The 113,438-nt window shown below is 64.1% G+C and carries 102 protein-coding genes and 1 tRNA gene (2 of these 103 only partly in view); 46 read left to right on the plus strand and 57 right to left on the minus strand.

Annotated features, from left to right (window positions below; genetic code table 11):
- From ACWYRN_RS11135 to ACWYRN_RS11150, 4 genes are all read right to left on the minus strand, one after another.
- Positions 1-292: the beginning of an acyl-CoA dehydrogenase gene (locus ACWYRN_RS11135; protein ID WP_488692473.1), read on the minus strand. The gene continues 902 nt to the left of window position 1, outside the view; only the first 292 of its 1,194 coding nucleotides appear in the window; its start codon is at positions 290-292; the stop codon falls past the left edge of the window.
- 135 nt (positions 293-427) lie between these two features.
- Positions 428-1,399 (minus strand): AraC family transcriptional regulator, encoded by a 972-nt coding sequence (locus tag ACWYRN_RS11140; RefSeq protein ID WP_488692474.1) that lies wholly within the window; start codon positions 1,397-1,399, stop codon positions 428-430.
- A gap of 24 nt (positions 1,400-1,423) precedes the next feature.
- Positions 1,424-2,260, minus strand: coding sequence for an oxidoreductase (locus tag ACWYRN_RS11145; RefSeq protein ID WP_488692475.1), 837 nt, complete (start codon positions 2,258-2,260; stop codon positions 1,424-1,426).
- 109 nt (positions 2,261-2,369) lie between these two features.
- On the minus strand, positions 2,370-2,873 hold the full coding sequence (locus ACWYRN_RS11150; protein WP_488692476.1) for a flavin reductase family protein: 504 nt from the start codon (positions 2,871-2,873) through the stop codon (positions 2,370-2,372).
- Positions 2,874-3,017: 144 nt separating this feature from the next.
- Here ACWYRN_RS11150 and msrA point away from each other — a divergent pair, with 144 nt between their 5' ends.
- Positions 3,018-3,557: a peptide-methionine (S)-S-oxide reductase MsrA gene (msrA, locus tag ACWYRN_RS11155; protein WP_488692477.1), complete on the plus strand. Its 540-nt coding sequence runs from the start codon at positions 3,018-3,020 to the stop codon at positions 3,555-3,557.
- A 175-nt stretch (positions 3,558-3,732) separates the two neighbouring features.
- Here msrA and ACWYRN_RS11160 read toward each other — a convergent pair whose 3' ends face one another.
- The gene (locus ACWYRN_RS11160) at positions 3,733-4,938 is read right to left on the minus strand and encodes a class I SAM-dependent methyltransferase (RefSeq protein ID WP_488692478.1); all 1,206 of its coding nucleotides are present in this window, start codon (positions 4,936-4,938) and stop codon (positions 3,733-3,735) included.
- Positions 4,939-5,049: 111 nt separating this feature from the next.
- The gene (gene pdxH, locus ACWYRN_RS11165; RefSeq protein ID WP_488692479.1) at positions 5,050-6,252 is read right to left on the minus strand and encodes a pyridoxamine 5'-phosphate oxidase; all 1,203 of its coding nucleotides are present in this window, start codon (positions 6,250-6,252) and stop codon (positions 5,050-5,052) included.
- Positions 6,253-6,340: 88 nt separating this feature from the next.
- On the opposite strand from pdxH, the gene tcdA reads away from it, so the two are divergent.
- From tcdA to cysK, 3 genes are all read left to right on the plus strand, one after another.
- Positions 6,341-7,204 (plus strand): tRNA cyclic N6-threonylcarbamoyladenosine(37) synthase TcdA, encoded by an 864-nt coding sequence (gene tcdA / locus ACWYRN_RS11170; protein ID WP_488692480.1) that lies wholly within the window; start codon positions 6,341-6,343, stop codon positions 7,202-7,204.
- 96 nt (positions 7,205-7,300) lie between these two features.
- Entirely contained in the window at positions 7,301-7,951 is a 651-nt protein-coding gene (locus ACWYRN_RS11175; RefSeq protein WP_488692481.1) for an FKBP-type peptidyl-prolyl cis-trans isomerase, read from the plus strand.
- 29 nt (positions 7,952-7,980) lie between these two features.
- The gene (gene cysK / locus ACWYRN_RS11180; protein ID WP_488692482.1) at positions 7,981-8,916 is read left to right on the plus strand and encodes a cysteine synthase A; all 936 of its coding nucleotides are present in this window, start codon (positions 7,981-7,983) and stop codon (positions 8,914-8,916) included.
- Between the two features lie 146 nt (positions 8,917-9,062).
- Here cysK and ACWYRN_RS11185 read toward each other — a convergent pair whose 3' ends face one another.
- The 6 genes from ACWYRN_RS11185 to ACWYRN_RS11210 all read right to left on the minus strand — a co-directional run bounded on the left by ACWYRN_RS11185 (position 9,063) and on the right by ACWYRN_RS11210 (position 15,994).
- Complete coding sequence (locus ACWYRN_RS11185) at positions 9,063-10,082, minus strand: cation diffusion facilitator family transporter (RefSeq protein ID WP_488692483.1); 1,020 nt, start codon at positions 10,080-10,082, stop codon at positions 9,063-9,065.
- Positions 10,079-10,393, minus strand: coding sequence for an ArsR/SmtB family transcription factor (locus tag ACWYRN_RS11190; RefSeq protein ID WP_229437494.1), 315 nt, complete (start codon positions 10,391-10,393; stop codon positions 10,079-10,081). The genes ACWYRN_RS11185 and ACWYRN_RS11190 overlap by 4 nt, the downstream gene beginning before the upstream one ends.
- 95 nt (positions 10,394-10,488) lie before the next feature.
- Positions 10,489-11,547, minus strand: coding sequence for an AI-2E family transporter (locus ACWYRN_RS11195; protein ID WP_488692484.1), 1,059 nt, complete (start codon positions 11,545-11,547; stop codon positions 10,489-10,491).
- A gap of 196 nt (positions 11,548-11,743) precedes the next feature.
- On the minus strand, positions 11,744-14,563 hold the full coding sequence (locus tag ACWYRN_RS11200; protein WP_488692485.1) for a M16 family metallopeptidase: 2,820 nt from the start codon (positions 14,561-14,563) through the stop codon (positions 11,744-11,746).
- A gap of 28 nt (positions 14,564-14,591) precedes the next feature.
- Entirely contained in the window at positions 14,592-15,512 is a 921-nt protein-coding gene (locus ACWYRN_RS11205) for a metallophosphoesterase family protein (RefSeq protein WP_488692486.1), read from the minus strand.
- Positions 15,512-15,994 (minus strand): CinA family protein, encoded by a 483-nt coding sequence (locus ACWYRN_RS11210; RefSeq protein ID WP_488692487.1) that lies wholly within the window; start codon positions 15,992-15,994, stop codon positions 15,512-15,514. Before ACWYRN_RS11210 ends, ACWYRN_RS11205 begins: the two co-directional genes overlap by 1 nt.
- Positions 15,995-16,118: 124 nt before the next feature.
- On the opposite strand from ACWYRN_RS11210, the gene ACWYRN_RS11215 reads away from it, so the two are divergent.
- Genes ACWYRN_RS11215 through ACWYRN_RS11225 form a run of 3 tightly spaced genes read left to right on the plus strand, consistent with a single transcriptional unit; the run spans position 16,119 to position 20,985 of the window.
- Positions 16,119-16,400 (plus strand): hypothetical protein, encoded by a 282-nt coding sequence (locus tag ACWYRN_RS11215; protein WP_488692488.1) that lies wholly within the window; start codon positions 16,119-16,121, stop codon positions 16,398-16,400.
- Entirely contained in the window at positions 16,397-18,412 is a 2,016-nt protein-coding gene (locus ACWYRN_RS11220) for a sensor histidine kinase, YfiR-like protein-associated (protein WP_488692489.1), read from the plus strand. The genes ACWYRN_RS11215 and ACWYRN_RS11220 overlap by 4 nt, the downstream gene beginning before the upstream one ends.
- The gene (locus ACWYRN_RS11225; protein WP_488692490.1) at positions 18,409-20,985 is read left to right on the plus strand and encodes an EAL domain-containing protein; all 2,577 of its coding nucleotides are present in this window, start codon (positions 18,409-18,411) and stop codon (positions 20,983-20,985) included. The genes ACWYRN_RS11220 and ACWYRN_RS11225 overlap by 4 nt, the downstream gene beginning before the upstream one ends.
- Before the next feature lie 107 nt (positions 20,986-21,092).
- On the opposite strand, the gene thiL is transcribed toward ACWYRN_RS11225, so the two are convergent.
- Entirely contained in the window at positions 21,093-22,061 is a 969-nt protein-coding gene (thiL, locus tag ACWYRN_RS11230) for a thiamine-phosphate kinase (protein WP_488692491.1), read from the minus strand.
- Between the two features lie 188 nt (positions 22,062-22,249).
- On the opposite strand from thiL, the gene ACWYRN_RS11235 reads away from it, so the two are divergent.
- The 4 genes from ACWYRN_RS11235 to ACWYRN_RS11250 all read left to right on the plus strand — a co-directional run bounded on the left by ACWYRN_RS11235 (position 22,250) and on the right by ACWYRN_RS11250 (position 28,147).
- On the plus strand, positions 22,250-24,562 hold the full coding sequence (locus ACWYRN_RS11235; protein ID WP_488692492.1) for an NADP-dependent malic enzyme: 2,313 nt from the start codon (positions 22,250-22,252) through the stop codon (positions 24,560-24,562).
- Between the two features lie 287 nt (positions 24,563-24,849).
- Positions 24,850-25,896, plus strand: coding sequence for a GDP-mannose 4,6-dehydratase (gene gmd, locus ACWYRN_RS11240; RefSeq protein ID WP_488692493.1), 1,047 nt, complete (start codon positions 24,850-24,852; stop codon positions 25,894-25,896).
- Between the two features lies 1 nt (position 25,897).
- A complete protein-coding gene (locus ACWYRN_RS11245) occupies positions 25,898-26,848 on the plus strand; it encodes a GDP-mannose 4,6-dehydratase (RefSeq protein ID WP_488692494.1) in 951 nt (316 codons plus the stop codon).
- A gap of 129 nt (positions 26,849-26,977) precedes the next feature.
- Positions 26,978-28,147 carry a glycosyltransferase family 4 protein gene (locus ACWYRN_RS11250; protein ID WP_488692495.1) on the plus strand — a complete coding sequence of 390 codons (1,170 nt, stop codon included), beginning with the start codon at positions 26,978-26,980 and terminating at the stop codon, positions 28,145-28,147.
- 64 nt (positions 28,148-28,211) lie between these two features.
- Here the strand turns inward: ACWYRN_RS11250 and ACWYRN_RS11255 are convergent, their stop codons facing one another.
- Both ACWYRN_RS11255 and ACWYRN_RS11260 read right to left on the minus strand, forming a co-directional pair.
- Complete coding sequence (locus ACWYRN_RS11255) at positions 28,212-29,228, minus strand: response regulator (RefSeq protein WP_488692496.1); 1,017 nt, start codon at positions 29,226-29,228, stop codon at positions 28,212-28,214.
- Complete coding sequence (locus ACWYRN_RS11260; RefSeq protein WP_488692497.1) at positions 29,225-32,599, minus strand: MHYT domain-containing protein; 3,375 nt, start codon at positions 32,597-32,599, stop codon at positions 29,225-29,227. The genes ACWYRN_RS11255 and ACWYRN_RS11260 overlap by 4 nt, the downstream gene beginning before the upstream one ends.
- Positions 32,600-32,849: 250 nt before the next feature.
- Between ACWYRN_RS11260 and ACWYRN_RS11265 the strand changes: the two genes are divergently transcribed.
- Positions 32,850-33,620, plus strand: a complete 771-nt coding sequence (locus ACWYRN_RS11265) for a substrate-binding periplasmic protein (RefSeq protein ID WP_488692498.1) — start codon at positions 32,850-32,852, stop codon at positions 33,618-33,620.
- Between the two features lie 281 nt (positions 33,621-33,901).
- On the opposite strand, the gene ACWYRN_RS11270 is transcribed toward ACWYRN_RS11265, so the two are convergent.
- The gene (locus ACWYRN_RS11270) at positions 33,902-34,144 is read right to left on the minus strand and encodes a helix-turn-helix domain-containing protein (protein WP_488692499.1); all 243 of its coding nucleotides are present in this window, start codon (positions 34,142-34,144) and stop codon (positions 33,902-33,904) included.
- A 218-nt stretch (positions 34,145-34,362) separates the two neighbouring features.
- Between ACWYRN_RS11270 and ACWYRN_RS11275 the strand changes: the two genes are divergently transcribed.
- Both ACWYRN_RS11275 and ACWYRN_RS11280 read left to right on the plus strand, forming a co-directional pair.
- A complete protein-coding gene (locus ACWYRN_RS11275; protein WP_488692500.1) occupies positions 34,363-35,121 on the plus strand; it encodes a hypothetical protein in 759 nt (252 codons plus the stop codon).
- A gap of 244 nt (positions 35,122-35,365) precedes the next feature.
- Positions 35,366-35,893 (plus strand): hypothetical protein, encoded by a 528-nt coding sequence (locus ACWYRN_RS11280; protein ID WP_488692501.1) that lies wholly within the window; start codon positions 35,366-35,368, stop codon positions 35,891-35,893.
- Positions 35,894-36,202: 309 nt separating this feature from the next.
- Here the strand turns inward: ACWYRN_RS11280 and ACWYRN_RS11285 are convergent, their stop codons facing one another.
- Complete coding sequence (locus tag ACWYRN_RS11285; RefSeq protein WP_488692502.1) at positions 36,203-37,996, minus strand: AAA family ATPase; 1,794 nt, start codon at positions 37,994-37,996, stop codon at positions 36,203-36,205.
- Positions 37,997-39,166: 1,170 nt separating this feature from the next.
- Between ACWYRN_RS11285 and ACWYRN_RS11290 the strand changes: the two genes are divergently transcribed.
- From ACWYRN_RS11290 to ACWYRN_RS11300, 3 genes are all read left to right on the plus strand, one after another.
- The gene (locus ACWYRN_RS11290) at positions 39,167-40,066 is read left to right on the plus strand and encodes a DNA-methyltransferase (RefSeq protein ID WP_488692503.1); all 900 of its coding nucleotides are present in this window, start codon (positions 39,167-39,169) and stop codon (positions 40,064-40,066) included.
- A complete protein-coding gene (locus ACWYRN_RS11295; protein ID WP_488692504.1) occupies positions 40,063-41,061 on the plus strand; it encodes an XcyI family restriction endonuclease in 999 nt (332 codons plus the stop codon). The genes ACWYRN_RS11290 and ACWYRN_RS11295 overlap by 4 nt, the downstream gene beginning before the upstream one ends.
- 939 nt (positions 41,062-42,000) lie before the next feature.
- Complete coding sequence (locus ACWYRN_RS11300) at positions 42,001-43,011, plus strand: hypothetical protein (RefSeq protein ID WP_488692505.1); 1,011 nt, start codon at positions 42,001-42,003, stop codon at positions 43,009-43,011.
- Positions 43,012-43,246: 235 nt separating this feature from the next.
- Here ACWYRN_RS11300 and ACWYRN_RS11305 read toward each other — a convergent pair whose 3' ends face one another.
- The 8 genes from ACWYRN_RS11305 to ACWYRN_RS11340 all read right to left on the minus strand — a co-directional run bounded on the left by ACWYRN_RS11305 (position 43,247) and on the right by ACWYRN_RS11340 (position 50,232).
- On the minus strand, positions 43,247-43,534 hold the full coding sequence (locus ACWYRN_RS11305) for a hypothetical protein (RefSeq protein WP_488692506.1): 288 nt from the start codon (positions 43,532-43,534) through the stop codon (positions 43,247-43,249).
- A 275-nt stretch (positions 43,535-43,809) separates the two neighbouring features.
- Positions 43,810-44,055, minus strand: coding sequence for a hypothetical protein (locus tag ACWYRN_RS11310; RefSeq protein WP_488692507.1), 246 nt, complete (start codon positions 44,053-44,055; stop codon positions 43,810-43,812).
- Between the two features lie 861 nt (positions 44,056-44,916).
- Positions 44,917-47,370 carry a DUF3987 domain-containing protein gene (locus tag ACWYRN_RS11315; RefSeq protein ID WP_488692508.1) on the minus strand — a complete coding sequence of 818 codons (2,454 nt, stop codon included), beginning with the start codon at positions 47,368-47,370 and terminating at the stop codon, positions 44,917-44,919.
- Complete coding sequence (locus ACWYRN_RS11320) at positions 47,370-47,573, minus strand: helix-turn-helix transcriptional regulator (RefSeq protein WP_488692509.1); 204 nt, start codon at positions 47,571-47,573, stop codon at positions 47,370-47,372. Before ACWYRN_RS11320 ends, ACWYRN_RS11315 begins: the two co-directional genes overlap by 1 nt.
- Before the next feature lie 77 nt (positions 47,574-47,650).
- Positions 47,651-48,208 carry a hypothetical protein gene (locus ACWYRN_RS11325; RefSeq protein WP_488692898.1) on the minus strand — a complete coding sequence of 186 codons (558 nt, stop codon included), beginning with the start codon at positions 48,206-48,208 and terminating at the stop codon, positions 47,651-47,653.
- A 31-nt stretch (positions 48,209-48,239) separates the two neighbouring features.
- On the minus strand, positions 48,240-49,442 hold the full coding sequence (locus tag ACWYRN_RS11330; RefSeq protein ID WP_488692510.1) for a tyrosine-type recombinase/integrase: 1,203 nt from the start codon (positions 49,440-49,442) through the stop codon (positions 48,240-48,242).
- Between the two features lie 177 nt (positions 49,443-49,619).
- Positions 49,620-49,704, minus strand: a tRNA-Leu gene (locus ACWYRN_RS11335).
- 78 nt (positions 49,705-49,782) lie between these two features.
- Positions 49,783-50,232 (minus strand): hypothetical protein, encoded by a 450-nt coding sequence (locus tag ACWYRN_RS11340; protein ID WP_488692511.1) that lies wholly within the window; start codon positions 50,230-50,232, stop codon positions 49,783-49,785.
- Positions 50,233-50,446: 214 nt separating this feature from the next.
- Between ACWYRN_RS11340 and ACWYRN_RS11345 the strand changes: the two genes are divergently transcribed.
- The gene (locus ACWYRN_RS11345) at positions 50,447-51,052 is read left to right on the plus strand and encodes an FxDxF family PEP-CTERM protein (RefSeq protein WP_488692512.1); all 606 of its coding nucleotides are present in this window, start codon (positions 50,447-50,449) and stop codon (positions 51,050-51,052) included.
- Positions 51,053-51,103: 51 nt separating this feature from the next.
- Here ACWYRN_RS11345 and ACWYRN_RS11350 read toward each other — a convergent pair whose 3' ends face one another.
- From ACWYRN_RS11350 to hutC, 6 genes are all read right to left on the minus strand, one after another.
- Complete coding sequence (locus ACWYRN_RS11350; protein ID WP_488692513.1) at positions 51,104-52,870, minus strand: ArnT family glycosyltransferase; 1,767 nt, start codon at positions 52,868-52,870, stop codon at positions 51,104-51,106.
- A gap of 143 nt (positions 52,871-53,013) precedes the next feature.
- Positions 53,014-53,283 carry a type B 50S ribosomal protein L31 gene (locus ACWYRN_RS11355; RefSeq protein ID WP_488692514.1) on the minus strand — a complete coding sequence of 90 codons (270 nt, stop codon included), beginning with the start codon at positions 53,281-53,283 and terminating at the stop codon, positions 53,014-53,016.
- 372 nt (positions 53,284-53,655) lie between these two features.
- Positions 53,656-54,918, minus strand: a complete 1,263-nt coding sequence (gene rho / locus ACWYRN_RS11360; RefSeq protein ID WP_229437455.1) for a transcription termination factor Rho — start codon at positions 54,916-54,918, stop codon at positions 53,656-53,658.
- 171 nt (positions 54,919-55,089) lie between these two features.
- Positions 55,090-55,416 carry a thioredoxin TrxA gene (gene trxA, locus ACWYRN_RS11365; protein ID WP_229437454.1) on the minus strand — a complete coding sequence of 109 codons (327 nt, stop codon included), beginning with the start codon at positions 55,414-55,416 and terminating at the stop codon, positions 55,090-55,092.
- A gap of 204 nt (positions 55,417-55,620) precedes the next feature.
- A complete protein-coding gene (locus tag ACWYRN_RS11370; protein ID WP_488692515.1) occupies positions 55,621-56,019 on the minus strand; it encodes a response regulator in 399 nt (132 codons plus the stop codon).
- A gap of 99 nt (positions 56,020-56,118) precedes the next feature.
- Complete coding sequence (gene hutC / locus ACWYRN_RS11375) at positions 56,119-56,838, minus strand: histidine utilization transcriptional repressor HutC (RefSeq protein WP_488692516.1); 720 nt, start codon at positions 56,836-56,838, stop codon at positions 56,119-56,121.
- Between the two features lie 135 nt (positions 56,839-56,973).
- Here hutC and ada point away from each other — a divergent pair, with 135 nt between their 5' ends.
- The gene (ada, locus tag ACWYRN_RS11380; protein ID WP_488692517.1) at positions 56,974-58,047 is read left to right on the plus strand and encodes a bifunctional DNA-binding transcriptional regulator/O6-methylguanine-DNA methyltransferase Ada; all 1,074 of its coding nucleotides are present in this window, start codon (positions 56,974-56,976) and stop codon (positions 58,045-58,047) included.
- A 61-nt stretch (positions 58,048-58,108) separates the two neighbouring features.
- On the opposite strand, the gene bla is transcribed toward ada, so the two are convergent.
- On the minus strand, positions 58,109-58,915 hold the full coding sequence (bla, locus tag ACWYRN_RS11385) for a subclass B3 metallo-beta-lactamase (protein WP_488692518.1): 807 nt from the start codon (positions 58,913-58,915) through the stop codon (positions 58,109-58,111).
- 190 nt (positions 58,916-59,105) lie between these two features.
- Between bla and ACWYRN_RS11390 the strand changes: the two genes are divergently transcribed.
- The 7 genes from ACWYRN_RS11390 (at position 59,106) to hutI (ending at position 68,349) form a co-directional block, all read left to right on the plus strand.
- Positions 59,106-60,773: an amidohydrolase gene (locus tag ACWYRN_RS11390; RefSeq protein WP_488692519.1), complete on the plus strand. Its 1,668-nt coding sequence runs from the start codon at positions 59,106-59,108 to the stop codon at positions 60,771-60,773.
- A gap of 271 nt (positions 60,774-61,044) precedes the next feature.
- On the plus strand, positions 61,045-62,757 hold the full coding sequence (gene hutU, locus ACWYRN_RS11395; protein WP_488692520.1) for a urocanate hydratase: 1,713 nt from the start codon (positions 61,045-61,047) through the stop codon (positions 62,755-62,757).
- Between the two features lie 12 nt (positions 62,758-62,769).
- Positions 62,770-64,344 carry a histidine ammonia-lyase gene (gene hutH / locus ACWYRN_RS11400; RefSeq protein WP_488692521.1) on the plus strand — a complete coding sequence of 525 codons (1,575 nt, stop codon included), beginning with the start codon at positions 62,770-62,772 and terminating at the stop codon, positions 64,342-64,344.
- Between the two features lie 22 nt (positions 64,345-64,366).
- Positions 64,367-65,155 carry an N-formylglutamate deformylase gene (gene hutG / locus ACWYRN_RS11405; RefSeq protein WP_488692522.1) on the plus strand — a complete coding sequence of 263 codons (789 nt, stop codon included), beginning with the start codon at positions 64,367-64,369 and terminating at the stop codon, positions 65,153-65,155.
- Positions 65,152-66,519, plus strand: coding sequence for a formimidoylglutamate deiminase (locus ACWYRN_RS11410; RefSeq protein WP_488692523.1), 1,368 nt, complete (start codon positions 65,152-65,154; stop codon positions 66,517-66,519). The genes hutG and ACWYRN_RS11410 overlap by 4 nt, the downstream gene beginning before the upstream one ends.
- Positions 66,516-67,112 (plus strand): HutD/Ves family protein, encoded by a 597-nt coding sequence (locus ACWYRN_RS11415; RefSeq protein WP_488692524.1) that lies wholly within the window; start codon positions 66,516-66,518, stop codon positions 67,110-67,112. The genes ACWYRN_RS11410 and ACWYRN_RS11415 overlap by 4 nt, the downstream gene beginning before the upstream one ends.
- Positions 67,105-68,349, plus strand: coding sequence for an imidazolonepropionase (hutI, locus tag ACWYRN_RS11420; protein ID WP_488692525.1), 1,245 nt, complete (start codon positions 67,105-67,107; stop codon positions 68,347-68,349). Before ACWYRN_RS11415 ends, hutI begins: the two co-directional genes overlap by 8 nt.
- Positions 68,350-68,525: 176 nt before the next feature.
- Here hutI and ACWYRN_RS11425 read toward each other — a convergent pair whose 3' ends face one another.
- The 6 genes from ACWYRN_RS11425 to ACWYRN_RS11450 form a co-directional block, all read right to left on the minus strand.
- The gene (locus ACWYRN_RS11425) at positions 68,526-68,705 is read right to left on the minus strand and encodes a hypothetical protein (RefSeq protein WP_488692526.1); all 180 of its coding nucleotides are present in this window, start codon (positions 68,703-68,705) and stop codon (positions 68,526-68,528) included.
- A 339-nt stretch (positions 68,706-69,044) separates the two neighbouring features.
- Positions 69,045-69,542, minus strand: coding sequence for a GNAT family N-acetyltransferase (locus tag ACWYRN_RS11430; protein WP_488692527.1), 498 nt, complete (start codon positions 69,540-69,542; stop codon positions 69,045-69,047).
- Positions 69,539-70,477, minus strand: a complete 939-nt coding sequence (locus ACWYRN_RS11435; protein WP_488692528.1) for a DMT family transporter — start codon at positions 70,475-70,477, stop codon at positions 69,539-69,541. Before ACWYRN_RS11435 ends, ACWYRN_RS11430 begins: the two co-directional genes overlap by 4 nt.
- A gap of 233 nt (positions 70,478-70,710) precedes the next feature.
- Positions 70,711-71,166: an outer membrane lipoprotein gene (locus ACWYRN_RS11440; RefSeq protein ID WP_488692529.1), complete on the minus strand. Its 456-nt coding sequence runs from the start codon at positions 71,164-71,166 to the stop codon at positions 70,711-70,713.
- Positions 71,167-71,271: 105 nt separating this feature from the next.
- On the minus strand, positions 71,272-71,715 hold the full coding sequence (locus tag ACWYRN_RS11445) for an Mpo1 family 2-hydroxy fatty acid dioxygenase (RefSeq protein WP_488692530.1): 444 nt from the start codon (positions 71,713-71,715) through the stop codon (positions 71,272-71,274).
- Between the two features lie 61 nt (positions 71,716-71,776).
- Positions 71,777-72,724, minus strand: coding sequence for a LysR family transcriptional regulator (locus ACWYRN_RS11450; protein WP_488692531.1), 948 nt, complete (start codon positions 72,722-72,724; stop codon positions 71,777-71,779).
- A gap of 152 nt (positions 72,725-72,876) precedes the next feature.
- On the opposite strand from ACWYRN_RS11450, the gene ACWYRN_RS11455 reads away from it, so the two are divergent.
- The 6 genes from ACWYRN_RS11455 to ACWYRN_RS11480 all read left to right on the plus strand — a co-directional run bounded on the left by ACWYRN_RS11455 (position 72,877) and on the right by ACWYRN_RS11480 (position 80,662).
- A complete protein-coding gene (locus tag ACWYRN_RS11455; RefSeq protein WP_488692532.1) occupies positions 72,877-73,101 on the plus strand; it encodes a hypothetical protein in 225 nt (74 codons plus the stop codon).
- Positions 73,098-73,958, plus strand: coding sequence for an alpha/beta hydrolase (locus ACWYRN_RS11460; RefSeq protein ID WP_488692533.1), 861 nt, complete (start codon positions 73,098-73,100; stop codon positions 73,956-73,958). Before ACWYRN_RS11455 ends, ACWYRN_RS11460 begins: the two co-directional genes overlap by 4 nt.
- 185 nt (positions 73,959-74,143) lie before the next feature.
- On the plus strand, positions 74,144-75,343 hold the full coding sequence (locus tag ACWYRN_RS11465; protein ID WP_488692534.1) for an efflux RND transporter periplasmic adaptor subunit: 1,200 nt from the start codon (positions 74,144-74,146) through the stop codon (positions 75,341-75,343).
- Positions 75,344-75,347: 4 nt separating this feature from the next.
- Positions 75,348-78,533, plus strand: coding sequence for an efflux RND transporter permease subunit (locus ACWYRN_RS11470; protein ID WP_488692535.1), 3,186 nt, complete (start codon positions 75,348-75,350; stop codon positions 78,531-78,533).
- Positions 78,530-80,002 (plus strand): efflux transporter outer membrane subunit, encoded by a 1,473-nt coding sequence (locus tag ACWYRN_RS11475; protein WP_488692536.1) that lies wholly within the window; start codon positions 78,530-78,532, stop codon positions 80,000-80,002. Before ACWYRN_RS11470 ends, ACWYRN_RS11475 begins: the two co-directional genes overlap by 4 nt.
- 111 nt (positions 80,003-80,113) lie before the next feature.
- The gene (locus ACWYRN_RS11480; RefSeq protein ID WP_488692537.1) at positions 80,114-80,662 is read left to right on the plus strand and encodes a DNA-deoxyinosine glycosylase; all 549 of its coding nucleotides are present in this window, start codon (positions 80,114-80,116) and stop codon (positions 80,660-80,662) included.
- A gap of 15 nt (positions 80,663-80,677) precedes the next feature.
- Here the strand turns inward: ACWYRN_RS11480 and ACWYRN_RS11485 are convergent, their stop codons facing one another.
- Positions 80,678-81,847 carry an acyl-CoA desaturase gene (locus tag ACWYRN_RS11485; protein ID WP_488692538.1) on the minus strand — a complete coding sequence of 390 codons (1,170 nt, stop codon included), beginning with the start codon at positions 81,845-81,847 and terminating at the stop codon, positions 80,678-80,680.
- A gap of 71 nt (positions 81,848-81,918) precedes the next feature.
- Entirely contained in the window at positions 81,919-82,245 is a 327-nt protein-coding gene (locus tag ACWYRN_RS11490; protein WP_488692539.1) for an ArsR/SmtB family transcription factor, read from the minus strand.
- A 526-nt stretch (positions 82,246-82,771) separates the two neighbouring features.
- Here ACWYRN_RS11490 and infA point away from each other — a divergent pair.
- On the plus strand, positions 82,772-83,041 hold the full coding sequence (gene infA, locus ACWYRN_RS11495) for a translation initiation factor IF-1 (protein WP_229437426.1): 270 nt from the start codon (positions 82,772-82,774) through the stop codon (positions 83,039-83,041).
- A 4-nt stretch (positions 83,042-83,045) separates the two neighbouring features.
- Here the strand turns inward: infA and ACWYRN_RS11500 are convergent, their stop codons facing one another.
- Positions 83,046-84,242 (minus strand): tetratricopeptide repeat protein, encoded by a 1,197-nt coding sequence (locus ACWYRN_RS11500; protein WP_488692540.1) that lies wholly within the window; start codon positions 84,240-84,242, stop codon positions 83,046-83,048.
- A gap of 62 nt (positions 84,243-84,304) precedes the next feature.
- Positions 84,305-85,183 carry an HDOD domain-containing protein gene (locus ACWYRN_RS11505; protein WP_488692541.1) on the minus strand — a complete coding sequence of 293 codons (879 nt, stop codon included), beginning with the start codon at positions 85,181-85,183 and terminating at the stop codon, positions 84,305-84,307.
- 161 nt (positions 85,184-85,344) lie between these two features.
- Between ACWYRN_RS11505 and ACWYRN_RS11510 the strand changes: the two genes are divergently transcribed.
- Positions 85,345-85,950, plus strand: coding sequence for a DNA-3-methyladenine glycosylase (locus ACWYRN_RS11510; protein ID WP_488692542.1), 606 nt, complete (start codon positions 85,345-85,347; stop codon positions 85,948-85,950).
- Here the strand turns inward: ACWYRN_RS11510 and ACWYRN_RS11515 are convergent.
- The gene (locus ACWYRN_RS11515) at positions 85,931-87,664 is read right to left on the minus strand and encodes a methyl-accepting chemotaxis protein (protein WP_488692543.1); all 1,734 of its coding nucleotides are present in this window, start codon (positions 87,662-87,664) and stop codon (positions 85,931-85,933) included. The two genes, ACWYRN_RS11510 and ACWYRN_RS11515, sit on opposite strands and share 20 nt — an antisense overlap.
- Positions 87,665-87,722: 58 nt before the next feature.
- Entirely contained in the window at positions 87,723-88,178 is a 456-nt protein-coding gene (locus ACWYRN_RS11520) for a cache domain-containing protein (protein WP_488692544.1), read from the minus strand.
- Between the two features lie 300 nt (positions 88,179-88,478).
- Between ACWYRN_RS11520 and ACWYRN_RS11525 the strand changes: the two genes are divergently transcribed.
- The 3 genes from ACWYRN_RS11525 (at position 88,479) to ACWYRN_RS11535 (ending at position 92,587) form a co-directional block, all read left to right on the plus strand.
- Positions 88,479-89,885, plus strand: coding sequence for a KamA family radical SAM protein (locus tag ACWYRN_RS11525; protein ID WP_488692545.1), 1,407 nt, complete (start codon positions 88,479-88,481; stop codon positions 89,883-89,885).
- A gap of 11 nt (positions 89,886-89,896) precedes the next feature.
- Positions 89,897-91,180, plus strand: coding sequence for an MFS transporter (locus tag ACWYRN_RS11530; RefSeq protein WP_488692546.1), 1,284 nt, complete (start codon positions 89,897-89,899; stop codon positions 91,178-91,180).
- 87 nt (positions 91,181-91,267) lie between these two features.
- Complete coding sequence (locus ACWYRN_RS11535) at positions 91,268-92,587, plus strand: PQQ-dependent sugar dehydrogenase (RefSeq protein ID WP_488692547.1); 1,320 nt, start codon at positions 91,268-91,270, stop codon at positions 92,585-92,587.
- A gap of 221 nt (positions 92,588-92,808) precedes the next feature.
- Here the strand turns inward: ACWYRN_RS11535 and ACWYRN_RS11540 are convergent, their stop codons facing one another.
- Genes ACWYRN_RS11540 through ACWYRN_RS11555 form a run of 4 tightly spaced genes read right to left on the minus strand, consistent with a single transcriptional unit; the run spans position 92,809 to position 97,053 of the window.
- Positions 92,809-93,141, minus strand: a complete 333-nt coding sequence (locus ACWYRN_RS11540) for a hypothetical protein (protein ID WP_488692548.1) — start codon at positions 93,139-93,141, stop codon at positions 92,809-92,811.
- A gap of 2 nt (positions 93,142-93,143) precedes the next feature.
- A complete protein-coding gene (gene ctaD / locus ACWYRN_RS11545; protein WP_488692549.1) occupies positions 93,144-95,666 on the minus strand; it encodes a cytochrome c oxidase subunit I in 2,523 nt (840 codons plus the stop codon).
- Entirely contained in the window at positions 95,663-96,643 is a 981-nt protein-coding gene (coxB, locus tag ACWYRN_RS11550; protein ID WP_488692550.1) for a cytochrome c oxidase subunit II, read from the minus strand. The genes ctaD and coxB overlap by 4 nt, the downstream gene beginning before the upstream one ends.
- 8 nt (positions 96,644-96,651) lie before the next feature.
- The gene (locus ACWYRN_RS11555) at positions 96,652-97,053 is read right to left on the minus strand and encodes a c-type cytochrome (RefSeq protein WP_488692551.1); all 402 of its coding nucleotides are present in this window, start codon (positions 97,051-97,053) and stop codon (positions 96,652-96,654) included.
- 97 nt (positions 97,054-97,150) lie between these two features.
- Between ACWYRN_RS11555 and ACWYRN_RS11560 the strand changes: the two genes are divergently transcribed.
- From ACWYRN_RS11560 to ACWYRN_RS11570, 3 genes are all read left to right on the plus strand, one after another.
- The gene (locus ACWYRN_RS11560; RefSeq protein ID WP_488692552.1) at positions 97,151-97,732 is read left to right on the plus strand and encodes a c-type cytochrome; all 582 of its coding nucleotides are present in this window, start codon (positions 97,151-97,153) and stop codon (positions 97,730-97,732) included.
- The gene (locus ACWYRN_RS11565) at positions 97,729-98,094 is read left to right on the plus strand and encodes a c-type cytochrome (RefSeq protein WP_229437412.1); all 366 of its coding nucleotides are present in this window, start codon (positions 97,729-97,731) and stop codon (positions 98,092-98,094) included. The genes ACWYRN_RS11560 and ACWYRN_RS11565 overlap by 4 nt, the downstream gene beginning before the upstream one ends.
- Positions 98,095-98,160: 66 nt before the next feature.
- Positions 98,161-99,009: a fumarylacetoacetate hydrolase family protein gene (locus ACWYRN_RS11570; protein ID WP_229437411.1), complete on the plus strand. Its 849-nt coding sequence runs from the start codon at positions 98,161-98,163 to the stop codon at positions 99,007-99,009.
- Between the two features lie 265 nt (positions 99,010-99,274).
- On the opposite strand, the gene ACWYRN_RS11575 is transcribed toward ACWYRN_RS11570, so the two are convergent.
- Positions 99,275-100,600, minus strand: a complete 1,326-nt coding sequence (locus ACWYRN_RS11575) for an aspartate aminotransferase family protein (RefSeq protein WP_488692553.1) — start codon at positions 100,598-100,600, stop codon at positions 99,275-99,277.
- 121 nt (positions 100,601-100,721) lie between these two features.
- Here ACWYRN_RS11575 and ACWYRN_RS11580 point away from each other — a divergent pair, with 121 nt between their 5' ends.
- From ACWYRN_RS11580 to ACWYRN_RS11595, 4 genes are all read left to right on the plus strand, one after another.
- The gene (locus ACWYRN_RS11580) at positions 100,722-101,276 is read left to right on the plus strand and encodes a carboxymuconolactone decarboxylase family protein (protein ID WP_488692554.1); all 555 of its coding nucleotides are present in this window, start codon (positions 100,722-100,724) and stop codon (positions 101,274-101,276) included.
- 147 nt (positions 101,277-101,423) lie between these two features.
- Positions 101,424-101,996, plus strand: a complete 573-nt coding sequence (locus ACWYRN_RS11585; protein WP_488692555.1) for a transcriptional regulator — start codon at positions 101,424-101,426, stop codon at positions 101,994-101,996.
- Positions 101,993-103,060: a sensor histidine kinase gene (locus ACWYRN_RS11590; RefSeq protein ID WP_488692556.1), complete on the plus strand. Its 1,068-nt coding sequence runs from the start codon at positions 101,993-101,995 to the stop codon at positions 103,058-103,060. The genes ACWYRN_RS11585 and ACWYRN_RS11590 overlap by 4 nt, the downstream gene beginning before the upstream one ends.
- Complete coding sequence (locus ACWYRN_RS11595) at positions 103,057-103,803, plus strand: LytR/AlgR family response regulator transcription factor (RefSeq protein ID WP_488692557.1); 747 nt, start codon at positions 103,057-103,059, stop codon at positions 103,801-103,803. Before ACWYRN_RS11590 ends, ACWYRN_RS11595 begins: the two co-directional genes overlap by 4 nt.
- 197 nt (positions 103,804-104,000) lie before the next feature.
- On the opposite strand, the gene ACWYRN_RS11600 is transcribed toward ACWYRN_RS11595, so the two are convergent.
- The 4 genes from ACWYRN_RS11600 to yjgA are packed head-to-tail and all read right to left on the minus strand — an operon-like array spanning position 104,001 to position 106,162.
- A complete protein-coding gene (locus tag ACWYRN_RS11600; protein WP_210735995.1) occupies positions 104,001-104,198 on the minus strand; it encodes a hypothetical protein in 198 nt (65 codons plus the stop codon).
- Between the two features lie 51 nt (positions 104,199-104,249).
- The gene (locus tag ACWYRN_RS11605; protein ID WP_229437405.1) at positions 104,250-104,918 is read right to left on the minus strand and encodes an alpha/beta hydrolase; all 669 of its coding nucleotides are present in this window, start codon (positions 104,916-104,918) and stop codon (positions 104,250-104,252) included.
- A 28-nt stretch (positions 104,919-104,946) separates the two neighbouring features.
- Positions 104,947-105,591: a molybdopterin adenylyltransferase gene (gene mog, locus ACWYRN_RS11610; RefSeq protein ID WP_488692558.1), complete on the minus strand. Its 645-nt coding sequence runs from the start codon at positions 105,589-105,591 to the stop codon at positions 104,947-104,949.
- Positions 105,566-106,162, minus strand: coding sequence for a ribosome biogenesis factor YjgA (gene yjgA / locus ACWYRN_RS11615; protein ID WP_488692559.1), 597 nt, complete (start codon positions 106,160-106,162; stop codon positions 105,566-105,568). Before yjgA ends, mog begins: the two co-directional genes overlap by 26 nt.
- 93 nt (positions 106,163-106,255) lie before the next feature.
- Here yjgA and pmbA point away from each other — a divergent pair, with 93 nt between their 5' ends.
- Entirely contained in the window at positions 106,256-107,608 is a 1,353-nt protein-coding gene (gene pmbA / locus ACWYRN_RS11620) for a metalloprotease PmbA (RefSeq protein WP_488692560.1), read from the plus strand.
- 11 nt (positions 107,609-107,619) lie between these two features.
- Positions 107,620-107,859, plus strand: a complete 240-nt coding sequence (locus ACWYRN_RS11625) for a hypothetical protein (RefSeq protein ID WP_488692561.1) — start codon at positions 107,620-107,622, stop codon at positions 107,857-107,859.
- 307 nt (positions 107,860-108,166) lie between these two features.
- On the opposite strand, the gene ACWYRN_RS11630 is transcribed toward ACWYRN_RS11625, so the two are convergent.
- The 4 genes from ACWYRN_RS11630 to ACWYRN_RS11645 all read right to left on the minus strand — a co-directional run.
- On the minus strand, positions 108,167-109,216 hold the full coding sequence (locus tag ACWYRN_RS11630; RefSeq protein ID WP_488692562.1) for an IS110 family RNA-guided transposase: 1,050 nt from the start codon (positions 109,214-109,216) through the stop codon (positions 108,167-108,169).
- Positions 109,179-110,329, minus strand: a protein-coding gene (locus tag ACWYRN_RS11635; RefSeq protein ID WP_488690169.1) for an IS3 family transposase whose coding sequence is annotated in 2 segments (ribosomal slippage) — positions 109,179-110,089 and positions 110,089-110,329 — 1,152 coding nt in all. Because the reading frame shifts where the segments join, the coding sequence is not laid out codon by codon here. Before ACWYRN_RS11635 ends, ACWYRN_RS11630 begins: the two co-directional genes overlap by 38 nt.
- Positions 110,330-110,733: 404 nt before the next feature.
- Positions 110,734-112,455: a response regulator gene (locus ACWYRN_RS11640; RefSeq protein ID WP_488692563.1), complete on the minus strand. Its 1,722-nt coding sequence runs from the start codon at positions 112,453-112,455 to the stop codon at positions 110,734-110,736.
- Positions 112,442-113,438 carry the 3' portion of an ATPase domain-containing protein gene (locus ACWYRN_RS11645; RefSeq protein WP_488692564.1) on the minus strand. 512 nt of this gene lie beyond the right edge of the window, so 997 of the gene's 1,509 nt are visible here — the last part of the coding sequence; the start codon falls outside the window, past its right edge; its stop codon occupies positions 112,442-112,444. The genes ACWYRN_RS11640 and ACWYRN_RS11645 overlap by 14 nt, the downstream gene beginning before the upstream one ends.

Consider the following 113,438-nt stretch of genomic DNA (forward strand, 5'->3'; position numbering starts at 1 on the left):
CACGCTCGACTTCGCGCGCGATCAGGCCGTAGGCGACGTAGTTCAGGCCCGGGCCGCCGTACTGCTCGGGAATCGTCGGGCCGAGCAGGCCGAGTTCGCCCATCTCGCGGAAGATCGAGGTGTCCATGGTCTCATGGCGGAAGGCCTCGAGGATGCGCGGCTGCAGCTTGTCCTGGCAGTAGGCGGCGGCCGCGTCGCGCACCATGCGCTCTTCATCTAGCAGTTGCTGGTCGAGCAGCAGCGGGTCATCCCAGTGGAAGGCGGTCTTGCGGGTCGAAGCGGAAGCGGTCATGGATCGGTCCTGGTCTCTGTTCTTGTAGGCCGGGCAGGGCGCCGGAGTCAGGGCATTATAGGAACACCGTCCTGGCGCATCTTTTCAAACTGCGACAGGCATTTTCATTTTCGACCGATGCCCAATGCCCAATACCTACTGGGTAAAGGAGACGGCGCCCGCCAGACCGGCATCGCGCAGGCGCACCATGTCGCGCGTCGGCGCATTGCCGAAGTGGCGCGCATATTCGCGGCTGAACTGCGAGGCGCTGAGGTAGCCGACGCGCTGGCAGGCCAGGTTGGCGTCCATGCCGGTGGCCAGCATCAGGCGTCGCGCTTCCTGCAGGCGCAGGGTCTTCTGGAATTGCAGCGGGCTCATCGAGGTGAGCGACTTGAACTGGCCGTGCAGCGAAGACGGGCTCATGTGGGCCAGTTGCGCCATGTCGTCGATGCGCATCGGCTGGTCGAAGTGCGCGCGGATCCAGGCCACCACCTTGCCGATGCGGTGGGTCTCGATTTTCCCCAGCTGGGCCAGGCGCGCGCCGAAGGGGCCGCGCAGCAGGCGCAGCATGATTTCGTCCTGCACCAGCGGCGCGAGCAGGGCGGCATCCTCGGGCCGGCTTGCCAACGCCATCAGGCGTGCGGCGGCGTCGACGATCTCGGCGCTGGCCTGGGCCACGTAGACGGCCCGTCCCGGACGTGTGGGCGGCACGCCGTCGGGATACGCCTTCAGGATCAGCTCGGCCAGCCTGTCGAGGTCGAAATCGAAGCGGAACGACAGGTAGGGCGCGGCCACGCTGGCTTGCCGGATCATGGCGGCGATCGGCAGGTCGAGCGAAAAGATCAGCATGCGCGACGGGTCGTAGTCGTAGGACTCGTCGCCCAGCATCACGGTCTTGGCGCCCTGGGCGACGATGCACAGCGCGGGGCGGTGCAGGCCGTGCACCAGCTCGGCGCTGTCGTTCGCGGCGCGCACCGCGTGCACGCCCGGGATGCAGGTCGCAAAGGTGCCGTCCTGCGGCGCGCTGGCGGCCAGCAGGCCGGACAGCCGCATCAGGCTGAGATCGATGGAAGGAGAGGGCGCATGCATGGCGTAGTCGTCGTCATGTGTGGCTGAAGAATACACCATGCCGTTTCTGCTTCCATTGCGCACTCAGGCGGCGTGGTCGGTCGAGACCGTCAGCGCCTCGAAGGCGGCCATTTCGGTGCGCCGGGCGTCGAGCGCGGTATTCGCCATGGCCAGGGCATCGCTGCCGGCCAGGAACTGGCGTGGCGGCGAGGCCATGCCGGCCAGTTCGACCACGGCGGCGGCCAGCTTCACCGGGTCGCCCAGCTGCCTGCCCTTGTAGGCGCCATACGCCTGTTCCACCGAGCCGAGGGCGGCGTAGTCGTCGATGGCGGTGGCGCCGTAGCGTACCGAACTCGGGTCGAGGAATTCGGTGCGGAAGAAGCCGGGTTCGACCGCCGTGACCTTGATCCCGAGCGGCGCCACTTCCAGCGCCAGCGAGGCGGTCAAGCCTTCGATCGCGTACTTGCTGGCGCAGTACACCGAGGCGCCGTCGAAGCCCGTGATGCCGGCGATCGAGCTGATGTTCATGATGTGGCCGCCGCGCTGGCGCCGCATGGTCGGCAACACCGCGCGCAGCATGTGCAGTACGCCGTGCACGTTGACCGCGAACTGCCGGGCGATGTCGGCGCTGGACACTTCTTCCAGGCGGCCCAGCAGACCATAGGCGGCATTGTTCACCAGCACATCGATGCGGCCGAAGCGTTCGACGGCCTGGGCGACCGCCGGCGCGGCCTGGGCTTCGTCAGCGACGTCGAGTTCGACCAGGGCGATGCGTTCAGGGTCGGCGCCGGCAAAGGCATCCTGCAGTTGGCCCAGCTTGCGGGCGGTGGCCACGACCCTGTCGCCGTTGGCGAGGGCTGCGCGTGCGATCTCGGCGCCGATGCCGCGGCCGGCGCCGGTAATCATCCAGGTTTTGCTCATGATGTCTCTTCCTTGTGTAGCGTTATCGGGAAGAGAAATGGTAGGGCGGGGAGGGGAGCGAGGCTTGCCCAAAACTCCAGGGAGCTGGCGCGATCCTCGCCGGTTGGATCTAGGGCGTGACGCCGAAACGGCCGCCGTGGAACAGCAGCGCCGGCTGGGGCTGGACTTCGCATTCCTCGACTTCGCCCACGAAAATCACGTGGTCGCCTTCGGGATAGCGGCTGCGGTTGTGGCACTCGAACCAGGCCACGGCGCCCTTCAGGATCGGCTGGCCGGTGCGCGAGAGTTCGTAGTCGACGTCGGCAAACGGATCTTCGGTACGGCGCGAGAAGCGCAGCGCCAGTTCTTCCTGGCCGGCCGCCAGCACGTTGATGACGTAGTGCGAGTTGCCGCTGAAGATGGGCATGCTGTTGGCCGCCGCGCCCAGGCTCCACAGCACCAGCGGCGGATCGAGCGAGACGGAATTGAAGGAGCTGGCGGTCAGGCCGCGGAAGCTGCCATCCTCGAGGCGCGTGGTAATGACGGTCACGCCGGTCGCAAACTGCGACAGCGCCTGGCGGAAATGCGTCGAATCGAAGCCGCGCTCGGTGGCGCGGGGAGAGCGTGTGTTCATCGGTACCCTGGAAAGTTGCATGCTCATTATGCCATCGCAAGGAACAAGGCGGCGTTTGCGTCTGTATTGCCCCGCATGTTGCGTCTGCACAAACTGTGGCTTTACGTTACAGTAAAGCCATCACTAACAATATCGAGGTATGCGATGAGCGAGCAAACAGCGGCCGGCGTGGCGATCCTTGGCGGCGGATGCTTCTGGTGCACCGAGGCCGTTTACCTGGAAGTGCGCGGGGTGACGCGCGTGGAATCGGGCTATATGGGCGGCCATGTGGTGAACCCGACCTACGAGCAGGTGTGCGGCGCGGCCACTGGGCACGCCGAGGTGGTGCGGCTGGAATTCGATCCGGCGGTGATCAGCTACCGCGACATCCTGCAGATCTTCTTCACCATCCACGACCCGACCACCCAGGACCGCCAGGGCAACGACGTCGGCCCGCAATACCGCTCGGTGATCTTTACCCAGGACACCGAACAGGAAGCGACCGCGCGCCAGGTGATGGCGGAAATGGCGGCTGTATGGGATGCGCCGATCGTGACCCAGGTGCTGCCGGCGGAAACCTGGTACAAGGCCGAGGAGTATCACCAGAACTACTATGCCCAGCACCCGATGCAGGGGTATTGCGCGTTCGTGGTGGCGCCGAAGGTGGCGAAGTTCAGGAAGACGTTCCAGCGGTTCATGAAATAGGGTTACGTAGTTCGTAGGGTGGGCTCTCGAGCCCACGCTGTATGGCACGGATGATCTATCGAAACGTTGCGATGATTGGACTCGCGGTGATTTCGCTGTTTATCGCACGGTGAGACCGCGTGGGCACAGGTGCCCACCCTACGGCCCTTGCCGCTGACTCCGGCGGCATGTTCTCTCACTCGTACATGTACTTCCTCGACCACGGTATCTGCGCCGGGTCTTCCCCCGCCTTGCCGCACACGATCTGATACAGGCTGATCCAGTCGTGCGCGAACGCGTAGGCGCAGCCGGCCAGGTAGACGTGCCAGATGCGGAAGCGCTTGCCATCGGTCAGCCGCGCGATCTCGTCGGCATGGTTCTCGAAATTCTCGGTCCAGGCGGCGCAGGTTTTCGCGTAGTGGCGGCGCAGGTTTTCGACGTCGCGCACTTCCAGCCCCCCTGCCTGCATGGCCTTGATCACGGCGCCCAGGTGGGCCAGCTCGCCCTGCGGGAACACGTACTGGTCGATGAATTCGCCGCCGCCATAGGGCGTGGCGCGGCCTTCGACGTCGGTCGAGGTGATGCCGTGGTTCATGACCACGCCGCCCGGCGCCAGCAGGGCGTTGATGCGCGAAAAATACTCGGGCAAATGCTGCACCCCCACGTGCTCGAACATGCCGACGCTGGTGATGCGGTCGAACTGGCCGTCCACATCGCGGTAGTCCTGCAGGCGGATCTCGACCCGCCCGTCCAGCCCCGCCGCCTTGACCCGTTCGCGCGCCAGTGCCGCCTGGTTGTCCGACAGCGTGACCCCGAGCACGCGCGCGCCGAAGCGGTCGGCCGCGCGGATCGCCAGCGCGCCCCAGCCGCAGCCGATGTCGAGCAGGGTGTGGCCGGGGTTCAGGCCGATCTTGGTGAGGATGTGGTCGATCTTGCGGACCTGCGCCGTGGCCAGGTCTTCGCTCCCGGTGTCGAAGTAGGCGCAGGAATACACCAGGTTCGGGTCGAGCCAGGCCGCGTAGAACTCGTTGGAGACGTCGTAGTGGTAGCGGATCGCTTCGGCGTCCTTGCGGCGCGTGTGCGGCGAGAACAAACGCAGCGGATGCGCGAAGCGTCGCTCGTGCTTGCCGGTGGAGGCGGCCAGTTCGCTGCCGATGCGGATCATGTCGGCGGCGCGGCCCTTGATCTCGAGCGCACCCTCCACGTAGGCTTGCCCGAGCTTGTACAGCGAGGGCGAGAGCAGGTAGCGCAGCGACGACGGCTGCGGTACGCGGATCGTGACGAGCGGCGGATCGGACGACAAATCGATGTGCTCGCCGTTCCACAGTTCGACACGCAGGGGCAGCGACAGCTTGCTGCGCATGCCCGTGCTCCAGGCGCCGAGTTTCAGTTCGTTAAACACGTTTCCTCCGGCCAGCGTAACGGCATGACGGAACCCGTGCGGACACGGGTTGTGCGTGAAACGATTTCGTACAGCGGTGCAGCGGTGCAGCGGTGGTGCAATGGTGCGGTGTTACGGTTGCAGGCGTTCCCGGGTCCAGCTGCCGTCTTCCTGCCGCGTGTAGACGATGCGGTCGTGGAAGCGCGAGCGGCGCCCTTGCCAGAACTCGATGCGCTCGGGCACCAGGCGGAAGCCGCCCCAGTTGGCGGGACGCGGCGGCGCTTCGCCGGCCTGTGCGGCAACGGCTTCGTAATTCTGTTCCAGGGCCGCGCGGTTGGCGATCGGCGCGCTCTGCTGCGAAGCAATTGCCGACAGGCGGCTCTTCAAGGGCCTGCTGTGGAAATACTTGTCGCTTTCCTCAGCCGAGGTCGTTTCGACCCGGCCCTCGATGCGCACCTGGCGTTCCAGTTCGCTCCAGAAGAATAGCAGAGCAGCGTGCGGGTTGGCGCGCAATTCCTGCGCCTTGCGGCTGTCGTAATTCGTGTACCAGGTAAAGCCGCGTGCATCAAATTGCTTGACCAGCACGATGCGCGAACTCGGCCGGCCGTCCGCATCCACGGTGGCCACGTTCATCGCGTTCGGCTCGTTGACCTCGGCTTTCAGGGCCTGCTCGAACCACTGCGTAAACTGCGCGATCGGATCGTCGAGCACGTCATCCTCGTTCAGGCTGGCCTGGCCGTAATCCTTGCGCAGGCCGGCAACGGCGTCGCCGATGGCGGGAGCGGCAGCCGGCGCAGGCGCCGCGTCGATGCCACGGCGCCGTCCCATGGCTGCACCCAGGCGCGCCATCTGCTCGCTTGAAAACAGGCGCATGGCCATCGGCGCCATCGTGCTTTCCTCGCGCTCCATGTGGGCCGTGTAGCGCTGCACGAAGCGCTGCACGCTCGACGTGGAGAGGGTGGCGGCGCTGCCGTCTGCAATCGCGGTCAATTGTTCGTGCAGGTCTTGCCAGATCGCGTCCATGTCCTTGTGGTCCTGCAGGATGACCGGCGCCAGCGCCTGCAGGGTGGCCGCGTCTTCGCCTTGCGCCACGGCGCGCAGCATCGGGATCAGGTCCTGTTCCTCGTCCTCGTGGTGCAGGTGGGCCGCCTTCTCGAAGTACTTCAACACCGCAGCTGCCGCCTGGCGCGCCTGCTCGTCGGCGCCGTGTCCGGGCAGGTGCGCAAGCAGGCGTTCGAGGGTAGCGAGCTGCTTGCGGATGCGTCCATGGCAATGCTTGAGGACGGCGATCGGCTGGTCGAAACCAGGGGCGGCATCGAGGAGGGAATCGTTCATGTGCGTTTTTCTGACAGTGGAGATTTTTTTGATTGACCAAGAGGCATTTTAGTGCAGGCGTGCCAGATGGGTTCGGTAAAATGGCGGGATGCATACCACCGATACCCCCACCTTCAGCGCCGCCCTTGACGACGAAATCGACTTCGCACGCCGTTTCGGCGGCATCGCCCGCTTGTATGGCGAGCGTGCCCTCGAACGCTTCCGCGCGGCGCACGTTTGCGTGATCGGCGTCGGCGGCGTCGGCTCCTGGATCGTCGAGGCCCTGGCGCGCAGCGCGGTCGGCCACCTGACCCTGATCGACCTCGACAACGTGGCCGAGTCGAACATCAACCGCCAGATCCAGGCCTTGAGCAGCACCGTCGGCATGCCGAAGATCGAGGCCCTGCGCGAACGCATCGCCCAGATCAACCCGTTCTGCAAGGTGACCCTGATCGAGGACTTCGTCGACCCGGACAACATCCCGCAGATGGTCGGCGGCAAGGGTTTCGACTACGTGGTCGATGCCATCGACAGCGTGAAGGCCAAGGCCGCGCTGATCGCGTACTGCCGCGACCACAAGCTGCCGCTGGTGACCATCGGCGGCGCCGGCGGCCAGATCGACCCGACGAAAATCGAGGTGCGCGACCTGGCCCGTACCGAGCAGGAACCGCTGCTCAAAAAGGTGCGCAAGCTGCTGCGCGCGCAGTATGGCTTTTCGCGCGGCGAGAAGCAGAAATACCACATCGACGCGGTGTTCTCGATGGAGCCGCTGCGTTATCCCGAAGCGGAGGATGCCTGCGAGATCGGCAGCAGTGTGACTGGCCTGAACTGCGCCGGCTTCGGTTCGAGCATGGTGGTGACCGCCAGCTTCGGCATGATTGCGGCAGGCCATATCCTGCACAAGATGGCCGAGGCGGCGGAAGCGGAAACCGCGGAGGCGCCGGCCGAGGTGGCGCTGCCGGAAACGGCATGAGCGAAAAGTAAGACGGTGTAACGCCGCTGCCATTGCGGCGCGGGGCTTTGCTATCATAGGATCATCGATTGAAATCCTGTCATTGAAAGAGTCCACATGATCCGTCGTACTTCCTTCCTGGCCTTGCTGCTCGCAAGCGCCGCCGCCTGTGCCCAGCAGGGCAATCCGGCAGCCACCCCGGCGAATGCGCCGCAAGCCGCCGCCGATGCCGGCCAGGCCGCCGCCACCGTGCGCCAGCAGGGCGTGCAGAGCGCCGCCGACCAGGCCGCCGCGGGTTCGCAGCAGGCCGCCGGCGTGGCTGGCCAGGCCGCCCAGAGCGGCGCCGAAGCCGTCAGCGGCGCGGCCCAGGATGCCGCGGCCGCCGCCCAGGCGCCGCAGCCGGCAACCCCGGCCGAACCCCAGCTCGAAATCGTCGACCGCGTGGTCGGCAAGGGGCAAACGGCCGAGCTCGGCCACAAGGTCACCGTCAACTACACCGGCTGGTTCTACAAGCCGATGGCGCGCAATCAGCGCGGCCGCAAGTTCGACTCCTCGCTCGACGCCGGCCGTACGCCGCTCGACTTCCAGCTGGGCGCGGGCCAGGTCATCAAGGGTTGGGAACAGGGCGTGGCCGGCATGAAGGTGGGCGGCAAGCGCACCCTGATCATCCCGAGCCGCCTGGGCTACGGCGCGCGTGGCGCACCGGGCGGCTCGATTCCGCCGAATACGGATTTGATCTTCGACGTGGAACTGCTCGGCGTAAAATAAACGCACACTAACCACAAGCGGGGTGAACGATGCGTGTCGCGAACGATGTCACTGAGCTGATCGGCAATACACCGCTGGTCAGGATCCGCAAGCTGGGCAAGGGCGCCGGGGGCGCCGAGATCCTTGCCAAGCTCGAATTCCACAACCCCGCGCACAGCGTCAAGGACCGCATCGGCCTGGCGATGATCGAGGCGGCGGAACGGGCCGGCAAGATTGGCCCCGACACCGTCGTCGTCGAGCCGACCAGCGGCAACACCGGCATCGCGCTGGCGATGGTGTGCGCGGCGCGCGGCTACCGCTGCAAGCTGGTCATGCCCGAAACCATGAGCAACGAGCGGCGCATGCTGCTGCGCGCCTACGGGGCCGAACTGGTGCTGACGCCGGGCGCCGAGGGCATGGTCGGCGCGATCCGCCGCGCCGAGGAAATCGTCGCCTCCGACCCGCGCGCCTTCATGCCCCAGCAATTCAACAATCCCGCCAACCCCGAGGTCCACCGCCGCACCACGGCCGAGGAAATCTGGCGCGATACCGACGGCAAGGTCGATATCGTGGTGGCCGGCGTGGGCACCGGCGGCACCATCACCGGCGTGGGCGAGGTGCTGAAGGAGCGCAAGCCCGGGTTCCAGGCGATTGCGGTGGAGCCGGAAGCGTCGCCGATGCTGTCGAAGGGGACCAAGGGGCCGCACCCGATCCAGGGGATCGGCGCTGGTTTCGTGCCGCAGGTGTTGAATACCGGCATCTACGATGAAGTGATCGCGGTGCGCAACGAGGATGCCTTCGAGACTGCACGGGCGGCGGCGCGCGAGGAGGGGTTGCTGGTCGGGATTTCGTCGGGGGCGGCCTTGTGGGCGGCGATGCAGGTGGCGCAGCGGCCGGAGAATGCGGGCAAGCTGATCGTGACGATCATTCCGTCGTTTGGCGAACGCTACCTGAGCACGGCGCTGTTCGCGAACCTGGCTGGGTAGGGTGGACGGCTATGCCGTCCACGCGTTCAACACGCGTGCGATCTGCTGCGTCGTCTCGGCCGTGCGTCGAACGCGTGGGCGGCGCACACGCAGGCAATGTTCAAACGTCCAGGTGGAGCCGGCCACCCTACGCGCCTGGCGATCGTTCACACCCCATGCGCAGCCAGCGCGCATCCGTGCGTGCTCGTTCCTTCTTCGACTTGCAAGGTGCAATGCGCAATCCCATGCTCCTTCTTCAACGCCGCCACGGTCTCGTCGAGGAAGCCATCCCCCGGACACCCGCCCGGCATCACCAGGTGCGCCGTCAGCGCGGTCTCGGTGGTGCTCATCGCCCAGATATGCAGATCGTGCACGCCGGTCACGCCCGGACGCGCTTCCAGGAAGTGTTCGACCGCATGCGCATCGACGCTGGCCGGCACCGCCGCCATCGCCATCTGCACCGATTCACGCAGCAGCGACCAGGTGCCCCAGACGATCACCAGCACGATCGCCAGGCTCACCGCCGGGTCGAGCCAGGTCCAGTCGGTGACCATGATCACCAGGCCCGAGATCACCACGCCCAGCGAAATCGCCGCGTCGGCCGCCATGTGCAGGTAGGCGCCGCGCACGTTCAAATCGCCCTTGCTGCCGGCCATGAACAGCCAGGCCGAGAAGCCGTTGATCGCCACGCCAATGGCCGCCACCACCGACACCGTGACGCCTGCCACCGGATGCGGCTCGGCGATGCGCTGCACGGCTTCCCAGGCGATCGCGCCGCAGGCGGCCAGCAGCAGCAGGGCATTTGCCAGCGCCGCCAGGATCGAGGAACTGCGCAGGCCGTAGGTATAGCGGGCGCTCGGCGCGCGCTTGGCCAGCACCGCCGCGCCCCAGGCCAGCACCAGGCCCAGCACGTCCGACAGGTTGTGGCCGGCGTCGGCCATCAGTGCGGTGGAGTTGGCCAGGAAGCCGTAGATGAATTCGATGGCGACGAAGACCGTGTTCAGGCCGATGGCCAGGGCAAAGGCGCGGCCGTGGCCTTCGACCGGGGCGTGGTGGTGATGGTGGCCATGGCTGTGACCATGCCCGTGCGCGTGGCTGTGCCCGTGCGAATGATCGCGAGGTACCTGTCTCTGCTGCTGCCCATGGGTATCGGCAGGGACAGGATTATCTTGATGGTCGTGGTTCATGGTTCGTTTCCGTTGGCAGGTTCGGCGATGTGCTCGAACATGTTGGACAGCAGGGTGCTGATGTGGGCGTCGGCGGCGGCGTAGAACACCTGCTTGCCCTGGCGCTCGGCTTTTACAATGCGCGCCGCGCGCAGCAGGCGCAAATGGTGGCTGACCAGCGAGCTGGACAGGTTCAGGGCCGTGGCGATGTCGCCCACGGCGGTTGGCTGCGCCAGGCAGGCCAGCACGATGCGCAGGCGGGTGGCGTCGCCGAGCAGGTGGAAGAGGTCGGCCACCTGCTCGACATGGTCGGATTCGTCGGGAATAGTCATCATTAACATATGAATAGATGTTCACATGTTAATGTAAAAAGATGGGGCCGGCAAGCACGCAAGTGCAGGCCGGCCCCGTTGCCATTTCCCGGGCTTTATTGCGGGTGGAATTCCTCGGCCGAGGCAAACATCTCCCAGGCCGCGATGAACAGCGCCGCGATCACCGGCCCGATCACGAAGCCGTTCAGTCCGAACAGCGCCATGCCGCCCAGCGTCGACAGCAGCACCAGGTAATCGGGCATCTTGGTGTCCTTGCCGACCAAAATCGGGCGCAGGATGTTGTCGACCAGGCCGATGACCAGCACGCCAAAGGCGATCAGCACCACGCCCTGCCAGATGGCGCCGGTGACCAGGAAGTACACCGCCACCGGCGCCCAAACGATCGCCGCGCCCACGGCCGGCAGCAGCGACAGGAAGGCCATCACCACGCCCCACAGCAGCGGCGCCTGCACGTCCAGGAACCAGAAGATCAGGCCGCCCAGCGCACCCTGGGCAATCGCCACCAGCACGTTGCCCTTCACGGTGGCGCGGATCACGGTGGTGAAGTTGTCGAACAGGCGCTGCTTGTACATGCGGCTGAGCGGCACGGCGCGCTTGATGCGGTTGGCCAGGCCCTGGCCGTCGCGCAGCAGGAAGAACAGCAGGTACAGCATGATGGTCAGGCTGACCAGGAAGTCGAAGGTGTTGCGCCCGAAGTTGATGGCGTAGCGCGCGAACACCTGGCTGACCTGGGCCGCGCCTTCGGACAGCTTCTGCTCCAGCGAGGCCAGGTCGGTGACTTCGAAGCGTTCCAGCACGGAGACGATCCAGTCCGGCAGCACGCCGACGATCTGCTGGAAGTAGCGGCCGAAGTCGATCTGGCCGGAGCCGATCATGTCGTAGATGCCGAGCGCCTGGCGCACCAGCGAGGCGCCGATCAGGGACAGCGGCAGGATCACCATAACGATGATCGAAAACAGGGTGAGCAGGGCGGCGACGGTCGGCTTCTGCTTCGTCACCGGCAGCAGGCGCCGGTACAGCGGCGCGAACAGGATGCCCAGCACCATGCCCCAGAACACCGCGCCGGAATACGGCAGCAGGATCCAGCCGAAGGCGATGGTGACCAGGGTAAGGAGAAGAAGGAAGAACTTTTGCTGGATCGTGAATTGGTTCATGGGCCGCTGGGGTGTGAATACAGTTGGGCCATGATAGACGATTCGACAACGCGGTGTTCGGAGAACGCGTGCGTTGTCCTGCGCGAGGTACTGGAAGGTTCGCTTCCGTGCAGATGGTGAGACAGCGTGGGCACAGGTGCCCACCCTACGAAAAACGCGCGGCGCGTCGGGTGGGGACGGGTTCCCACCCGAAGGTTTACGGCAGCAGCTGGCCTTCGCTGTCGCGGATTTCGATCGGGCCGAGCTTGAGCTTGTCCAGCTGCGGCAGGATGCGCTTGCGGTCGCCCACGGCCACGATGACCAGGTGCGCGGGGTCGAGGTAGCGGCGCGCGGTTTCCTGCACGTCTTGCGCAGTCACCGCGGCCAGTTTGGCGGGCAGCTGGCGGTAGTAGTCCAGCGGCAGGCCGAAGACAAAGGCTTCGGCCAGGCTGGCGCCGATGTCGGCGTTGGTCTCGAAGCCGTTCGGCAGCGATAGCAGCTGGGCGTTGCGGGCGCCCGTCAGTTCGTCGGCGCCAAGCGGGGCGTCGATCATCGCGCGGGCTTCGCGCAGGATCTCGGCCACCGAGGCGCCGGTGGCGTCGGCGCGCACGCTGCCGGCGATGCTGAACGGGCCCGGGGTGCGGCCGTAGCGGAAGCCCGAGAACACGCCGTAGCTGTAGCCCTTTTCCTCGCGCAGGTTCTGGTTGATGCGGCTGGTGAACAGGCCGCCGAAGGCCGCGTTCATCACTTCCAGCGCCGGATACTGCTCGCTCGTACGCTCTGCGCCAAAGGTCACCAGGCGCAGCGCGGTCTGCGGCGCGCCTGGCTTGTCGACCAGGACCACGCGCGCGCGCGTCGGGCCGGGCGTGCCCGGTGCGAACGGCGCCGCCGCATCGCCCTGCCAGGCGCCGAAGTATTTTTCGGCCAGCGCCTGCAATTCCTCGCGCGTGATGTCGCCGGTGACCACCAGCGCCGCGTTCGACGGCACGTAATGGCGGCGCCAGAAGCCCTGCAAATCTGCGCGCGTGACGGCGCGGATCGCGGGCTCGGTGCCCAGCTGGCCGTAGCCGTAGGGATGGCGCGGCCCGTACAGGGCGCCGGCGGCGGCCACCGAGGCCACGGCTTCGGCCTCGTCGCGCTGGCCCAGCAAGTCGCCCAGGCGGCTGGCGCGCTGGCGCTCGACTTCTTCAGGCGGGAAGGCCGGATGCAGCACCACGTCGGCCATGACGCCGAAGGCCTGCTCGAAGGTCGAGCGCAGCGCCAGCAGCGACACCGCCGAGGCATTGGTACCGCTGTCGGCATCCATGAAGGCGCCCAGCTGCGCGATTTCCTCGGCAATCGCCAGGGCGCTGCGCTCCTGCGTGCCCTCGGTGAGCATTTGCGCGGTGAAGCCGGCCAGGCCGGGCAGGGCCAGCGGGTTGCTGTCGGCGCCGCTGCGGATCACGACCTCGGCCGACACCAGCGGCAGCGCCGGGTTGCGGTGGTGGATCACGGTGAGGCCGTTCGCGAGCCGGAAGGATTCGCCCAGCGGCAGCTGGAAGGCCGGCGCCGGGCCGGGCTGCGGCGCTTTGGCGCGCCAGGCTTCGGCTGCGTTGACGCCGGCGTGCTTCGACTTGACGGTTTTTGGTGCCTTCGGCACAGGCGGATCGTGCGGCAGCGTCGGCTCGCCGGGCACGCCGGCCACGACGGCGCGGTTCTTCGGCTGCAGCCAGGTGCGCACGGCGCGCTGCACGTCGGCTGCCGTGATGCGGCGCAGGGCGGCGATGTCCTCGGCCAGGTAGCCGGGGTTGCCGGTGAACTGGTTGTAGTGGTTCAGCTGGTCGGCCAGGCCGTCGCCGCCCAGCTGTTCCAGGCCGGTGAGCATGGCGGTCTCGATCTGGCGCCTGGCGCGTTCGACTTCCTGCGCGGTCGGACCGTGCTCGCGCAGGGCGTCCAGTTCGGCGTCGATCGCCGCTTCCAGTTCCTGCGCGGTGTGGCCGGCGCGCGCCGTCACCTCGACCAGGAAGGTCGAGGCCAGGGCGCGCGCATCCTGGTCGGCGTCGACGTCCTGGGCGATCTGGCGTTCGTACACCAGGGACTGGTACAGGCGGCTGGATTTGCCGCCGGCCAGGATCTGGGCCGCCACCGACAGTTCGGCGTCGCCCGGCTGGTAGGCCGGCGGCGTGAGCCAGCCCATGTAGACGCGCGGCAGCTCGACGCGGTCGGGCACCGTCAGGCGGCGTTCCTCGGTGATGGGCGGCGTCGTCACTTGCGGGCGCGGGACATCGGGGCCGCGCTTCAGGCTGCCGAAGTACTTCGCCACCAGGGCGCGCGCTTTGACCTTGTCGATGTCGCCGGCGATCACGATGCTGGCATTGTTCGGGCCGTAGTAGCGAGTGAAGAAGTCGCGCACGTCGGCCAGCTTCGCGTTCTGGATGTCGGTGTGCGAGCCGATCACCGAGGCGTAATACGGGTGCTCGGGCGGGAACAGCGCGTGGTTCAGGGCTTCCTCGACGATCCCGTAGGGTTCGTTTTCCACGGTTTCGCGGCGCTCGTTGCGCACCACGTCCTGCTGGTTGGTGAGCGACTTCTGGTCGAGCACGTCGAGCAGGTAGCCCATGCGGTCGGCATGCACCCACAGGGCCAGCTCGAGCTGGTTGGCGGGTACGGTGTCGTAGTAGCTGGTGCTGTCGTAGCCGGTGCCGCCATTGCTGTCGCTGGCGCCGGCGCCTTCCAGCAGGCGGTCGGCCAGGCCGCGCGGCAGGTGTTTGCTACCGGCAAACATCATGTGCTCGAACAGGTGGGCGAAGCCGGCCAGGCCGGGCGCTTCGTTGGCCGGGCCGACGTGGTACCAGACGTTGACGGCCACCACGGGCAGGCGCTTGTCTTCGACCAGGATGACTTGCAGGCCGTTCGGCAGCGTGTACTTGTCGAAGGCGATGTGCGGGATGTCGGGCGGCGCGGCGGGAGGGACAGGCGCTGCACCTCCGGTCTGCGCGCCAGCGCTATTCAAAGCGGCCAGCAGCACGGATGCGGCGAACAGCGGTCGGGTTTTCATGCGGTACTCCAGGAATCATTTCAGTGTGTCAGTGGCAGGCGGCGCTGCCATGGTCGGGCGGCGATGCGTTCGGCAGCATAGGTGGGGTCGCTTCCAGCAATTCCCAGTCGTAGCCGTCGTCGCGCAGCTGCAGGCGCAGCACGGCATTGCGGCTGGCGTCGCGCACTTCGCTGTGCTTCTCGAAGAGGAGGAAGGGCGTGGCAAAGGCGCCGCCGGTGCCGACCACGAACTGGCGCATCCCGCGTGGGTCCGGCTTGCCGTTGGCGTCCTGCGGCGCGAAGCGTTCGTAGTCGTGGTCGTGACCGGACAATACCAGTTCCGCGCCGGCCGCGTGCAGCAGGGCCCAGGCATCGCGCATTGTCGGCACGCTGCCGTGCCCGCCCGAACTGTACAGCGGATGGTGCCAGAAAGCGAGGGTGCAGCGGCGCGGGTTGTTTTTTAGCTCTTCACGCAGCCAGTCGAGCTGGGCCGCGTGAAGCGCGGGCGCCAGGTTGCTGTCGAGGGAGATCACGCGCCAGCTGCCCAGGTCCAGGCTGTACCAGCTGCGCTCGGGGCGGCCGGCGCGTTCGCCGAAATAGGCGAAATAGGGCAGGGCGCCTTTCGTGTAGTACTCGTGGTTGCCGGGCGTCGGCCAGGTGCGCTCCTTGAAGCGGCCCCAGGTCGGGTCGTAGCAGTCGGCGAATTCCCTGGCCGTGCCGCGCGGGTAGGTGTGGTCGCCCAGGGTCAGCACCACGGCTTGCGGGTCGGCGGCCAGGCCGGCGGCCACCACGGCGGCGGTATCGGCCGCACCCGACCAGCGCGGGTCGGGATGGGCGCAGCGGGCGATGTCGCCGGCGGCGTACACGGTTTGTACCGGCGGCGTCTGCACCGGCGCCGCCTGCACCGCAGGAGCGAGCGCGAGCAGGCCCAGGCCCGCCAGCGACAGGTGGAACCGGAGCGCCGCCCGCACTATTCAATAAAGCGCAGCAGTCCGCGCAGCGCGTGGATGACGGTCTGCTCGCGCACGGCCTGGCGGTCGCCCTGGAATACCAGGCGCTCGGTAAAGGTGGTGTCGCCGCGCGCCCAGCCGAAACAGACCGTGCCGACCGGCTTGCCCGGCACCGCGCCGGTAGGACCGGCAATGCCCGTGGTCGAGAGCGACACGTCGGCATTGCTGTTCGAGAGCGCGCCCTCGGCCATGGCGCCGGCGACTTCCTCGCTGACGGAGCCGAATTGCGCGATCAGCGCCGCCGGCACGTCCAGCAATTCGGTCTTCGAGTTGTTCGAGTAGGTGACGAAGCCGCAGTCGAACCAGGCGGTGGAGCCGGCGATCTCGGTGACGGCCTGCGACACGCCGCCGCCGGTGCAGGATTCGGCGGTGGCCAGCACCAGGCGCTTGGCCTGCAATGCCGCGCCGACCTCCGTAGCGAGTTCGATCATTTCGTTGCTCATGCGGCTCCTCCAGTGTCGATACCGTTGCGCCGCAGGCAAAAGGAGACGGGCGGCGGCGCGGCAGCACTGGCCGCGCAGGAACCATTCTAGCGCGCGGCGGCGGCGGCCGGTGTAGCAAACTTGCATGGAAAATCGGCGCCGATGCTATCCAAACGACAAGGGACGGCGTAAAGTGGCGGGCTTCAGTACACGAAATGTTCCGTGCGACACTCGGGCATACCATGCTGCTATCCTGCATCGCTGCGGTCTGCTGCTGCGTTTCTTTTATTCAATCAAACACCATGTTGCTTCATCAATACGCGTGCTGCCGGGCCTGGCCGGCGCGGTCGTGATGGTTTTCGCCATCCGGGTCGCGTGGCGCGTGCGCGGAACGCTTTCCTCCATTCCGATCGGCGCGGCCGCATGATCCGCCTGCCCTCGATCCGCAAGAAGCTGGTCGCCGTCGTGATGGCCACCACCCTGGCCGCGCTGGTGGTGTCGGTCGGGCTGGTGATCGGCTACGACCTGCGCAGCTACCACCGCTCCCTGGTCAACGATCTCTCGACCCAGGCCGAGCTGGTCGGTCACATGAGCTCGGCCGCCCTGGCCTTCGACGACGCGCGCCTGGCCAGCGAAAACCTGGCCCTGCTGCGCACCCGGCCGATGGTCGACGCCGCCGCCATCTACGACGACCGCGGCCGCCTGTTCGCGTCCTACGCGGCCGATGGCGCCGGCACCGTCTTCCCGGCGCGCGCCGAACGCGCGGCCGCCCGCATCGAGGGCGACCACCTGGTCGTGTTCCGCCCGGTGCTGGAGAACGGCGAAACCGTGGGCGCGGTCTGGCTGCGCGCCGAGAACCGCCTGCTGGCGCGTACCCTGGACTATCTCGCCATCGCGCTCGTCGTGACCCTGCTGGCGATGGCGATCGCCTACCTGGTAATGCGGCGGCTGGGCCGCATCATCACCGCGCCCATCGTGGCGATCACCGAGATCGCCCACGACGTGGTGGCCAAGCGCGATTATTCGCGCCGCGCGCCGCGCATCAGCAACGACGAGGCGGCCGAGCTGGTCGATTCCTTCAACGCCATGCTGAGCGAGATCGAAAGCCGCACGCGCGAGCTGGAAGACTCGAACGCCGCCATCGTGCGCGAAGCCCAGGAGCGTTCGCGCGCCCAGCAGGAAGTGATGCGCCTGAACGAACAGCTCGAACACCGCGTCGACGAACGCACCCTGCAGCTGGCGCTGGCCAACGCCGAACTGGCGAACGCCATCGACGAGGCGAGGAACGCCAACCAGGCGAAATCGGCTTTTCTCTCTTCGATGAGCCACGAGCTGCGCACGCCGCTCAATGCCATCCTCGGCTTTGCCCAGATCCTCACCTCGGAAGCGCTGCCAACCAGCGACGCGCAAAAGAAGGAATTCGCCAGCCATATCCTGAAGTCCGGGCGCCACCTGCTGACATTGATTAACGAGATCCTGGACCTGGCCAAGGTCGAGTCGGGCACGATCCCGCTGAGCATGGAGCCGGTGGCCCTGGGCGAGATCCTGGAAGAATGCCGCACCATGATCGCGCCGCTGGCGGCCGGGCGCGGCATCCGCGTGCTGTTCCCGGAGCAGGTGGGCGCGGTGCTGCTGGCCGACCGCACGCGCCTGAAGCAGGTGCTGCTGAATCTCCTGTCGAACGCGGTCAAGTACAACCGCGAGGCCGGCGCCGTGGTGCTCGACTGCGCGCAAGCCGGGCCGGGGCGCCTGCGCATCTCGGTGCAGGACACTGGCCTGGGCCTGCGTCCCGACCAGCTCGACAGCCTGTTCCAGCCCTTCAACCGCCTGGGCCAGGAAGCCGGTACCCAGGAAGGCACCGGCATCGGCCTGGTGGTGACGCGCCGCCTGGTGGAGCTGATGGGCGGATCGATCCACGTGAGCAGCAGCCCCGGCGTGGGCAGCGTGTTTTCCATCGAACTCGGCACCACGGCGCCGGCAGCGGGGCGCGGCGCAGCCGAGGGCGAGCTGGCGGCGCTGCCGCCCGAGCGCGCCGCCGGCGAGCCGCACCTGGTGCTCTACATCGAGGACAATCCGGCCAACCTGAGGCTGGTCGAGGAAATCGTGCGCTTCCGGAGCGATCTGCTGCTGGTCTCCGCGGGCGACGGCCCGGGCGGCCTGGCGCTGGCGCGCGAACGGCGCCCCGACATCATTTTGATGGACATTAACCTGCCCGGCATGAGCGGCTACGAGGTGCTGGCCGCACTGCGGCGCGACCCGCAGACGGCCGCCATCCCGGCCATCGCCCTGTCGGCGAACGCCATGGCCAGCGACATCGAGCGCGGCATGGCGGCAGGCTTTTTCCGCTACCTGACGAAACCGGTCGACATCGACAGGTTCAACGAAGCGATCGACGGCACGCTGGCCCAGCTGGCTGCCGGGAAAGGACAAGAAACATGATCACGCCCGCCGAGGTGCGGCGTGCACGCGTGCTGGTGGTCGACGACCAGCCCGTCAACGTGCAGCTGCTCGAATACCTGCTGAAGACCACCGGCTACGAGAACGTGCACAGCACCACCGACCCGCGCCAGGTGGTGGCCTTGCACCTGAAGTACCGCTTCGACCTGATCATCCTCGACCTGCACATGCCGCACATGGACGGCTTCCAGGTGATGGAAGCCCTGAAGCCGCTGGAAAGCGAGTCCTGGCTGCCGGTGCTGGTGGTGACGGCCGAACCGGATAAAAAGCTGGCCGCGCTCGAAGCCGGTGCGCGCGACTTCATCGGTAAGCCCCTCGACACGGTGGAGGTGATGACGCGCATCCGCAACCTGCTCGAAGTGCGCCTGATGCACCGCGAGTCGCTGGCCCACGGCGCCAACCTGGAACGCACGGTACGCGAGCGCACGGCCGAACTGGAACGCTTCCGGCGCGCCATGGATGCCACCTCCGACGGCATCTTCCTGATCGACGCCGCCAGCCTGGCGCTGGTGGACGTGAGCGACGGCGCCTGCCGCCTGCTCGGCTTTTCGCGCGAAGCCCTCCTGCGCATCGACCCGGTGGCGCTCGGCCTGACCACCGCCGACCAGCTGCAGCGCCACCTCGACACGAACGGCGCCGCCCACGAATCCGACATCGCCGAGACCGAGCTGCTGCGCGCCGGCGGCGAAGGCGCGGTGCCGGTCGAGATCAGCTGGCAGTGGGAAGAGGCGGGCAGCAGCAAGCTGTTGATTGCCGTGGCGCGCGACATCAGCGAGCGCCGCCACGCCCAGCAGCGCCTGAAGCACCTGGCCAGCTACGACGCGCTGACCGGCCTGCCGAACCGCACCCTGTTCTTCCAGAACCTGCGCGAAGCGATCGAGCTGGCCCAGGACAAGGCCTGGCGCGTGGCGGTGCTGTTCATCACGCTCGACCGCTTCAAGATCGTCAACGATTCGCTGGGCCCGGCCCTGGGCGACGAACTGCTGCGCCAGTTCAGCAACCGCCTGATGCGCGTGATGGACCTGCGCGACGCCGTCGGCCGCCTGGGCGGCGACGAGTTCGCGGTGGTGCTGAACATGACGCGCGAGCAGGGACGCGAACACAGGCGCGAGCCGGTGCACGTGGCCAACGAGATCCGCGAAGCGCTGCGCACGCCTTTCGATTTGAACGGGAAGAAGGCGGTGCTCACGGCCAGCATCGGCATCGCCATGTACCCGGACGACGCCCTGGAGCCCGGCACCCTGGTGAAGTATGCCGACACCGCCATGGTGCGCGCCAAGGAAGCGGGGCGCGACGGCTACCGCTTCTTCACTGCCGGCATGAACGTGCAGGTGCTGGCGCGCCTCGACCTCGAAGTGGCGCTGCGCGGCGCACTCGAGGGCGAGCAGTTCGTGCTGCACTACCAGCCCAAGCTGGAACTCAACACCGGCCGCGTGACCGGCGTGGAAGCGCTGCTGCGCTGGAACCGGCCCGGCCACGGCCTGGTGTACCCGGCCGAATTCGTGCCGGTGCTGGAAGAAACCGGCATGGTGGTGCGCATCGGCGACTGGATCGTCGACGCAGCCTGCCGCCAGATCGCCGAGTGGAACGAGCAGGGCGTGCGCGAGGTGCGCGTGGCCGTGAATGTGTCGAGCCGCCAGTTCGTCGAGGGCGACCTCGAAGGCGTGGTGCGCGCCGCCATCGAGCGCCACGGCATCGACCCCGGCATGCTGGAACTCGAGCTGACCGAAAGCGCGCTGATGACCAACGCCGAGCGCACCATCGAGGTGCTGCAGCGCCTGAAGGCGCTCGGCATCCGCATCGCGATAGACGACTTCGGCACCGGTTACTCCTCGCTGGCTTACCTGAAGCGCTTCCCGATCGACAAGCTCAAGATCGACATCGCCTTTGTGCGCGACATCGTCACCAACCCGGACGACGCGGCGATCGCCCTGGCCATCATCAGCATGGCGCACAGCCTGCACATGCAGGTGATCGCCGAGGGCGTGGAAACGCGCGCCCAGATGGCGTATTTACGCCGCAACCGCTGCGACGAGATCCAGGGTTTCCACTTTTCGCGCGCGCTGCCGGCGGCCGGGCTGGCTGCGCTGGTGCGCAAGAATCGCGCCGCGCCCGACATGCCGGCCGCCGACGACAGCAACGTCCAGACCATCCTGGTGGTCGACGACGACACCGACACCCTGAGCGCGCTGCACCGCCTGTTCAGGCGCGATAACTACCGGGTGCTGACGGCGTCCTCGCCGGCCGAGGCCTTTGAATTGCTGGCGCTGTACCGGGTGCAGGTGGTGCTGTGCGACCAGCGCATGCCGGTGATGAGCGGCACCGAGTTCCTGAGCAAGGTGAAGGAGATGTATCCGGACACGATGCGGATCATCCTGTCCGGTTATACGGGCGTAAACGTGGTGCTTGATTCGATCAACCGCGGGTCGATCTACAAGTTTTATACCAAACCGTGGAACGATGCGGAGTTGCGCGATAACGTGCGGCTGGCGTTCCGGCAGTACTGGATGGAGCATGGGCCGTATGATGACCGCAAGGTGCCGAGGGTGGGGTGATGTTGGGCGGTGGGGTGTGCATGGGTACGACCGCGTGGGCACAAGTGCCCACCCTACGGTGAATGGTAGGGTGGGCACTTGTGCCCACGCGGTACAACGTGTGAATATCAACTGCCGCTGAAATGATCCCATCCGCTGACTTGCATTGATACCGGCGCGCCTGACCCATCCACGAACCGCAATCCGTCCTCGGCATCGACCGTCCCGACCCGCGTGACCGGCGTGCCGCTGGCCACACCCGCCGCAATGACTGCCTCCCGGTCTTCGCGCCGCGCCGCGAAACACAACTCGTAATCGTCGCCCCCGGCCACGGTGAACCGGCGCCGCCATTCGATCGGCTGGCGCGCCAGCACCGGCCCCGCCGGCAGCGCATCCACCTCCAGCGTCGCGCCAACGCTTGATGCCGCCAGGATATGCCCCAGGTCCCCCACCAGCCCATCCGAGATATCCAGCGCCGCCGGCGGCTGCGCCAATGCGGCCAGCGCACGCCCCAGCGCCACGCGCGGCGTCGGCATGTGCATGCGCGCCGCCGCCAGCAGGTGTTCGTCCTCGCCCAGCGCATATTCCCGCCAGTACCCCGCCAGCGCCAGCCGCGCATCGCCCAGCGTCCCGGAAATCCAGATATCGTCCCCGGCGCGCGCCGCATCGCGCCGCAGCGCCTGCCCCGGTTCGACTTCGCCGAACACGGTAATACAGATATTCAGCGGCCCGCGCGTCGTATCCCCGCCGATCAGCTCGCAATCATGGGCGTCGGCCAGCGCGAACAGCCCGGCGGAAAAGCCTTCCAGCCAGTCCGGATTGGCTTCCGGCAGCGCCAGGGCAAGCGTGAACCCGAGCGGCCGCGCGCCCATCGCCGCCAGGTCCGACAGATTCACCGCCAGGCACTTGTGCCCCAGCATGCGCGGGTCGGCGCCAGCGAAGAAATGCCGCCCCTCGACCAGCATGTCCGAGGAAATCGCCATCTGCATGCCGGGCGTGGGGGCGAGCAGGGCGCAGTCGTCGCCGATGCCGAGCACGGCTTTGCCGGGCCGGTTGCGGCGGAAGTAGTGTTTGATGAGATCGAATTCGGAAAGCATGCGCGCATTCTACCGTTGCCACTCTATCCATACCCCACTGCCGGCGATCCATAAGACTTACCAATATGACACCACCTACCATCAGTTAAGCTTCTAAAGCGCCCGAGGAGTGGAAAATACGTAGCCGCCAGAAAGAGTCAGTCTGATAAAATTGGAGGTTCCCCTCTAGTTCAGGAAGGCTGCATAGCATGGATTCGTCATCGGATAAAAAAGAAGAATTACGCCAACAACTGCGTGCTGCAGCGCTCGAATACCACCAGTTCCCCCGTCCCGGCAAGATCGCCGTCACCCCGACCAAGGGCCTGCTGAACCAGCGCGACCTGGCGCTGGCCTATTCGCCCGGCGTCGCGGCGCCTTGCGAGGAAATCGTCAAGGACCCGGCGGCCTCGTACAAGTACACTTCGCGCGGCAACCTGGTGGCCGTGATCTCGAACGGCACCGCCGTCCTCGGCCTGGGTAACATCGGCCCGCTGGCCTCGAAGCCGGTCATGGAAGGCAAGGGCGTGCTGTTCAAGAAGTTCGCCGCGATCGACGTCTTCGACATCGAAATCGCCGAGAACGACCCGGATAAACTGGTCGACATCATCGCTTCGCTGGAACCGACCTTCGGCGGCGTGAACCTGGAAGACATCAAGGCGCCGGAGTGCTTCTACATCGAGCGCAAACTGCGCGAGCGCATGAAGATCCCGGTCTTCCACGACGACCAGCACGGCACCGCGATCATCGTCGGCGCCGCCATCCTGAACGGCCTGAAGGTCGTCGGCAAGGACATCAAGCATTGTAAACTCGTCGTCTCCGGCGCCGGCGCCGCGGCCCTGGCCTGCCTCGACCTGATCGTCGACCTCGGCTTCCCGATCGAGAACATTTATGTGACCGACCTGGCCGGCGTGGTCTACAAGGGCCGCACCGAGCTAATGGACCCGGACAAGGAACGCTTCGCCCAGGATACCGAGCAGCGTACGCTGTCGGAGATCATTCCCGGCGCCGACATCTTCCTCGGCCTGTCGGCCGGCGGCGTGCTGAAACCCGAGATGGTGGCGCAGATGGCGGCCAATCCCATCATCCTGGCCCTGGCCAACCCGAATCCGGAAATCCTGCCGGAAGACGCGAAAGCCGTGCGCAGCGACGTCATCATCGCCACCGGCCGTTCGGACTATCCGAACCAGGTGAACAACGTCCTCTGCTTCCCGTACATCTTCCGCGGCGCGCTCGACTGCGGCGCGACCACCATCACGCGCGAAATGGAAATCGCGGTCGTGCACGCGATCGCCGACCTGGCGCACGCCGAGCAGTCGGACGTGGTGGCCTCCACCTACGGCATCAACAATTTGTCGTTCGGCCCGGAATACCTGATCCCGATGCCGTTCGACCCGCGCCTCTTGACCCATATCGCGCCGGCCGTGGCCAAGGCGGCGATGGAGGGCGGCGTGGCCGCGCGTCCGATCGCCGACCTCGACGCCTACGCCGAGAGCCTGCAGCAGATCGTCTACCGCAGCGGTTCCTTCATGAAGCCGCTGTTCCAGGTGGCCAAGAGCACGCCGCCGGAACTGAAGCGCATCGTGTATGCCGAGGGCGAGGACGAACGCGTGCTGCGCGCGGTGCAGGTGGTGGTCGACGAGAAGCTGGCGCGCCCGATCCTGGTCGGCCGCCCGGCCGTGCTGGAGCAGCGCATCGAGAAGTTCGGCCTGCGCCTGAAACTCGGCCAGCACTTCGACGTCATCAACCCCGACTTCGACGAGCGCTACCGCGACTACTGGCAGACCTACCACCAGATGGTGATGCGCCGTGGCGTGACCGCCGACATGGCCAAGCTGGCGATGCGCCGCCGCCATACGCTGATCGGCGCCATGATGATCCACAAGGGCGACGCCGACGGCATGATCTGCGGCACCTACGGCACCACCTGGACCCACCTCGACTTCATCGACAAGGTGCTGGGCCGCCGTGCCGGCGCCGACGTGTACGCGGCGATGAACTTCATCATCACCGAGGAGCGCCAGCTGGCGATGGTCGACACCCACGTGAACGAGAACCCGACCGCGCACGAGCTGGCCGAGATCACGATCATGGCGGCCGAGGAGCTGGAACGCTTCGGCATCGCGCCGCGCGTGGCGCTGCTGTCGCACTCGAACTTCGGCACCTCGGACAGCGAATCGGCCTGCAAGATGCGCGAAACCCTGGCCCTGGTGCAGCAGAAGGCGCCGCACCTGGAGATCGACGGCGAGATGCACGGCGACGCCGCGCTCGACTCGAAGCTGCGCGCGAAGATCATGCCGCAATCGACGCTCAAGGGCGACGCCAACCTGGTGGTGATGCCGAACATCGACTCGGCGAACATTGCCTACAACCTGCTGAAAACCGCCGCCGGCAACGGCATCGCGGTGGGCCCGGTGCTGCTCGGCTGCGCGCGTCCGGTGCACATCCTGACGCCGTCGGCCACGGTGCGCCGCATCGTGAACATGACCGCGCTGTGTGTGGTGGATGCGGTTTCGAGCCGCTAAGCTGGATGATGTTTGTCCGCCCGGACCGGTAAAAGTTCGGGCTAGATAAAGGTAACTTGTGGTTACTCACAGGCGAGCGTGCTCGCCTGTTTTTTTTGCCTTGAACACGTAACAATCCGTAAGCGCGGCCTGAAAGTGTGGCGTTTCGCGCAATAATCCTGTCGATTTGCAGCCGTGGCCGCTTTCTCGCTGCATGTGCAGCCTTTGCCCGATATGGCTCTGTTACAATATGGGGTTGTCATAAAAGTATTCGATCGACCCGAGCACTCATCTGGAATTCCATAACCATGCAAAAAACAACGAAACGTGCCGTCGTCACCGGCATTACCGGCCAGGACGGCGCTTACCTGGCACAGCTGCTGCTTGACAAGGGCTACCATGTGACCGGCACCTTCCGCCGCGCCAGCTCGACCAATTTCTGGCGCATCGAGGAACTGGGCATTGCCGCGCACCCGAACCTGTCGCTGGTCGAATACGATCTGACCGACCTGGCCTCCAGCCTGCGCCTGATCCAGACCGCCGAGCCGGACGAGGTGTACAACCTGGCAGCCCAGAGTTTCGTTGGCGTTTCCTTCGACCAGCCGCTGACCACCGCCTCGATCACCGGCCTGGGCGCCGTCAACCTGCTCGAAGCGATCCGCATGGTCAATCCGAAGATCCGTTTCTACCAGGCGTCGACCTCGGAAATGTTCGGCAAGGTGCAGGCCATCCCGCAAATCGAGGACACCCCGTTCTACCCGCGCAGCCCATATGGCGTGGCCAAGCTGTACGCGCACTGGATGACGATCAACTACCGCGAGAGCTACGACATCTTCGGCTCCTCGGGCATCCTGTTCAACCACGAGTCGCCGCTGCGCGGCCGCGAGTTCGTCACCCGCAAGATCACCGACTCGGTCGCCAAGATCGTCCTGAACAAGCTCGACGTCCTGGAGCTGGGCAACATGGACGCCAAGCGCGACTGGGGCTATGCCAAGGAATACGTCGAAGGCATGTGGCGCATGCTGCAGGCCGACCGTCCGGACACCTACGTGCTGGCGACCAACCGCACCGAGACCGTGCGCGACTTCGTCACCATGGCCTTCAAGGGCGCCGGCATTGCGCTCGAATGGAGCGGCAGCGCCGAGAACGAAACCGCGCGCTGCACCACGAGCGGCAAGACCGTGGTGCGCGTGTCGCCGAAGTTCTACCGTCCGGCCGAAGTCGACCTCCTGATCGGCAACCCGGAAAAGGCGAAGCGCGAACTCGGCTGGGAGCCGAAGACCACGCTCGAAGAGTTGTGCCAGATGATGGTCGACGCCGACCTGCGCCGCAACGAACAGGGCGCTTCGTTCTGACATGAGCATCTCCAGCACGCAGCCGCAGCCGCAGTCGCAGCCGAATACGGCCCTCGAGGGCGAGGGCCGGCGCGCCCTGGTCACCGGATTGCGCGGGTTCACGGGCGAATACGTGGCGCGCGAGCTGCGCGATGCCGGCTACCGTGTGTTCGGTACCGCCACCCCGGGTGACGTGGCGCCCGAGCCCGGCGTGTTCGCGGTCGACCTGTGCGACCGCGCCGCGGTGGCCGCGATGGTCGAGGAAGTCCAGCCCGACGTGGTCGTGCACCTGGCCGGCATCGCCTTTGTGGGCCATGGCGACGCCGAGCAGATCTACCGCGTCAACGTGGCCGGCACCCGCAATGTGCTGGAAGCGCTGGCGGCGCTGCGCAAGCGGCCGTCGGCGGTGCTGCTGGCCTCCTCGGCCAACATCTACGGCAATGCCAGCGTGCCCGTCATCGACGAGCAGGTCGCGCCGGCGCCGGCCAACGACTACGCGGTGAGCAAGCTGGCCATGGAATACATGGCGCGCCTGTGGATGGACCGGTTGCCGATCATCATCGCGCGGCCGTTCAACTACACGGGCGTCGGCCAGAGCGAGAACTTCCTGCTGCCGAAGATCGTCTCCCATTTCCGCCGCAAGGCCGGAACGATCGAGCTGGGTAACCTGGCGATCGCGCGCGACTTTTCCGACGTGCGCATGGTGGCCTGGAGCTACCGGCGCCTGCTGGCGGCTGCGCCGGCGGGCCAGGCCTTCAACATCTGCTCGGGGCGCAGCCATTCGCTGGCGAGCGTGATCGACATGATGTCGGACATCGCCGGCTACCGCATCGAGGTCCGGGTCAATCCGGCCTTCGTGCGCGCCAACGACGTGCTGACCCTCACCGGCGACAACGCCAGGCTGGCCGGCGTGGCCGGCGCCATCCCGACCCGTCCGCTGTCCGAGACGCTGCGCTGGATGTACGAGGACTGAACATGCAGGCGCGGCGCGCAGCAATGGGCACGGCCATGATCGGGCTCGCCACTGCCGCCGCTCCGGCCAGTCCCCGCACCACCTGCTACAACTGATTCGCGCATCAAGCGTTCATTTCTCACCACGTCCATGCGCGTTCTTCATTTCTACAAGACCTATTATCCCGACACCGTAGGCGGGGTCGAGCAGACCATCCGCCAGATGTGCGTGGGCACCGGCCGCCTCGGCGTGACCAACACCGTGCTGTCGCTGTCGCGCGAAAAGAACCTGCAGCCAATCGCCTTCGAGGGCCACACCGTGCAGCGCGTGCCGCTCGACTTCGAGATCGCCTCGAACGCCTGCTCGTATGCCGCGCTCGGCGCCCTGGCGCGCCTGGCGCGCGAGGCCGACGTGGTGCACTACCACTTCCCCTGGCCCTTCATGGACCTGGCCCATTTCGTGGCGCGCGTACGCAAGCCGACGGTGGTCAGCTACCACTCCGACATCGTGCGCCAGAAGAACCTGCTGCGCCTGTACCAGCCGCTGAAGCACCGCTTCCTGCGCAGCGTCGACGCCATCGTCGCCGCGTCGCCGAACTACCTGGCTTCGTCGGCGGTGCTGGCGCGCTACCCCGGCAAGGCGCGCGTCATCACCTACGGCCTGGACCAGACCAGCTATCCGCAGCCCGACCCGGCGCGGCTGGCGTACTGGCGCGAGCGGGTCGGCCCCAAGTTCTTCCTGTTCGTCGGCGTGCTGCGCTACTACAAGGGCCTGCACGTGCTGCTCGACGCGGTGGCGGGCACCGAGTATCCGGTGGTGATCGTCGGCGCCGGGCCGGAAGAAGCCGCGCTCAAGGCCCAGGCCGCGCGCCTGGGCCTGAAGAACGTGCTGTTTACCGGCGCGCTCGACGAGGAAGACAAGGTCGCGCTGCTGACCCTGGCCTATGCCTTTGCCTTCCCCTCGCACCTGCGCTCGGAAGCCTTTGGCGTGTCGCTGCTGGAAGGGGCGATGTACGGCAAGCCGATGATCTCGTGCGAGATCGGCACCGGCACCAGCTACATCAACATCGCCGGCGAGACCGGCCTGGTGGTGCCGCCGGACGACGCCCCGGCCCTGCGCGCGGCGCTGCGCACCCTGTGGAACGACCCGGAACTGGCGCGCGCCATGGGCGGCAACGCGGCCCGCCGTTTCGAGGAAGTGTTCACCTCGGCGCAGATGGCGGCCGACTATACCGCCCTGTACCGCGAAGTGCTGGCCAGGCATGCCGGCGCGCCGCATGCGCCCGCCACGCCGCTGGCGCCGCCGGTAACGCCGGAATAACCGAAGCAGGAGCAAAGCAGAAGGGGCGCAGCGCGCCCCTTTCGTTTTTTGTGCATGTGAGCGCTTACGCGGCCTGCGCCTCGGCTTGCTCCTTTTCCGCCCAGCGCAGCCGCACCGTGCGGATCGCCGGCAGCTGGGCCACGAACAGGTCGACCAGCGCCGGATCGAAGTGCCTGCCCTTCTGCTGCACCAGGTAGTCCACCGCTTCTTCCTCGCTCCAGGCGCGCTTGTAGGGCCGGATCGAGGTCAGGGCGTCGAACACGTCGGCGATCGCCACGATGCGCCCGGCCAGCGGAATGCGCTCGCCGGCCAGCCGATTCGGGTAGCCGCTGCCGTCGTACTTCTCGTGGTGGGTGATGGCGATGTCGTGCGCCAGCTTGAGCATGCCGCCTTCGTGCTCGCCGATGATCTCGGCGCCGATGGTGGCGTGGCTCTGCATGATCTTCCATTCGTCCGGATCGAGCGGCCCGGCCTTTTGCAGGATGCGGTCGGGGATGCCGATCTTGCCGACGTCGTGCATCGGCGCGGCGTGCAGCAGATCGTCGGCTTCCTCTTCGGTCATGCCGGCCGCCAGGCCCAGGATGCGCGCGAAATGGCTCATGCGGATCACGTGCAGGCCGGTCTCGTTGTCCTTGTACTCGGCAGCGAGACCCAGGCGCTGGACGATCGCCAGGCGCGAGGCTTTCAGTTCCTCGGTGCGCACCAGCGACAGGTGGGTGCGCACGCGCGCGCGCACCAGCGGCGGGCTGATCGGCTTGGTGATGTAGTCGACGGCGCCGGCCTCGAAGCCTTCCAGCTCGTCGGCGGTGTCGGTGAGGGCGGTCACGAAGATCACCGGAATCGGCGCCGTCATCGGATTGGCTTTGAGCGCGGCGCAGACTTCGTAGCCGCTCATCCCCGGCATCATCACGTCGAGCAGCACCAGGTCGGGGCGCTCCTTGACCGCCAGTTCCAGCGCGCGCGCGCCGTCTTTCGCGAACAGCAGGCGGTAGTGGTCCTGCAGGATCTGGCGCAGCAGTTGCAGGTTGCTGGCTTCGTCGTCGACCGCCAGGATCAGCGGGCGGGTGATGTTATTGCTCATTGCATCGTTTCCTGTGGCGTTGCATCGTCATGGGTAGGAAGGGACTCGAGGGCGATCAGCACGGCGTCGAGCTGCTGCTGGGCGAGGTCGAAGTCGAAATCGGCCAGGGCCGCCTGGACCTGGGTCACGCGTGCGGCCACCGGGTGGCCGGCGAGGGCCGCGGCCAGGCCGGCCATGGCCGCGTCGTCGAGCGCGCCGCGCGCCAGCGCATCGTGCAGCAGGCCGCCGGCGCGGCGCGCGCGCGCCAGGTCGAGGGTGGCGCCGGCGGCATCCGGCGCAGGAGCGGCGGACGGGCGGCTGGCGCGGGTCAGGTCCAGCGCCCCGGCATGGGCGGCATCGACCGCGTCGAGCGCCGGCGGCAGCAGGGCGCTGGCGGCCAGTTGCTGGCCCTTGTCGCCTTCGGCCAGCGCTTCCAGTTCTGCCAGCGCATCGCTCAGCAGTTCCAGGCCGAGATTCGCGGCCACGCCGCGCGCCTTGTGCGCCAGCATGCGCAGCGAAGGATGGTCGGCGGCATCGGCAAAGCCGCGCAGGAACTGCGGCAGCAGCGCGTGCTGGGTGTGGAAATGGGCCAGCGCTTCGAGGTAGGCGTCTTCCTTGCCGCCCCAGCGGTGCACGCCGCCGACGCGGTTCCAGGCCTGGCGCCCGACGGCCGGCGCATCCGGCGCCGCGTGCGAACCGATGCCGAGCACGCGCGCGATCTCGTGCGAGAGCGCGAACCAGTCGACCGGCTTGGTCGCGAAACCGTCCATGCCCACTTCCGCGCTGGCGCGGCGGTGTTCGGCCAGCACGCTGGCGGTCATGGCGATCACCGGCACGCGCGGACGGCCGGCCGCTTCGGCCTGCTCGCGGATCAGGCGCGTGGCGCTCAAGCCGTCGATGGTCGGCATCTGGAAGTCCATCAGGATCAGGTCGAAGTCCTGGCGCGCGGCCAGTTCCACCACCTGGGCGCCGTCCGAGGCGCCGGTCATGGTGTGGCCGCGGCGCGCCATCAGGAGCTGCAGCAGTTCCAGGTTCTGCGGCACGTCGTCGGCCACCAGCACGCGCAGGCGCGGCAGGGCGGCCGCGGTGCGTACGCGCGCCTGCTGCGGCGCGAAGCGCGCCACCACCAGCGGCAGCAGCACGTGGAAGGTGGTGCCTTCGCCGACCGTGCTCTCGGCCCAGATCTTCCCGCCCATCAGCTCGACCAGCTGCTTGCTGATGGTGGTGCCCAGGCCGGTGCCGCCGAAGCGGCGCGTCATCGAGGCGTCGGCCTGGGTGAACGGATCGAAGATCGCATCCAGGCGTTCGGGCGCGATGCCGATGCCGGTGTCCTTCACGGAAAAGTGCAGCTGGTCGCCCTGCGGCTCGGCGCGCAGCACCACGCTGCCGGCGGCCGTGAACTTGATCGCGTTGTCGAGCAGGTTGGTGAGCACCTGGCGGATGCGCAGCTCGTCGCCGCGCAGGTTGGTCGGCAGCGCCGGGTCGTAGTGGATGTCCACGTGCAGGCCCTTGGCGCGCGCGTTGGCCGCCAGCGTCGACGACAGCTCGTCGATCAGCGAGAGCAGGTTGTAGTCGTTGATCTCGAGTTCGACCGCGCCTTTTTCCAGCTTGGCGGTATCCAGGATCTCGTTCAGCAGGCGCAGCAGCGAGCGGCCGGCGTTGCGCACCGTATCCAGGTGGCGCCGCTGTCCCGGCGCCAGTTCGCCGTCGAGCAGCACGTCGGTGAAACCGAGGATGGCGTTCATCGGCGTGCGGATCTCGTGGCTCATGTTGGCCACGAACGTGGCGCGCGCGGCGGCGGCCTGCTCGGCATTCTCCTTGGCTTCGCGCAGCGCTTCCTCCATCATGCGGCGCTCGCTGATGTCGAGGATCACGCCGTCGAGCCAGGCCAGCTTGCCGTCGTCGTCGCGCACGGCGGTGCCGTTCTCCCACAGCCAGCGGGTCGTGCCGTCGGCGTGCAGCAGGCGGTATTCGACCAGCCAGGGACGGTTTTCCCGCAGCGCGGTCTCGATCGCTTCCGACACGCGCACGCGGTCGGCGGCGTGGATCAGGGCGCCAAAACTGCGGCGCGGCGCGGCATCCGGCGCAGCGCCGATGAAGTCGCGCGCCGGATAGCCGGCCACGCGCTCGACGGCGTCGCTGATGAACACCATCGGGTGCGTGCCTTCGAAGCGGCTGCGGTAGGAAATACCGGGGATGGTGCCGATCAGGGAACGGAACTGCTGCTCGCTGGCGCGCAGCGCCTGTACCATCTCGCGGCGCTCGGTGATGTCGGTGACGAAGCAGACGAACAGTTCCTGGCCTTCCAGGCGCGCGTGGCCGACCGCGACGCGGATCGGCACCAGGCTGCCGTCGCGCCGCAGGGCATCGATTTCGGCGTTGTCGGGGGCGGCCTGGCTGCCGCTGTCGGCCAGGTAGCCGAACAGGCCGGCGCGGCTGGCCTGGTCGCCTTCGGGCAGGAGCAGGCCAGCGTTGCCGCCCACGATCTCGTCGCGGCGCCAGCCGAAGATCTTCTCGGCCGAGGCATTGAATTCGAGGATGGTGCCTTCGCGGTCGATCGTGATCACGCCGTCGATGGTGGTGGTGAGCAGGGCGCGCATCCAGGCTTCGCTACGCGAGAGTTCGACGTACAGGCGGCGGTAGCGCAGCAGGCCGTTGGCGGCCAGCACCAGCACCGTGAACAGCACGGTGATCAAGGAGATGCCCAGTGCCAGCGCGGTGGTGTCCGACGACGCCGCGGCGTTCGGGTCGATGCGGCCGACGAAGCGCGCCGCGGCCATGCCGGTGTAATGCATGCCCGAGATGGCGCAGCCCATGACGGTAGCGGCCAGCAGCAGGCGCTGGCCTTCGCCCAGGCGCGCGTAGCGCGTCAGGCCGAAGCGCACCCACAGCGCCAGCGTGGCCAGCACCACGGCCACCACGATCGACAGCAGGAACATGCCCAGGTCGTAGCGCAGGTCCAGGCCCATCTGCATGCCTTCCATGCCGGCATAGTGCATGGCGCCGATGCCGGCGCCGACCAGCACGCCGCCAACCAGCAGGCTGCCGGCGCCCAGGCGTTCGCGCGCGATCAGGCTCAGGGCCACATACGAAGCGAAGATACTCGGCAGGCTGGACAGAATGGTGGTCATCGGATCGTAGACGACCCGGGTGCACAGGCTGAAGGCGAGCATGCCGATGAAGTGCATGGCCCAGACCCCGGCGCCGAGCGCCAGGCTGCCGGTCAGCAGGAAGACCGTGCGCTGGCTGTTGCGCTGGCGGGCCTGGCCCGCGATCTGCAGGCCCATCCACGACGAAAAGATCGCCACCAGCAGCGACAGCAGCACCAGCTTGGTATCGTAGATGCCGTAGCTGAGCAGCGAAGGGTCATCGGGCAGGGTGAAAAGCGGCATGGCGTCTTTCGGGAAAGCTTAAAACCGGTAAAAACAGAAGAGGGAGACGACAGAAGTATGACATTTTCCGTATGGAAAGTCTTGGTTTTATGCGGAAAACTTATAATGCTGCTATCGCATCTGTCGCGTGCGTGCGACCATGTCTGTGGAAGTGAGCTTTGGCATGGTTCCATGCGGTATGCTTATTGCATGAATGGCCTGGGGTATCAGGGCTTTTCATGATCGAACAAGCAACAAGGAGGGCAAGACCATGCAGATCCAGCACACCACGGGCGCCGTTTGCCTGGCCCTGTCTGCGCTCTGGCCTGCACGCGCCGCACCGTCACCCCAGCAGGCGGGCGCCCTCTACATTGCCACCGAAGAGGCGGCCCCATCGAGCATGCGCGACGCCAGCGGCCGGGTCGTCGGAATCGCCACCGATAAGGTGCGCGCGGCCATGGCCCGCGCCGGCGTGGCCTATACCATCGAGACGCTGCCGTGGAAGCGTGCCTATGCCGCCGCGCGCGAGCGCCCCGACGCCTGCGTCTACTCCACCACCCGTACACCCGAGCGCGAAGCCCTGTTCAAGTGGGTGGGGCCGACCGACAGCGCGCAATGGGTGCTGATGGCGCGCGCCGACCGCCGCATCGCCCTGGCCTCGCTGGACGATGCCCGGCCTTACCGCATCGGCACCTACCGCGGCGACGCCCGCGACGATTACCTGCGCAGCCGCGGCTTCACCGTCGACACCGCCCCGCACGACCTGCTCAATCCGCAGAAGCTGCTGCTGGGACGCATCGACCTGTGGGCGGCGTCGCTGCGGCGCGGCAGCATGGTGCTGGAACAGAACGGGTGGAAGGGCAGGATCGTGCCGGTATTCACATTTGGCCGCCAGGACGTGTTCCTGGCCTGTCATCCCGGCGTGCCGGATGCGGTGATCAGGCGGCTGAACGATGCGTTTGCAGTGCTGGGGCGCGACGGCACGCTGAAACAAATCGAGCGGGCCTACGATCACTGGACGGTGCCGGAAAAGGCGCGATAGCAACAAAAAACCCGCGCTCTCTAATAAGAAACGCGGGTTTCGGTATTCGATGTTGCTGCAAGCTTTGGTGCTCCGGCCGGAATCGAAAATCAGGCTGAAACCCGCATGAATGCTAGGGTACGCCACTTTTTTCTAGAGAGATACCGTTAAAAATACCGTCAAATCTTCGCGCAGATATCCGCTCTCACGTGATCTCACCGAGACTTAACCCAGGGCGACGGCGAAAGTTTACCACTTTGAGCATCGTGTTGGCGGTATAAGTACCTTGCTCGTTGACAATCCTACAAATCCGCTGCTGCAAAAAGGTCAGCAGTAGTCACTCCTAGGGCATTGGATATCTTGATGATCGTCAGTGCAGCAGGGTTGTTATCGCCCCGTTCAACACGGCCCAAATAACTCCGATCCACCTCAGCTGCCAGAGCAAGTTGTTCTTGTGACACGGCACGCTCCATACGCAATCGCTTGATGGCGCTCCCAAGTGCAAGCAGTTCAGAAGACTGGCGATTTTTTGAAAGGTTGGGCACATGACAATCATCCAGATATAATTTCGCGTAGACGACGGTACATGTACCGCAATGCGCGCACCGTGCCTGTCAAAGGCAGAGGTCCAGTCGAGGTGCTTGCCCGCTAGTGCGGATAAGGTGGGCAACCGAACTTAAACGCGTACGGCAGACGGGAGTGCTGAAGCAAACCACAGCCGCCCCTAACAGTCGAAGGACCTAACCAACTTTCCAGGAGAGTTATGGATATAAAGATAAATGGATTATTGACGGCAATTCGGCTCAAGGAAGTTTTGGCTCTAGTAGAAGCAGGAGCCGGCATTAGTTGTTATTTTGAAGGTCGCCTGCGCATCCTAGCGACGTCCACAACGGCTGGTGATGTGGCACACACAGACGTGCCTTTACTCAGCGACGCAGACGATGCCGATATTAATTTGGCATTGGAAATCGAAGAGGACGGATGGGACGGACCAAGACCAGCGTATGTTGGCGGAGTGGTGGACAACAGCCCGGAAACGCTTGAGCGTCGACGGTTATATAACTTAGAAGTGCAGGCTAGGGCACTGCGAAACGCGGAGGGCGCTAAGCTGAAGCAACAGCTGTCATGGGAGCACAATACGAACAAGGAGTTATTTGGTCGCTTGCGGATGAAGTATGGGCAAATATTTATCGATGCTATCAATGCAGAGATCGCCGCCGTCTGGGCGGAGGTGAAGCCTATATATTCCGCAAACTGTAAGGACGGTAAAGCAGGTCAGCCGCGACTGATGCCACAACTGGAAATGCGTGGTGACACCGTGTCGTTTCATGGATTCAATTTACATGGTACGCACACAAGAATAGTTACCCCTGTTTCTATGCCTGATAAGATGCTGGGTGCTCGACCAATCTGGAAATATAAAGAGTGGGTTGAATGTGCGGTGCCGCGAATCAGAGCAGTGATTGACCAGTACGCGGAGAAGGCTCATCTGGTAAAAGTCAGTGCCATATCACAAACATAATTATAGCAACGTCACCTCTCTGTATTTTAACCGCATGACCCGATTATCCACGCCGATGCTGTATCAATGCCCTATATGCGCAGGGTATTTTACGCGTTCTGTTCTAACCTTTCTCCATTTCTACGATGACGTACCAGAGTGGTCGGACGGATGCAACGGGCAGTGGTGGGCAAATATTGGGGCGCCTGTGGGGCGATGTCCGACTTGTTGTAAGGTGGTGTGGATCGACGATGCTAAGAAAGTCATGCCAGTACCCTCGGCGCCCGATCCTATTAGTTGTTTCTCGCGGTTATGGCATCAACTGACTGGAAACGGCAAAGAACGACTTCGCGCTGAGAGAGATTGGAATGCTCTATCTAGCGAAATTAAGAACGCGGAATATATTCAAGGGTTACACAGCAGCCAAGATTTTTTGAATGTCTTAGCGACGATGCCGCCAAATGCTGAGGAACGCGAAATTTATATACGGCGACGGCTCTGGTGGGTTTCTAACGATCACCAGAGGTTGGATAACAATGGTAGACCTACTAAGCAAGTACGCATCTTATCAATAGAAGCTGCCTATGTAAACATATGTCAGCTCTTGAATTTGATTAAGTACTATCCCGCTTTTCAGATAGAGCGTGGCGAGTTATTGCGCCAACTTGGTCATTTTGACGAGGCCATCGCTGTGCTGAAAGAGACACAATTTAAAGGCTGCAACGAAGTACGGGCCAAAAAAATTGTCGCACTTGCCCTTCGCGGTGAGACAACAGTACATATCTTAAACTAAAAATGGCGACCAATGCCTTGGCTGATACATGTGACCAATAGTAAGGATTGGTATCAGTGAGCATAATAAAAAGAACTGAGTGTTCAATTGCAATTATTTTTATTGCAAACCAGAGTGTCATTAACACGGCCAGTCCTGACAGAGCTTGGAAGTTTAGCCAAGTTCATTTTTCATCAGGACTGGATGTGCCGCTGCCGTTTGTTTCTATTCAACATGCTCATTAAGATGTGTCATTCAATAGCCTGACTGCCGCTATTTGGCTTGATTTTTACCAGTAACGATTGAATTTGACACATCTTTTTCCGCTGCTTATATAAGTGGACTATATGCTTTAGTTAAAAGATTTTTTAGTTGCTCTGGAACGCCGTCCCATCCATCCTTCCACTCAAGAGTTCGTAAGTATGCATTGAACGGTTTTTCAGAATTTGGTGCTTTGTATCCCAAAAAATCCTCCACGCATTCTTCCAGAACAATTAATTTTTGGTCGTTCTCCACAGCTTTTCTGATCGGTTCATTAAATTTCTCAGCACCTTCGGTGCCTTTGTCACGGTCGTGAATAACAAAGAAATCGACGTTTAGCGCTTTCAAGTATTTAATCAATCCAATGATGGCCGCTTTGCCTCTGGCTTTAACAAGTTCGCTTCCTGACAAAACTTGTGATTTCATTGCAACTGGCATTCTTCGGATCGCTTCCTTAATGATAACTTCTTCTGTGTCCCCTTCGACGATTAGAACCCGTCGCGTAAAAAATATCCGCGAAAGATGATCGTCAAGCTTTATAAGCATTTTGATGTTATCTTTTTCGCTGTCTTGCAACTTAGTAAATTCTTTTGATACGGAAAACGGCAGAACACTAGTGTGGCCTTTTTCGTATTGGAAGCGATTTAGAACCTGTTTGGGTTTACGAGAAAGGTCGATAAGATAAGGGGAGTGTGTCGTGGCAATTATCTGCGAATTTTTGCCGGATAGATCGTAAATCAAATCACGCATTTGATTTGCTGCACTTGGGTGGAGGTAAATTTCTGGTTCCTCAAATCCGATGATAAGTCCTCGTTCGTTATTGCCATCGCGCTTCTTCAGCCATTGCTGCCTGAAACGTAATAGACCGAACACTGCTGCGCGAACCATACCTGTGCCCTGATTAGCAACGCTAGTGCGAATGTTGCTCGACATTTCAATCTCGAAAGTAGGGATGAGGGCGTCTGGACTAGAAAGATCGGCAGCGGCGTAAATGCGAGACTCTGGGAAAACCCCACCAAGTACTGTATTCAGTTCCACCATCAACTTGCCAAACTCTGACTTCGAATCTCCTGGATCAAGTTCCTTAGCTAGTCGAGTTAGACTGGTTTGAGCTTCTTTGTAATTCACCGATATTTCTCGAACATCCTTGAATAGCTCATGTAGAATTTTATGCAACACCCCATTTTTTTGATCGATTTCATGTGAGGCAGCTTCAGCTGGAATGATTAGGACTGATGGTAGCTTAGAGAGAACTACCCCGCCAATGCCGCCTGGATTGAGTGCCCATTCTTCTTCATCATTGACTAGCCATAGTTCATCGATGAGCTGAAGCTTATCCCGGTCCGCAGCGGGAATCTTCTTATCTAAGGCCGGAAAAATCTCCTTGATTAACTCGGCAGAAATTCCTGCGTCAATAAATTCGGAAGGCTTTTGTAGATTTGCAAACTCAGCCTTAAGATTTCGTTTTAAGCTCTTTAATTCGATCTTAACATCTTCAACTAGTTTATACGTTTTTCGATAGAAAATGCTTTTTCCGGTTTCTCCTGTTTGTGCTGGGTCATAGGAAAAAATACGCCCTTTAAATCCGCGCCAAGTGTTAGCAGCTTCTGGAACATTCCTAAATTCCGCTTCTAATACGACAGTGTCGCATGTCGGTTTTGTCTCACCTGTCTCTTCGTCCACTTCAGAGCAGAAGCAATCGATAGTCATGCGTTTGCTATTAGACAGAAGCCAGTCAATGGATTTAAGCACGGAGCTTTTTCCTGCATTGTTAGCCCCAATTAAAAATGTAGCATCCCCGAATTGTATCTCCGCAGTGTGCAAACGCTTAAAACCGCTAATAGAAAGTTTGTGTAGCCTCATGAACTTATCCCTATGTAAAGTTCTTTGTTAAAATTTCTTTTTACTTTTTGAATAATTAATTTACTTCCAGTGTAATCAATGACACTTAAAGTTAGAGCAGTTTGTCTGCTTCCGGGGAGCAGGCTGTAATAGCTAAGTAGTGATTGCTTCCAGCTGGAGTAACTGAAGATAGCAAATTTTCCATATCGAAAACTCACGAATTGTCACGGCAGGGAAAAGTTGTTAGGTTTGCCAATTGCGCACATTTGGTTAAGCCAAGTGTGCCGTCATAGACCACGAGTATTCAAACTGCATAGTGTCCGGATATCAAATAGGTAAGTTTATCGACATGCTGGATCAGTTCCTGTCGAGGTGCGTACCAGGAAACCAAATCACCCCAGAAGGTGCAAAAGTTTTAGTTCCTGTAAGTAAGAAATCTTGCTGCTAGGATACTACTGATAGTAGCGAAGTGGCGAGTGGAAGGGTGTCTCCCGGCCTCGGTTTTGTATCTAAGGATTACTTCTCTCAAAGTGTTGAGCTAGTTGTAGCTGTACGCCTGCAAACGCATGGATATTGCTTACGTTGGAGCACCTGCGGTGCCGTAGGTCACACCATCCATGTTGAACATTTGGCTGAAAGGGGCGGGTATTAGCCTCCTATGCAAATGCTATTGGACGCTACGTTGCTGGCGATGAGCACAATGGAATCTAAGGAGACTGTGGCGAAGGGCGTAGAAAGCCAACGCATGTGCAACTAAACATCGAAGTAGTGAAGTGCGGAGTGTGCATACTGCGCCAATGGCCTGACCTAGCAGAGCGTGGAGGACCTCGTGTACGTAGTAGCTGGCTTCTTCAGCGCCTCGCTCAATGTGAAGTAGCTAGTCCGCGAAGCATAGACTAGGTATATGACTTCGGCAGTAGCGGGCAGATAGCGTAGCGACAAAGGTTTTTAAAGGAAACAACGGCCGAGGCTTTGTTGTCTATACCATTCGCGACGACAGAGCGAGCCTGAAAGGATGGGCGATCTCCCTACGGCGGCGCCAGGTCGAAGCTAGATGATGTGCTTGCAACGCCACATACGTTGCCTACCACACGACTAGTTATTGCTGACACTCTGCGGTACACTGTCCGGTTGACCATGACCATTGCATGGTTTCAATGTAGCAACATGATCGATAGGAAATAGTAGGACATGCCGAGCAAAAAACAAGTTCCGCCCACTGTGGAGCGAGTAGAGCGAGCTGAAGTGCTCACTTTTCGTGATTCCACCCTTTTTGAGGGTGATGCACTGACGGTATTGCGTCGTCTGCCTTCTAACTCAGTGCGCTGTGTTGTCACATCGCCGCCCTACTGGGGGCTTCGCGACTATGGCATTGCAGAGCAAATTGGACTTGAAGGGTCAATGCACCAGTTTTTGAACCGGCTTGTAGTTATCTTTGCAGAGGTCAGGCGCGTGCTAACCGAAGATGGAACACTCTGGCTGAATATTGGCGATAACTATACGAGCGGAAATCGCGGATATCGAGCGCCGGATAAAAAAAATCCCGCGCGCGCCATGGAGGTGCGTCCTGATACGCCAGAAGGGCTGAAACCCAAAGATCTCATTGGCATCCCTTGGCGGCTTGCTTTCGCATTGCAAGCTGATGGTTGGTATCTGCGTAGCGATATTGTTTGGAACAAGCCGAACGCTATGCCAGAGAGCGTTAAGGATCGTCCAGCCCGAGCGCATGAGTTTCTATTTATGCTCACCAAATCAGAAAAATATTATTACGATTGGGAGGCCGTGAGGGAAGCGGCTGATAATGGAGGGCTGCGCAATCGGCGTACCGTTTGGAATATTAATACAAAACCGTTTGCTGGTGCGCACTTTGCAACTTTCCCGCCGGACCTCATTCGTCCATGTATTCGAGCTTCGACAGCACCTGGTGATTATGTACTTGACCCATTTTTTGGAGCTGGGACTGTTGGCCTCGTATGTCAGGAGGAAAATCGTCAGTACCTCGGCATCGAACTTAATCCAGAATACGTAACGTTGGCTGTCAGCCGACTGAAAGGTCAGGACAGTAATGTGATAAGGATCGCAGCGGCATGACGAGAAAATTTAATATTCGCCCCCCACAGCTCCAAATTGACTTCGCTTTTACTCTCAAGCAATTTCGATCTGTATATCTCCAAAATGCGCTTCTTGAGACTATACGAGGCATGGATATAGTAAAGCTTGACAAGCAAATCGCCCAATATGTGCCACCTGCAGATATGGCGACGCTTGCAACGCATGGGCTGCGTGCCGAACTTGTTTTTGCAGTTCCGGCTGTGTTAGAGGCGAATCCTTTCTTGTTGGGCTATTACCGACTCCTGATGGGGTACAGCCAAAAGGAATTCTATGGGAGCGATAAGGGTTTCGGTGTTGGCCCATTCAAGGGGATGGAAGAGCGGGGGCAAATAAGAGGCGTTTTAGCTCCGGATATCCCGTCTTTGTGTGCTGCCCTTTGTAAGGCTGCGTCTGAGTTATTGAACGGCGTGGAACCGATGCAGATTGGTTTAGAATTGCTAGATGATCTCACTTTATTGACTGTCGGTCCACAACTTCGAGGTGGTACAAATAATAAACTTGGGTCGGCCGGCATTGTCCAAGTATTCGAGATTATCCAAGAGATTGTGAGTCATGCTAATCCAACTGTAGGGCCTACTACTATTGCGGTCCTAAACGCAGCGGGTCGGCCTGTTTTGATTCAATTTGCTGCTGACCCTGACATAATTGTTCGGGAAGAGATGGCGCCTGAACACTTCCGTAATGTTGTCGCCATTGAAGTGAAAAGCGGCACTGATGTATCGAACATCCACAATCGCCTCGGTGAGGCTGAAAAAAGCCACCAGAAGGCACGTAAAGAAGGATATACCGAGTGCTGGACGGTGGTGAATGCTCGGGTGGATCGAGATAAAGCTAGGACTCAATCTCCATCTACTAATCAATTTTATTCTTTGGGCGAGCTGTCAGTTCGGGACGGCAAGGTCTACGATGATTTCCGCTATCGGATATTGTCATTAACGGGCATCTCGGCTCCACCTATTATTCCGCCTGCCTAAGCGCCAGGGTAAGCAAGCCGGTAGGTTGACTGCAATAAGTCTGCCGTGCCTATAATTTTAGACGGATGCTTGGAATTTCTATTAAGGGCAAAAATTTTTTTGGGCTTTATTCCCAAAAAAATTTTTGAGGGATTGACCTGTAAGTAATCTTCGACCGGGTAGGCTTTCGCCCTCCCCCCACGGCCCCCCGTACACCTGTCACGTTGCCTCCAGCATCCATGTCGGTCGCCGGCAGTAGACCGGAGTGTATATATACGCTTAAGCGGACCGGAACTTAGGGCAATGCAAGCTACTACACTGCTAAGCGCCATGCGTAGCTCTGTATAAGGCAAGCCATTCAGTCGGTTACGGTACGGATTGATGGTGCCTGTGCATGGCCTTGGTAGGCCGTGAAGTGGTCAGTGCTCATAGTGGGGACGTCTATACAAGATAGTAATAGGTGGCGACGTCGGCCTCCTGGACGCTGCAACAATTAGAACCACCTAGCCGGCAGATTGTCGTACAGCCTGCTTGTTAGCGCTTTCCGCTACACTTCGCGTTGCCTATTCCTAAATTAGGAAACCGGGAATTCAGCGTTCATGTGGGTTGTAGACTGAAATGTGTAAAAAAACGTGTGAATTTGAACGCCCAACAAAACTCTATAATTACTCTGCAGGCAACAGCCGAGTAGACTGAGCCGTGCCGATGTCTACTATAGGCCCAAGCTGTGTAAAAACGCAAAAATTTGAAATTTTGATGGGTAAGATAATCTCTCCCGAATTTGAGAAAAATCGCATAGCGGCCGTTCTGAGAGGTGAATTTTTTTGTTCGACGGTTTTTCTCGCGTTTTTACACAGCCTGGGCCAGTAGTAGACCTAAATTGGTCGGCCGCCACACTTTCTTGCTTATCTAGTAACAAGATCGTACACTGGCCGATTATATTGAAGGCCAAGCTATACGATGTTCAAAGACCTGCCCTCGCAGCTGCTGGCCGGAGACGATTCTTCGTTAACCGGATTGTTTGGTAAAGGTCGCCGTCCATTTGCCGGCAGCGATGATCACATCACATATTTGAAGGCTGGCGCGCTGACACCGGCGGGAACGGAAATCCTCGTATTTCGACAGAAGCTGGACCGTCTCTGGACGCAACACCTCGACGATATCTACAGGGAACGCGCCGTCGACAATGCGGTCCTAGCAGTTCTCATACGCCTTGGGCTTGCAACGGCGGCCGGAGCATTGACCCCAGCTGGGTTCTACAAATTGGTGGAAGCATCGCCGTTCAGCCGTCAGGTCGAAATGCTGGCCATCGAAGCCACGACGTCGATGGCAGAGAATGCGGATGGGAAGTCGACGGAAGCGCAGGCATTGGCCTACCTAACGCGCGATGGATGGCTCGGCATACATGACGAAGGAGGTGCTATACAGCGCCTAATACTGATGTCTTGGATGAATGATGTTCCATTGCTGAAAGAACTTCTCTATCGCCAGCCATTCATGCGCGAAGGCAGGTATTTCATGCCAGGCAGCTTGTTCATCATGGGCTATGCCGATTGCGTGAATGACAGAGGCCTGGCATACAGTGCGACAAGCAAGGCAGCTCTGCTCGACCTGGTTGGAAAGCTCACCCCGGAGCGGCTTGAGGCCGGGTTTGCTGCGTACTGCAGCGAGATTGTGAAGGCTGGTAATGCCGATGCGTTCACGCCAGGCGATATCCAAAAAGAGCTGACAATGATCAGGTATGTCAATCCAGCCACCTTGGTCAGGATAGCCGACGGTATGATGTCCGGCGCGATACCGATTGAAGGCTGGCCCGACCTGACGATGTATGGCCCAAAAGGACTGGCGCTGGTTGAAGTCAAACGAAAAGACAAGCTGATGTTTCACCAGGCGCGCACCATTCATTCCTTAATGTCACTAGTGCCAGAGGTAATTTCAAGTGTGTCGATCCATAAATTGACTCTCAAATAAAAGCCATGAGTGGCTGAAGTGAATGCCCTGTTCGCATGATCCAGCCCGGAAGAGGCGGTCAGCTAGCCCAACAGGTTGCTAATGCGAAGACTGCTTTGGGTCGATAGCGAACGTTTGGATTCTCAACTGAATGAAGTTTCTACCTTGGCTTCTACCTAAGAGACAACGCAACCGTGCAGGCAGCGGTCATCGACAGTACAGCGTGGGGAAGGCTAGGCCCTGTAGCCCGAGGTAATCACAGCTGGGTGTCCTGTCTGTCTTGATGCCCCCCGCTTTGCTGAGCCGTCGGCTGGTCGACAGGGAAGTCGATCTTATTGAATATGAAATCGTACAAGTCCATGCATTCTTTTGCCCGATCTTCGCGCATGATGCCGAAGACGAAATCGCGTTCCATTTCTAGTGCTAAGGCCATATGCAGCCCAGACAGCGCGGCAAAACGATTAGCCACAGTAAGTCGCCGGACGACATCTTCGACGCGTTGGCGGGAGAAAACTGTGGGGACCGATTGAATGGGATGATTCATGAGCAGGCCTGTCCTGATGCCACAAATAACCTTCAAGCTACGGGAGGAGGACTTCTGGCGGCGCACAATTACCACATACTATGATTCATCCTCGGGCTTGGTAGGCTTCCAAGTTGTGATCCGAGCACGTGCGCCCCAGGCTCTTGCCCATCGTAGCGCACGGGTGCGTGTTGCGTCGTCCTTTGCATCGATAAATCGATCCAAAGCAAGCGAGGATCGATACCGAGCGTAGGCTCTGAAGGTGAGGAAAGGAGGTCGTGTCATCTTGCTAGGCGTTAGTGCAGCGTCTCATCCGACCAGGCCACCACCAGGGCGTGCTCAACAACGACCTCATCCATAGACTGTAGCGGAAGCTCGGCATATGGAGCGAACGCGATGATCTGGCAATGGTCAGGGTCAGCTTGATTTAGTCGAATCCATTCTTCACGTGACACGGTTTGGCCTGTGGGAACCGGCAGCGTGATCCAAAAGCCGGTCTCACGCTCAGCGATAACCTGGTAGAGATCGATCATTGTATCCATGTGGGCAGCCTCGCATCCTCATGATGGAGAGAGATTACGACTACCAAACACAAGTGTCACGTGTTGCTGTGCGCGAACATGCGGGGTGAATAAGCGACGTGCGGAGCTAACGCTGATAATCGAAGTAAGCAAAGCCGTTTGACAAAAAGAGGTTTGCCAGCACCTGTCAAGACTAACTGTGCCCGCGTAAGTGTAGTAAGGGCGCCCCCCGGTTAGCATCGTCGTTATTAGTGCCTACCCAGGCAACAAGGCGGCTGCGCAGGCAGCATTATCGACAGCGCAGCTTGCGAGGGTTTCACGCTCATGGCTTTGTTAGGCTTTCTTAGACAGATATGGAGGAGATCAGCTGCAGATTGCCATTTGCAACAGTATATCTACTAAGAACCTAGAAGCAGGAAGGGCATGACACTCAGACAATATCGAGCGAGTTGCAGCATGTCGATAGCCTTGCCGCGCGCGCGTGCATGAGGATCGATTGTAGGATGCATCGGTCTTTACCTTAAAAAATCACGACCATGTCACACGCGCAAGAAGGCAATTTTCTTCAGCGTTCTCACAACTTTCTGAGAATGCCATTAGTGGCGGCTTTCATAGGGAAAATATAATGGATAATAGGTAAAAACCTTATAAATTCTCTCGTTCTCTAACCCCCCCATTTTCTCTATTGCGTTAGTTTTTCTTCATTCTAACTGTGAATGTTAGACTGCTTTTTAGAAGAATGCTCCTCGACTGTGGCAACTGGTTTAGTTTTCAAGACTAGTCTGCTACTGCTATTCTTGCTATTTTGCGATAACGATCCTTGCTCGGTTTTTGTCGTTGTAGCGCAATAGCAAAATTAGCAGTAGCAGACCGTAGTCATACTTATGCCAGATTGTTATTCTGGAAAAGAGCTGGGTTGACATGCACCATACGTGGTACGCCGTCGACCAACTTTGCGCGCTTCAGCTCGCTCAATGCCGCAATGGCACCTTCCAAGAGTACCTTGTCTCGGAGTTTGGATGGGCCGTGTTTCAAGATGTCGGTAAAGGACATTTTCGTCACAGCTTTTTGCTTGAATTTTTTCAGTAGCCACCGGTCGAGAACTTGTGCGTTGTTCGCGGCTGGGGCGGTCGGAGTATTCAACAGGCGACGTGACTCGTCCAAGTGCCAGCGTGCGATACGGCAAGCGTTAGCCATTTCCTGACCGCTGATATTACCCGGATTGTCTTTGATGACGTGGAAAAGCGCGGCCAGTCGCGCAGCGTTGTCGGCAATTTTGCTGGCGACATCACGGACACTATGCAGCTCACCATCGTCGGCCAGTTGAACTTCGACCTCGTCATGGAAGGCGATCCACACTTGCTTTGCTTCGGGTGACAAGTGCAACATATTAGGGTTCACGCGGCCGTGATCTACCTGTTGGGGCAGGTTCAACAGCTCGGTGATACGGGCACGGTAATGCTCCAGGTCCGGCCAGTGTTCCGGCGCCTCGATGAAGAGACGTTTGCCTTGAGTCGATACAGGGAAGGCGACCAAGAAGCGCGCGAGGAAACCGCTACCGCGTGCCTGCTGATCGCTGGAGTCAAGGAAGGCTTTGAAGATAACAGGTTGAACTTGAATCGCTACCGTCATCCGGCCTTCTGCATTGTGCGACGCATCCACAGCACGGCGGTCGGTACGAATTGGCTTGCCGTCCCACAGTTCGTTGATAGTGGCCAAGTTGCGCGTCAGGCTTTCCTTGCTCATGCCATGACCGCCGAACACAATTCCGCCCTCGGACGACATCAATGCGATGGATGGCCACTCTTTGGCGATACCGTGGAGCAGGGCTTCAGGAGTGGCATCGCGATAAATCAAGCGCGGGATGACGGGTGCAGCCGGCTTTTGCTGTTCATGATCGCGGAGACGGTGGCGCAAATCTTTGGCGTCATTTTGCACTTTGCTGGCGTTTTCGGCCTGCTTGGTAGCTGCCTGCTCCAAGCCTTTTTTCGTAGCAGTCCAGTGGGCCAAATCAGCGGCGTATTCCTTCAGCGCAGCCTGCGCGTTCGCAACTTGTTGCTTCTCGTAGTCGTGGATCGGCTTGGAGAAATGGCCGTCAAGCGTGCTCTTGCGCTCGCCAGATTCAGCCACAGTCAGAAAATACAGGCTGCTGGGGCCGGTCAGGCCACGCGCGCGCTCGACGTCGTTACGGGCTTGGCAGGCGACCGACACCGTGGCCATCGCCGAGCACGCTACCATTGCCATTGGTGCCTGTACGAACTGCTGCACTTCAATCACCGCATTGGCGATAACCGCCGGCAGTGCATCGATAGGATATTCCGTGCCACAGATTTCAGGCGTGAGCGATTCTGGCGCTGGCCAAGTGACGGTTGCTTTGAACCGCTCGATCAAACGAGAGGTATCGATGCACTTCAGTTCTTGTTCATAGGCTTTGCGGCCAATCGCGAAGAGCGTGCCGAGCGTGATGCCGCCGTCCGGCTTGATCTGCTGCCATTTCTGACGCATCCCCTCGGCAGTGTACTTGGTGCTGCGGCGGCTCCATGCGTCAGCAATTGCAAATGCTTGTTCATCGGCACCCGTGCTTTTCAGCGCCATCAGCACCTGCAGCCAAACGTCATATTCATCTGCTTTAACGTAAAGCAACGCGTCGCGAATGTCGAACTCTTCCTCCTGCGACAGCGTCGTCTTCGAGACAGGCATGGCGACGTAACCGCTGCGCTGCGGCTTCGAGAATTTGTCTGCAATCCATTGGGGCAGGTCAGCGATGCATTGACCTTCAAACAGGTCGCTGGATGCTTCCCATTCGTAGTGTTTGCCAGATTGGTGGAGCGAACCGGGGCCGACGACATAACCGTTGACCTTGAATTCGATGTTGCGGCCGAGTTTGCCTGCGAAGGCCATTGCTTTGTCGGCCCAGAAGTACAGGTGGCGCCCACCGCCGCCCGTCAGTACTTCGGCAGTTTCAGGCAGGCCGCCATTTTCAGCGAGCAGCACGTCGAAATCTTCCGTGCCGCTTTCCTTATAGTCATCCATGTCGGCGACGACCAGCATCTTGCCGCTGTCGAGAATCTCTACGCCGGTGCGGACACCGAAATTCAGGTCGCTTTCCTTGAACCAAATATCGATGATGGAGGGGTTGGTGGTCGCTTCCTTAAACGAAGCAAAGCGGCGCGGGTGTTTGCCAGGATGCGCGCAGGAAGCGTCATCACACGCGCACTTGCCGCCGATAATACCCCACAGCGGGAAGACCGGGATACCCATGGCGGCCATTTGCAGCGCAGACTGATGTGCACGCGACATGGTGCCTGCCGTCGCCATAACGATTTCCGCGTGCATTATGCGGTCTCCTCGCGACGCGAAGCGACGAAGGCATGGATATCTTCGACAGGCCAGCCAGTGACGCTGGCGCCGAGTTTGATGGGCTTGGGGAATTTACCGTCACGCACCCAGCGCCAGATAGTAGCAGGGCTGACCGGCAGGAGGCCGGCTTTCTTGGGCGTGCTCGCAAGTTCTGCGATGCGAATGATACGAGAGGACATTTTATACTCCGGTTTAACGTCACATGACGCAACGGAAGTATTCCAATTCCCCTCAGATCCGACACCGACAAACGGTGTCACAGTTTTTTGTTGCTTACCATGCGCTCAAGGTCACGGATACTGCGCGGGTGGAGTTTTGCCAACGCTTCGAGCGCGGCCTTCACGGTCATAAACTGCGGCCGGATTCGCTCGTAGTCCGCGCGGATCATGAAACGCTCCAGCTTGACCTCCGTCTCAACCAGCCAGCCGGTCTTCGCCAAACGATCCATAGCGTCAAGCAGCACCTGAGCCGCGCGCTCGCTCGAAATGATGATGTGGTCGCACGGGTCGTCCTCGGGGTTAAAGCAAAACGTACCGGACTCGTTACGGATGGGCGGTCCGTATGCTTTCAGCAAATCCTTGGCTGCTGCGCGAGCCTCGTGCGAAGCCTTACCTCGTCGGCCCGGTGCGTGCGGCGAGCGATCTTGGTGCTCATTTGGTAGCCGGCCGTTTTCGGCAAAGTACTCCCATGCGTCTAATAGAGCCGGGGCAGACGCCAGGTTACCCGTGGTCGGCCCATAGGCCGCGACGAGTTTCGCCGCGCTGGCTCGTGCTCTTTGCGTCGCCTTACGGCCCTTCTTTGGAGAATGCGCCATTTGCTAATCCTTCAACATGTTGGTAGGTACTTCAGCCGGACAGGTTAGTGTCGCCACGAAGCGCATCCAGGTAGTCTGCCCAACGCTGCATCATTAAGCGCCGGGCGGGCAGGTGGGCAGTGCGGTTGTACGCCCGCCCGTTCGCATCCTTGACGGTATGCGCGAGTTGATGTTCGATGTAGTCCACGCGCTCTTCAAGTACCTCGTCGAGAATGGTGCGAGCCATGGCACGGAAGCCGTGGCCGGTCATGACCTCCTTCCCGAAGCCGAGACCGCGCAAAGCCGCATTGATCGTGTTTTCGCTCATGCAGCGGTCTCCGGTGCGGATACTCGGAAAAACATACTTGCCGTGGCCTGTCATGCGATGCATAGCGCGCAGAATCTCCACGGCTTGCGTGGACAGCGGGACGATGTGATCATTCCGCATCTTCATTTTGTGCCCAGGGATGCGCCACTCGGCGGTGTCCAGATCGATCTCGATCCACTCCGCGCTGCGCAGCTCTCCGGGGCGAACGAACACCAGCGGCGCCAGTTTCAGCGCGGCAGCAGCATAGGGATGGCCGCTATAGCCATGGATTGCCTTGAGCAGCTTGGCTACCTCATGTGGTTCTGTAATCGCAGCGAAGTGGTTTGCCTTCACCGATGCCAGCGCGCCTTTGAGGTCGGCGGTTACATCGCGCTCCGCCAAGCCTGTGGCCACCGCGAAGCGAAACACTTGCCCGCATAGTGATTTGACGCGATGCGCGGATTCATTGGCGCCGCGCGCCTCGATCCTTTGGACCGCGACCAATACATCGCGAGGCTTGATGGTGGAGATGGGCAGCGACCCGATGGTAGGGAAGAGGTCCTTGGCCAGCCAGTTCTGTACCTTTTCCTGCGTCGTCGCGGCGCGTTCGGGCTTAGTCTTCTCAAGCCAGCGACGGGCCACCGCCTCGAAAGTGTGTTCTGCGGCGATCAGTTTGGCATTCTTAGCGTCGCGCTTGGCGGCGCCTGGATCAATGCCGTCTGCGAGCAGTTCGCGTGCCTCTTGGCGTCGAGCACGGGCCTTGGCCAAACTGACGTCGGGGTAGACGCCCAAGGCCAATGTCTTACGCTTCCCGAGGAAGCGGTAGTCGAAGCGCCAGTATTTGCCGGCGGCGTTGACGAGCAAGTACATGCCTTGCCCGTCGCTGTGTTTATCTCCGCCAGGTTTAGTTTGTTTAACCTGTCGGACAAAGGTATCCGTTAAGCTCATGCTCTCTCTCATCGTGACGGTATCTGTTCATCGGTATTTGGAGATACCGCCAAAAATGACGGTATCTATGTGCGATGGGCCGAAGCCTGATGAGATGAAGCGAGACAACAAAAAACCCGCTCTCCTTAGTGAGGATGCGGGTTTTGAGCTGAGATAAGACGGTGTGTGCCATGCTTTTGGTGCCTCCGGCCGGAATCGAACCGGCACGCCTTACGGCGCTTGATTTTGAGTCAAGTGCGTCTACCAATTCCGCCACAGAGGCCTTGCACACAACGAGGCCGCATATTAGCACACCAGTTCCGGTGCTGACCAGTTTACAGCAGAGGCCGCGAACGGGAGGCTAGCCGGCCAGCGCCTTCTGCAGCGCGCGCAACACCGGCACCGGACCGATCACTTCCAGCGCATGGGCATGCACCCGGACATTCACGTTGTGCCCCCGGTTGCGCCAGCTCGGCTGCGCGGTCTTCACATAACGCAGCAGGCCGGGGCTGGCTTCGCTGCGCGCGTAGCCGAGCGCATCGAGGGTGGCGTCGAGGGTGCTGGCCATGTGGCAGGCGTCGAAGCGGGTGCTGACTTCCAGGCGCCCCGGGGCATGTGCGCACAGGGGCAGGGCCAGGCCGGCGAGTACCGGCAGCACGATGTAGGCCAGGGGCGCGCTGGGGTCGAACAGGTGCATGGCGACGACTAGCAGCGGCATGCCGATGGCCAGCGTCAGGCCGTAGGCCGTAAGCGGGGAGAGCTTGCCCAGGAGGCCGGCGCCCCGCTGCGCAGGCATGACTTCAGAAAACATTACGCTTTTCATGTTGTTTCCTCCATGGTGCGAACGCCGGATGGCGATGGCACTGCCTGCCATTGTCTGCCCCGTATATGGTCCCGGATTGAGCTGACTCAAGGAGGGGGACGTTCAAAAGCAAACGTCCGGCCCGGACAGCCACTCAAAGCATGATGTGGCGGCGCGGGCATTCCCTTGCGCCGCGTCGACGACCATTGCTAATGGAAACGATATGAACAAGACCTCCCTGGTGTTCTCCGCCTTGCTGGCAGGCGCCGTGTGCGCCGCTCCCCAGGCCGCTGCGCAGACCATTGCGCGCAGCACGCCCGTTGCCGCCATCAGCGATGGCGCCGGCGGCTTCAATGCCTGGTTCGGCGACGGTTTCACGGCCGCCGAATCCGGCCGCGACTTTACCGAGCTGTTCACCTTCAGCGTCAGCGGCCTGCCTTTCGATGCGGCGGCCTCGGTGACGTCCTCGTTCCTGAATTCGCCGCTGGGCAAGGACCTCGACATCGTCGCCCTCAGCCTGTACCGCTACGATCCGGCTACCCTGGCGGTCATTGGCCCGGTCGTGGCCGGCATCGACGGGACCGGTTTCGGCGACGAAGCCCCGGATTCCTGGTCGCTGGCGGCCTACGACTTGCCGACCGGGGCCTACGCGGTGCGGATCGACGGGCGGGTGCTGGGCAGCGGCGGCGGCAGCTTCGGGGCCGACCTGGCGGTGTCGCCGGTGCCGGAAGCGCCGGCCTTTGCGCTGCTGCTGGCGGGGTTGGCGGCGGGGGCGCTGGCACGCAGGCGCAGGCAGCAAGGCGACATGGAAAAACCGCCCTGCGGGTGATCCCGGAGGGCGGTTTCGAAACGCGGGGCGCCTGCTTTCAGCGGCGGCGGCTCAGCGGCGGCGGTACAGGCGGAAGCGCTCGTCGCGGTCCGAGGCGCGGCGGCCTTCCCACAGCAGCGTGGCGCCGCTCGTGGCCCAGCGGCGCGACAGGGCGCGCTTTGCCTTGGCCTTGGCGTTGGCTTCGTTGTCCGCCTCGTCGCCGGACGTGTCGCGCGTCTTGATGCTGTCCTGCAGCAGCACGTAATCGCATTGTCCGCCTTCCATGCCGGCAAACGGCAGGCGGCCGAAGTAGGCGAACGAAGCGCGCTGGGCCGAGCCGACGTTCGTGTCGATGCAGTTGGCGCCAGGCGGCAGCTTGGCGGCAATCGCCTGGGCCACGCCGGCGTAGCTGCGGCGGTAGTTCAGGTCCGGCAGGAACAGGGTCATCAGGAGCACCCAGAGCAGGATCAGGCCGCTCGACGACAGCACCACGGCGCGCCACAGCACGGCCGGTTGGCGCGATACGCGCCAGCGCACCAGCAGGATCCAGCCGATCGTTACGCTGGCCGCCACCAGGAAGGAGACGATGCCGAATTCCGGCTTGAAGCCCGGCACCAGTTTCAGGGCGTTGTGCGCCAGCTTGGCCGGCCAGCCGCTGAGCTTGGCAATCCAGAACAGCCAGATCAGGGCGGCGAGCGTGGTCAGCGCCATCACCGAGAACCAGTCGATGGCGTTGATGGCGCCGCGCTTCATGGTCGGCAAGCCGAAGGCGGCCATCAGGGCCAGCAGCGGCAGCAGCTTGAGCAGGTCGCCGTTTTCCGGCGTCGGGTCGCACAGGATCACCACGGTCAGGGCGCCGAGGAAGGTCAGGGGCAGCACGATGTGCAGCATGTTCTGCTGGCGGCGCCAGGCCCAGATGGCCCAGCCGGCAAACGGCCAGGCCGGCCAGAAGAACCAGACGCCCACGCGGAAGAAGGCGCTGATCGAGGCCCAGTTCGGCAGGCTCAGCTCGGACGCGTTCCAGGCCAGCCAGTCCGGGATCGGCGACTGGCTGTAAGGCTGGACGATGCTTGCCGGCAGTATCCACACCAGGCTCAGCAGGAAGGCCACGCCCGCCGCCAGCGCCAGGTGGCGCAGCGAGGTGGCGGGTGGCAGGCGGAAGAAGCGGGTGCCGAGGAACAGCGCGATCAGCAGCGCAACCGGCGACAGCGGGCCGCGGCTCAGGACCAGGGCGCCCAGCGACAGGCCGACCAGCACGGCATTGCGCACGCTGGCGCCTTCGACGTAGCGCACGGCGCGGTACAGGAAATAGGCGATCAGCGAGCCTTGCAGGGTGACGGACAGGGTTTCGTGGCTGAGCAGCAGCAGGCCGAGCGAGCCGAGGTAGACCAGCACTGCGGTATCGGCCAGGGTGCGGCCATAGTCGTCGGGTTCGGGCTGGCCGCCGAAAGCCAGGCGCAGCGGCTGGGCTTCGGGGCGGCGCCCGAGGTGGAAGGCCGTGTACCAGAGCGACATGGTGCCGAGCACAAAAATGCCGATGTTCGAGACGCGCGCGGCCAGCACGTCGCCCAGCAGCCAGCCGAACAGCTTGATGCAGATGGCGCCCAGCCAGAAGGCAAGCGGGCCTTCGTCGTTGACGGCCAGGCCGGCGATGTTCGGGTACAGCCAGTCGTGCAGGCCGCCGCGCGCCATCGTCCACATGATGCCGAAGCTACCGGCGTCATCCTTCCACGGGTCGCGGCCGATCAGTCCCGGCAGGATATACAGCATGCCGAGCGCGAACAGCGCCCAGCGCGGCAGGGCCAGCGTGGCGGCGGCGGGGAGACGGACTGGTTTCATCGATAAGTCTGATGCGAAATTAATGTCGCGCTAGTATAGCGGCATTAGAAAAGGCGAAAAAAAAGAAGCCGGAAACCGGCTTCTTCTCGTGTCCTGCGCAGCGCTTGCTGGAAGCGCCTGACAGATTGTGACTGCTGTGCTGCTTAGCCGTTCGCGACCGAAGTCTTCGAACCGACCGAGCCGAACTTCTGGCGGAACTTCTCGACGCGGCCAGCGGTGTCGACGATCTTGTGCTTGCCGGTGTAGAACGGGTGCGATTCAGCGGACACCTCGATCTTGATCAGCGGGTATTCCTTGCCTTCGTGGGTGATCGTTTCGCGGGTAGCGATGGTCGAACGGGTCACGAATTTGAAGTCGCACGACACGTCGTGGAAAACGACTTCACGGTAATCTGGATGGATATCGGTCTTCATGGTTTTGCCTTGGTTTAGTTTGGTAGCCAAACAGCACTTCGTCGGTCTCGCTGCTTCTTGACCCGATTGCCGATCACTTGCCAGGGGTGGAAATACTGAACCCACGATTATAGAACGGCTTGCGAGGCTAGGCAACTGTGCCGGAGCCACATGTAGGGTGGGCACTCCGTGCCCACGCGGAAGCATGCACCGTGGCTGCTCATTTAGACGCGCATCATGTGATCATCCGCCAATGGTTGCCCGAGCGTCGCGTTAGCTCATCGTTCCGCGTGGGCACGGAGTGCCCACCGTACGGTTGAGTCCTGCGGCATTTTCATTGCAGACAATAAAAAAGGCGGCCGAAGCCGCCTTTCGTGATGCTTTTGGCTGGAATTAACCGCCGCGGCGCATCATGTCGAAGAATTCCACATTGGTCTTCGTCGCACGCATCTTGTCGAGGATGAACTCCATCGCCTCGATCTCGTCCATCGAGTACAGCAGCTTGCGCAGGATCCAGATCTTTTGCAGCTGGTCCGGCTTGATCAGCAGTTCCTCGCGGCGGGTGCCCGACTTGTTCAGGTTGATCGCCGGATAGACGCGCTTCTCGGCCAGGCGGCGCTCGAGGTGGACTTCCATGTTGCCGGTGCCCTTGAATTCCTCGTAGATCACGTCGTCCATGCGCGAGCCGGTTTCGATCAGGGCAGTCGCGACGATGGTCAGCGAGCCGCCTTCCTCGACGTTACGCGCCGCGCCGAAGAAACGCTTCGGACGCTGCAGCGCGTTGGCGTCGACACCGCCGGTCAGGACCTTGCCCGATGCCGGGATCACGGTGTTGTAGGCGCGCGCCAGGCGGGTGATCGAGTCCAGCAGGATCACGACGTCCTTCTTCATTTCGACCAGGCGCTTGGCTTTTTCCAGCACCATCTCGGCAACCTGCACGTGGCGGGTGGCCGGTTCATCAAAAGTAGAGGCCACGACTTCGCCGCGCACCGAGCGCTGCATTTCCGTCACTTCTTCAGGACGTTCGTCGATCAGCAGGACGATCAGGGTCACGTCCGGGTGGTTCGCGGTGATCGCGTGCGCGATGTGCTGCAGCATGACCGACTTGCCGGACTTCGGCGACGCCACCAGCAGGCCGCGCTGGCCCTTGCCGATCGGCGAGATCAGGTCGACGATGCGGCCGGTGATGTTCTCGGCGCCATTCATGTCGCGCTCGAGGCGCAGCGGCTCGTTCGGGTGCAGCGGCGTCAGGTTTTCAAACAGGATGCGGTGCTTCGAGGCTTCCGGCGATTCGCCGTTGACCTTGTCCACCTTTACCAGTGCGAAGTAGCGCTCGCCGTCTTTCGGGGTGCGCACTTCGCCTTCGATCGAGTCACCCGTATGCAGGTTGAAGCGGCGGATCTGCGACGGCGAGATGTAGATGTCGTCGGTCGAGGCCATGTAGCTCGCATCGGGCGAACGCAGGAAGCCGAAGCCGTCGGGCAGGACTTCGAGTGCGCCGTCGCCGAAGATCTGCTCGCCCTGCTTGGCGCGCTTCTTCAGGATGGCGAACATCAGTTCTTGTTTGCGCAGGCGCGCTGCGTTGTCGATGTCGAGGCTGATTGCCATCTCCAGAAGGGCGGAGACGTGCATTGCCTTCAGTTCAGATAAGTGCATGTTATGTGGGTGTCCCGTGACGGGAAAGTAAAGGTAGGGGAGGGGACTGCGTGGGTTAGTCAGGGGTTGCGGCCGGAATCGGCGGGCTACCCATCCAGATTAATGGCGGCAGTGCGGGCGCGCTGCCGCCGCTCAACAAGACGCTCGATGAAACCTTGCGTGAGCGCTCGATCAGATGTTGCTGTCGATGAAAGCCGTCAGCTGGCCCTTGGCCATGGCGCCGACTTTCTGTGCGGCCGGGGCGCCGTCCTTGAACAGGATCAGGGTCGGGATGCCACGGATACCGAACTGGGCCGGCACGGCCTGGTTGGCGTCGACGTCCATCTTCGCGATCGTGATCTTGTCGCCGTATTCTTTCGCGACTTCTTCGAGGATCGGGGCGATCATCTTGCATGGACCGCACCACTCGGCCCAGAAATCGACCAGGACCGGGCGCTCGGACTTGAGCACGTCGGTTTCGAAAGAAGCATCGCTGATGTGTTTAATGTTTTCGCTCATGTTTTCCTCAAAGGATCAATGTACGCCTGGAGACTGAAAGAGCTCGTCCGGCTTCCGATTTTTTAAAAACTGGGTTGCAACACAATGGTGGAGACAATGTGTGCAAACTCAATATTGGAAGGGCGTCAAGAGGACGTCAGGCGGGGGATTTAGGCGGAATAATACCGCATTTTCCTAAAAAGTGTTCAGGCGTTTGTATAAAACTTAACTTGTCACGGCCGAGCGCAATTGCTCCAGTCCGATAGGCTTGCGGAAGGCGCCGGCGACGCGCAGGCCGAGCACCCGCGCCAGCTCGCCGGCGGCGTCGCGCACCCCTGCATCCATGCCCGAGAGCAAGATTACGCGGCCACTGAAACCGCGCGCGGCGGCGGCCTGCAGGAACTCGATGCCGTCCATGTCGGGCAGGGCCAGGTCGCAGATCAGGGTGTCGGGATTGCGCTCTTCCAGCGTGGACAGGGCGCGGCGGGTACTGGCCTCGGCAAACACTTCGCGCACGCCCACCTGTTCCAGCATGTCGGTGAGCACGTCCAGCATGAAACGGTCGTCGTCGAGCACCAGCACGCGCGGCGGCTGAACTGGGCTGGCTACGGTGTCACCGCTCATACGACTGGTTCCGGAAGAATATTGACTGGCAAGGAATTATGGTCGAGAAGCAGCATGCGCGGAACATGCCGGCCGAAAAAATCCGTCCAGGCGTCGCGTTCAGCCCACGCTGCCCGTGAACTGGTACAAGTTGCCGGGATGCCACATCGTGACGCTGGACGCCACGCGCCCGCCCGAAGTGGTCTTGCGCTTGAGCACCAGGCACGGGCTTTTCGCCTCGATGGCCAGCAGCTCGGCCACGTCGCGCGGCGCGCCCAGCGATTCGATGGCCCAGGTGGCGCCCTGCAGTGGGGCGACCGCCATCAGGTGTTCGTTGGGCGTGATGGCATTGAAGTCCTGGGCCAGGTAGTCCGGCGCGCAGGCCGGGTTCACCCAGCGGTCTTCGAGCTGGATCGGCACCTCGTTCTCGAAGTGGACGATCAGCGAGTGGTACAGCGGCGCGTCCGGCGCCAGGCCGAACTGCAGGGCCAGCGCCTCGCTCGCCGGCGTTGCTTCCAGCAGGTGCAGGCTGCTGCGGTGGCGGTGGCCGCGCGCGCGTACTTCGTCGGCGATATTCCGGATCTCGACCAGGGTCGCCTGGTATTTTTGCGGCGCCACGTAGGTGCCCGAACCCTGGCGCCGGGTCAGCACCTGTTCGGCGGTCAGCTCGCGCACGGCGCGGTTGACCGTCATGCGCGAGACCCCGAACTGGCGCACCAGCGCCTGCTCCGAGGGCACGAGGTCGCCTTCTTTCCAGCGGCCCGACGCGATCTCGCCGACAAGGTAATCCTTGATACGCTGGAAGATAGGGGTACTCGCTTGCGCGCTCTGTTCGTTCAAACTGCTCTCCGGTGGGGCGATAATGATGGCTGCCGACAGCCGCGATTCTAGCATCGCAATTCGAAAGCAAGAGCTGGAGTGCGCGCGTGTGGAGCAGGTGCCACGATAGGGCGAATAATCCCGCCAGGAGCCGCCATGAAGACCGATACCATTCTCTACGAATACGCCAGCGACGCAGCGCGCTGGGACGCCGTGCAGCGCCGCGAGCGCGCCGCCGACGGCGTCTTCTATTACTCGGTGCGGACCACCGGCGTGTATTGCCGGCCTTCCTGCGGCGCACGGCCGGCGCGGCGCGAGAACGTCGCCTTCCATGCCAGTTGCGCGGAAGCGGAAAGCGCGGGCTTCCGGCCCTGCCTGCGCTGCCGGCCCGACCTGCCGCCGCTGGCCGAGCGCCAGGCGCAGCTGGTGGCCGCGGCCTGCCGCCTGATCGAGGCGAGCGAGGAAGAGCCCAGCCTGGACGCGCTCGCAGCCAGCGCCGGCATGAGCCGCTTCCACTTCCACCGCGTGTTCAAGGCGCAGGCCGGGGTGACGCCGAAAGCCTATGCCGGCGCGGTGCGGGCGGCGCGCGTGCGCGCAGGACTGGCCCAGGGCGCTCCGGTCACCGATGCGCTGTATGCGGCCGGCTTCCAATCGAGCTCGCGCTTTTATGCGGGAGCCGATGCGATGCTGGGCATGGCGCCGGCGCGCTTTCGCAGCGGCGGCGCGGGCGAGGAGATCCGTTTCGCGGTGGCCGCCTGTTCGCTCGGCGCGATCCTGGTCGCCAGCACCGGCCGTGGCATCTGCGCGATCCTGATGGGCGACGATCCCGAAGCCCTGGTGCACGACCTGCAGGACCGCTTTCCGAAGGCGCGGCTGGTCGGCGCCGATGCCGGTTTCGAGCGCACGGTGGCGCTGGTGGTCGGTTTCGTGGAAGCGCCGCGCCTGGGCCTGGACTTGCCGCTCCACGTGCGTGGCACCGCTTTCCAGCAGCGCGTGTGGGAGGCCTTGCGCGCGATTCCGGCCGGGGTGACGGTGAGTTATACCGAACTGGCGCAGCGCATCGGGTCGCCGAATGCGGTGCGCGCGGTGGCCGGCGCCTGCGCGGCCAATCCGGTGGCGGTGGCGATTCCCTGCCACCGGGTGGTGCGCAACGATGGCGGCTTGTCGGGCTACCGCTGGGGCATCGCGCGCAAGCGGGCGCTGATCGACAGGGAAAAGAGCGACGTTTGATTTTTTGGTTTTGCGGCTATGCATGTGCGAGTTGAACGCGTGGATGGCATAGCCATCCACCCTACCGCGCCGCCGCTTCCTGCGTCAGCGTTTTCTCCAGGCGCTGGCGCCCGGCTTCGGCATAGCGGCGGCAGGCCTCGCGGTCGATGAAGGCAGTGCTGCCTTCGTTGGCCTGGCGCGCATGGCGCTCGAACAGCCCGCTGGCTTCCGGGTGGGCCGACACCAAAATGTCGCAGGGCAGGGCGGCCACGCGTGCGATCGAGCGTTCGATGTCGGCCAGCGCGGTCGGGTAGTGCGGATTGCCGCTGTAGCGGAAACCGTTCAGGCCAAAGGCGTTCAGGCTGTCGGCGTAGACCATGTTCATGGCGCCGGCCGGCTCGATTGCCGTCCAGGTCCAGGTGATGCCGCCCTGGGTGTGGCCCGGGGTGTAGTTGGCTTTCACCGCCAGCGGCCCGACGGTCACGACGTCGCCGTCGCGCACCGCCTGTACGTTTTCCACCGGCTCGATGTCGGGCAGGGCGCCGAACTGCGGGTCGCCCCGGTTCGGCTTGCCGCTTTCCAGTACCGGCTTGGCGGCGGCGCTGGTGATTACCGTGGCGCCGCTCACTCGCTGCAGCTGGGCCAGGCCGCCGGCATGGTCGAAGTGCTCGTGCGACACCAGGATGTATTTGATCTCTTCCGGCTTGAAGCCGAGCCTGCGTATGTGCTCGATGATGGTGGCCGCCGACTTCGGCGTGCCGCCGTCGATCAGGATGTGCCCCTTGGGCGAGGTGATCAGCACCGAGGCCACGCCCTGGGGGCCGACATAGTAACTGCCGCCGTAGATGGGGAAGGGGTCCTGCGGTGCGTCCCAGTCGGCGGCGTGCACGCCGTGGATGCATGTACATATCAGGGAAAGGCTGAGGGCGAGGCGTTTGAAAGGCATGTCGGCGGGAGGGATCGAGTCGGTTTAGCGAATGATAACGAAATAGTGGCGGATGGCGGCCGACGGCAGTGTCAAAGCGGCAGGGACTTCGCTACACTCATGTTTTGCATTTATTAAATAAAACGGAGAATCCATGCGCCCCACCCTGAAGCAGTGTTCCATGTTCGTGTTTGCCGCAGTCGCCGCCATGTCGGTACAGGCGCAGACGGTGATCGAGAACGCCAACGGATACACGCTCGACAGCAAGGGTGAACTGGTGCAGTTCACGGCGCTCGCCTTTGACGCCCAGGGCAAGATCCTGGCCGTCGGCAGCGCTGCCGACGTCAGCGCCAAGGCGCCGGGCGCGCGCCGCGTCGACATGGGCGGCAAGACCCTGCTGCCGGGCCTGATCGACGCCCACGGCCACGTGTTCGGCCTGGGCCAGATGCTGACCCAGCTCGACCTCTCGCAAACCACCTCGCTCGAAGGCGCGCTGAAGGCGATCGCCGACTACAGCCGCGCGAATGCCGGCCAGGGCTGGTTGCGCGGGCGCGGCTGGAACCAGGAGAACTGGAAGCTGGGCCGCTTCCCGACCGCGGCGGATGTGGACACGGTCGTCAGCGACCGCCCGGTCTGGTTCGAGCGCGTCGACGGCCATGCCGGCTGGGCCAACAGCCGCGCGCTGGCGGCGGCCGGCATCACCGATAAAACCCCGGACCCGGCAGGCGGCAAGATCGTGCGCGATGCGAACGGTAAAGCCACCGGCGTGCTGGTCGACGCGGCCCAGGAGCTGGTGACCAAAGTGTTGCCGCCGCAGACCGAGGCCGAAGGCCGCGTCGTGCTGGACCGTGCGCTCGGTGCGCTGGCCAAAGTGGGCGTCACCAGCACCCATGACGCCGGCCTGGGCGTGGCGGAAGACCGTTTGTACCGCGCCTACGCCGATCAAGGGAAACTGACTGCGCGTATCTACGGCATGATCGGCGGCACCGAAGGCGACTTCGATGCGCTGGCCAAGAACGGTCCGCTGAAAACCTACGGCAACGACATGTACGCGCTGCGTGCCGTGAAACTGTATTCGGATGGCGCCCTGGGCAGCCGCGGCGCCGCGCTGATCAAACCCTACAGCGACGAGCCGCATTCGCACGGTCTGCTGTTCTATAAAACCGCGCAGATGGACGCCATGATGAAAAAGGCGATGGCGCGCGGCTACCAGGTCAACGTGCACGCCATCGGCGACGCCGGCAACCACCAGATCCTCGACATCTACCAGAAGGAACTGGCAGCGACCAAGAGCGCGGCCCAGCGCCACCGCATCGAGCACGCCCAGGTCGTCACGCAGGCCGACATCGTGCGCTTCAAGACGCTTGGCATCATTCCGTCGATGCAGCCGACCCACGCCACCTCGGACAAGAACATGGCGGAAACGCGCGTCGGGCATGAGCGGATCAAGGGGGCGTATGCGTGGCGCAGCTTCCTGCACCAGGGTTCGCGTATCGCCTGCGGGTCGGACTTCCCGGTGGAGTCGCCAAATCCCTTCTTTGGCATCCATGCAGCGGTGACGCGCCAGGATGCGTCGGGCCAGCCAATTGCCGGCTGGTATCCGAACCAGGCGATGTCGCTGAAGGAAGCCTTCCGCTGCTTCACGCTTGACGCAGCCTATGCGGGCCACGCGGAAAACAGCTTAGGCTCGCTGGAGCCGGGCAAGTGGGCCGACTTCATCGTGGTGGACCAGGATTTGTTCAAGGTGTCGACCTACGATATTTATAAGACCGGCGTGCTGCAGACCTGGGTGGGTGGGAAGCAGGTGTACCAGAAGCAGTAATCGGAGCCACGAATCGTAGGGTGGGCACCCCGTGCCCACGCGGAACGATGATCATTGTTGGCGGTTCAAACAGCGCATTGTTGGCGTTACGTTTATCGCAAACGTTAGCGAGCGATGTTTCCAGGCAGCGGAATACGGATGAGCACGTAACCGCGTGGGCACGGAGTGCCCACCGTACGGTTGAGGTTCCAGGCCAAAGATGCGCAAAACGGATTGACGCTGTTGTATAGACAACCTAGACTCTGAGCATATCCTCAACCCAGGAGCTGCCATGACCCATGCCTCGCCCCCGTCCGATACCGATCCGCGCTTCGACCCCACGCGCACCATCCGCGCCCCGCGCGGCACCGAGCTGAACTGCAAAAGCTGGCTCACCGAAGCCGCCTACCGCATGCTGCAGAACAACCTCGATGCCGAGGTGGCCGAGGACCCGCAGCGCCTGGTGGTCTACGGCGGCATCGGTCGCGCGGCGCGCAACTGGGAATGCTACGACCAGATCCTCGCCTCCCTGCGCGAGCTGGAAGACGACCAGACCCTGCTCATCCAGTCCGGCAAACCGGTCGGCGTGTTCCAGACCCACGAAAACGCCCCGCGCGTGCTGCTGGCCAACTCGAACCTGGTGCCGAAGTGGGCCAACTGGGAGCATTTCAATGAACTCGACCGCAAGGGCTTGTTCATGTACGGCCAGATGACGGCCGGCAGCTGGATCTACATCGGCACCCAGGGCATCGTGCAAGGCACCTACGAAACCTTTGCCGAAGCCGGCCGCCAGCACTTCAATGGCGACTGGGGCGGCCGCTGGATCCTCACCGCCGGCCTGGGCGGCATGGGCGGCGCGCAACCGCTGGCGGCCACCTTTGCCGGCGCGGTCTCGCTGACCGTCGAATGCCAGCAGACCAGCATCGACTTCCGCCTGCGCACCCGCTACCTCGACAAGCAGGCCAAGGACATCGACGAGGCCATCGCCCTCATCAAGAAGCACACCGAACAACGCGAAGCCGTGTCGATCGGCCTGCTCGGAAATGCCGCCGACGTGCTGCCGGAACTGGTGCGCCGTGCGCGCGAGGGCGGCCTGGTGCCGGACCTGGTCACCGACCAGACCTCGGCCCATGACCTGATCAACGGCTACCTGCCGAGCGGCTGGACGGTCGAGGAATGGAAGGCGGCGCAGCGCGACCCGGCGCAGCACGCGCGCCTGAAAGCGGCAGCGGCGGCGTCCTGCGCCAGGCACGTGCAGGCCATCCTCGACTTCAAGGAACTGGGTGCCTACGCGGTCGACTACGGCAACAACATCCGCCAGGTGGCATTCGACGACGGCTTGACGAACGCCTTCGACTTCCCCGGCTTCGTGCCGGCCTATATCCGTCCGCAGTTCTGCGAAGGGCGTGGTCCCTTCCGCTGGGTGGCGCTGTCCGGCGACCCGGAAGACATTTATAAAACCGACGCCAAGATCAAGGAGCTGTTCCCGCAGCATGCGCAGGTGCACCGCTGGCTCGACATGGCGCGCGAGCGCATCGCCTTCCAGGGCCTGCCGGCGCGCATCTGCTGGCTGGGCCTGGGCGAGCGCCACCTGGCCGGCCTGGCATTCAACGAAATGGTGCGCACGGGCGAACTGAAGGCGCCGATCGTCATCGGCCGCGACCACCTCGACACCGGCTCGGTCGCCAGCCCGAACCGCGAAACCGAGAGCATGCGCGACGGCACCGACGCCGTGTCGGACTGGCCGCTGCTGAACGCCATGCTGAACACGGCCGGCGGCGCCACCTGGGTGTCGCTGCACCATGGCGGCGGCGTGGGCATGGGCTACTCGCAGCACTCGGGCGTGGTGATCGTTGCCGACGGCACCGAGGCTGCGGCGAAACGCCTGGCGCGCGTGCTGGTGAACGACAGCGGCTCGGGCGTGATGCGCCACGCCGATGCCGGCTACGAATCCGCCATCGAGACGGCCAAGCGCCAGGGCCTGAATCTCCCGATGATCAAGTAAGGTAATCAAGACATGAAACACGCATCACAAGACCTGCAACAAGCTTGGACCCTGGAACCCGGCGCCCTCACGCTGGCCGACTTGCGCGCCGTTTGGGCCGAGCACTTCCCGATCGCGCTGTCGGCCAACGCCGCGGCACCGATTGCGGCATCCGCCGCGCTGGTCGACGACATCGTCGCCAAGGGCGACTCGGCCTACGGCATCAACACCGGCTTCGGCATCCTGGCCAAGGCCCACATCCCGAACGAGCAACTGGCGCAGCTGCAGCGCAACCTGATCCTGTCGCATGCGGTCGGCACCGGCGAACTCATTGCGGACAACGTCGTCCGCCTGATCCTGCTGACCAAGATCGGCAGCCTGGCGCGCGGCTATTCCGGCGTGCGTCCGCTGATCATCGACACCCTGATCGCCATCTATAACGCGGGCATCATGCCGGCGATTCCGTCGCAGGGTTCGGTCGGCGCCTCGGGCGACCTGGCGCCGCTGGCCCACATGACCCTGGCCATCCTCGGCGTCGGCCCGGTGCGCGTGAAGGGCGAGATCGTCGACGCGGCCGAAGCCCTGCGCGCGGCCGGCATCGAGCCGGTGACGCTGGCCGCGAAAGAAGGCCTGGCCCTGATCAACGGCACCCAGGTATCGACCGCGCTGGCCCTGCACGGCCTGTTCATGGCCGAGCGCCTGGTGGAAGCGGCGATGGTCACCGGCGCGCTGTCGGTGGACGCGGCGCGCGGCAGCGATGCGCCGTTCGACGCACGCATCCACGCCGTGCGCGGCCAGCCCGGGCAGATCGCCGCCGCCGCCATCTACCGCGAACTGATGGCCGGCAGCGCCATCCGCGCCTCGCACCTGGTGGGCGACGAGCGCGTGCAGGACCCCTACAGCCTGCGCTGCCAGCCGCAAGTCATGGGCGCGGTGATGGACCTGGTGGCCAACGCCGGCCGCACCCTGCTGATCGAGGCGAATGCCGTTACCGACAATCCGCTGCTGTTTGTGGCGCCGGATGTCGCCTCGTGTGGCGACATCCTCTCCGGCGGTAACTTCCACGCCGAGCCGGTCGCCTTTGCCGCCGACACCCTGGCCCTCGCCATTGCCGAAGTCGGCGCCCTGGCCGAACGTCGCATCGCGCTGCTGATCGACGCGAATCTGTCCGGCCTGCCGGCCTTCCTGGTGCGCGAGCCGGGCCTGAACTCGGGCTTCATGATCGCCCACGTAACGGCTGCCGCGCTGGCGTCGGAGAACAAGTCGCTGGCCCATCCTGCCAGTGTCGACAGCTTGCCGACCTCGGCCAACCAGGAAGACCATGTCAGCATGGCCACCTTCGCGGCGCGCCGATTGGACCAGATGGCGCACAATACGGCTGTGATTGTCGGTATCGAATTGCTGGCGGCAGGGCAGGGCATCGAGTTCCATCGCCCGCTGGCGACATCAAGGCACCTGGAGCACGTGCATGCCCAGCTGCGCGCGCAGGTGGCGCCCTATGATGCCGACCGCTTCTTCGCACCCGACATCGAGGCCGCGCGCCGCATGGTGGTCGAAGGCGCGCTGTCCGCATCATGCAAGGAGCTGTTCGCAGTTCTGCATCCCTAATTCAACCGCTAGAGGAGAGGTGATGGATTTCCGGTTCAAGGCAGGTACTGCGCCGATGCTGCTGTCGATGCCCCACGTGGGCACCGACATTCCCGACGAAGTCGCCGCCACGATGGCGCCCTGCGCGCTGGCGACGGCCGACACCGACTGGCACCTGGCCGAGCTGTACGAGGCGGCCGACCGCCTCGGCATCTCGACCCTGGCTGCGCGCTGGTCGCGCTATGCCATCGACCTGAACCGGCCGCCGGAAAACACGAACCTGTACCCGGGGCTGGACACCACCGGCCTGTGCCCGGTCGACACCTTCGGGCGCGAAAGCCTGTACCAGGAGGGCAAGCTGCCGGACGCCGCCGAAGTCCAGCGCCGCCTCGAGCGCTACTGGCGCCCCTACCACAACCAGCTGCGCGCGGAACTGGCGCGCCTGCTGGCGCTGCACGGCAAGGTAGTACTCTGGGATGCGCACTCGATCGCCTCGGTCGTGCCGCGCTTCTTCGAAGGCCGCCTGCCGGACCTGAATTTCGGCACAGCGGAAGGAAAATCCTGCGATCCGGGGCTGGAGCAGGCCGTGGTCGGCGTGGCCCGCGCCCAGGACCGCTTCAGCATCGCCGTGAATGGCCGCTTCAAGGGCGGCCACATCACGCGCTTCTATGGCCAGCCGCACGAGGGCGTGCACGCGATCCAGCTCGAGATGTGCCAGTGCCTGTACATGAACGAGGCGCCGCCTTTCGAGTACCGTCCGGAGGTAGCGGCCGAGGTCCAGCCCTTGCTGGCCGAGATGATGGAAGCCGCGCTGGCCTGGGTGCAGTCATGAATGCTTTATTCGCGCGCCACGCGTTGCTGCCGGAAGGCTGGCGCGGCGACGTGCTGATCGAATGGGATGCACGCGGCGCCCTTACGCGGGTGCAGGCCGATGCGCGTCCGCCGATCGGCGTGCCGCGCGCCGACTACGTGGTGCCGGGCATGGCCAACCTGCACTCGCACGCCTTCCAGCGCGCGCTCGGCGGCCTGACCGAGCACGCCGGCGACGGCCCGGACAGCTTCTGGACCTGGCGCGAACTGATGTACCGCTTCGCCGCCAACATCACGCCCGAGCAGGCCGAGGCCATTGCCGCCCAGCTGTTCTCGGAATGCCTGCGCCACGGCTACACCTCGCTGTGCGAGTTCCACTACATCCAGCGCGATCCAGCCGGCGAGCTGTACGCGCGGCCGGCCGAGATGGCCGAGCGCATCGCCGCGGCCGGCCAGCAATCCGGCATCGGCCTGACCCTGCTGCCGGTCCTGTACAGCCACAGCGGCTTCGGCGAGCAGCTCCTGAAGCCGGAACAAAGGCGCTTCCGCACCGACGTCGACACCGTGCTGCGCATCGTCGAGGCATTGGGGCCGCTGAGGTCAAGCCAGCTGGAAGTGGGCGCGGCGCCGCATTCGCTGCGCGCGGCCGGCATCGAGCAGATCCGCGAACTGGCGGCGGCGCTGCCGAAGGAGCGCCCGCTGCACATCCACATCGCCGAGCAGCAGGGCGAAGTCGAGCAGAGCCTGGCGTTCAGTGGCTGGCGTCCGGTCGAGTACCTGCTGGAGAACATCGGCATCGACGAACGCTGGTGCCTGGTGCATGCCACTCACCTGAACGAGGAAGAGGTGAGGGCGCTGGCGGGCAGCGGTGCGGTGGCCGGCATCTGCCCGACCACCGAGGCCAACCTGGGCGACGGCCTGTTCCCGCTCGGGGATTACCTGGCGCTGGGCGGACGCTGGGGCATCGGCAGCGACAGCCATGTGTCGCAGAGCCCGGTTGAGGAATTGCGCTGGCTCGAGTATGGCCAGCGCCTGGCTCATCTGCGCCGCAACGTTGTCGCGAGTTCAACGCGGCGCGACGTTGCGCTCAACTTGTGGCAGGATGCGCTGGCCGGTGGCGCACAGGCGGCCGGGCGTGCCGTGGGCGCCTTGGAGGCGGGCCGGCGCGCCGACCTGCTGGTGCTCGACAGCGCGCATCCGAACCTGGAAGGCGCGCTCGAGGCTGACGTGATGGGCCGCCTGGTCTTTTGCGGCAACGACAACCTGGTGCGCGACGTGCTGGCCGGCGGGCGCTGGGTCGTGCAGGGCGGGCGCCACATGGCCCAGGACACCATCGCGCGCCGCTACCGGCAGGCGATCAACCAGTTGCGCGAGGTAAGAGCATGAACATCCTGATTCCCTTTGCCGGCCTGTCGGCGCTGCCCTGGAAAAACGGCGGCGGCAGCACGACCACCATCGCAGTCGGCCCGCCCGAAGCCAATCTCGAGAACTTCGAGTGGCGCGTGAGCCTGGCGACCATCGCCGAGGACGGCCCGTTCTCCAGCTTCCCCGGCGTGGATCGCACGCTGGCGCTGGTCGACGGTCATGGCATGACGCTCGACATCGACGGTTCCGAGCGCGTGATCCTGTGCGAGTCCGGCCCGGTGCTGGCGTTCGACGGCGAATCGCAGGTGGTGGCCAAGCTGAACCGCGGGCCGACCACCGACTTCAATGTGATGACGCGCAGCGATTGCTGTTACCACCAGTTCGGGCGGCGCCGCCTGTCCGGTAAATCGACGTTCGTGGCGCGCGCCGACTTGACGGTGCTGTTCCTGGCCGAGGGCGAGAGCCTGGAGATCGCCAGCGACGCCGAACGCATCGGGCTGGTACGCTATGACGCGGTGATGTTCGACCCCGGTACCGTGTGGTCGCTCGAAACCACGCAGGCGACGATCTTCATCGTCGATATTTTCTATTACAACGAGGACGAAGATGAGTGAACGCAGCAATCCGCGGGTCGATGCGGTATTTGCGAACGTGAATTTGGCCACCATGGTCGGCGGCTATGGCGAAATCATGGATGGCGCGATTGCCGTGCACCACGGGCGCATCGCCTGGGTCGGCGCACGCCGCGACGCCCCGCGCGCGGCCGTCATCCACGACTGCGACGGCGCCTGGCTGACGCCCGGCCTGATCGACTGCCACACCCACATCGTCCACGCCGGCAACCGTGCCGACGAATGGGAAGCGCGCCTGGAAGGCGCCAGCTACGAAGACATCGCCAGGAATGGCGGCGGCATCATGTCCACGGTGCGCGCCACCCGCGCCGCCAGCGTCGAGGACCTGATCCGCGTCAGCGCGCCGCGCGTGTCGCAACTGCTGGCCGAGGGCGTGACCACGCTCGAGATCAAGTCCGGCTATGGCCTGAACATGACGGGCGAAGCGAATTTGCTGCGCGCGGCGCGGCGCCTGGGCGAAATTTTGCCGGTGTGCGTGCGGACCACGTTTTTGGGCGCGCATGCGCTGCCGCCGGAATTCGCCGACCGTGCCGACGATTACATCGCCGAAGTGACCGAACGCATGTTGCCGCTGCTGGCCAAGGAAGGGCTGGTCGACGCGGTCGACGCCTTCTGCGAGCACATCGGCTTTACCTACGACCAGACCGAGCGCGTGTTCAATGCCGCCAAGCGCCTGAATCTACCGGTCAAGCTGCATGCGGAACAACTTTCCGAGCAGCGCGGGGCGGAACTGGTGGCGCGCTACCGTGGTTTATCCGCGGATCACCTGGAGCATTTGACCCCGGCTGGGATTGCCGCCATGGCGGCGGCCGGCACGGTGGCGGTGCTGCTGCCGGGCGCCTGGTACTTCCTGCGCGAGACGCGCATGCCGCCCATCGCCGAACTGCGCGCCGCCGGCGTGCCGCTGGCGGTGGCGACCGACTGCAACCCGGGCACCTCGCCGATGAGTTCGCTTCTGCTGGCGATGAACATGGCCTGTACCATGTGGCGCCTGACGCCACGTGAAGCCTTGCAGGGCGCGACCGTGCACGCGGCGCGTGCGCTGGGCATGCACGACCGCATCGGGACACTGGAAGTCGGCAAGCGGGCCGACTTTGCGCTGTGGGATATCGCGCGGCCGTCGGAGCTGGCGTATTCGATCGGCTTCAATCCTTGCCAGGCCGTGGTGAACGGCGGCGTGATGCGCGAGCGGGATGTGGGGCTGCCGGCGGGGTTTTGAGGCCTCAACATAAAGAGTGGTTCACGAGCACGTCTTCTGACCGAGTTCTGTGTCTGGACACTCCGCACCGCGTGGGCTCAAGAGCCTTGCGCGGCCCGGCCCACCCTACAAACCGGGTTTTACGTAGGGTGGACTCCTGAGTCCACGCGGTACACCATTCGATCATTCGAAACACTTCACAACGACTGCAACTTCGCCTTCGTCGACGACACCGCTCGATGCAACATCCGCTCGGCATGAAAATCATTCGCCCGTTGCACCTCGATGGCATGCAGGCTGCGCGAGTAATTGTCGAGACGTGAACGCAGCCACGCCTTGTAGATCCGCGATTTGATCCGTTTGAGGCTGAGTTTCATGGTTCTCTCCCTCCGTGGAAGAGCACATTGTCGACTTCGCCTATCCGTTGCGTTTGTGATAACTCAATCGTGCCACAGCCCACCACAATGCTTGAGGCTTCTCAAATCGCGCATTCCCAGCTCGGTAATTATTAAGCTCAAGAGAATCCGTAAGAGAGGTAAGCAATTGTAAGAACAACCATAGTCAGCGGCGTCAGGCGGATATATTGAAACCGTTGATTCCCACTCTCCCCTCCCCATCCTAAAAAATGGGTTCGCCCACGGCGCTACAAGGTCCCGTGGGCTTTTTCTTGCCAGTTTGGGATGCGGCGTTTCTGCGCCAGCTTGCCGGCCGCCGAATCAGAGCCCGCGCCGCGCCAGGTGATCGAGCGCTTCGCCGGTCACGCGGCAGATGCGCCACTCGGGCAAGATCTCGGCGCCCATGGTTTGGTAGAAGCCGATGGCCGGCTCGTTCCAGTCCAGCACCGACCACTCGAAGCGGCCGCAGTTGCGCTCCACGGCCAGCTGGGCCAAGCGCGCGAGCAGCTGGGTGCCGTAGCCCTTGCCGCGATGCGATTGGCGCACGTACAAATCTTCCAGGTACAGGCCCTTCTTCGTGAGGAAGGTCGAGAAGTTATGGAAGAACAGGGCAAAGGCCACGACTTCGCCGTTTTCCTCGCCGACGATGGCTTCGCAGGCCGGTCTGGTACCGAACAGGCCTTCGTGCAGCAGCTCCTCGGTGGCAACCACCATGTGTTCGAGTTTCTCGAACACGGCCAGCTCGACGATCATCGAATGGATGTCGGTAACGTCGGCCGGCTCGGCGGGGCGGATGGAAAAGTGTGTGGAAGATGTCATGGGGTTTCGATTGCGTTGTTCAAAAGATCATTTTGCACTGGTTTGGCTGCGGGTGCACGCAGTGCCCAGGCCACGCTGGCCAGGCAGAGGACCATGCCGAAGAATTCGACGGGACCGGGACGGTAGTGTTCGAGCTTGATCGACAGCAGCACCGACAGCACCGGCGTGATCACGCCGATGTACACCGCCTTTTGCGGCCCGATGCGGGCGATCAGCGTGAAGTAGGCGAGGAAGGCGATCACCGAGCCGAACAGGGCCAGGTAGAACAGGCCCAGCGTGTACGACAGGCTCGGCGGCGCCACGAAGCGCTGGCCGGTAAGCAGCACGTAGAACACCACCAGCAGCGTGCCCCAGAGCATGGACCAGGCCGTGGTCAGCATCACGTTGGTCGATTGTTCGCGCACCTTGCTCACCACGATGCTGCCGGCCGAGCTGGCAATCGTTGCCGCCAGGGCCAGCACCACGCCCAGCAGGAAGTGGCCGCTGCCGCCCAGCTGCAGATCCTGCCAGGCCTGGCTGATCGAGTGCCAGAACAGCAGGGCCACGCCGGCGGTGGCCACCGCGCCCGCACCCCAGGTGCGCGGCGCGATCGGCGTGCCGTGGAAGACGCGGCCCAGGAGCGGCGTCCAGAACACCATCAGCGCGAACAGCACCGCCACCAGGCCCGAGACCACGACTTCTTCAGCCTGGTAAGTGCAGATATAGGACAGGCCAAAGGTGGCGGCGCCCTGCAGCATCATCCATTTCTGGGTGCGCCATGGCAGCTGCAGCTTGTGGCCGCGGATCAGGCAAATGAAGAACAGCGTGGCCGAAGCCAGGGCAAATCGGTAGACCACGGAAACGGCCGGCGGCACGTCGCCCAGCTGCAAGGTGATGGCCCAGAAGGTCGAACCCCAGATCAGGGATGCGATGACGAACAGAACGGGAGTAGGCATCGCGAAAGTATACGTGCTTTCGCTGTTGCCTGTCGTCTATAGATTGGCAATAAAAGACCTAAGTAAGCAGGTTTTTGAAGGCGCTGCAACACCTTGGCTGCTCACGGTGACAAGCGGTAGGGTGGACGGGTCTCCCGTCCACGCGTTCAACAAACAGAAGCAATATGGCAAAGGTCGCTTTAGTTGAACGCGTGGACGGCATAGCCGTCCACCCTACGGCGCGGGGAACGCGATCAATGCGTCACGCGGGTCTGGTAACCATTGCTCAGCAAACGCACACGCTCGCCCGGACGGAACAATTCATCGGCCGACTGGGTAATCGCGCGCAACTCGCCATTGTCGAGCCGGACCGTGATTTCGAAACCCGGGCGGTTGTTGGCATTCGCCTCGACCCGGTTCCCGATCAGCCCGCCGGCAATGGCGCCGACGATGCCGACCGCGGCCGAGCCGTTGCCGCTGCCGATCTGCGAGCCGGCCAGGCCCCCCAGGGCCGCGCCGCCCATGGTACCGACGCCCGATTCCGGGTTAACGATGGTAACGTTGCGTACCGATTCGACCACGCCCATGCGCACGACCTGCTCGGACTGGGCCTGGTAGGAACGGTAGACGCTGCCCGACTGGGGCGGGGTGGCGCAGCCGGCGAGCAGGCCGGCGGCGAGGATGGCAACGAGGGGCAGTGACTTTTTCATGATGATCTCCGGCTTGTTTCTCTGTCCAGAAATCCTACTCCTCGTCGGCGCCGCGTGGCGCGCGTTGGCGCCAGAGCTCAATATGCCGGCTTTAATTAGCCGGTATCAATAAGCCAGATTCAGCCTGCGGTACAGGAAGCCCAGCACGAACAACGGTCCGATCAGCAGGAAACGCAGGTCGTCGAAGAACGACGGCTTCTTGCCCTCAATCTTGTGCCCAACGAACTGGCCAATCCAGGCCACCACGAAGATGGCGATCGACAGCGGCAGCACGGCGTACGCCGGCATCGCTGCCAGCAGGGCCAGCATGATCCCCGCCATCGCCAGCATGCCCAGGGCAAAGGGTTTCGAGAGCTGGAAGTAGTACCACATGGCCCCAGCCGTCGCGGCCAGCGCCACCAGCGGATGAATCGCCCACAAAATGCCGAGCAGCGAGAACACGATCACCGGCACGCACACGAAATGGATCAGTTCATTGGTCGGGTTGCGGTGGCTTTCGCTGTAGATGTCGAGCAGGGTGTGGATGTCGCGGGACGGGGTGGCGCGCATGGCGAGGGTCTCCTGAATTGATTTTTGTGTAGAAATTCTACACCCGTCCCGGCCGAAAAAATCACGCCGCCTGGGCCTGTTCCGCGAAACCCGGACGCACACCCAGGCGCATCTGCGGATGGTTCGCAAACAGCTCCGACACCCATTCGACGAACACGCGCACCTTGGCCGACAAATGGCGGTTTTGCGGATACACCACGTGCACCGGCAGCGGGTCGCTGCTCCAGTCCGGGAGCAACTGCACCATGCGGCCTTCCTGCACGTGGCGCAGCAACAGGTAATCGGTCATCTGGATGACCCCCAGCCCCGCCAGCCCGGCGGTAACATAGGCGTTCGAATCGTTCAGGGCGATCAAGCCGGGCAGGGGAATCTCGATGCGCTCGCCGTCGCGGTTGAAATCCCAGTCGTAGACCTTGCCGTTCCTGGCCGAAAAATAATTCACGCAGCGGTGCTTCAGTAAATCGTTCGGATGCACGGGCGTGCCGTGGCGCGCCAGATAGGCCGGCGCGGCGGCGGTAAGGAAGTTGACCACGCCGACCCGGCGCGCGATCAGGCCGGGGTCGAGCAGGGGGCCGCCGCGCACCGCGCAATCGACGCCTTCCTCGATCAGGTCGATCGTGCGGTCGGTGCTGCCCAGTTCCAGCGTGATGTCCGGGTAGCGCTCGAAAAAGCCGGGCAGGGCCGGGATCAGGATTTCGCTCGACAAGCCGGTAGGCGAATCGACCCGTAGCCGTCCACTGGGATTGAGGCGCGTGCGCGACAGCGACTCCTCGGCGTCGCGCACATCCGACAGGATACGGATGCAGCGCTCGTAATAGGCGGCCCCGTCCGAGGTGACGGTGACGAGCCGCGTGGTGCGGTGCAGCAACTTGGCCGCGAGTGCCGTTTCCAGCGCCTGTACCAGGGTCGACACGCTGGCCTTGGGCATGTTCAGCATCTCGGCCGCGCGCGTGAAACTGCCGGTGTCGACCACCTGCACGAACACTTCCATGGCTTGCAGCTTGTTCACTTTGCTTCTCTCTCGATCAGGAATCGTTCAGGTTTTTCGCTTATTGTTCGCCCATTCCGAACAATCAATTCGAAATTGGCATCTTTATCAGATTGTAGATGATGTCTATAGTGTGCGTACTGACAGTCATATTTTTTACATCGGAGCAGGTCATGACACACAAGGATGGCATCGTCGCAACAATCGCCCTGGCGCTAAGTACGCTGGCGATGGCGGGCATGGTTGGCAGCGGCGCATATGCCCAGGCCGCCGGCGTCGAGGCGCGCGGCGTCCAGGCCTTGTCGAATGCCGTGATCGAAACCGTCTGCCCCGAGGCGCATGCCGAACGTGCTGCGAATGCACAATTGCTGGCCGTTGCTGCGCAGGTGGCGCCATGAACGCGCCCTTCGAGACCGGCCTGGCAGGCAAGGCCGACGACGTGCGCGTCAAGGAACTCGCCGTTGCCGGCGAACAGGGGCCGCTGAAGGCGCGCCTGTACAGCGCCGGTCCGGCGGCCAAGCGCGACACACTGATCGTGTTCTTCCACGGCGGCGGTTTCGTCGAAGACAAGCTGGACGACTCCGATGTCTTCCTGCGCCACCTGGCCGATGGCGGCCACGCGCAGGTGGTGCTGGCGTCCAGCTACACCCTGGCCACCGTGCGTCCCTTCCCCGCGGCCGTCGAGGATGCCCACGCCGTGCTGCTGTGGGCAAAAAAGAACAAGACCAAGCTCGGCTGGAACGGCAAGCGCATGCTGGTGGCCGGCATCGAGGCCGGCGCCAACCTGGCCGCCGTCTGCGCCCTGATGTCGCGCGACCGCGGTGCCCCGAAACTGGCCGGCCAGATCCTCCTGATGCCGATGCTCGACCCGGGTCTGTCGACCTGCTCGATGCGCGAAATGCCGAACTGCCCCGACATGGAAGCGCTGGCCGACGATTGCGCCGCCGCCTACCGCGGCTACCTGCCGCATGCCGCCGACCGTACCCACCCGTACGCGTCGCCGCTGCAATCGAGCCGGCTGAAGAATCTGCCGCCGGCCCTGATCCTGTCCGCCGAGGATGATCCCTTGCGCGACGAAGCCGAAGCCTATGGCGCCAAGCTGAACAGCTTCGGCGTGCCAGCCTCCGTGCGCCGCCTGCTGCCGGCGCCGCTGACCGAACCGGGCGGGCGCAACGACTGCGCCTGCAAGGCCAGCGCCCTGACCGAAATCGCCGCCTTCATTGCCGGCCTCGACGGGGAGGCAGCCACGGGATGACTTCCGCCACCTGATCCATCTGATCTTCTAAACCACTACTGAACCGGACTACCGCGCTCATCCGAGCGTGGCGGGACCCGCTTTGCCTGAATTTTCCTGCGCCGTTCGAGAACGGCGTCGGGCAGGGCGGGTATTGCCCAAGCATTTGACTCATTACTAATACTCAACAATAACAAGGGGTAAACATGAAACGCACACATGAATGGTCCGCACTCCTGCAGCCGATGTCGATGGCGCTGGCGGCCGCCGGCCTGATTGCGGCCACGCTTTCCGGCTGCGGCGATGCAACGGGCAAACCAGCTGGCAAGGCCGCCGAAGCCCAGGCGCCCGCCGCACCGCCGGTCTCGGCCGCGCTGGTGCTGGAGCGTCCGGTCGCCGAAACCCAGGAATTCTCGGGCCGCCTGGAAGCCATCGAACGCGTCGAGATCCGCTCGCGCGTCAGCGGCTTCATCACCGCTGTCAACTTCAAGCCGGGCAGCGAAGTGAAGAAGGGCGACGTGCTGTTCGTGGTCGACCCGCGTCCGTATCAGGCAGAGGCTTCCCGTGCGGAGGCAGCAGCTGCCTCGGCCCGCGCCAAGCTCGATCTGGCTAAACGCGAACTGGCGCGCGCCGAAAGCCTGCTGGCCGACAAAGCCATCGCCCGCCGCGAATACGACGAAGCCGCCGCCGGCCAGAAGGAACTCGAAGCCAACGCCAACGCGGCCCAAGCCCAGCTTGACGCCGCACGCCTGAACCTGGCCTATACCAAGGTCGTGTCGCCGATCGACGGCCGCGTGTCGAAAGCCGAGATCACCCTCGGCAACCTGGTCGATGCCACGGCGGTGCTGACCTCGGTGGTGTCGCTGGACCGCATCTACGCCAGCTTCGACGGCGACGAGGAAACCTATCTGCGCGTCGGCGCCAAGGCCCAGGGTGGCGCGCCGGTCGGCGTGCGCGTGGGCCTGGCCAACGAAGACGGCTTCCCGCACGAAGGCAAGCTCGAATTCGTCGATAACCAGTTAGACGCCCGTACCGGCAGCGTGCGCATGCGCGCCACGTTTGACAACACCGAGCGCAAGCTGGCGCCCGGCCTGTTCGCGCGCATCCAGCTGGGCGCCGCCGACAGCCGCAACGCTGTCCTGATCAGCGACCGCGCCGTGGCCACGGACCAGAGCCGCAAGTATGTGTTCGTGGTCGGCGCCGACAACAAGGCCGAATACCGCCCGGTCACGCTCGGCCCCACCGTGGGCGGCCTGCGCGTGGTGCGCACTGGCCTGAAAAGCGGCGAGAAGATCGTCGTGAACGGCCTGCAGCGCGTGCGCCCAGGCGCGCCGATCGCGGCGCAGCTGGTGGCGATGGACGCGGCGCCGGTGGCGCTGGCATCGAATGCGGCCGTGAAGGAATAAGACCATGAACATCTCCCGCTTCTTTGTCGACAAGCCGATCTTCGCCATCGTGCTGTCGGTGCTGGTCTTCGTCGGCGGCCTGATCTCGATCCTGCAGCTGCCGGTGTCCGAGTACCCGGACGTGGTGCCGCCTTCGGTGGTGGTGCGCGCCCAGTACCCTGGCGCGAACCCGAAGGTCATCGCCGAAACCGTGGCCGCGCCGCTGGAAGAACAGATCAACGGCGTCGAGAACATGCTCTACATGTCCTCGCAAAACACCTCGGACGGTGCGCTGATGCTGACGATTACCTTCGCCATCGGCACGAACGTCGAGCAGGCCGAGACCCAGGTGCAGAACCGCGTCCAGCGCGCGCTGCCGCGCCTGCCCGAGGAGGTGCGCCAGATCGGCGTCACCACCGTGAAAAGCTCGCCCAACCTGACGATGGTGGTGCACCTGAAATCCCCGGACGGCCGCTACGACGACCTGTATCTGCGCAACTACGCGACCCTGAACGTCAAGGACCGCCTGGCGCGCATCCACGGCATGGGCGAAGTGCAGCTGTTCGGCTCGGGCGACTACGCGATGCGCGTCTGGCTCGATCCGCAAAAGGTGGCAGCGCGCGGCCTGGTGGCCGGCGACGTGGTCGATGCAATCCGCGAGCAGAACGTGCAGGTTGCGGCCGGCGTCATCGGCCAGGGACCGAGCAAGGATGCCGACTTCCAGCTGACCGTGAACACCCAGGGCCGCCTGGCCAGCGTCGAGGAATTCGGCAACATCGTCGTCAAGACGAACGCCGACGGCGCGACGACCTTGCTGAAGGACGTGGCGCGCCTGGAGATGGGCTCGAATTCGTATGCGCTGCGCGCGCTGCTCGACAATAAATCGGCGGTCGCGATCCCGATCTTCGAGGCGCCGAACGCCAACGCCCTGCAGCTGTCGACGGATGTGCGCGCGGCCATGGCCGAGCTGTCGAAAGATTTTCCGGAAGGCGTCGAATACAGCATTGTGTACGACCCGACCCAATTCGTGCGCGAGTCGATCGACTCCGTGATCCACACCCTGCTCGAAGCGGTGATCCTGGTCGCCCTGGTGGTGATCGTGTTCCTGCAAAGCTGGCGTGCGTCCATCATCCCGCTGCTGGCCGTGCCGGTATCGGTGGTGGGCACCTTTGCCGTGATGCTGATGTTCGGCTTCTCGATCAACACGCTGTCCTTGTTTGGTCTCGTGCTGGCCATCGGCATCGTGGTCGACGACGCCATCGTGGTCGTGGAAAACGTCGAGCGCAACATCACGAATGGCCTGACGCCGCACGATGCGACGATCCAGGCGATGCGCGAAGTGAGCGGCCCGATCATCGCGATTGCCCTGGTGCTGTGCGCCGTGTTCGTGCCGATCGCCTTCGTTGCCGGCCTCACCGGCCAGTTCTACCGCCAGTTCGCACTGACGATCGCGATTTCCACCGTGATCTCGGCCTTTGCCTCGCTGACGCTGGCGCCAGCGCTGTCGGCGGCACTGCTGAAAGCCCACGACGCACCGAAGGACCGCCTGACGCGCATGATGGACGCCGTCTTCGGCCGCTTCTTCGCCGCCTTCAACCGCTTCTTCGGCCGCGCTTCGCACAATTACGAAGGCGGCGTGAAGGGCGTCCTGCGCCGCAAGACCCTGTCGCTGGGCGTGTATGCGGTGCTCGGCATCGCCGCCGTCTTCATGTTCAAGGTGGTGCCGCCGGGCTTCGTGCCGCAGCAGGACAAGGCCTACCTGATCGGCTTCGCCCAGCTGCCCGACGCCGCCTCGCTCGACCGTACTGATGCCGTGATCCGCAAGATGTCGGCGATTGCGGCCGAGATCCCGGGCGTGGAATCGTCGATCGCCTTCCCCGGCCTGTCGATCAACGGCTTCACCAACGCGCCGAACTCGGGCATCGCCTTCTTCAGCCTGAAGCCTTTCAATGAGCGCAAGGGCAAGGCGCAGTCGGCCGAAGGCATCGCCGCCGAGATCAACAAGCGCATGGGCGCGGTGGAAGACGCCTTTGTCATGGTGCTGCCGCCGCCTCCGGTGAACGGCCTGGGCACCACCGGCGGCTTCAAGATGATGCTGGAAGACCGCGGCAACCTGGGTTACGACGCGCTGTACAAGGCAACGCAGGCGATGCAGGCCAAGGCCTGGGCCGACCCGCGTTTGCAGGGCGTGTTCTCGAGCTACCAGATCAACGTGCCGCAGCTGTTCGCAGACGTGGATCGCGTGAAAGCCAAGCAGCTCGGCGTGCCGCTGCAGACCATCTACCAGACCTTGCAGGTGAACCTCGGCTCGCTGTACGTGAACGATTTTAATCAGTTCGGCCGCACCTACCAGGTGCGCGTGCAGGCCGACGCCCAGTTCCGCTCCCAGCCCGAGCAGATCGCCCAACTCAAGGTGCGCAGCAACAGCGGCGAGATGATTCCGCTGTCGTCGCTGATGCAGGTAAAGGACAGCTACGGCCCGGACCGCGTGCAGCGCTACAACGCCTACGTGTCGGCCGACATGAACGGCGGCCCGGCCGCGGGCGTGTCGTCGGGCCAGGCGCAAGCCATCTTCGAGCAGATCGCAAAAGAGACGCTGCCGAAGGGGATCGCCTATGAATGGACCGACCTGACCTACCAGGACATCCTGTCGGGGAACACCATGATCTACGTCTTCCCGCTGTGCGTGCTGCTGGTGTTCCTGGTGCTGGCTGCCCAGTACGAAAGCTGGACCCTGCCGCTGGCGGTGATCCTGATCGTGCCGATGTCGATCCTGTGCGCCCTGGTGGGCGTGAAGCTGACCGGCGGCGACAACAACATCTTCATCCAGATCGCGCTGTTCGTGCTGGTGGGATTGGCCTCGAAGAACGCGATCCTGATCGTGGAGTTTGCCCGCGAGCTGGAACACCACGGCCGCAGCATCGTCGATGCCGCGCTGGAGGCTTGCCGCCTGCGCCTGCGTCCGATTTTGATGACGTCGATCGCCTTCATCATGGGCGTGGTGCCCCTGGTGTTCTCGAGCGGCGCCGGCGCCGAGATGCGCCATGCGATGGGCGTGGCGGTGTTCGCCGGCATGCTGGGCGTGACCTTCTTCGGCCTGTTCCTGACGCCGGTGTTCTATGTCCTGCTGCGCACGCTGGCCAAGCGTTTCGAAAAGCCTGCGGTGGTGCGTGCACCAGTCGCGCATGTTGAAGAAGGAGTTGCACAATGAAGGCGATGATTGCACGCGGTATCGCACCGCTGATGGCGGCCCTGCTGTTGAGCGCCTGTGCGGCCCCAAGCTTCCAGCAGCCGCAGGTATCGGTACCGGTGGCCTTCAAGGAAGGCGCCATACAAACTGCCGCCGACGGCAGCCGCTGGCAGGTGGCACGCCCGGCAGAACAGCAGGCGCGCGGCGAATGGTGGCTGGCCTTCCAGGACCCCGCGCTCACCGCATTGATGGATGAAGCGGCGCGCAACAACGCCAGCCTGGCCGTGGCCGCGGCGCGCGTGAAACAGGCGCGCGCGATTGCCGGCATCGCCGAAGCGGACCGGATGCCGCAGGTCGGCGCCGGCTTCGGCGCCCAGCGCGGCCGCCCATCCGCGTTGGAAGCGAACCTGCCGCAGGGCAGTGCGGTGGCGCCGCGCACGACCTACAACGCCAGCCTGTCGGCCAGCTACGAGGTCGATTTGTTCGGCCGCGTGTCGTCGAACGTGGAAGCGGCGCGCCAGGATGCGGGCGCGGTGGAAGCCAGCTATCGCTCGGTGCTGCTGTCGCTGCAGGCCGACGTCGCGCAGGGCTGGTTCCGCCTGCGTGCGCTGGACGCCGAACTGGACACGCTGGCGCAAACCGTGCGCCTGCGCGAGGAAAGCGTGGGCGTCAACCAGCGCCGCTTCGACCTGGGCGACATCGGCGAATTCGATCTGACCCGCGCGAAGACCGAACTGGCGACCACGCGCCTGGAAGCGGTGGGCCTGCAACGCCAGCGCGCCACCACCGAACACGCGCTGGCCGTGCTGCTGGGCCGTCCGGCGGCCGATTTCACGGCCGGTGCGGCGCCGCTGCCTGCCACCGCGCAGATGCCGGTGATTCCGGCCGGCCTGCCATCGACGCTGCTGGAACGCCGTCCAGACATCGCCCAGGCCCAGCGCGGCATGGAAGCGGCGAACGCGCGCATCGGCGTGGCGCGCGCCGCCATGTTCCCGGCCCTGAACATCGATGCTGCCGGCGGCGGTGTCGGCGGCACGGTGGCCGAGGTGTTCAAGTGGAGCAGCCGTTCCTGGGTGCTGGGCGCAATGCTGTCGCTGCCGCTCATCGACGGCGGACGCAACAAGGCGAACGTCACGCGCAGCGAAGCGGCGCTGGAAGAAGCGGTCGGCGCCTACCGCGAACGCGTGCTGGTGGCCTTTGCCGAAGTCGAGGACAACCTGGCCGGCCTGCGCGTGCTCGATGCGCAGGGCGTGCAGGTGGAAGAGGCGCTGGTGTCGGCGCGCCGCTCGGCCGAACTGGCGCGCAAGCTGTACGACGCCGGTCGCTCCAGCTACCTCGACTTGCTGGACGCCCAGCGCAACCTTGCGGCGGTGGAGCGCACAGCGGTGCAGCTGCGCGGCGACCGGGCGCTGACCACGGTGGCGCTGATTCGGGCGCTGGGTGGTGGGTGGGATGCGCCGGCGCCGGCGAACGCCTTGGCACGTAACTGATCGCGCAGCTCGATCAATCAATGATTTGCCCCTTGCGGCGGCCCGCGGTTGCGGTCTGCCGCTTTTTTTCGTGTGCACGCGGCGGCGCGGGCAGGGCGCTACAATCCTTCCATGCCGAATACCGTTTCCCAAGACAGCCCGTTATTGATGGGCCTCGCGCCCGTCATCGCGCCAGACACCCGCATCCTGGTACTGGGCAGCTTCCCGGGCGCCGCCTCGCTCGCGGCCCAGCAGTATTACGCCCATCCACGCAATCAGTTCTGGAAACTGGTCGGCGCGCTGGTCGGCGAGGATTTGTATGGGCTGCCGTATGACGAACGCCTGCCGCGCCTGTTGGCGCACCGTTTCGGCTTGTGGGACGTGCTGGCCGCCTGCGAGCGCGAGGGCAGCCTCGATTCCGCGATCCGCAAGCCCGCCGCGAACGACTTCGAACGGCTGCACAAGCTGTGCCCGCAACTGGAAACCGTCGGCTTCAACGGCCAGGCGTCGGGCAAGTTCGCGCCGCAGTTCGAGGGGGCCGGCTACCGCACCGTGGTGCTGCCATCGAGCTCGCCGGCGCATATGGCGATGACGTTCGAGCAGAAGCTGGCGGTGTGGCAGCAACTGACAGGCGACCGCACACTGGCAGCACTACCACCGTCGCAACCGCCCTTGTTCTGATATCAACCAAGGACGTCAGGCGTCGACCTGGCTGCGCGCCAGTTCGCACAGGGTGGCCAGTGGCAGCAGCACCAGCGCGGCGGCGGCCGTGAACGCGTTGCGCGTGCCGACCGCGATCAGGAGGGCAGGCAGGCCACGCACCGTCTGGCCGCCGTGCTCGAACGACAGCCGGGAGCGCAAGGGCGTGCGCTGCGCTTGAACCCCGGCGCCGGCCAGGCAGCGGGCGGCCCGTTCGGAAAGCAAGACGAACGGCCCTTCCAGCACCAGCTGGCCGCGCCGCGCGAGCAGCTGGCGGCTGGCAGTGGCGATGGCGCCGACCGTAGCGCGCCACGATTTGTGCGCCTGCGACAGGGCGATAGGCAGCGCGGCATGCACACGCAGCTCGGCGCGCGGCGGGCAGTGCGCCGGCAGCCGGAGGTTCCATGCCAGCCCGGCGCGTTGCAGCAGCACCAGCACCCACCAGCCCGGGTCCCATTCGCCCGGATACAGCCCCAGCTTCGCCGAGCCGGGATAGGCGTGATGGTTGTTGTGCCAGGACTCGCCCATCGTCAGCAGCGAGGCCAGCGCCACGTTATGCCCCTGCACGGCGGCACCCTCGACGGTATGCCCCATGGCGCCGTGGTTGTGCGCGAAATACCCGATCAGCCAGTGCCCGGTCACGCCGGCCGCAATGCGCGCGCAGACGCCCCAGATCACGAAGGGCCAGCCGCCGAGCGCATACAACAGCAGGGCCGGCGGCAGCTGCTGCAGCATCCAGGTGCGTTCCAGGAAGCGGTAGAAGCGGTCCTGCGCGATGTGCGCCGGCATGGCGAGCCGTGGCGGATGCTCGAGCCGCAGTTCGCAGTGCAGCTGCCACCAGCCGTCCTTCCAGAAACCGCTGCCGTGGCGCAGGTAGTCGTGGCAGTCGGGCTGGCGCTGGGCGTGGTCGCGCAGGTCGTGCTGGGCCAGCAGGCCGAGCGGCCCGGACAGCCCGACCTGCACGCCGGTGTAGACGAGCAGGTATTCCAGCCACCTGGGGCAGGCGAAGCTGTCGTGGATGAGTTTGCGGTGGCTGCCGAGCGAGTGCCCGAACAGCAGCACGAAGGCGGTCGTCGCCAGGAACAGCGTCAGGTTGACCCAGCTGAAAGTCAGCCAGCCGCCGACCAGCGCGACGGCCACCATGACGCTCCACCACAGCGATTTCACGGGAGCCCATGTGACGTTTCCATGTACAACATTGCCATTGTCCGGAGAATGCATGCGAGCTCCTTGTGCGTTCAGGTGGGTTTGCGTTTCCTGGCCAGGGCCTTCGATTCGCGCTTGAGCGGCGCGGCCGTGGGGCAGAGTTCGAACATGAAACCGGACAGGCGCGTCACCAGGCTGTCGCCGTCCAGCGTGTAGTAGACGAATTGCCCGCGCCGCTCGCTTGATACCAGGCCGGCGTTTTCCAGCACCGACAAATGGCGCGAGGTGGCGGGGGCGCTGATCGCCAGTTTCTCCGCCAGCTCCGAGGTGGTCAGCTCGACATGCGAGAGCAGGGCCATGATCTTGCGGCGCGGGAGCGAGGCCAGGGCTTCGAAGGTCTTGTCCAGGTTTGAGTTCATTATTTAATTAACTAACTTGTTAATCGTAATGTGCCTGTGCACGCCTGCGGCGTCAAGCGGAAACGAGGGGGCGGCAAGCAGCGATTCGCTATCCGTGCTACACTGCATGCAGTCGACAAGGTTCTGGTGACTTTGCCGGCCGCCCCCGACAGGCCCGCCATGCGAGACGTGTAACGCCGCAAGCGACGATGCCGGAAGGGGTTGTCAATCGAGATACGTTGGTCGAGTTACACAATGGAGCACCACGCAGATAGCGTGGGTATCCGGAGCGCCGCACCCTGCAGATAGCACGGGCTGGCGCACGATTCAATCTTCGGCGATACATTGAACGAAGCCCGCAGCAAGCGGGCTTTTTTTCCTTTTTCTTTCCTGCGCAGCCGCGGTCTGGCATGCGTTGCATCCCGACCCGCCGCGACGGCGGTTTATTCACCTCATTTCCGGTCCAGTCCCTGCGGGCACTGAACACCGACAGCATCGTTCATGGCGGCGTGGTATGCCGGCTCGCAGCTTAATAGAGGAAACCATCATGGCAAAAGAAGAACTCATCGAAATGCAAGGCCTCGTGACCGACGTGCTGCCCGAAATGCGCTTCCGCGTCGATCTCGAGAACGGTCACCAGCTGATCGCCTACACCTCGGGCCGGATGAAGAAAAACCACATCCGCATCCTGGCGGGCGACAAGGTGACGCTGGAGATGTCGCCGTACGACCTGAACAAGGCGCGCATCGTGTTCCGTCACATCGAGCAGCGCGGTACGCCTGCGCCGCGTCCGGGCGGCTTCCAGCGCCGCCGCTGATCCTTCAGCGCACCTGCGGCGAGCCGGGCAGGCTCGCGCGCAGGCGGCCCAGCTTGGCCGCATAGCGCTCGCGCGCGTCGATCCGCGTACTGGTATCGCGCGCCAGCGCCAATTCCTTCACCGCAGCCTCTTCCTCCCCCAATCCCAGATACGCCACGCCGAGCCAGAAATGGAACTCGTCGTTGTAGGGCGCACGCGCCACTTCGCGCGCGAACAGCGTTTTCGCTTCCCGCATCTTCCCCGCCCTGTAGGCCGTCATTCCCTGGTTGAACCAGTGGTAGGGCGGCGCCGGATGCAGGCGCTCGATGCGGCGCAGCAGTGCCTGCGCTTCGGCGTGCTTGCCGTTGCCGTCCAGCGCCTGCGCCAGGTTCTGCATCACCACCAGGCTGTCCGGCTCGCGCGCCAGCGCCGCGCGGTAGACCCGCTCGGCCATCGGCGGCCTGCCGTTGCGCGCATACACGACGGCCAGCGTGTTGTAGGCCGCCAGCGAGGAGGGCCGCTTCAGGATCGCCGCGCGCGCCCACCAGTAGGCGTCCGCGATCCGGCCCGCCACCAGCTCTTCCACCGCGCGGTTGTTCATGTAGAGGGCGACGATGTCGTCTTCGCCCAGCTCGGTGCTGGGCAGGCGCGCCGCGTCTTTTGGCGCCAGGAAGTCGATCACCAGCGGCTCTGCATGCGTGCTGACGGTATGGACCCCGGCCGTGCGCGGCGCCAAGGCGATGTTGACGTGGGAACTGACCAGGTAGAGCGAGCCGTTGCGGTGCCAGGTTTCCTCGGCCTGCACGCTGGCGAAGCGCACCTCCATGCCGAGTGCGCGCGCAAAGGCCGCCGTCATGATCACCAGCGACAGGCAGTTGCCCGAGCGCGCGGCATAGGTCTGGGCCGCGGTGCGCGTGACGCTGGCGTCGTAGTCGAGCTGCAGGTCGCTCTTGCTGTACAGGGCCGATACCAGGCCGCGCGCGGCGCCTTTTTCGCGCAGGCTGGCCTTGAAGGCGGGGCTGTCGAGGTGGGCGCGCATCGGTGCGCTCAGCGTGAACAGGTTGGCGGCGTCGGCCGGGGCGGCAGGGGCGGGGAAGGTGGCGTCGTCGAACAGGGCCGCCAACCCGGCCGTGGGTTGGGACGATGTGCTGGCACAGCCTAAGAGCAGCGCATTCAGCAGGGCATACAGCAGCAGATACCGCAGCAAGAACGGGCGTTTCATCGCGCGCCTCCGGTGCCAACAGGACGAATCGAGTATCCGCCTGAACCGGGACGCTGTCAAAATTAGTGATCGTCGTGCAGCGCTTCTTCGAGTTCGTCGAGCAGTTCGGCGGTTTCGTCTTCGTCCAGCGAAAGGTAGGTGCAGGCGCGTTCGCCGCCCTTGTCCCATTCGACCGAGCCGGCATGGCCCTGGTAGCGCCGGATGGCGCGGTCGGCCAGCAGCGACAGGGCCACCAGCGAGCGGATCGTGTCGTCGGTGTTTTCGTCTTCCAGCACCGGGTAGTCGTGGTGGTGCAGGATGGCCCAAGCCACTTCCGACGTCAGGCCCCAGTTGCGCGCCAGGAGCGAGCCGATCTGCGCGTGGCTGGTGCTGTGGCGTTCCTGCTCGACTTCGGTAAACGCGCGCACCGGTTCCAGGCCGGCATCCTGCAGCGTGGCCTCGTAGTCGGGGAAGCGGTCGATCAGGAGCGGCACGCCGGTGTCGCAGAACAGACCGAAGGTGTGGGCGATGTCGGGCGCGCCGATGCGCAGGCGGCGCGACAGGAACATCATCGCGTACGAACGCTTGGTCGACACGTCCCAGAAGCTGGCCAGGGCCGGGTTGTTGGTCGTGATCGCCTGGCGCGCCAGCAGCCCGGTCATCAGGGCCGCCACCTGGTTAATGCCGAGGAAAAGGATGGCCTGCTCGATCGACTTGGCACGGCGGCCGCCGAACAGCGAGGAATTGGCCAGTTTCAGCAAAGCGCCGGCCATGCCGACGTCGCGCGCGACGATGCGGCCGATGGCTTCCGGCGACGGATCGCTGGAGGCCAGTTCGGCTTGCAGGTCGGCCAGCAGGCTGGGGCGGGGTGGGATGCGGATCGACTTGATCAGCGCATCGACCTGGTCCGCCGCTGCGGAAGGTGCCGGGGAGGCGGGCGCCGCAGCGGCCGCAGCGCGCATGGGCATTGCTTTAGCTGCAACTGTGCTCATGAGGGGATGATGCTTTCTGGAAATACCGCAAGGTTGCCACTATAACCGAGGTCAGGTTCCATTGCAGCAACAGGCAGCCTTATGTGGCAAAACAAACAGAGCGGTGTTGCAAGCATGCCTAGAATCGGCGCATGGATTCCCTGAAACCCGCTTTGCATGCCGGCGCGCATCCCAGTTTTTACCTGGCCGGTATCGATTTCATGGCGCCGGCCGAGCTGGTGGCGCGCCAGCTGATCGGCGTGACCGTGCTGGTCGACGGCGTCGGCGGCCGTATCGTCGAGACCGAGGCCTACGACCGCGAAGACCCGGCTTCGCACGCCTATTCCGGCCCCACGCCGCGCAACTTCGCCATGTTCGGCCCGCCTGCGCATGCCTATGTCTACCGTTCCTACGGCATCCACTGGTGCCTGAATTTCGTCTGCATGGAGGAGGGGCATGGTGCCGGAGTGCTGATCCGCGCGATCGAACCCCTGGCGGGACTGGACATCATGCGCGAACGGCGCGATGCCGAGGATCTGCGCCTGCTGTGCTCGGGGCCCGGCAAGCTGTGCCAGGCCCTGAACGTGACGCGCGACTTCAACGGCAGGTCGCTGGCGGCGCCGCCCTTCGAACTGCAGGCCGCGCCGCCAGGGCTGGAGGTGGTTGCCGGGCCGCGCATCGGCATCTCGAAAGCGATGGACGTACCCTGGCGCTTCGGGCTGGCCGGGTCGCGCTTCGTCAGCCGTCCGTTCCGCTGAGCCTGGAGCCAGCGCCACCGCGCTCGCGCGCCGGCTGACGGCCCTCGAGCAAGGGGCGCGGGGCACCGGTGCGCATCGGGCTGCCCGGTGCGCGCCGCTCGAGCGGCTCGTGGAAACCGGGCGGCTCGGTATCCAGTGCATCCTCGTCGGCTTCGGCCAGCGGCGCGATGCCCTCGATCTTGAAGATCGACACCGCGCGCGCCAGGTTCACCGTCTGCTCGTGCAGGCTTTCCGCCGCCGCAGCCGCTTCCTCGACCAGGGCCGCGTTCTGCTGGGTCATGTCGTCCATCTGCCCGACTGCGCGATTCACTTCCGCAATGCCGTCGGCCTGCTCGGTGCTGGCGATGCTGATGCGGCCGATGATGTCGTTCACCTGCTGCACCGAGGCCACGATGTGGCCCATGCTGCTGCCGGCTTCTTCCACCGAGGCGCTGCCGCCGTCGATGATCGCCACCGAGTCCGCGATCAGCGCCTTGATCTCCTTGGCCGCCGCCGCCGAGCGCTGGGCCAGGGTGCGCACCTCCGAGGCCACCACCGCAAAGCCGCGCCCTTGCTCGCCGGCGCGCGCCGCTTCCACCGCCGCGTTCAGGGCCAGGATATTCGTCTGGAAGGAGATGCCGTCGATGACGCCGATGATCTCGACGATCTTGCGCGAGCTGGCCTTGATCGATTCCATCGTGCTCACCGCGCGATCGACGGCCTGGCCGCCGTTGGCCGCCAGCCGCGCCGCCTCGGCCGCCAGGTCGGTGGCCAGGCGTGCGTTGTTGGCGTTGTCCTTGACGGCCACGGTCAGGGTTTCCATGGCGCTGGCGGTCTGTTCGAGCGAACCGGCCTGCAGCTCGGTGCGGGTCGAGAGGTCCAGGTTGCCGGTGGCGATTTCCTTCGATGCGGTGTCGATCGAGCGCACCGAAGTCAGCACCGAGTGCAGGGTCGTGTTCAGGTTGGCGATGGTGTGGTCGAGTGCGCGCGACGTATCCGCGATCTCGTCGCGCCCGTCGCTGCCCACGCCCGCCGAGAGCCGGCCTTCTGCCAGTTCGGCCACCACGTCGGAGATCTTGCGGATGTCGGCCAGCATGGCGCGCCGCACCAGCATGGTCACCACCAGCGACAGCGCGATCGACAGCACCACCAGCACCGCCATCGTCACGCCCAGGGTCTTGAACTCGGCGCCGGCGGCGGCATAGGCGCGTTCGCTCAGCGTGGTTTCCAGCGCGGCCAGTTGCGCGAGCTGGGTGTTCAGCACGCCGAATTCCTTTTCCGCCTTCTGCATCGAATTGGTGGCGATCGACTGGTCGACCTGCGCCATCTCGATGGTCTCCAGCACCGCCTTGCGGTAGGCGGCCAGCGCCGCGCCGGAGGCGTCGATCAGCTTGCGTTCCTCGGGGTTGGCAACCTTCGCCAGGGTCCCGAGCTGGGCGCCGATGCCCGCGTGCTTCTTGTGGATGTCGGCGATCAGGGCGTCGAGCCGGTTCTTGGCAAAGCTGCCGCTGACCCAGGCCAGTAATTGATAGATGTTGGCGTGCGCGTACTTCGCATCGCCGGCGACGTCGGCCGCGTCCTGCAGGCGCGCCGCACGCACCTGCACCATGTTTTCCAGCGAAGCGTGCTGGCGCACCATGCCGTAATAGGCGGCGCCGGAGAGCAGCGTCAGCAGCACCAGCACCAGTCCCGGCGCCAGCAAGAGCTTCGGCCCGATCCGCAATTTTTTCAGCATGCTCCACCTCCAAAGCAAAAGAAAAGGGCGGCCACGGCCGCCCCGTCACCACGTGCGCTTATTTCTTGTAGATGCCCGCTTCCAGCACGACGTCGTCGACGCGCAGGATGTAGGTGGTCTTCGGCTCGATCTTGCCGGAAGTCGGGTTCTTGTACTGGTAGTCGACCCAGCCCTTGCCCTTGGCGGCAGCCAGTTCGATGATCTCGCGGCGGTATTTCTTGCCGTTGGCATCGGGCACGTCGGTCAGGTCCTTGCCGACAATCGAGGGGTTGTACGGGTGGGCCAGCACGATGCCGGTCTTGATGTCGCGCATGTCGACATACAGTTCGCCCTGGACGAATTCCGGGTCCTTGGCGTTGATCTTCTTCATCATCTCGGCCTTGCCCTTGGCTTTCATCAGGGCGGCGCCGCGTTCGGCCATGGCGATGGCGTCTTTTTCGGTCGGTTCGTTGGCCAGCGCGCCGGAGCAGGCAAGACCGAGGCACAGGGCGGTAGCAGTGGCGAGCAGCTTCATGGTGCATGTCCTTTCAGAGTCGTACGATGGTAAAACTTTCTTAAGTGCATTAAGGAATGTACGCGGCACTTCTTATAGGCAATTTGCGAATGCGCAAAGGGTGAAGGCTGGTGTGGCGTCGCCGGCATTTGTCTTGCCGCATAGAATTGTTCTTTGGAGAAATGTTTGACTAGCTAAGTTGATTGTAGGCAATTCATGTTGCATGAGGGATTTCTAAGATGACGTTCCGCCGCCAACTTCTTTTCCAAGAATTGGCGGTCGTTCTTTCCTCCCTTCATCTTTCCTTTCCAGGAGCATGCCGTGAGCACCCTCGATTCGACGCCCGCCAAGTTCAAACCCTACACGCGCCAGACCATCGCCCTTGCGCGCCAGTGGCAATGGATGAGCCCCGACCTGCAGGAAGCGGTCCAGGTGGTCTCGCATGTGCTGCCGTTTCGCGTGAACGAATACGTGCTCGACCAGCTCATCGACTGGGACAGGATCCCCGACGATCCCATCTTCCGCCTGACCTTCCCGCACCGCGACATGCTGCCGGCCCGCGAGTACGAACGGCTGCGCGACCTGGTGCTCTATAAAAAGGACAACGAGGCCATCGCGAAACTGGTGCACCAGATCCGCATGCGCATGAACCCGCACCCGGCCGGCCAGATGACCCATAACGTGCCGCGCGTGAACGACGCGCCGCTGAAGGGACTGCAGCACAAGTACAAGGAAACGGTCCTGTTCTTCCCGAGCTCGGGCCAGACCTGCCACGCCTACTGCACCTTCTGCTTCCGCTGGCCGCAGTTCGTCGGCATGGACGAGATGAAGTTCGACGCGCGCGAGTGCACGGAACTGGTGTCCTACCTGGCGACCCACCCCGACGTGACCGACGTTCTGATCACCGGCGGCGACCCGATGATCATGAATACGCGTTCGCTGGCCGAATTCCTGGAGCCGCTGCTGGCGCCGGAGCTGGCCCACATCCAGAACATCCGCATCGGCACCAAGTCGGTGGCCTACTGGCCGCAGCGCTACGTGTCGGACAAGGACTCCGACGATTTGATGCGCCTGTTCGAGCGCGTGGTCAAGGCCGGCAAGAACCTGGCCATCATGGGCCACTACAACCACGCCGTGGAGCTGCGCCACCCGATCGCCCAGCAGGCCGTGAAACGCATCGTCGGCACCGGCGCCACGCTGCGCATGCAGGGCCCGCTGATCCGCCACATCAACGAAGACCCGAAGAGCTGGGCCGAGCTCTGGACCACCGGCGTGCGCCTGGGCGCCATCCCGTACTACATGTTCGTCGAGCGCGATACCGGGCCGAGCGACTACTTCGCGCTGCCGCTGGCACGCGCCCACGAGATCTTCCAGGCTGCCTACTCGATGGTCTCGGGCCTGTCGCGCACCGTGCGCGGGCCGTCGATGAGCGCCTTCCCGGGCAAGGTCGTGATCGACGGCGTGGTCACTATCAACGGCGAAAAGCTGTTCGCGCTGCAGTTCCTGCAGGCGCGTAATCCCGAGTGGGTGCGCAAGCCCTTCTTTGCCAAGTACGACCCGGACGCCACCTGGCTCGATCACCTGAAGCCGGCCTTTGGGCGGAAAAAATTCTTCTTCGAAGAGGAAGCAGGTGATATGGCGCATCCGCCGGCAGGGCGCGTGATCCCGATCGTGCAGGCGCGCAGCCACGACGGCCGCGCCAGCGACAGCCAGCCCAGCGCGGCATAAGCACCGCCGCCATGGAAGGCACCCAAAACCCGCCACGCCTGTCCGGCGTGGCGGTTTTTTTCACCGTGTTCCTGCCGTTCGCACTCGGGCACTACCTGTCCTCGATGCTGCGCAACGTGAACGCGGTGCTGGCGCCGGACCTGCTCAAGGCCATGGCGCTCACGCCCGGCCAGCTCGGCCTGCTCACCAGCGCATTCTTCTTCGCGTTCGCGCTGGTGCAGCTGCCGGTCGGGATCGCGCTCGACCGCTACGGCCCGCGCAAGGTGCAGCTGGCGCTGATGCTGTTCGCGGCCCTGGGCGCGCTGCTGTTCGCGTACGGCCAGAGCTTCGCCCAGCTGGTGCTGGCGCGCGCCATCCTCGGCTGCGGCCTGGGCGGCTGCTTCATGTCGGCGGTGAAGGCCTTGTCGACCTGGATCGCACCAGGCAAGCTGCCTTCGGTGCACGGCTACCTGATCGCGGTCGGCGGGCTCGGTGCGGCGTCCTCCACCATGCCGGTGCGCCTGGCGCTGGAATACACCGACTGGCGCGGGCTGTTCGTGGCGCTGGCGGCCCTGGTGGCCATCAGCGGCGCCGCGATCTGGCTGCTGGCGCCTGGCAGCAGCAAACCGGCGGGGGCGAAAGTGCCGGTGCTGCAATCGCTGCGCGAGGTCTACCGCACCCCCAGCTTTCGCAGCACGATCTCGCTGGTGCTGATTCCGCATGCGGTGTTCTTCGGCATCCAGGGACTGTGGATCGGGCGCTGGCTATCCGACGTGGCGCACTTCCCGGACGACGCGGTGGCCTACCTGCTGTACATGAGCATGGCGGCCGTGATCTTCGGGGCGATTGCGGTGGGCATGATCACAGAGTGGGCGGGCAAGCGCGGCGTGACGCCGATCGGGGTGGCTGGCATCGGTATCGCGCTGTTCGTGCTGGTGCAGGCCGCTTTTGTGGTGGGCTATGCGCCGAGCTTCCAGCTGCTGTCGGTGCTGTTCACGCTGGTGGGCACGATCACCGGCATCGAGTACGCCATCGTCGCCCAGAGCATGCCGCGCGAACTGACCGGGCGTGCCGCCACCTGCCTGAACCTCCTGATCTTCGTCGGGGCCTTCCTGGTGCAGGCCGGGTTCGGGCTGGTGGTGGGCTTGTGGACGCCGGACGCGGGTGGGCATTACCCGGCGCTGGCCTACCGGGTGGCGTTCGGCGTGCTGGTGCTGTTGCAGCTGCCGGGGCTGGTGGGCTGGCTGCGGCGTGGGCGGTCGGCATCGATGCCAGTCGCCGCGCCCGCGGTCGAGGAGGCGCATCGTCCGGCCTGAGGGCGAGGGCTTCGGTATCGGGCAGAGTGGTCGTGCCGATCTGGTTACAATCGGTCACTGCCACTTCGCCCGATACCGGAGACTCCCATGCGCCGTCCTTCGCCCGCCATCTTCGCCGCCGCCGCGCTGTCCGTGCTCGCCGGCTGCGGCGACAAGTCCACTTTGCCGGCCGGCGCCGGCATCGGCCCCGCGCCGCAGTTGCCGGCGCCGAAGCGCAGCCTGATCCCCACCGTCGACATCGCGCCCGCGAAGGGCTGGCCGGAAGGCGCCAAGCCGCAGGCGGCGCAGGGGCTGGAAGTGCAGGCCCTGGCGCGTGGCCTGGACCATCCGCGCTGGCTGTATGTGCTGCCGAACGGCGACGTGCTGGTGGCGGAATCGAACAAGCCGCAAACGCCTGAGACCAAACAGTCGGGCGTGCGCGCCTGGGTGATGGGCAAGGTCATGGCGAAAGCAGGGGCGGGCGTGCCGAGCGCCGACCGCATCACGCTGCTGCGCGATGTCGACGGCGACGGCGTGGCCGAGACCCGCAGCGTGTTCCTGAAGGGCCTGCATTCGCCTTTCGGCATGGCGCTGGTGGGTGATCAGCTGTTTGTTGCGAATGCCGACGCCATCGTGCGCTTCCCGTACAAGGAAGGCGCCACCGCCATTACCGAAGCCGGGCAACGCCTGGCGCCGCTGCCGGCCGGTCTGAACCACCACTGGACCAAGAACATCCTCGCCAGCCGCGACGGCAGCAAGCTGTACGCCACGGTGGGCTCGAACAGCAATGTCGGCGAGAACGGCCTGGAGAACGAGATCAACCGCGCCGCCATCCTGGAGGTGGACGTGAAGACCGGCGGCACGCGCCTGTTCGCCTCGGGCCTGCGCAACCCGAACGGCATGGCCTGGGAACCGCGAACCGGCACCCTGTGGACCGTGGTGAACGAGCGCGACGAGATCGGCAGCGACCTGGTGCCGGACTACCTGACCGCGGTAAAGGATGGCGGCTTCTACGGCTGGCCGTACAGCTATTACGGGCAGCACGTGGACGAACGCGTGAAGCCGCCGCGTCCGGAGCTGGTGGCGAAGGCCATCGTGCCCGATTACGCGCTCGGCGCCCACGTGGCGGCGCTGGGGCTGGCGTTTGCGGAAGGGGCGCAACTCGGACCGGCGTATGCCAGCGGCGCCTTCATCGGGCAGCACGGGTCGTGGAACCGCAAGCCGCTGTCGGGGTACAACGTGGTGTACGTGCCGTTCGCGGACGGCAAGCCGAACGGGATGCCGGTCGAGATATTGGGCGGGTTCGTGAACGGGGAGGGCGAGGCCTACGGGCGGCCGGTGGGTGTGGCGGTCGACAAGCGGGGCGCGCTGTTGGTGGCGGACGATGTGGGAAATGTGGTGTGGCGCGTGCGGTCGGCTGCCCGATAGCCTGCGGCTGTAACGGTACGGTGGGCACCCCGTGCCCACGCGGAAGCCGGCATGACGTTGGCTTCATTTTGGTCGAAGATGCCGGACCGTTGCAAACGCTTCCAAATGATCATTCGTGACGCAGGTAATGATCAACCCGTGCAGTCAAACACGGCCAACACCGTTCGCACATCCGCGTGGGCACAGCGTGCACACCGTACGGTTGAGGCCATGGGCTGCGCTTACTTGCAGCCCTCCACCAGCCACATCGGCACCGACGTCCAGATAATCCCCACGAACGACAACAGCGCCGACCCCGCCGCCGCCCAGTCCAGCAGCGGCGTACGCTCGTCCGCCCGGCGCAAGGTTCCGCGCCACTTCCATACCAGCCACCCGCACACCGCCAGCGCCGCGACGGTGAACAGCGCCAGCGGCCAGCGCTGCGGATACCCCGGCTCATACCCCAGCGGACTGCACTGCGCCGCCACGAACACATAGCAGGCTGCGAAGTGCGCCGCCCACACCAGCAGCGGCAGGGTCCCGCGCATCAGCTTCCTGAAAAATCGTTCGCGCATCGTCAATCCATCAGCATGGGCACGCCATGCACCACCACCGCCGCCACGATCCCCTGCAGCACGGTGTAGTACACGATCAGCGCCGTGTTATCGAGCGTGGCGCGGTGGTGTTCGCCGATGCGCCCGCACCAGCCGCGCACCGCCAGGTAGAGGCCGACCAGCACGGTCAGCACCACGTGCAGGCCCTGGTAGGTCAGCATCGCCGCAATGGTTGCGCTCCAGGCCAGGCGGCGCGGCGCCAGGCCGGCCAGCTGGTAACCGTAGAAGTCGGCGCCAAAGGCGGCAATCACGCAGGCCACGGCCGCCAGCGCCAGCCAGGGCAGGCGCCGCTTGCCGACGGCGCGCGTGGCCGCGTACATCAGGCCTGCCGCACCCAGCAGCAGGCCGCTCGACAGCATCTGCCACATCGGCTCCGGCAAGCCGGCCGTCGGCGGCGGGCAGACGATCAGCCGCATCGAGATGTGGATGTAGGCGAACACCAGCGAAGCGAAGATGATGGCGTCGACGATCAGCATGATGATCGTCGCCCACCAGGAATGCGAGTTCTTGCCGCGCGCGCCGACCGGCAGCACCAGGTCGTCCGACACGTGCGCTTCCTTCACCGGCGGCTTGGCGTCGGATTCCCACAGCCAGGCCATGGTGCAGCCGATGGCCACCAGGCCGCAGGTCCAGGCCAGCCAGGTCGCCTTCACCGTCAGCAGCAGGAAGAAGCCGGCGGTGCCGGCGGCGGCGATCAGCGGCAGCCAGCTGTCGCCGGGCAGGATCATCAGGTAAGTGGGGCGCGCGCCGATCGGGCTGGTGGCGATGGTCTCGCGCTTGCCGGTGACGGTGCCGGGCAGGTAGTGCTGGCCCGCTTCCACCTGTTCCGACAAACCCGGCTGTTCCCACAGCGGATCGACCGACGTGATGAGCGGGATGCTGCGCGTGGCATAGTCTTCCGACGGCAGCCATTCCAGCGTCGAGGCGTTCCACGGATTGCCCGGCGCTTTCGACGGGCGGCGCTGGGTGCGGACCAGGTCCACCGCGAACACGACCACGCCCAGCGCGAACACGAAGGCGCCAACCGTGGACACCATGTTCAGCACCTGCCACTCCATCTCGGCCGGATAGGTGTACACGCGGCGCGGCATGCCCAGGAGGCCGGTGATGTGCATCGGGAAGAAGGCGAGATTGAAGCCGCCGAACATCAGCCAGAAGGCCCAGCGCGCCACGCGCTCGGACAGGCACTGGCCCTTGATCAGCGGTATCCAGTAGTACAGGCCGGCGAACACCGGGAACACCATCCCGCCGATCAGCACATAGTGGAAGTGGGCGACGATGAAATAGGTGTCGTGCACCTGCCAGTCGAAGGGCAGCAGCGCCACCATCACGCCGGTCAGGCCGCCGAGCACGAAAATGAACATGAAGCCGCCCAGGAACAGGGCCGGCGCGTTCATCGTCACCTTGCCCTTCCACAGCGTCGCGATCCAGGCGAACACCTGGATCGCCGTGGGAATCGCCACCGCCATGCTGGCCGCCGAAACAAAACTCATCGTCATGATGCCCAGGCCCGCAGTGAACATGTGGTGGGCCCAGAGCGCAAAGCTGAAGAAACACACCACCACCAGGGCCACGATGATCGCGCGGCGGCCGACCAGGGCGGTGCCGGCAATCGTCGGGATCATGGTCGAGACCATGCCGGCCGCCGGCAGGAAGATGATGTAGACCTCGGGGTGGCCGAAGAACCAGAACAAATGCTGCCACAGCACCGGGTCGCCGCCGCGCGTGGCGTCGAAGAAGGGCCATTCGAAGGCGCGTTCCATCTCCAGCAGGGCGGTGCCGGCGATCACCGCCGGGAAGGCGAACACGATCATGATGCCGACCACCAGCATGGCCCAGGCATACACCGGCATGCGCGAGAGGGTCATGCCCGGCGCGCGTGTGAACAGGATGCCGACGATCAGTTCGATGGCGCCGGCAATCGCGGAAATCTCGATGAAGCCGATCCCGAGCAGCCAGAAGTCGGCGTTCAGTCCCGGCGAATACTGCTTGCCCGTGAGCGGCGGGTACATGAACCAGCCGCCGTCCGGCGCCAGGCCGACGAACAGGGTGCAGAAGAAGGCCAGGCCGCCGATCGCATACGCCCAGTAGGCATAGGCCGACAGGCGCGGGAAGGGCAGGTCGCGTGCGCCCAGCATGTTCGGCAGCAGGTACACCGCCAGCGCCTCGACGATGGGAATCGCGAACAGGAACATCATCACGCTGCCGTGCATGGTGAAGACCTGGTTGTAGGTCGAGGGCGAAAGCAGGTCGTTGTCGGGCACGGCCAGCTGGGCGCGCATCAGCAGGCCCAGCACGCCGGCCAGCAGGAAGAACAGCAGGGCGGTGCCGATGTAGAGCAGGCCGATGTTGGTGTTGTTGACGCTGGTGAGGAAGCGCAGGCCGCTCGGCGTGACCCAGGTCTTTTCCAGGCGCGGGAATTCCTGGGCCGGCCGCGGCAAGGAGCTGGGGAGCGATGCGGGTGAGCGTGCTGCGGTATCGGTCATTTCAGGTGTTCCAGGTAGGCCGCGAGGGCGTGCAGGGTTTCGCCATCGAGGTCGGCGGCAGCCGGCATGCGCGCGCCGGGCTTGATCGCCTGCGGGTCGGCCACCCAGCCGGCCAGGGTGCCGCGGTGGTTGCGCAGGGTGCCGGCGGCGATGTGCAGGCGGCTGCCGATATGGGTGAGGTCGGGGCCCAGGAGGGCATTTTCAGCGAGGGCCTCCACGCCGCCGGTGTCGCCGATGCCGCGCACCGTGTGGCAGGCCTGGCAGCGCTGCTGCAGGAAGGCGGCGCGGCCGCGTTCGAGCAGCTGTTCGTTCGGGGTGCCGGCGGTCGATGCGGCCGGCTGCGCTTCCTTTGCCAGCCAGCGGTCGAACTCGTCCTGCGGCATCGCCACCACGTGCAGGGCCATGCGTGCATGCTGCTCGCCGCAGTATTCGGCGCACTGGCCGCGGTAGACGCCGGGCTTGTCGGCGCGCAGGGTCAGGCCGGTCACGCGGCCCGGGACGGTATCCATCTTGCCGTTCAGGGCCGGAATCCACAGGCTGTGGATTACGTCGCTCGACGTCAGGCCGATGTAGACCGGGCGCCCGACCGGGATGCGGATTTCGTTGGCGCTGGCGATCTGGCGCCCGCTGGCCGGGTCGTGGTAACGCACTTCCCACCACCACATCTTGGCAGTGACGCCAACCGTGATGGCGCCTTTCGAGGTCTGCGGCGTGAGCTCGGCGCTGCGCCAGGTGCTCCACACCAGCAGGATGCTCAGCACCACCACCGGGAAGGCGAAGCCGGCGCCGACGATCCAGCGCCGCGCATTGACCGGCTCGGGACGGCGGCGCACGGCCAGCACCAGCAGGGCCATCACGCCGATGAAGATGAGGGCGCCGCCGCCGAACAGTACCCAGGCGAAGTCGGCGATGATGGAGGCGTCGGGCCCTGCCGGGTGCAGGACCGATTGCGCGGTCGCGATGGATTCGACAGGCATCGGCGCGCTCATTCCAGCGAGTACAGGTAGGCCGCCATGTGGCGCGCTTCCTCGGGGGAGACGCCCACGTCCGGCATCAGGGTGCCGGGTTTCATGGCTTGGGGATTATCGAGCCAGCGGATCAGGTTGTCGGGGACGTTCGGGATGCCGCCGGCGATGTAGCTCTTGCGTCCAAAGGCGTCCAGTGGCGGGCCGGCATTGCCGTGCGCGCCGGGCACTTCCGGTATCTGGTGGCAGGCCGCGCACTGGTATTGCGCGATCAGGTGCTGGCCCTGTTTCGGGTCGCCGCCGGCGACGGACGGCGCGGCCGCCTCGTCCTTGCCGCAGCCGGCCAGCGCGCCTGCACACACCAGCGCACCGAGCAGCCTGGGCCAACATCGGGAGGTCGGGAAATGAGAGAGAAGGAGCATGCGCACAATTCGAAATAACGAAAAACCGGGGTCTCTTTATAATACAAGAATAGCAATATCTTATTTTCAACTGTGTGCGCCCCTTGAAACGGAACCGATGTCGTCGAACCGCCAACGCCTGATCCTGAAAACCATCGCCGCCACGCTTGCCGTTACCGGGCTTGCCGCCGCTGCCATCGGCGGGATCGTGCTGCGCGCCGGCTGGTACGACATCACCGCCATCAGTTCGCACTGGCAGCCGGTGTACACGGTGCTGGAAACCGGCATGCATTACTCGGTGCGCCATTACGCGCGCGACGTCGAGGTGCCCAAGCTCGGCGACCCGCAGCAGGTCAAGCGCGGCGCGGCCCTGTATGCCGCCAACTGCGCCCAGTGCCACGGCGGCCCCGGCTTTGCCCAGTCGCCGATCGGGCAAAGCATGCAGCCGGTGCCCGGCCCGCTGATCGACGCCGGCAAGCGCTGGGGCCAGCGCGAGCTGTACTGGATCACGCGCAAGGGCATCAAGATGAGCGGCATGCCCGCCTGGGAATATCACATGAGCGAAGCCGATACCTGGGCGGTGGTCGCCTTCATGGGCGTGCTGCCCACACTGTCGGCGCGCGAGTATGGCGCCGTCACGAACACCCAGGTGAACACGGCCACGCCGGTCGCTGCACCGATGGCGGAGGATGCGCCATGAGCCGCCTCCTTCTCCCGACCTTGCTGCTGGCGCTGCTGGCCGGCTGCGGCAAACCGAACGAAGCGCCGGCTGGCTTGCAGGGCGACCCCGAGCGCGGCCGCGTCGCGCTGGCCCAGCATGCCTGCCGCGCCTGCCACATGATCCCTGGCGTGACCGGTTCCGAGGTCTACGTCGGCCGCACGCTCGACGACCTGGGCGACCGCCAGTACATCGGCGGCAATCTGCCGAACACCCAGGCCAACCTGGTGCGCTGGATCCGCGAACCGCAGACCATCGACCCCGGCACCGCGATGCCGGCCATGGGCGTGAGCGAGCGCGAAGCCCTCGACATGAGCGCCTACCTGCTGACTCTCAAGAAGTAAGCTTGGTATCATGCGTTCCTTGTCCGGCGCCACGGTGGCACCGGACGCACGACACAGGATAAGACGATGAGATTGGTGCGCTATGGCCGCCCTGGCAAGGAAAAACCGGGTTTGTTCGACGAAGAAGGGCGCCTGCGCGACCTGTCCGGCGTGATCGAGGACATCGATGCCGCCGTATTGAACGACAAGGCGCTGCGCAAGCTGGCCAAGGTCGACTGGAAGACGCTGCCGCTGGTACGCGGCAATCCGCGCCTGGGCGTGCCGGTGGCGCGCGTCGGCAAGTTCATCGGCGTGGGCATGAACTATGCCGACCACGCGGCCGAAACCGGCGCCGCGGTGCCGGCCGAACCGGTGTTCTTCACAAAGGCCACCAGCTGCCTGAACGGCCCGGACGACCCGATCCAGCTGCCGAAGGGCTCGAAGAAGACCGACTGGGAAGTCGAGCTGGGCGTCATCATCGGCACGCGCGCGCAGTACGTGAGCGAGGAAGAGGCGCTGAAGTTCGTGGCCGGTTATTGCGTGGTGAACGACGTCACCGAGCGCGCCTACCAGTTCGAGATGGGTTCGCAGTGGGATAAAGGTAAAGGCTGCGACACCTTCGGGCCGGTCGGTCCCTTCCTGGTCACGCGCGATGAGATTTTTGACGTGCAGGACCTGGACCTCTACCTGGAAGTGAACGGCAAGCGCATGCAGACCGGGAATACGTCGACCATGGTGTTCACGGTGGCGCAGCTGGTGAGCTACATCTCGCGCTTCATGACGCTGGAGCCGGGCGACATCATCACCACCGGCACGCCGCCGGGCGTGGGAATGGGGCGTAAGCCGCAGCGCTTCCTTAAAAAAGGCGATACGCTGCGCCTGGGGATTGCGGGGCTGGGTGAGCAGCAGGCGGAAGTGGTGGCGTTTCCGAAGTAAAGCGAAGCTTGGTATGCCGCTGGCGATGACCCGCGGCGCTGACCGTACGGTGGGGCTGTTGAGCCCGGGGGGCTCAACAGCGAAGTGTCCACGCGGAACGACGCGCTAACGAGACGCCCTTATTGGCGTTGGCCGATGATCATGTGATCCGCGTCGAAGAGAGCAGCCGCGACGCATGCATTCGCGTGGGCACTTCGCTTTTGAGGCCCCCGGCCTCAAAAGCCCCACCGTACGGTTTCTGCCAACACCATTTCAAACATCTGCGCTACGCCACCAACGCCGCATCCAGCGCTTCTGCCAAGCGCGCCACGATCTCCGATAGATCCGACGCACTGACAATAAACGGCGGCGCCAGCAAGATGTGATCCCCCCGCTGCCCATCGATGGTCCCGCCCATCGGATACACCATCAGCCCGCGCGCCATCGCCTCGTTCTTGATCGCCGCGTGCAGCCGCCGCTGCGGCGCAAACGGCTCCTTGCTCATACGGTCGCGCACCAGCTCGATCCCGACAAACAGCCCGCGCCCGCGGATATCCCCCACGTGCGGATGCTGCCCGAACACATCCCCCAGCATGCGCTTGAGGGTGGCCCCGCGCCGCTGCACCTGCTGCAGCAAGCCGTCGCGCTCGATCACTTCCTGCACCGCCAGCGCCGCCGCCGCCGCCACCGGATGCCCGATGTAGGTGTGTCCATGCAAAAAGCTGCCGCTGCCGCGCCGCAGCCGCTCGACGATCGCCCCCTGCGCCAGTACCGCACCGATCGGCTGGTAACCCGCCCCCAGCCCCTTGGCCACCGCAATGATGTCCGGCGCCACCCCATCCTGCTCGATGGCGAACATGGTCCCGGTACGCCCCATCCCGCACATCACCTCGTCGGCAATGAACAGGATGCCGTGCCGGTCGCAGATCTCGCGCACACCGCGGAAGTAGCCCGGCGTCGGCGGGATCGCGCCACCCGTCGCGCCGACCACCGGCTCGGCGACAAAGGCGATCACCTTGTCCGGCCCCGCCTTCATGATCGCCGTTTCCAGTTCGTCGAGCAGGCCCGCGGTGTAGTCGTCGAGGCTCTGGTGCGCGCCGCGGTCGCGGTATTCGTAGCAGGGCGCCACGCGCGGCACGTCCATCAAGAGCGGCGCGAAAGGCTTGCGGCGCCATTCGTTGCCGCCCACGGCCAGCGCGCCAAGCGTATTGCCGTGGTAGCTCTGGCGGCGTGCGATGAACACGCTGCGCTGGGGCTCTCCGCTTTCCACGAAATACTGGCGCGCCAGCTTTAGCGCCGTTTCCATCGCCTCCGAACCGCCCGAGACCAGGTAGACCGCGTCGATCCCGGCCGGCGCCTTCGACACCAGCTTGGCCGCCAGTTCCTCGGCCACCTCGGTGGTGAAGAAGGCGGTGTGGGCATAGGCGCAGGCGTCGATCTGGCGGTGCATGGCGGCGATCACGTGCGGGTGGGCGTGGCCGAGCGAGGACACGGCGGCGCCGCCGCTGGCGTCGATGTAGGTCTTGCCGCTGCTGTCGCGCACGGTGACGCCGCTTGCTGCCACGGCGACCGGCGGGGTCTGGCGCAGGCTGCGGTGGATGATATGGCTCATGGCTACCCCCTTCGAGGAAAGATTGACGTTTGACAATAAGCGCCGTACCAACGGTTTCCTTTGATCTTTGCGGGAAGCTGTGCGAATATTTTTCTCAATAGACATTTTTGCTACGCCTGCCATGAGCGACCGCCTGCGCCCGATTCCGCCCGACCAGCTGACCGAAGCCCAGCGCCGCGCCGCCCAGGCCGTGATCGAGGGGCCGCGCGGCGCCCTCTACGGCCCCTTCGTGCCCCTGCTGCGCAGCCCCGAACTGCTGGAAAACGCCCAGCGCATGGGCGAATACCTGCGCTACCGCAGCGCCATCGGCGTGCGCCTGTCGGAGCTGGCGATCCTGGTCACGGCGCGCCAGTGGAACCAGCAGGTGGAGTGGGCGATCCATGCGCCGATCGCGGCCCAGGTGGGCATTCCGCCGGACGTGATCAATGCGATTGCGCACCGCCGCCGGCCGGAGGGCATGCTGGTCGACGAATCGGTGGTGCACGACTTCTGCCTCGAGCTGCAGCAGAACAAGGGCGTCTCGGACCACACCTATGGCGAGGCGCTGGCGCTGTTCGGCGAGCAGGGCGTGGTCGATTTGATGGGCCTGACCGGCTACTACACCTTCCTGGCGATGGTGATGAACACCGCGCAGACCGAGGTGCCGGTGTCGAGCGCGGCAGCCTTGCCCGACTGACGCGATGACCGCAACCGCAGTGCGTTCGTCCGCATCGGCACGCGTTCGTCGCCACGGCGGCGCGCTCGTCGCAGCGTGCCCACGCACGGGGCCGGCGGCAGCAGACTGTGGCCATGACATCCCGTCATGCCACCGGAGACCTTCACCATGAAACCGCATTATGTGCTGCTGGCCGCACTGGCCACTTCGTCCCTGCTTGCGATCGCGGGGCCGCCCGAGAAGCTGCCTGCCGCCTGGACCGTGAGCGGGCCGTCGCCGCAGAAATTCAGCAGCGGCGTTGAAACCAGCGACGTCGGCGGCGTCCGCGGCGCCAAGTTCCTGCGCAATAAATCCGAGGATGCGCAGACCTGGGGCGCGCTGACCCAGCAGATATCGGCCCAGCGCTACCTCGGCCAGCGTTTGCAGTTCAAGGCGCGCATCAAGACGGCGGACATCGGCAACTACGCCGGACTGTGGATGCGTGTCGACACGCCAGCCAGGCATGGCGCCGCTTTCTACAACAGCGTCGACAAGCCGATCCGTGGCAGTACCGACTGGCAGGAGCGCACCGTCACCCTGGATGTGCCGGCCGACGCCAGCATCGTCTCCTTTGGCGTGATCGGCTCCGGCAAGGGCCAGGTGTGGATCGATGCGCTGACGCTGGAGTCGGTCGGGCGCGATGTGCCGGTCGACCGCATGAGCGGGCGGCAGCGGCCCTTGCCCGACAAGCCGACGCTGTGACGGGCGCCGGCCACATCGCCGGCGCTGAGCCGGTTTATGCGGTCCATGCCGCCCTGGCGCGCGTGTACGGCGCGACGCCAGGCCAGCGCCTGCTGAGCGCGGCCTGCGCCGCGGCCTGCTTCGCGCTGGCCTGGGCGCTCGGCCGGCAGGCCTGGATCGCCCTGTTCGGCGCGCTGCTGGCGCCGATCGTGCTGGGCGCCGGCGGCATGACCGGCGTGGCGGCACTGCTGCGCGCACGCCTGCACTGGGCCGGCGCCTGGCTGGCCCTGGGCATCCTGCTGGCGCTGGGCGCCGGCCTCGGACTGCTGTTCTACCGCTACTGGAACGCGGTGGCCGGCCTGCCCGCCGGCACCGGGCGCCAGGTGCTGGCCTCCAGCTTCGGGGTGGCGGCGCTGGTGCTCGGCCTGCCGCTGTGGCGGGCCCAGATCCAGTTCCGCGCCCAGCAACTGGCGCGCCTGCAGCAGGCGGCGCTGGCGGCCGAGCTGAAAACCCTGCAGGCCCAGATCGAACCGCACTTCCTGTACAACACGCTGTCGAGCACGCGCTACCTGACGCGCCACGATCCCGACAAGGCGGGGCAAATGCTCGAGCACCTGATCGGCTACCTGCACAGCGCCTTGCCCGACATGCGCGCCGAGACCTCAACCCTGGGCCGCGAAGCCGGCCTGGTGCGCCACTACCTGGCCGTGATCGCCCTGCGCCATGGCGAGCGCCTGCAGGTGGCCATCGAGGTGCCGGACGCGCTGGCATCCGCCGCGCTGCCGCCGCTGATGCTGATGACGCTGGCCGAGAACGCGGTGAAGCACGGCCTGGAGCGCCAGCCCGGCGCGGTGCGGATCGGCTTGCGCGCCGCGGCACAGGGCGCGGACCTGTGCGTCACCGTCTGCGACGATGGTCCCGGCATCGGCAAGGCCGTGTTCGGGAGCGGCGTCGGCCTGCGCAACCTGCGCGAACGCCTGGCGGCGCTGTACGGCAAGCGCGCACGCTTCGAGCTGCTGCGCCTGGACAGCGGCGTCACCGAGGCGCGCCTGGTCCTGCCCCTGCAGATGGCGGCGCCAGCGTGAACCGCCCGCGCATCCTGATCGCCGACGACGAGCCGCTGCTGCGCGCCGAGCTGCGCGAGATGCTGGCCGCGCTGTGGCCGCAGGCCGAGGTGGTGGGGGAGGCGGTGGACGGCATCGACGCCGTGCGCCTGGGGCGCGAACTGTCGCCCGACGCCGTCTTTCTCGACGTGCGCATGCCGGGCCTGGACGGCATCGAGCTGGCCCACGTGTTCGGCGGGCGCAGCCACGTGGTGTTCGTGACCGCCCACCACGAGCATGCGGTGGCGGCTTTTGACGAAGGGGCGGTCGATTACGTGCTGAAGCCGGTCTCGCACGAACGGCTGGCGCGTGCGGTCGAGCGCCTGAAGGGGAGGTTGCGGATGCCGCCGCCGAGTCTGCGGCAGGTGGCGGGGCAGGTGCTGGAGCCGCCGCGCCCGGCCCAGCCTGCGTGGCTGCAGGCATCAAGTGGCCAGACCATCCATTTCATCGACCTGGCCGACGTCGTGTATTTCTGCTCGGACGCCAAGTACACGCGCGTGGTGACCGATACGCTCGAAGCGCATATCCGGCTGTCGCTGAAGGAATTGGCGGAGTCGCTCGACGGAGACGCGTTCTGGCAGATCCACCGCGGGTATGTGGTGGCGCTCAAGCGCATCGCGTCGGCGCATCGGGCCGAGGATGGGGCCTTGTGGCTGCACCTGCGCGGGCATGGCGCCCGGCTGCCGGTGAGCCAGCGCTTCCAGCATTTGTTCAAGGGGATGTAACCCGATGCGATAACGATGGGGTTGTAGGGTGGGCACTTGTGCCCACGCGGTCGTACCTCCACAAACCACCTTCGGTCACGCGGAGCTCGGCATGCTCGCGGACCGGGTCTTCGGTGAAGCAATTTGTATGCAACCGCCGTACCGCGTGGGCTCGAGAGCCCACCCTACAAACGCCACATCGCGCCGCAGGTAACTTCTCAGGCCAGTGCTTCTTTCGCTGCTTCTTCAGGCGTCAAACCATCATAGAACAGGTCCGTAAACCACTCGACCTGTTCCTCGATATGCTCCTGCGCCTGCTTCTGCGTCGCCCCGCCGGCCACGAGGAAACCTTCCACCTCGATGCACCAGTTGATCAAGGCCAGCGTTTCTTCGTCCAGCTCTTCTTTCTTTGCCATTTCCAGGCCTCCAAATGAAAACGGGAGCCAAGGCTCCCGGTAATTAAGGCCTTACGCCAATACTTTTTTCAGCCAGGCCGAGATGTCCTGGACTTCCTCGAAACACAGCGAGTGCTGCATCGCGTATTCGTGCCACTCGACCTGGTAGCCGAGTCCCTTCACGACGTCGCGCGACTGCTCGGCGCGGATGAAGGGCACCACGTGGTCCTGGCGGCCGTGCGCCATGAACACCGGGGTGTCGATGCTTTGTTCGCTGCGCTCGTGCGCGACCTTGTCGGCCAGTGGCAGGTAGCCCGACAAACACAGCATGCCGGCCAGCTTTTCCGGGTGGCGCATGCCGGTCTGCAGGGTCATCGCGCAGCCTTGCGAGAAGCCGGCCAGGATGATCTTCGAGGCCGGGATGCCGCGCGCCTTTTCGCGTGCGATCAGCGCTTCCACGTCGCGCTGCGAATCGCGCAGGCCGGTTTCGTCTTCACGGCGCGTGAGTTCGGCGCCAGTGATGTCGTACCAGGCGCGCATCACGTAGCCGCCGTTCACGGTCACCGGAATCGTCTTCGCATGCGGGAAGACGAAGCGGATGCCGGGCAGGCCCTTCAGGTCGAGTTCGCGCACCAGCGGCACGAAGTCGTTGCCGTCGGCGCCCAGGCCGTGCAGCCAGATGATTGCGGCCGTCGGGTTCGGCGCGGTCTCGATTTCGATGTTTTGCAGCAGGTCGCTCATGCGGGTCTCAGGTTAAGCAGAGTCAGGGTTAAGCGGAAGCAGGGCGCTGGGCGTTCTTCGGACGCCAGGCCTTCGTGATGGCCGGATCGGTTTCCATGTACGGGCCGCCGATCAGGTCGATGCAGTACGGGACGGCGGCAAAGATGCCGTTCACGAGCACCTTGCCGTCGGCGTCCTTCAGGCCTTCCAGGGTTTCCTTGATGGCCTTCGGCTGGCCCGGCAAGTTCATGATCAGGGCGGCGTGATCGTCAGTCTCGCGGATCACGGCCACCTGGCGCGACAAAATCGCGGTCGGTACAAAGGCCAGGCTGACCTGGCGCATCTGCTCGCCGAAGCCCGGCATGTCCTTGGTGCCGACGGCCAGCGTGGCCTCGGGCGTGACGTCGCGCCGCGCAGGACCGGTGCCGCCGGTAGTCAGCACCAGGTGGCAGCGCTGCACGTCGACCAGCTCGGCCAGGGTCTGCTCGATCTGCGCGCGCTCGTCGGGAATCAGGCGCGTCTCGACGCGAAACGGCGTGGTGAGGGCGGCAGCCAGCCAGTCCTGCAGCGCCGGGATGCCCTTGTCCTCGTAGACGCCGCCACTGGCGCGGTCGGAGACCGACACCAGGCCAATGATCAGCTCATTCGCCAACTCATTCGCCAACTCCTTACTCGTCTGCTGGCTCGTCGTCATCGGTTTCCTCGTCGCTGGCGGCTTTCTTATCCTGCTTGGACAGGTCCTTCAGGATCTGGAACAGTTCGCGGTAGGCCTTCGGCGGCTTGCTCTCGGCCTGTTCCTTGCGCGCGTTGCGGATCAGCGTGCGCAGGTGCTGCACGTCGAGCTGCGGGTGCTCGGTCAGCAGGTCGGTCAGGGCCTTGTCGTCGGTCAGCAGCTTTTCGCGGCGGCGTTCGAGCGCGTGCAGGGCGGCGGTTTCGGCCTTGGAGGCGCCTTTCCAGCTGTCGATGGTGCGCTGGATGACGGCCACTTCCTCTTCCGACAGGGTGCGCATCATCTTGCCGACGTATTGCAGCTGGCGGCGGCGCCCTTCGTGGTTGGTGATGGTCTGGCACATCAGGATCGCGTCCTTCACCTCGTCGGGCATCGGCACGCGCTTGACGCGGTCGCGCGGCTCGGCCACGAGCTGGGCTCCGAGCTTTTGCAGCTCGTCCATCTGGCGCTTGAGTTCGGACTTGGAAGGACGTTCGTATTCTTGCTCGAACTCGCTGGACTGGAAGCCAACGGCGCCGCGGTTTGCATTAGGCATGATATGGATGATTTGATTGGCGCTGGGCCGATCAGTGAAAACAGTAAACGGCTGCTATGATAACTGTTTTAGGGCTCGCTACATAAAACACACATGAACGACACCGTTTTTACCCACACCCAGGACCAGTTGCGGGAACTGGCGCAAAGCGTGCTCGCGTTTGCCCGCGAAGGCGGCGCCAGCGATGCCGCAGTGGAAATCAGCGAGGGTAGCGGACTGTCGGTGTCGGTGCGCCGCGGCAAGATCGAGACCATCGAGCAAAACCGCGACAAGGGCATCGGCGTCACGGTATACAAGGGCCAGCGCCGCGGCAACGCCAGCACCTCCGACTTCTCGGAAGCCTCGCTCAGGGCCACCGTGCAGGCAGCCTGGGACATCGCCCGCTTCACCGCCGAAGACGATGCCGCCGGCCTGCCCGACGCCGACATGCTGGAAATGAACCCGCGCGATCTGCGCCTGTGCTACCCGTGGCAGATCTCGACCGAGGAAGCCGTGGAACTGGCCCAGCGCTGCGAGAACGCGGCTTTCGAGGTCGACCCGCGCATCAGTAACAGCGAAGGCGCCAGCGTCTACGTGCAGCAGTCACATTTCGTGGCCGCCAACTCGCGCGGCTTCATCGGCGGCTACCCGTTCTCGCGCCATACCATGTCGGTGGCGCCGATCGCCGGCAAGGGCAACAAGATGCAGCGCGACGACTGGTACACCTCGGCGCGCGACCCGAAGAAGCTGGCCAGGCCGGAAGCCGTGGGCCGCTACGCCGCAGAGCGCGCGCTGGCACGCCTGAACGCGCGCAAGCTCGATACCCGCACCTGCCCGGTGCTGTTCGAGGCGCCGCTGGCCGCCGGTTTGCTGGGTGCTTTCGTTCAGGCGGTGTCGGGCGGCTCGCTGTACCGCAAGTCCACCTTCCTGCTCGATACGCTCGGCAAGCCGGTCTTCCCGGAGCACATCCAGATCGTCGAAGACCCGCACCTGATCGGCGAAGTCGGCTCCTCGCCGTTCGACGAAGAGGGCGTGCGCACGGTGCGCCGCGACGTGGTCAAGGATGGCGTGCTGCAGGGGTACTTCCTGTCCTCGTATTCGGCGCGTAAACTCGGCATGCAGACCACGGGCAATGCCGGCGGCTCGCACAACCTGTCGATCACCTCGGATAACACCAAGCGTGGCGACAGCTTCGAGGGCATGCTGCGCAAGATGGGCACCGGTCTGCTGGTGACGGAACTGATGGGGCAGGGCGTGAACTACGTGACCGGCGACTATTCGCGCGGCGCCTCGGGCTACTGGGTCGAGAACGGCGTGATCCAGTATCCGGTGGAAGAGATCACGATTGCCGGCAACATGCGCGAGATGTTCCAGCAGATCGTCGGCGTCGGCAACGACGTGCTGGCGCGCGGGAACAAGTCGACCGGGTCGATCCTGATCGAGAAGATGGTCGTGGCGGGTAGCTAAGGGAGGTTCAGATGAGCAAATTCGTCCGTATCGACAAGGAAAACAACCCGAAGAAGGCGCAGCTGCTGAACCTCGACCTGGTGGCATCGGTCGAGCTGGCGCCGCAGTCCGACCTGCTCAGCTCCGCCGACGAAAAGCGCGTGTATGCCAGCTGCCTGGCGCATGACAAGACGGTGATTGCGACAGTTCACTTCGATTCGATCGAAGATGCGCATGCGTGGGTGGAGAAGAATCTCGGCGTGCAGCTGTAATCGCGTTGGATTACCCCCCGGACGAGCGGCAGACCGTATCTATGGACTCCACCCGTTTTGCAAGAAGAAGATTGAATTTTTGCCTTTAGGTAGAGTTGCGTGTATCTATTCGGCCTGTTTGATGAGCGCTCTTCGTGCTCTGGCCCTGATGTGATACGCGCGTCAGGATCCTTATACGGTGCCGGCCTTAAAGGCCCATACGGTCAACGGATTCACCTGACGCCGGTCCGACCTGTTGGCATCATTCGTTCTTCGTCATCGCAAACTTGGCAGTGTTACTCCCTTAATCGGTTACTAGCTGTGGTCTTCAGGCCGGTCTGGTCGTGCTGTTCGACCAGACCGGAACATAGCTTCGGCCATGGGCCAATATCGCCCAGATTACCCTGGCCATTTTGTTAGCCAGCCCTACAGCGGCAACGTTGAAGTTTCTTCGTTGAGCAAGGTTGCTGGCCCAACGCAGCTGGCTATCAGGTTTGTTTCCTGCACAGCGCAAGGCACTTCGCGCGCCATGAATCAAGAGTGTGCGCAAATGGCTGTCGCCTTTTCCCGTGATACCGTACAAGCGCTGCTTGCCTCCACTACTATGCTCTCGTGGCACGAGCCCGAGATTGGCCGCGAAATCGCGGCCACTTCGGAAGTGGTGTGGGTCAGCCACACTGGCCATGACTGCTGTTGCAGTCAGTGGCCCTACGCCTGGCACTTCCATCAGCTTTTGGGCCACCTCGGTCTTGGCAGCCTGATTCAGCTTTCGCTCGTACGCCAAAATCCTTTGCTCTTTATCGTCGAGCTGCTCCTTGAGTTCCCGGAATGTCGCCAGTGCCAGGCCAGAGAGGCCGTTATCAGGATCGGCCAGCCAAGCCAGCAGCCCAACCTTGAACTTTGCGACACCGGCAGCAAACACCCGGCCATACTCTCCAGCAAAAGCACGAATACGATTGATCATCGCTATGCGCTCGCTCATCAAGGCGCTACGCGCCCGGTGCAGCATCTGCAAATCTTGCTGTGCTGGCGTGTTGATCGGCACATACTTGGTCGAACTCCTGGAGCGGGCCTCGGCAATGGCAGCAGCATCATTGGTATCGTTCTTGTTGCCAGTGACAAATGCTCGCGTATGCTGCGCAGCGATCAGCTTGACGTCGTGCCCCAGTGCTGCCAGCTCCCTTGCCCAGTAGTGCGAACCGGCGCATGCTTCGATACCTATCGCCATCGGCTGCAACTTCCTGAACGTCGGCAGTACCTCGTCACGCTTCATCTTGTGCTTGAAAACAGCCTTGCCGTTACGATCCAAACCTACCGCGACATGAATCGCCACGAGTTTTCTAGACACTCGCGAGCCGTTGGAAATACTGCTTTTCATATTCAACCGGCGACAAGTCATTGCTGAAGCTGTGCCGGCGCTTCGGATTGTAAAACATCTCGATGTAATCGAAGACATCCTGCTTTGCTTCTTCCCGAGTGCCGTAGATCTTGCGCCTGATTCGCTCCCGTTTCAGGAGCTGGAAGAAGCTCTCGGCCACGGCGTTGTCATGGCAGTTTCCGCGCCGGCTCATGCTCTGCTGCAGGTTGTGCTCATCCAAGAAGTCGCGCCAGTCGTAGCTGCTAAATTGGCTACCCTGATCCGAGTGCACCATCACCGCATTCTTGGGCTGCCGACGCCAGACGGCCATCAAGAGCGCATTCATCGCCAGTTCGCGATCGATGCGTGAACTCATCGACCAGCCAACAACCTGGCGCGAGAACAGATCAAGCACCACGGCCAAATACAGCCAGCCCTCATAGGTGCGGATGTAGGTGATGTCCGTGACCCAGACGCGATTGGGTTCCTGCACATCGAACTGGCGCTGCAGATGATTGGGCGCTACCAGCGATGGCGCGCCGCCTCGTTTGTACTTGCGCTTGGCGTAACCGGTTTGGGAACGAATCCCAGCGGACCTCATGAGGCGGTGGACACGATTGACACCGCATTGTTCACCGAGTTCGCGCAGATCGTCGCTGACCTTGCGGTAGCCGTACACGCTGCCGCTTTCCAGCCATGACTCCTTGATCGGGACGAGTAGACGCTTGTCTTCCCTGGTGCGCTTGCTTTCAGGATTCAGCCGCCAGGCATAGAAGCCGCTCGGATGCACCTCAAGCACTTTGCACAGCCGGCGCACCGGGAACTGGTCCTGTAACTGAGCAATTAAGGTGTACCTTACCCGGACGTCTTGGCAAAGTACACCGCGGCCTTTTTCAATATGTCACGCTCCTCCGTGACGCGCTTGAGCTCGGCCTTCAGGCGCCGCATCTCGTCAGACTGGGCATCGACAGCCTTGCGCTCCGCCTCGGGCACGCCATAGCGCTTCGTCCAGGCGTACAAGCTATGGATGCTTACCCCAAGCCGCGACGCCACTTCGGTCGCCGGGTAACCACCCTGCGACACCTGCTTGACCGCAGCAATCTTGAATTCCTCTGTGTACCGCTTACCGCTCATATCTTCTCCTTGTGCCCGATATTATGGCTCAGGAGTGTCTACGATAGTCGTGGCGATTCAACAAACACTTCTTTCGCGATATCCAAGCCAGCTACTTTTGCGTTAGCATTCACAGTGACTCCCCCTCTTGGTCTTTCAGCTCGTCAGCCCATCTGGCGCGCTTGGCACAATGATGCCGTTGTCAGGAGGGTGGAGTCCATCACATTACGGTGGGCACTCCGTGCCCACGCGGATGCTGGCATCGCGGCTGCTCTCTTTGATGCGTACCATGTGATCAACGGCTAACGGTGACACGAGCGTATCGTTAGCGCGACGTTCCGCGTGGGCACTTCGGTTAAGAGGCCCCCGGCCTCTTAACCCCCACCGTACGGGAAGCGTCAACGATAGAAATCGCCGCGGACGAGCTAGTTCCGCTTGCTCAGCGCCCGCTCCACACTCGCCGCCAGCTCCGCCAGCTGGAACGGCTTGTTCAGCACCATGTCTTCCCCCACCACCTCCTCGATCAGCCGCATGTCGGCATAGCCGGTGGCGATCATCATCGGCAGCTTCGGATACATGCCGCGCGCCTGCCGTACCAATTCGGCCCCGGTCATCCCCGGCATCAGGTAATCGGTAATCAGGAGATCGGGCCTGGAGCGCTGCAGTTCGCCCAGGCCGGCCTCGCCATCGGCCGCCTGCGCCACCGTGTAGCCCAGCACCTCCAGCGATTCGACCACCGACTGGCGCACCCAGGCGTCGTCCTCGACCACCAGGATGCGCGCGCCGCGCTGGCGGGTGGCGGCCACCGAGGGACGGACCAGCGCCGGCAAGTCGGCCGCGCTGCCGGCCGAACGCAGCCAGATCTCCACCGTGGTGCCCACGCCCTGCTCGCTGAGGATGCGCGCCGCGCCGCCCGACTGCTGGGCCATGCCATACACCTGGCTCAGTCCCAGGCCGGTGCCCTTGCCCACGCCCTTGGTGGTGAAGAAGGGCTCGAACACGCGCGCGATGATCTCGGGTGGCATGCCTTCGCCGCTGTCGGCCACGGCGATGCACACATAGTCGCCGGCCGGCAGCAGGCCGGCGGGGGGCACGGCCGCGCCGGCATGAAAGCGCAATTCGCCGCCGCCAGGCATGGCGTCGCGCGCGTTGATCGCCAGGTTCAGGAGGGCCATCTCCATCTGGTTGGTATCGGCCATCACGGCCGCATCCGGATCGTCGAGCGCGAATTCGAGGCGCACGCTCGAACCCAGCGACGTGGCCACCAGCTCGCGCACGCCCTCGAACAGGGCGGCCAGGCCGAGCGGGCGCAGGTCCAGGCTCTGGTTGCGCGAGAACGCCAGCAATTGGCCGGTGAGCTTGCCGCCGCGCTGGCAGGCGCGGCGCGCCACCTCGGCGCGGTTGCGCACGAAATCGTCCTGCGACCGCAAGAGGATCAGGTCCATGCTGCCTTGCACCACGTTCAGCAAATTGTTGAAGTCGTGGGCGATGCCGCCGGTCAGGCGCCCGATCGCTTCCATCTTCTGGAACTGGACCAGCGCCTGCTGCACGCGCTCGCGCTCGATCACCTCGTTGGTCAGGCGGTCGTTGGCCTGGGCCAGGGCGCGCGTGCGTTCCTCGATGCGGGCCTCCAGGGTTTCGTTCAGGTCGAGCAGGTCGCTCTGGCTGCGGCGCAGGTTGGCGGCGGTGTACTCGCGGTCGGCCAGCACCGAGCGCGCCTGGTACTGGCGGCGCCGTGCGCGCAGGGCCGAGGCGGCGGCGCTGCGCAGGGTCTGCGTGTTCAAGGGGCGCTCCAGCACGATCACGTTGCCGAGTTCCGCAATGCGCGCGCGTTCGCTTTCCGGCGCCGGCGCGATCGCCTTGGCCAGCAGGACCACGAAGGGAAAATCCGACCACGGCGGCTGGGCGTCGAGCCAGCCGCGCAGGCGCCCGAGGTCGACGCCGGTCAGCGCTTCCTCGGCCAGGATGGCAGCGCCGGCGCCGGCCTCGATGCGCGCGGCCAGGGTGGCGATGTCGGGCACGGTGTCGCAGGCCATGCCGTCGACGTCGAGCACCGAGCACATGACCTGGGCGTCGCGTCCGCGCGGCGCCAGGAGCAGGATGCGCTCTTCGCTGTCGCGCACTTCGCTGTGATTAAGGGGCGGCATCGGGGACGTTGGCCATCATCGGCGTCACGCCGCGGTAGCTCGGCAGGCCTGTCAGCACGCCCTCGAAGCCTTCGAGCGGATCGCCGATGCGCACGCCTTCGTGGCTCAGCTGCAGCTCGTGGATGGTCAGCGCGTGGGTGGCGGTGCGGCTCTTGATGACGGTGAGGGCACGGCGCAGGCGGCCGTTGGCCTCGAAGAAGCGCATCAGCACCGTGGTGTCGGACAGGTAGCTCAGGTCGACGTCGGTGCGCACTTCGCCGATCAGGCCATGCTGGCCCAGCACCAGCACCGTGGTCAGGCCCTGCTGGTTCAGGTAGGACAGCAGTTCGTGCATCTGCAGCGTCAGGTACTGCTCGCCCGGCATCGCCTGCAGGTAGGCGTTCAGGCTGTCGATGACGATGAAGTTCACCGCATGCAGCTCGACCGCGTCGCGCAGCATCTGGGCGAACTCGCCCGGCGAGAGCTCGGCCGGGTCGATGTGGGCGATGCGCAGCTGGCCGCTGTCGACATACGGACGCAAATTCATGCCGAGCGAAGCGCTGCGCGCGAAGAAGGTGCCCAGGCCTTCGACGAACAGGTAGTAGGACGCCTTTTCGCCGCGTTCCAGCGCGGCCAGCAGGCAGCGCACCGAGAGGGTGGTCTTGCCGATGCCGGACGGGCCGACCATCAGGGTATTCGTGCCGCGCACCAGGCCGCCGCCGAGCAGCTGGTCGAAGCCGCTTGAGCCGCTGGAGCTGATCTTCGGTGCGAAGTCGCGGATATGTTCGGCCGCCACCAGGCGCGGGTACATGACGATGCCGCCGGTGTCGAGGTTGTAGTCGTGAAAGCCGCCACGGAAGCGGATGCCGCGCATCTTGACGATGTTGACGCGGCGGCGCTCCTTGCCGAATTCCTTGGCCATCTGCTCGAGGCTGATCACACCGTGGGCGATGCTGTGCAGGTGCTGGTCGGAGGCGCTGGATTTATCGTCGAGCAGCAGCACG

It is taken from the genome of Massilia sp. BAP21 (assembly GCF_057801335.1).

Coding starts and splice junctions, on each gene's coding strand:
- hutG (WP_488692522.1), top strand. CDS start 64,367: ATGGATTTCCGGTTCAAGGCAGGTACTGCGCCGATGCTGCTGTCGATG.
- ACWYRN_RS11350 (WP_488692513.1), bottom strand. CDS start 52,870: ATGAAACCAGTCCGTCTCCCCGCCGCCGCCACGCTGGCCCTGCCGCGC.
- ACWYRN_RS11600 (WP_210735995.1), bottom strand. CDS start 104,198: ATGGCAAAGAAAGAAGAGCTGGACGAAGAAACGCTGGCCTTGATCAAC.
- ACWYRN_RS11535 (WP_488692547.1), top strand. CDS start 91,268: ATGCGCCGTCCTTCGCCCGCCATCTTCGCCGCCGCCGCGCTGTCCGTG.
- ACWYRN_RS11190 (WP_229437494.1), bottom strand. CDS start 10,393: ATGACTATTCCCGACGAATCCGACCATGTCGAGCAGGTGGCCGACCTC.
- msrA (WP_488692477.1), top strand. CDS start 3,018: ATGAGCGAGCAAACAGCGGCCGGCGTGGCGATCCTTGGCGGCGGATGC.
- thiL (WP_488692491.1), bottom strand. CDS start 22,061: ATGCTTTCCGAATTCGATCTCATCAAACACTACTTCCGCCGCAACCGG.
- ACWYRN_RS11175 (WP_488692481.1), top strand. CDS start 7,301: ATGATCCGTCGTACTTCCTTCCTGGCCTTGCTGCTCGCAAGCGCCGCC.
- ACWYRN_RS11225 (WP_488692490.1), top strand. CDS start 18,409: ATGATCACGCCCGCCGAGGTGCGGCGTGCACGCGTGCTGGTGGTCGAC.
- ada (WP_488692517.1), top strand. CDS start 56,974: ATGAAGACCGATACCATTCTCTACGAATACGCCAGCGACGCAGCGCGC.
- ACWYRN_RS11460 (WP_488692533.1), top strand. CDS start 73,098: ATGAACGCGCCCTTCGAGACCGGCCTGGCAGGCAAGGCCGACGACGTG.
- ACWYRN_RS11475 (WP_488692536.1), top strand. CDS start 78,530: ATGAAGGCGATGATTGCACGCGGTATCGCACCGCTGATGGCGGCCCTG.
- tcdA (WP_488692480.1), top strand. CDS start 6,341: ATGCATACCACCGATACCCCCACCTTCAGCGCCGCCCTTGACGACGAA.
- ACWYRN_RS11530 (WP_488692546.1), top strand. CDS start 89,897: ATGGAAGGCACCCAAAACCCGCCACGCCTGTCCGGCGTGGCGGTTTTT.
- hutH (WP_488692521.1), top strand. CDS start 62,770: ATGAAACACGCATCACAAGACCTGCAACAAGCTTGGACCCTGGAACCC.
- ACWYRN_RS11370 (WP_488692515.1), bottom strand. CDS start 56,019: ATGAGCGGTGACACCGTAGCCAGCCCAGTTCAGCCGCCGCGCGTGCTG.
- ACWYRN_RS11625 (WP_488692561.1), top strand. CDS start 107,620: ATGAGCAAATTCGTCCGTATCGACAAGGAAAACAACCCGAAGAAGGCG.
- coxB (WP_488692550.1), bottom strand. CDS start 96,643: ATGCCTGTCGAATCCATCGCGACCGCGCAATCGGTCCTGCACCCGGCA.
- ACWYRN_RS11580 (WP_488692554.1), top strand. CDS start 100,722: ATGAGCGACCGCCTGCGCCCGATTCCGCCCGACCAGCTGACCGAAGCC.
- ACWYRN_RS11215 (WP_488692488.1), top strand. CDS start 16,119: ATGGAAAATCGGCGCCGATGCTATCCAAACGACAAGGGACGGCGTAAA.
- ACWYRN_RS11320 (WP_488692509.1), bottom strand. CDS start 47,573: ATGTCCTCTCGTATCATTCGCATCGCAGAACTTGCGAGCACGCCCAAG.
- ACWYRN_RS11330 (WP_488692510.1), bottom strand. CDS start 49,442: ATGAGCTTAACGGATACCTTTGTCCGACAGGTTAAACAAACTAAACCT.
- gmd (WP_488692493.1), top strand. CDS start 24,850: ATGCAAAAAACAACGAAACGTGCCGTCGTCACCGGCATTACCGGCCAG.
- ACWYRN_RS11415 (WP_488692524.1), top strand. CDS start 66,516: ATGAACATCCTGATTCCCTTTGCCGGCCTGTCGGCGCTGCCCTGGAAA.
- ACWYRN_RS11470 (WP_488692535.1), top strand. CDS start 75,348: ATGAACATCTCCCGCTTCTTTGTCGACAAGCCGATCTTCGCCATCGTG.
- ACWYRN_RS11260 (WP_488692497.1), bottom strand. CDS start 32,599: ATGCCGCTTTTCACCCTGCCCGATGACCCTTCGCTGCTCAGCTACGGC.
- ACWYRN_RS11575 (WP_488692553.1), bottom strand. CDS start 100,600: ATGAGCCATATCATCCACCGCAGCCTGCGCCAGACCCCGCCGGTCGCC.
- ACWYRN_RS11150 (WP_488692476.1), bottom strand. CDS start 2,873: ATGAACACACGCTCTCCCCGCGCCACCGAGCGCGGCTTCGATTCGACG.
- cysK (WP_488692482.1), top strand. CDS start 7,981: ATGCGTGTCGCGAACGATGTCACTGAGCTGATCGGCAATACACCGCTG.
- ACWYRN_RS11445 (WP_488692530.1), bottom strand. CDS start 71,715: ATGCGCGCCACCCCGTCCCGCGACATCCACACCCTGCTCGACATCTAC.
- ACWYRN_RS11325 (WP_488692898.1), bottom strand. CDS start 48,208: ATGGCGCATTCTCCAAAGAAGGGCCGTAAGGCGACGCAAAGAGCACGA.
- ACWYRN_RS11220 (WP_488692489.1), top strand. CDS start 16,397: ATGATCCGCCTGCCCTCGATCCGCAAGAAGCTGGTCGCCGTCGTGATG.
- ACWYRN_RS11235 (WP_488692492.1), top strand. CDS start 22,250: ATGGATTCGTCATCGGATAAAAAAGAAGAATTACGCCAACAACTGCGT.
- ACWYRN_RS11250 (WP_488692495.1), top strand. CDS start 26,978: ATGCGCGTTCTTCATTTCTACAAGACCTATTATCCCGACACCGTAGGC.
- ACWYRN_RS11435 (WP_488692528.1), bottom strand. CDS start 70,477: ATGCCTACTCCCGTTCTGTTCGTCATCGCATCCCTGATCTGGGGTTCG.
- ACWYRN_RS11605 (WP_229437405.1), bottom strand. CDS start 104,918: ATGAGCGACCTGCTGCAAAACATCGAAATCGAGACCGCGCCGAACCCG.
- ctaD (WP_488692549.1), bottom strand. CDS start 95,666: ATGACCGATACCGCAGCACGCTCACCCGCATCGCTCCCCAGCTCCTTG.
- yjgA (WP_488692559.1), bottom strand. CDS start 106,162: ATGCCTAATGCAAACCGCGGCGCCGTTGGCTTCCAGTCCAGCGAGTTC.
- ACWYRN_RS11465 (WP_488692534.1), top strand. CDS start 74,144: ATGAAACGCACACATGAATGGTCCGCACTCCTGCAGCCGATGTCGATG.
- ACWYRN_RS11285 (WP_488692502.1), bottom strand. CDS start 37,996: ATGAGGCTACACAAACTTTCTATTAGCGGTTTTAAGCGTTTGCACACT.
- ACWYRN_RS11310 (WP_488692507.1), bottom strand. CDS start 44,055: ATGGATACAATGATCGATCTCTACCAGGTTATCGCTGAGCGTGAGACC.
- ACWYRN_RS11540 (WP_488692548.1), bottom strand. CDS start 93,141: ATGCGCGAACGATTTTTCAGGAAGCTGATGCGCGGGACCCTGCCGCTG.
- ACWYRN_RS11515 (WP_488692543.1), bottom strand. CDS start 87,664: ATGCTGAAAAAATTGCGGATCGGGCCGAAGCTCTTGCTGGCGCCGGGA.
- ACWYRN_RS11455 (WP_488692532.1), top strand. CDS start 72,877: ATGACACACAAGGATGGCATCGTCGCAACAATCGCCCTGGCGCTAAGT.
- ACWYRN_RS11275 (WP_488692500.1), top strand. CDS start 34,363: ATGGATATAAAGATAAATGGATTATTGACGGCAATTCGGCTCAAGGAA.
- ACWYRN_RS11565 (WP_229437412.1), top strand. CDS start 97,729: ATGAGCCGCCTCCTTCTCCCGACCTTGCTGCTGGCGCTGCTGGCCGGC.
- ACWYRN_RS11210 (WP_488692487.1), bottom strand. CDS start 15,994: ATGAGCAACGAAATGATCGAACTCGCTACGGAGGTCGGCGCGGCATTG.
- ACWYRN_RS11410 (WP_488692523.1), top strand. CDS start 65,152: ATGAATGCTTTATTCGCGCGCCACGCGTTGCTGCCGGAAGGCTGGCGC.
- ACWYRN_RS11560 (WP_488692552.1), top strand. CDS start 97,151: ATGTCGTCGAACCGCCAACGCCTGATCCTGAAAACCATCGCCGCCACG.
- ACWYRN_RS11255 (WP_488692496.1), bottom strand. CDS start 29,228: ATGAGCAATAACATCACCCGCCCGCTGATCCTGGCGGTCGACGACGAA.
- ACWYRN_RS11340 (WP_488692511.1), bottom strand. CDS start 50,232: ATGTTTTCTGAAGTCATGCCTGCGCAGCGGGGCGCCGGCCTCCTGGGC.
- mog (WP_488692558.1), bottom strand. CDS start 105,591: ATGACGACGAGCCAGCAGACGAGTAAGGAGTTGGCGAATGAGTTGGCG.
- ACWYRN_RS11185 (WP_488692483.1), bottom strand. CDS start 10,082: ATGAACCACGACCATCAAGATAATCCTGTCCCTGCCGATACCCATGGG.
- ACWYRN_RS11630 (WP_488692562.1), bottom strand. CDS start 109,216: ATGAAAAGCAGTATTTCCAACGGCTCGCGAGTGTCTAGAAAACTCGTG.
- ACWYRN_RS11555 (WP_488692551.1), bottom strand. CDS start 97,053: ATGCTCCTTCTCTCTCATTTCCCGACCTCCCGATGTTGGCCCAGGCTG.
- ACWYRN_RS11585 (WP_488692555.1), top strand. CDS start 101,424: ATGAAACCGCATTATGTGCTGCTGGCCGCACTGGCCACTTCGTCCCTG.
- ACWYRN_RS11570 (WP_229437411.1), top strand. CDS start 98,161: ATGAGATTGGTGCGCTATGGCCGCCCTGGCAAGGAAAAACCGGGTTTG.
- ACWYRN_RS11425 (WP_488692526.1), bottom strand. CDS start 68,705: ATGAAACTCAGCCTCAAACGGATCAAATCGCGGATCTACAAGGCGTGG.
- ACWYRN_RS11300 (WP_488692505.1), top strand. CDS start 42,001: ATGTTCAAAGACCTGCCCTCGCAGCTGCTGGCCGGAGACGATTCTTCG.
- rho (WP_229437455.1), bottom strand. CDS start 54,918: ATGCACTTATCTGAACTGAAGGCAATGCACGTCTCCGCCCTTCTGGAG.
- ACWYRN_RS11500 (WP_488692540.1), bottom strand. CDS start 84,242: ATGAAACGCCCGTTCTTGCTGCGGTATCTGCTGCTGTATGCCCTGCTG.
- pdxH (WP_488692479.1), bottom strand. CDS start 6,252: ATGAACGATTCCCTCCTCGATGCCGCCCCTGGTTTCGACCAGCCGATC.
- ACWYRN_RS11315 (WP_488692508.1), bottom strand. CDS start 47,370: ATGCACGCGGAAATCGTTATGGCGACGGCAGGCACCATGTCGCGTGCA.
- ACWYRN_RS11140 (WP_488692474.1), bottom strand. CDS start 1,399: ATGGTGTATTCTTCAGCCACACATGACGACGACTACGCCATGCATGCG.
- ACWYRN_RS11640 (WP_488692563.1), bottom strand. CDS start 112,455: ATGCCGCCCCTTAATCACAGCGAAGTGCGCGACAGCGAAGAGCGCATC.
- ACWYRN_RS11195 (WP_488692484.1), bottom strand. CDS start 11,547: ATGAACCAATTCACGATCCAGCAAAAGTTCTTCCTTCTTCTCCTTACC.
- ACWYRN_RS11305 (WP_488692506.1), bottom strand. CDS start 43,534: ATGAATCATCCCATTCAATCGGTCCCCACAGTTTTCTCCCGCCAACGC.
- ACWYRN_RS11480 (WP_488692537.1), top strand. CDS start 80,114: ATGCCGAATACCGTTTCCCAAGACAGCCCGTTATTGATGGGCCTCGCG.
- ACWYRN_RS11345 (WP_488692512.1), top strand. CDS start 50,447: ATGAACAAGACCTCCCTGGTGTTCTCCGCCTTGCTGGCAGGCGCCGTG.
- pmbA (WP_488692560.1), top strand. CDS start 106,256: ATGAACGACACCGTTTTTACCCACACCCAGGACCAGTTGCGGGAACTG.
- ACWYRN_RS11280 (WP_488692501.1), top strand. CDS start 35,366: ATGCCAGTACCCTCGGCGCCCGATCCTATTAGTTGTTTCTCGCGGTTA.
- ACWYRN_RS11145 (WP_488692475.1), bottom strand. CDS start 2,260: ATGAGCAAAACCTGGATGATTACCGGCGCCGGCCGCGGCATCGGCGCC.
- ACWYRN_RS11295 (WP_488692504.1), top strand. CDS start 40,063: ATGACGAGAAAATTTAATATTCGCCCCCCACAGCTCCAAATTGACTTC.
- infA (WP_229437426.1), top strand. CDS start 82,772: ATGGCAAAAGAAGAACTCATCGAAATGCAAGGCCTCGTGACCGACGTG.
- hutU (WP_488692520.1), top strand. CDS start 61,045: ATGACCCATGCCTCGCCCCCGTCCGATACCGATCCGCGCTTCGACCCC.
- ACWYRN_RS11200 (WP_488692485.1), bottom strand. CDS start 14,563: ATGAAAACCCGACCGCTGTTCGCCGCATCCGTGCTGCTGGCCGCTTTG.
- ACWYRN_RS11265 (WP_488692498.1), top strand. CDS start 32,850: ATGCAGATCCAGCACACCACGGGCGCCGTTTGCCTGGCCCTGTCTGCG.
- ACWYRN_RS11245 (WP_488692494.1), top strand. CDS start 25,898: ATGAGCATCTCCAGCACGCAGCCGCAGCCGCAGTCGCAGCCGAATACG.
- ACWYRN_RS11355 (WP_488692514.1), bottom strand. CDS start 53,283: ATGAAGACCGATATCCATCCAGATTACCGTGAAGTCGTTTTCCACGAC.
- ACWYRN_RS11520 (WP_488692544.1), bottom strand. CDS start 88,178: ATGAAGCTGCTCGCCACTGCTACCGCCCTGTGCCTCGGTCTTGCCTGC.
- hutI (WP_488692525.1), top strand. CDS start 67,105: ATGAGTGAACGCAGCAATCCGCGGGTCGATGCGGTATTTGCGAACGTG.
- ACWYRN_RS11290 (WP_488692503.1), top strand. CDS start 39,167: ATGCCGAGCAAAAAACAAGTTCCGCCCACTGTGGAGCGAGTAGAGCGA.
- ACWYRN_RS11510 (WP_488692542.1), top strand. CDS start 85,345: ATGGATTCCCTGAAACCCGCTTTGCATGCCGGCGCGCATCCCAGTTTT.
- ACWYRN_RS11505 (WP_488692541.1), bottom strand. CDS start 85,183: ATGCGCGCTGCGGCCGCTGCGGCGCCCGCCTCCCCGGCACCTTCCGCA.
- ACWYRN_RS11440 (WP_488692529.1), bottom strand. CDS start 71,166: ATGAAAAAGTCACTGCCCCTCGTTGCCATCCTCGCCGCCGGCCTGCTC.
- ACWYRN_RS11430 (WP_488692527.1), bottom strand. CDS start 69,542: ATGACATCTTCCACACACTTTTCCATCCGCCCCGCCGAGCCGGCCGAC.
- ACWYRN_RS11490 (WP_488692539.1), bottom strand. CDS start 82,245: ATGAACTCAAACCTGGACAAGACCTTCGAAGCCCTGGCCTCGCTCCCG.
- ACWYRN_RS11390 (WP_488692519.1), top strand. CDS start 59,106: ATGCGCCCCACCCTGAAGCAGTGTTCCATGTTCGTGTTTGCCGCAGTC.
- trxA (WP_229437454.1), bottom strand. CDS start 55,416: ATGAGCGAAAACATTAAACACATCAGCGATGCTTCTTTCGAAACCGAC.